The 109878-nt window shown below is 66.5% G+C and carries 120 protein-coding genes and 2 tRNA genes (2 of these 122 running past the window's edge); 41 read left to right on the top strand and 81 right to left on the bottom strand.

Translation table 11 applies throughout. The features are described from left to right. On the bottom strand, nt 1–56 hold the 5' end (the start) of the coding sequence (locus CHB69_RS03740; RefSeq protein WP_089214573.1) for a heavy-metal-associated domain-containing protein. It extends 1216 nt beyond the left edge of the window; only the first 56 of its 1272 coding nucleotides appear in the window; it begins with the start codon at nt 54–56; its stop codon lies beyond the left edge, outside the window. Between the two features lie 302 nt (nt 57–358). Between CHB69_RS03740 and purM the strand changes: the two genes are divergently transcribed. The 3 genes from purM (at nt 359) to cls (ending at nt 4048) form a co-directional block, all read left to right on the top strand. Beyond that, a complete protein-coding gene (gene purM, locus CHB69_RS03735) occupies nt 359–1465 on the top strand; it encodes a phosphoribosylformylglycinamidine cyclo-ligase (protein ID WP_089214572.1) in 1107 nt (368 codons plus the stop codon). Nucleotides 1466–1612: 147 nt separating this feature from the next. After that, the gene (gene purN / locus CHB69_RS03730; RefSeq protein ID WP_089214571.1) at nt 1613–2560 is read left to right on the top strand and encodes a phosphoribosylglycinamide formyltransferase; all 948 of its coding nucleotides are present in this window, start codon (nt 1613–1615) and stop codon (nt 2558–2560) included. 42 nt (nt 2561–2602) lie between these two features. Then, nucleotides 2603–4048, top strand: a complete 1446-nt coding sequence (gene cls, locus CHB69_RS03725; RefSeq protein ID WP_089214570.1) for a cardiolipin synthase — start codon at nt 2603–2605, stop codon at nt 4046–4048. Nucleotides 4049–4100: 52 nt separating this feature from the next. Here the strand turns inward: cls and ndk are convergent, their stop codons facing one another. The 4 genes from ndk to CHB69_RS03705 form a co-directional block, all read right to left on the bottom strand. Then, a complete protein-coding gene (gene ndk, locus CHB69_RS03720) occupies nt 4101–4523 on the bottom strand; it encodes a nucleoside-diphosphate kinase (RefSeq protein WP_089214569.1) in 423 nt (140 codons plus the stop codon). Nucleotides 4524–4711: 188 nt separating this feature from the next. After that, on the bottom strand, nt 4712–5230 hold the full coding sequence (locus CHB69_RS03715; RefSeq protein WP_141133902.1) for a hypothetical protein: 519 nt from the start codon (nt 5228–5230) through the stop codon (nt 4712–4714). Between the two features lie 9 nt (nt 5231–5239). Then, complete coding sequence (locus CHB69_RS03710; RefSeq protein ID WP_245836487.1) at nt 5240–5689, bottom strand: DNA polymerase III subunit chi; 450 nt, start codon at nt 5687–5689, stop codon at nt 5240–5242. 153 nt (nt 5690–5842) lie between these two features. Continuing rightward, nucleotides 5843–7297 (bottom strand): leucyl aminopeptidase, encoded by a 1455-nt coding sequence (locus CHB69_RS03705; RefSeq protein ID WP_089214567.1) that lies wholly within the window; start codon nt 7295–7297, stop codon nt 5843–5845. 130 nt (nt 7298–7427) lie between these two features. Here CHB69_RS03705 and CHB69_RS03700 point away from each other — a divergent pair, with 130 nt between their 5' ends. The 5 genes from CHB69_RS03700 to CHB69_RS03680 all read left to right on the top strand — a co-directional run bounded on the left by CHB69_RS03700 (nt 7428) and on the right by CHB69_RS03680 (nt 13837). Then, the gene (locus CHB69_RS03700) at nt 7428–9797 is read left to right on the top strand and encodes an LPS assembly protein LptD (RefSeq protein WP_245836486.1); all 2370 of its coding nucleotides are present in this window, start codon (nt 7428–7430) and stop codon (nt 9795–9797) included. A 146-nt stretch (nt 9798–9943) separates the two neighbouring features. Then, complete coding sequence (locus CHB69_RS03695; RefSeq protein ID WP_089214566.1) at nt 9944–11284, top strand: peptidylprolyl isomerase; 1341 nt, start codon at nt 9944–9946, stop codon at nt 11282–11284. Next, nucleotides 11284–12303 carry a 4-hydroxythreonine-4-phosphate dehydrogenase PdxA gene (gene pdxA, locus CHB69_RS03690; RefSeq protein ID WP_170935420.1) on the top strand — a complete coding sequence of 340 codons (1020 nt, stop codon included), beginning with the start codon at nt 11284–11286 and terminating at the stop codon, nt 12301–12303. The genes CHB69_RS03695 and pdxA overlap by 1 nt, the downstream gene beginning before the upstream one ends. Nucleotide 12304: 1 nt before the next feature. Then, entirely contained in the window at nt 12305–13141 is an 837-nt protein-coding gene (gene rsmA / locus CHB69_RS03685) for a 16S rRNA (adenine(1518)-N(6)/adenine(1519)-N(6))-dimethyltransferase RsmA (RefSeq protein ID WP_089214565.1), read from the top strand. Between the two features lie 156 nt (nt 13142–13297). Further along, on the top strand, nt 13298–13837 hold the full coding sequence (locus CHB69_RS03680; RefSeq protein WP_089214564.1) for a hypothetical protein: 540 nt from the start codon (nt 13298–13300) through the stop codon (nt 13835–13837). 211 nt (nt 13838–14048) lie between these two features. On the opposite strand, the gene CHB69_RS03675 is transcribed toward CHB69_RS03680, so the two are convergent. The 7 genes from CHB69_RS03675 to CHB69_RS03645 form a co-directional block, all read right to left on the bottom strand. After that, the gene (locus CHB69_RS03675; RefSeq protein WP_089214563.1) at nt 14049–15188 is read right to left on the bottom strand and encodes an acyl-CoA dehydrogenase family protein; all 1140 of its coding nucleotides are present in this window, start codon (nt 15186–15188) and stop codon (nt 14049–14051) included. A gap of 112 nt (nt 15189–15300) precedes the next feature. Next, nucleotides 15301–16494, bottom strand: coding sequence for an acyl-CoA dehydrogenase family protein (locus CHB69_RS03670; RefSeq protein ID WP_089214562.1), 1194 nt, complete (start codon nt 16492–16494; stop codon nt 15301–15303). 412 nt (nt 16495–16906) lie between these two features. Beyond that, entirely contained in the window at nt 16907–17788 is an 882-nt protein-coding gene (locus CHB69_RS03665; RefSeq protein ID WP_089214561.1) for a PAS domain-containing protein, read from the bottom strand. A gap of 118 nt (nt 17789–17906) precedes the next feature. Continuing rightward, nucleotides 17907–19532 carry a TadG family pilus assembly protein gene (locus CHB69_RS03660; RefSeq protein ID WP_089214560.1) on the bottom strand — a complete coding sequence of 542 codons (1626 nt, stop codon included), beginning with the start codon at nt 19530–19532 and terminating at the stop codon, nt 17907–17909. A gap of 4 nt (nt 19533–19536) precedes the next feature. Further along, the gene (locus tag CHB69_RS03655) at nt 19537–19968 is read right to left on the bottom strand and encodes a TadE/TadG family type IV pilus assembly protein (protein ID WP_245836482.1); all 432 of its coding nucleotides are present in this window, start codon (nt 19966–19968) and stop codon (nt 19537–19539) included. A gap of 183 nt (nt 19969–20151) precedes the next feature. After that, on the bottom strand, nt 20152–21036 hold the full coding sequence (gene yghU, locus CHB69_RS03650) for a glutathione-dependent disulfide-bond oxidoreductase (protein WP_089214558.1): 885 nt from the start codon (nt 21034–21036) through the stop codon (nt 20152–20154). Between the two features lie 73 nt (nt 21037–21109). Then, nucleotides 21110–22288, bottom strand: a complete 1179-nt coding sequence (locus CHB69_RS03645; protein ID WP_089214557.1) for a CaiB/BaiF CoA transferase family protein — start codon at nt 22286–22288, stop codon at nt 21110–21112. A gap of 139 nt (nt 22289–22427) precedes the next feature. Here CHB69_RS03645 and CHB69_RS03640 point away from each other — a divergent pair. Next, nucleotides 22428–22517, top strand: a tRNA-Ser gene (locus tag CHB69_RS03640). A 66-nt stretch (nt 22518–22583) separates the two neighbouring features. Here CHB69_RS03640 and CHB69_RS03635 read toward each other — a convergent pair. Then, complete coding sequence (locus CHB69_RS03635; protein ID WP_089214556.1) at nt 22584–23228, bottom strand: Yip1 family protein; 645 nt, start codon at nt 23226–23228, stop codon at nt 22584–22586. A gap of 165 nt (nt 23229–23393) precedes the next feature. Between CHB69_RS03635 and hspQ the strand changes: the two genes are divergently transcribed. Beyond that, nucleotides 23394–23780, top strand: coding sequence for a heat shock protein HspQ (hspQ, locus tag CHB69_RS03630; RefSeq protein ID WP_089214555.1), 387 nt, complete (start codon nt 23394–23396; stop codon nt 23778–23780). Nucleotides 23781–23792: 12 nt separating this feature from the next. Here the strand turns inward: hspQ and CHB69_RS03625 are convergent, their stop codons facing one another. Beyond that, complete coding sequence (locus CHB69_RS03625; RefSeq protein WP_089214554.1) at nt 23793–24665, bottom strand: ABC transporter permease; 873 nt, start codon at nt 24663–24665, stop codon at nt 23793–23795. A 122-nt stretch (nt 24666–24787) separates the two neighbouring features. Here CHB69_RS03625 and CHB69_RS03620 point away from each other — a divergent pair, with 122 nt between their 5' ends. Beyond that, nucleotides 24788–25471, top strand: coding sequence for a GcrA family cell cycle regulator (locus CHB69_RS03620; RefSeq protein ID WP_089214791.1), 684 nt, complete (start codon nt 24788–24790; stop codon nt 25469–25471). Next, complete coding sequence (locus CHB69_RS03615) at nt 25468–25863, top strand: PaaI family thioesterase (RefSeq protein ID WP_089214553.1); 396 nt, start codon at nt 25468–25470, stop codon at nt 25861–25863. Before CHB69_RS03620 ends, CHB69_RS03615 begins: the two co-directional genes overlap by 4 nt. 53 nt (nt 25864–25916) lie before the next feature. Here the strand turns inward: CHB69_RS03615 and CHB69_RS03610 are convergent, their stop codons facing one another. Continuing rightward, nucleotides 25917–26750, bottom strand: coding sequence for an outer membrane protein (locus CHB69_RS03610; protein WP_089214552.1), 834 nt, complete (start codon nt 26748–26750; stop codon nt 25917–25919). Between the two features lie 172 nt (nt 26751–26922). Here CHB69_RS03610 and parE point away from each other — a divergent pair, with 172 nt between their 5' ends. Next, on the top strand, nt 26923–28902 hold the full coding sequence (gene parE, locus CHB69_RS03605; RefSeq protein WP_089214551.1) for a DNA topoisomerase IV subunit B: 1980 nt from the start codon (nt 26923–26925) through the stop codon (nt 28900–28902). Nucleotides 28903–28953: 51 nt separating this feature from the next. Then, entirely contained in the window at nt 28954–30270 is a 1317-nt protein-coding gene (locus CHB69_RS03600; protein WP_089214790.1) for a serine hydrolase, read from the top strand. Here the strand turns inward: CHB69_RS03600 and CHB69_RS03595 are convergent. The 8 genes from CHB69_RS03595 to uvrC form a co-directional block, all read right to left on the bottom strand. Further along, the gene (locus CHB69_RS03595) at nt 30256–30738 is read right to left on the bottom strand and encodes a DUF417 family protein (protein ID WP_089214550.1); all 483 of its coding nucleotides are present in this window, start codon (nt 30736–30738) and stop codon (nt 30256–30258) included. The two genes, CHB69_RS03600 and CHB69_RS03595, sit on opposite strands and share 15 nt — an antisense overlap. A 58-nt stretch (nt 30739–30796) precedes the next feature. After that, nucleotides 30797–31588: a LysR family transcriptional regulator gene (locus CHB69_RS03590; protein WP_089214549.1), complete on the bottom strand. Its 792-nt coding sequence runs from the start codon at nt 31586–31588 to the stop codon at nt 30797–30799. Then, entirely contained in the window at nt 31585–31986 is a 402-nt protein-coding gene (gene apaG / locus CHB69_RS03585; RefSeq protein ID WP_089214789.1) for a Co2+/Mg2+ efflux protein ApaG, read from the bottom strand. The genes CHB69_RS03590 and apaG overlap by 4 nt, the downstream gene beginning before the upstream one ends. A gap of 17 nt (nt 31987–32003) precedes the next feature. Next, nucleotides 32004–33209, bottom strand: a complete 1206-nt coding sequence (locus CHB69_RS03580; protein WP_089214548.1) for a trans-sulfuration enzyme family protein — start codon at nt 33207–33209, stop codon at nt 32004–32006. A gap of 18 nt (nt 33210–33227) precedes the next feature. Continuing rightward, nucleotides 33228–34319 carry a 3-isopropylmalate dehydrogenase gene (gene leuB, locus CHB69_RS03575; RefSeq protein ID WP_425442400.1) on the bottom strand — a complete coding sequence of 364 codons (1092 nt, stop codon included), beginning with the start codon at nt 34317–34319 and terminating at the stop codon, nt 33228–33230. Nucleotides 34320–34465: 146 nt separating this feature from the next. Next, nucleotides 34466–35203 (bottom strand): DNA repair protein RecO, encoded by a 738-nt coding sequence (gene recO / locus CHB69_RS03570; RefSeq protein ID WP_089214546.1) that lies wholly within the window; start codon nt 35201–35203, stop codon nt 34466–34468. Next, nucleotides 35191–35583 (bottom strand): PaaI family thioesterase, encoded by a 393-nt coding sequence (locus CHB69_RS03565; protein WP_089214545.1) that lies wholly within the window; start codon nt 35581–35583, stop codon nt 35191–35193. Before CHB69_RS03565 ends, recO begins: the two co-directional genes overlap by 13 nt. Nucleotides 35584–35640: 57 nt before the next feature. Continuing rightward, on the bottom strand, nt 35641–37575 hold the full coding sequence (gene uvrC / locus CHB69_RS03560) for an excinuclease ABC subunit UvrC (RefSeq protein WP_089214544.1): 1935 nt from the start codon (nt 37573–37575) through the stop codon (nt 35641–35643). Nucleotides 37576–37653: 78 nt separating this feature from the next. On the opposite strand from uvrC, the gene CHB69_RS03555 reads away from it, so the two are divergent. Continuing rightward, complete coding sequence (locus CHB69_RS03555) at nt 37654–38310, top strand: glutathione S-transferase family protein (protein WP_089214788.1); 657 nt, start codon at nt 37654–37656, stop codon at nt 38308–38310. A gap of 297 nt (nt 38311–38607) precedes the next feature. Here the strand turns inward: CHB69_RS03555 and CHB69_RS03550 are convergent, their stop codons facing one another. The 9 genes from CHB69_RS03550 to CHB69_RS20010 form a co-directional block, all read right to left on the bottom strand. Continuing rightward, a complete protein-coding gene (locus CHB69_RS03550; RefSeq protein WP_089214543.1) occupies nt 38608–39144 on the bottom strand; it encodes a F0F1 ATP synthase subunit B in 537 nt (178 codons plus the stop codon). Continuing rightward, nucleotides 39137–39634 (bottom strand): F0F1 ATP synthase subunit B family protein, encoded by a 498-nt coding sequence (locus CHB69_RS03545; RefSeq protein WP_089214542.1) that lies wholly within the window; start codon nt 39632–39634, stop codon nt 39137–39139. The genes CHB69_RS03550 and CHB69_RS03545 overlap by 8 nt, the downstream gene beginning before the upstream one ends. Before the next feature lie 98 nt (nt 39635–39732). Continuing rightward, the gene (locus tag CHB69_RS03540) at nt 39733–39963 is read right to left on the bottom strand and encodes a F0F1 ATP synthase subunit C (protein ID WP_067108963.1); all 231 of its coding nucleotides are present in this window, start codon (nt 39961–39963) and stop codon (nt 39733–39735) included. 41 nt (nt 39964–40004) lie between these two features. After that, on the bottom strand, nt 40005–40787 hold the full coding sequence (locus CHB69_RS03535; protein WP_089214787.1) for a F0F1 ATP synthase subunit A: 783 nt from the start codon (nt 40785–40787) through the stop codon (nt 40005–40007). Between the two features lie 57 nt (nt 40788–40844). After that, nucleotides 40845–41228, bottom strand: a complete 384-nt coding sequence (locus CHB69_RS03530; protein WP_394357118.1) for an AtpZ/AtpI family protein — start codon at nt 41226–41228, stop codon at nt 40845–40847. Between the two features lie 157 nt (nt 41229–41385). Further along, complete coding sequence (locus CHB69_RS03525) at nt 41386–41793, bottom strand: YdbL family probable chaperone protein (protein ID WP_425442399.1); 408 nt, start codon at nt 41791–41793, stop codon at nt 41386–41388. Nucleotides 41794–41814: 21 nt separating this feature from the next. Beyond that, complete coding sequence (locus tag CHB69_RS03520; protein ID WP_089214540.1) at nt 41815–42027, bottom strand: YnbE family lipoprotein; 213 nt, start codon at nt 42025–42027, stop codon at nt 41815–41817. Further along, nucleotides 42024–45179 (bottom strand): intermembrane phospholipid transport YdbH family protein, encoded by a 3156-nt coding sequence (locus CHB69_RS03515; RefSeq protein WP_089214539.1) that lies wholly within the window; start codon nt 45177–45179, stop codon nt 42024–42026. The genes CHB69_RS03520 and CHB69_RS03515 overlap by 4 nt, the downstream gene beginning before the upstream one ends. Continuing rightward, nucleotides 45172–45324: a hypothetical protein gene (locus CHB69_RS20010; RefSeq protein WP_170935418.1), complete on the bottom strand. Its 153-nt coding sequence runs from the start codon at nt 45322–45324 to the stop codon at nt 45172–45174. Before CHB69_RS20010 ends, CHB69_RS03515 begins: the two co-directional genes overlap by 8 nt. A gap of 60 nt (nt 45325–45384) precedes the next feature. On the opposite strand from CHB69_RS20010, the gene radC reads away from it, so the two are divergent. Next, nucleotides 45385–46077, top strand: a complete 693-nt coding sequence (radC, locus tag CHB69_RS03510) for a RadC family protein (protein ID WP_089214538.1) — start codon at nt 45385–45387, stop codon at nt 46075–46077. A gap of 215 nt (nt 46078–46292) precedes the next feature. After that, entirely contained in the window at nt 46293–46691 is a 399-nt protein-coding gene (gene rnk, locus CHB69_RS03505; RefSeq protein ID WP_089214537.1) for a nucleoside diphosphate kinase regulator, read from the top strand. A 98-nt stretch (nt 46692–46789) separates the two neighbouring features. Here the strand turns inward: rnk and CHB69_RS03500 are convergent, their stop codons facing one another. Then, on the bottom strand, nt 46790–47287 hold the full coding sequence (locus CHB69_RS03500; protein ID WP_089214536.1) for an EF-hand domain-containing protein: 498 nt from the start codon (nt 47285–47287) through the stop codon (nt 46790–46792). 199 nt (nt 47288–47486) lie between these two features. On the opposite strand from CHB69_RS03500, the gene purB reads away from it, so the two are divergent. The 8 genes from purB to CHB69_RS03460 all read left to right on the top strand — a co-directional run bounded on the left by purB (nt 47487) and on the right by CHB69_RS03460 (nt 55210). Further along, a complete protein-coding gene (gene purB / locus CHB69_RS03495; protein ID WP_089214535.1) occupies nt 47487–48803 on the top strand; it encodes an adenylosuccinate lyase in 1317 nt (438 codons plus the stop codon). A gap of 59 nt (nt 48804–48862) precedes the next feature. After that, on the top strand, nt 48863–49204 hold the full coding sequence (locus CHB69_RS03490) for a lipopolysaccharide assembly protein LapA domain-containing protein (RefSeq protein ID WP_089214534.1): 342 nt from the start codon (nt 48863–48865) through the stop codon (nt 49202–49204). Beyond that, the gene (pyrF, locus tag CHB69_RS03485) at nt 49201–49875 is read left to right on the top strand and encodes an orotidine-5'-phosphate decarboxylase (protein ID WP_089214533.1); all 675 of its coding nucleotides are present in this window, start codon (nt 49201–49203) and stop codon (nt 49873–49875) included. The genes CHB69_RS03490 and pyrF overlap by 4 nt, the downstream gene beginning before the upstream one ends. Nucleotides 49876–50012: 137 nt before the next feature. Then, nucleotides 50013–50645: a phosphoribosylanthranilate isomerase gene (locus CHB69_RS03480; RefSeq protein WP_089214532.1), complete on the top strand. Its 633-nt coding sequence runs from the start codon at nt 50013–50015 to the stop codon at nt 50643–50645. A 115-nt stretch (nt 50646–50760) separates the two neighbouring features. After that, complete coding sequence (gene trpB / locus CHB69_RS03475; protein WP_089214531.1) at nt 50761–51972, top strand: tryptophan synthase subunit beta; 1212 nt, start codon at nt 50761–50763, stop codon at nt 51970–51972. A gap of 145 nt (nt 51973–52117) precedes the next feature. Beyond that, nucleotides 52118–52906 (top strand): tryptophan synthase subunit alpha, encoded by a 789-nt coding sequence (gene trpA / locus CHB69_RS03470; RefSeq protein ID WP_089214530.1) that lies wholly within the window; start codon nt 52118–52120, stop codon nt 52904–52906. Next, nucleotides 52903–53754, top strand: a complete 852-nt coding sequence (gene accD, locus CHB69_RS03465) for an acetyl-CoA carboxylase, carboxyltransferase subunit beta (protein WP_089214529.1) — start codon at nt 52903–52905, stop codon at nt 53752–53754. The genes trpA and accD overlap by 4 nt, the downstream gene beginning before the upstream one ends. A gap of 139 nt (nt 53755–53893) precedes the next feature. Then, nucleotides 53894–55210 (top strand): bifunctional folylpolyglutamate synthase/dihydrofolate synthase, encoded by a 1317-nt coding sequence (locus CHB69_RS03460; RefSeq protein WP_089214528.1) that lies wholly within the window; start codon nt 53894–53896, stop codon nt 55208–55210. Here CHB69_RS03460 and CHB69_RS03455 read toward each other — a convergent pair. From CHB69_RS03455 to CHB69_RS03445, 3 genes are all read right to left on the bottom strand, one after another. Next, entirely contained in the window at nt 55207–56595 is a 1389-nt protein-coding gene (locus CHB69_RS03455) for an MFS transporter (RefSeq protein WP_245836480.1), read from the bottom strand. The two genes, CHB69_RS03460 and CHB69_RS03455, sit on opposite strands and share 4 nt — an antisense overlap. 88 nt (nt 56596–56683) lie before the next feature. Beyond that, entirely contained in the window at nt 56684–57424 is a 741-nt protein-coding gene (locus CHB69_RS03450) for a DUF1223 domain-containing protein (protein WP_170935417.1), read from the bottom strand. Between the two features lie 64 nt (nt 57425–57488). After that, nucleotides 57489–57926, bottom strand: coding sequence for a response regulator (locus CHB69_RS03445; protein ID WP_089214526.1), 438 nt, complete (start codon nt 57924–57926; stop codon nt 57489–57491). Between the two features lie 154 nt (nt 57927–58080). Here CHB69_RS03445 and CHB69_RS03440 point away from each other — a divergent pair, with 154 nt between their 5' ends. Then, nucleotides 58081–58929, top strand: a complete 849-nt coding sequence (locus tag CHB69_RS03440; RefSeq protein ID WP_089214525.1) for a pseudouridine synthase — start codon at nt 58081–58083, stop codon at nt 58927–58929. Beyond that, complete coding sequence (rsmD, locus tag CHB69_RS03435; protein ID WP_089214524.1) at nt 58926–59471, top strand: 16S rRNA (guanine(966)-N(2))-methyltransferase RsmD; 546 nt, start codon at nt 58926–58928, stop codon at nt 59469–59471. Before CHB69_RS03440 ends, rsmD begins: the two co-directional genes overlap by 4 nt. Here rsmD and CHB69_RS03430 read toward each other — a convergent pair. Together CHB69_RS03430 and CHB69_RS03425 are read right to left on the bottom strand one after the other, a co-directional pair. Beyond that, nucleotides 59446–60711, bottom strand: coding sequence for an MFS transporter (locus CHB69_RS03430; RefSeq protein WP_089214523.1), 1266 nt, complete (start codon nt 60709–60711; stop codon nt 59446–59448). The two genes, rsmD and CHB69_RS03430, sit on opposite strands and share 26 nt — an antisense overlap. A 98-nt stretch (nt 60712–60809) precedes the next feature. Further along, nucleotides 60810–61601: an SDR family oxidoreductase gene (locus CHB69_RS03425; RefSeq protein ID WP_089214784.1), complete on the bottom strand. Its 792-nt coding sequence runs from the start codon at nt 61599–61601 to the stop codon at nt 60810–60812. Between the two features lie 92 nt (nt 61602–61693). On the opposite strand from CHB69_RS03425, the gene CHB69_RS03420 reads away from it, so the two are divergent. Both CHB69_RS03420 and CHB69_RS03415 read left to right on the top strand, forming a co-directional pair. Continuing rightward, entirely contained in the window at nt 61694–62560 is an 867-nt protein-coding gene (locus tag CHB69_RS03420; protein WP_089214522.1) for an alpha/beta fold hydrolase, read from the top strand. Between the two features lie 48 nt (nt 62561–62608). After that, complete coding sequence (locus CHB69_RS03415; protein WP_089214521.1) at nt 62609–63331, top strand: energy transducer TonB; 723 nt, start codon at nt 62609–62611, stop codon at nt 63329–63331. 40 nt (nt 63332–63371) lie between these two features. On the opposite strand, the gene CHB69_RS03410 is transcribed toward CHB69_RS03415, so the two are convergent. Then, nucleotides 63372–63464, bottom strand: a tRNA-Ser gene (locus tag CHB69_RS03410). Nucleotides 63465–63713: 249 nt separating this feature from the next. On the opposite strand from CHB69_RS03410, the gene CHB69_RS03405 reads away from it, so the two are divergent. Continuing rightward, a complete protein-coding gene (locus CHB69_RS03405; protein WP_089214520.1) occupies nt 63714–64505 on the top strand; it encodes a DUF1134 domain-containing protein in 792 nt (263 codons plus the stop codon). 259 nt (nt 64506–64764) lie between these two features. Here the strand turns inward: CHB69_RS03405 and CHB69_RS03400 are convergent, their stop codons facing one another. From CHB69_RS03400 to petA, 4 genes are read right to left on the bottom strand one after another with little or no spacing between them, the layout of a single operon-like run. Then, nucleotides 64765–65319: an adenine phosphoribosyltransferase gene (locus CHB69_RS03400; protein ID WP_089214519.1), complete on the bottom strand. Its 555-nt coding sequence runs from the start codon at nt 65317–65319 to the stop codon at nt 64765–64767. 24 nt (nt 65320–65343) lie between these two features. Next, a complete protein-coding gene (locus CHB69_RS03395; RefSeq protein ID WP_089214518.1) occupies nt 65344–66153 on the bottom strand; it encodes a cytochrome c1 in 810 nt (269 codons plus the stop codon). 31 nt (nt 66154–66184) lie between these two features. Further along, nucleotides 66185–67468, bottom strand: a complete 1284-nt coding sequence (locus CHB69_RS03390) for a cytochrome b (protein WP_089214517.1) — start codon at nt 67466–67468, stop codon at nt 66185–66187. A gap of 14 nt (nt 67469–67482) precedes the next feature. Further along, nucleotides 67483–68040: a ubiquinol-cytochrome c reductase iron-sulfur subunit gene (gene petA / locus CHB69_RS03385; protein ID WP_089214516.1), complete on the bottom strand. Its 558-nt coding sequence runs from the start codon at nt 68038–68040 to the stop codon at nt 67483–67485. A gap of 220 nt (nt 68041–68260) precedes the next feature. On the opposite strand from petA, the gene CHB69_RS03380 reads away from it, so the two are divergent. Then, nucleotides 68261–68719, top strand: a complete 459-nt coding sequence (locus tag CHB69_RS03380; RefSeq protein ID WP_089214515.1) for a tRNA (cytidine(34)-2'-O)-methyltransferase — start codon at nt 68261–68263, stop codon at nt 68717–68719. After that, complete coding sequence (gene hemF / locus CHB69_RS03375) at nt 68716–69576, top strand: oxygen-dependent coproporphyrinogen oxidase (protein WP_089214514.1); 861 nt, start codon at nt 68716–68718, stop codon at nt 69574–69576. Before CHB69_RS03380 ends, hemF begins: the two co-directional genes overlap by 4 nt. A gap of 37 nt (nt 69577–69613) precedes the next feature. Here the strand turns inward: hemF and CHB69_RS03370 are convergent, their stop codons facing one another. Continuing rightward, entirely contained in the window at nt 69614–70474 is an 861-nt protein-coding gene (locus CHB69_RS03370; RefSeq protein ID WP_141133901.1) for a hypothetical protein, read from the bottom strand. A 39-nt stretch (nt 70475–70513) separates the two neighbouring features. Continuing rightward, nucleotides 70514–71263, bottom strand: coding sequence for a hypothetical protein (locus CHB69_RS03365; RefSeq protein ID WP_245836478.1), 750 nt, complete (start codon nt 71261–71263; stop codon nt 70514–70516). A gap of 127 nt (nt 71264–71390) precedes the next feature. Between CHB69_RS03365 and lipB the strand changes: the two genes are divergently transcribed. Both lipB and CHB69_RS03355 read left to right on the top strand, forming a co-directional pair. After that, nucleotides 71391–72044, top strand: coding sequence for a lipoyl(octanoyl) transferase LipB (gene lipB, locus CHB69_RS03360; protein ID WP_089214512.1), 654 nt, complete (start codon nt 71391–71393; stop codon nt 72042–72044). 9 nt (nt 72045–72053) lie between these two features. Then, nucleotides 72054–72398: a hypothetical protein gene (locus CHB69_RS03355; RefSeq protein WP_089214511.1), complete on the top strand. Its 345-nt coding sequence runs from the start codon at nt 72054–72056 to the stop codon at nt 72396–72398. Between the two features lie 3 nt (nt 72399–72401). On the opposite strand, the gene queE is transcribed toward CHB69_RS03355, so the two are convergent. The 8 genes from queE to CHB69_RS03315 form a co-directional block, all read right to left on the bottom strand. After that, nucleotides 72402–73034, bottom strand: a complete 633-nt coding sequence (gene queE, locus CHB69_RS03350; RefSeq protein ID WP_089214510.1) for a 7-carboxy-7-deazaguanine synthase — start codon at nt 73032–73034, stop codon at nt 72402–72404. A 4-nt stretch (nt 73035–73038) separates the two neighbouring features. Beyond that, nucleotides 73039–73734 carry a 7-cyano-7-deazaguanine synthase QueC gene (gene queC, locus CHB69_RS03345; protein WP_089214509.1) on the bottom strand — a complete coding sequence of 232 codons (696 nt, stop codon included), beginning with the start codon at nt 73732–73734 and terminating at the stop codon, nt 73039–73041. Nucleotides 73735–73925: 191 nt separating this feature from the next. Further along, the gene (locus tag CHB69_RS03340) at nt 73926–74339 is read right to left on the bottom strand and encodes a DUF3617 domain-containing protein (RefSeq protein WP_089214508.1); all 414 of its coding nucleotides are present in this window, start codon (nt 74337–74339) and stop codon (nt 73926–73928) included. A 136-nt stretch (nt 74340–74475) separates the two neighbouring features. After that, nucleotides 74476–75390 carry an Hsp33 family molecular chaperone HslO gene (gene hslO / locus CHB69_RS03335; protein ID WP_089214507.1) on the bottom strand — a complete coding sequence of 305 codons (915 nt, stop codon included), beginning with the start codon at nt 75388–75390 and terminating at the stop codon, nt 74476–74478. After that, nucleotides 75387–76313 carry an ornithine carbamoyltransferase gene (gene argF / locus CHB69_RS03330; RefSeq protein WP_089214782.1) on the bottom strand — a complete coding sequence of 309 codons (927 nt, stop codon included), beginning with the start codon at nt 76311–76313 and terminating at the stop codon, nt 75387–75389. Before argF ends, hslO begins: the two co-directional genes overlap by 4 nt. After that, a complete protein-coding gene (locus CHB69_RS03325; RefSeq protein ID WP_089214506.1) occupies nt 76310–77497 on the bottom strand; it encodes an aspartate aminotransferase family protein in 1188 nt (395 codons plus the stop codon). The genes argF and CHB69_RS03325 overlap by 4 nt, the downstream gene beginning before the upstream one ends. A 153-nt stretch (nt 77498–77650) precedes the next feature. Beyond that, the gene (locus CHB69_RS03320) at nt 77651–78637 is read right to left on the bottom strand and encodes an LLM class flavin-dependent oxidoreductase (RefSeq protein WP_089214505.1); all 987 of its coding nucleotides are present in this window, start codon (nt 78635–78637) and stop codon (nt 77651–77653) included. 240 nt (nt 78638–78877) lie between these two features. Next, nucleotides 78878–79330 (bottom strand): Lrp/AsnC family transcriptional regulator, encoded by a 453-nt coding sequence (locus CHB69_RS03315; RefSeq protein WP_170935416.1) that lies wholly within the window; start codon nt 79328–79330, stop codon nt 78878–78880. 74 nt (nt 79331–79404) lie between these two features. On the opposite strand from CHB69_RS03315, the gene CHB69_RS03310 reads away from it, so the two are divergent. Both CHB69_RS03310 and CHB69_RS03305 read left to right on the top strand, forming a co-directional pair. Further along, a complete protein-coding gene (locus tag CHB69_RS03310; RefSeq protein WP_089214504.1) occupies nt 79405–79995 on the top strand; it encodes a LysE family translocator in 591 nt (196 codons plus the stop codon). 69 nt (nt 79996–80064) lie between these two features. Next, complete coding sequence (locus tag CHB69_RS03305) at nt 80065–81081, top strand: aldo/keto reductase (protein ID WP_089214503.1); 1017 nt, start codon at nt 80065–80067, stop codon at nt 81079–81081. Nucleotides 81082–81097: 16 nt separating this feature from the next. On the opposite strand, the gene CHB69_RS03300 is transcribed toward CHB69_RS03305, so the two are convergent. From CHB69_RS03300 to glmU, 8 genes are all read right to left on the bottom strand, one after another. Then, nucleotides 81098–81967 (bottom strand): dienelactone hydrolase family protein, encoded by an 870-nt coding sequence (locus CHB69_RS03300; protein ID WP_089214502.1) that lies wholly within the window; start codon nt 81965–81967, stop codon nt 81098–81100. A gap of 186 nt (nt 81968–82153) precedes the next feature. Further along, nucleotides 82154–82813, bottom strand: coding sequence for an HAD family hydrolase (locus CHB69_RS03295; protein ID WP_170935415.1), 660 nt, complete (start codon nt 82811–82813; stop codon nt 82154–82156). 4 nt (nt 82814–82817) lie between these two features. Next, nucleotides 82818–83231, bottom strand: a complete 414-nt coding sequence (locus CHB69_RS03290) for a GFA family protein (RefSeq protein WP_212541882.1) — start codon at nt 83229–83231, stop codon at nt 82818–82820. Beyond that, nucleotides 83228–85051 carry a glutamine--fructose-6-phosphate transaminase (isomerizing) gene (gene glmS / locus CHB69_RS03285; RefSeq protein ID WP_089214500.1) on the bottom strand — a complete coding sequence of 608 codons (1824 nt, stop codon included), beginning with the start codon at nt 85049–85051 and terminating at the stop codon, nt 83228–83230. Before glmS ends, CHB69_RS03290 begins: the two co-directional genes overlap by 4 nt. 18 nt (nt 85052–85069) lie before the next feature. Beyond that, nucleotides 85070–85435, bottom strand: a complete 366-nt coding sequence (locus CHB69_RS03280) for a type II toxin-antitoxin system VapC family toxin (protein ID WP_089214499.1) — start codon at nt 85433–85435, stop codon at nt 85070–85072. Nucleotides 85436–85441: 6 nt separating this feature from the next. Then, nucleotides 85442–85684, bottom strand: coding sequence for a CopG family ribbon-helix-helix protein (locus CHB69_RS03275; RefSeq protein WP_089214498.1), 243 nt, complete (start codon nt 85682–85684; stop codon nt 85442–85444). Between the two features lie 49 nt (nt 85685–85733). Next, nucleotides 85734–86051, bottom strand: a complete 318-nt coding sequence (locus tag CHB69_RS03270; RefSeq protein ID WP_089214497.1) for a hypothetical protein — start codon at nt 86049–86051, stop codon at nt 85734–85736. Between the two features lie 266 nt (nt 86052–86317). Continuing rightward, nucleotides 86318–87676, bottom strand: a complete 1359-nt coding sequence (glmU, locus tag CHB69_RS03260; protein ID WP_089214496.1) for a bifunctional UDP-N-acetylglucosamine diphosphorylase/glucosamine-1-phosphate N-acetyltransferase GlmU — start codon at nt 87674–87676, stop codon at nt 86318–86320. A 48-nt stretch (nt 87677–87724) separates the two neighbouring features. On the opposite strand from glmU, the gene CHB69_RS03255 reads away from it, so the two are divergent. Beyond that, nucleotides 87725–88390, top strand: coding sequence for an HAD-IA family hydrolase (locus CHB69_RS03255; RefSeq protein WP_089214780.1), 666 nt, complete (start codon nt 87725–87727; stop codon nt 88388–88390). Nucleotides 88391–88532: 142 nt separating this feature from the next. On the opposite strand, the gene CHB69_RS03250 is transcribed toward CHB69_RS03255, so the two are convergent. The 7 genes from CHB69_RS03250 to CHB69_RS03220 all read right to left on the bottom strand — a co-directional run bounded on the left by CHB69_RS03250 (nt 88533) and on the right by CHB69_RS03220 (nt 94255). Beyond that, nucleotides 88533–89540, bottom strand: a complete 1008-nt coding sequence (locus CHB69_RS03250) for a nucleotidyltransferase domain-containing protein (protein ID WP_089214779.1) — start codon at nt 89538–89540, stop codon at nt 88533–88535. A gap of 5 nt (nt 89541–89545) precedes the next feature. Continuing rightward, nucleotides 89546–90412 carry an HprK-related kinase A gene (locus CHB69_RS03245; RefSeq protein WP_089214495.1) on the bottom strand — a complete coding sequence of 289 codons (867 nt, stop codon included), beginning with the start codon at nt 90410–90412 and terminating at the stop codon, nt 89546–89548. Next, nucleotides 90409–90690 (bottom strand): HPr-rel-A system PqqD family peptide chaperone, encoded by a 282-nt coding sequence (locus tag CHB69_RS03240; protein WP_089214494.1) that lies wholly within the window; start codon nt 90688–90690, stop codon nt 90409–90411. Before CHB69_RS03240 ends, CHB69_RS03245 begins: the two co-directional genes overlap by 4 nt. Further along, a complete protein-coding gene (locus tag CHB69_RS03235; RefSeq protein WP_089214778.1) occupies nt 90683–91129 on the bottom strand; it encodes a MarR family winged helix-turn-helix transcriptional regulator in 447 nt (148 codons plus the stop codon). Before CHB69_RS03235 ends, CHB69_RS03240 begins: the two co-directional genes overlap by 8 nt. A 104-nt stretch (nt 91130–91233) precedes the next feature. After that, on the bottom strand, nt 91234–91866 hold the full coding sequence (gene maiA, locus CHB69_RS03230) for a maleylacetoacetate isomerase (protein WP_089214493.1): 633 nt from the start codon (nt 91864–91866) through the stop codon (nt 91234–91236). Between the two features lie 164 nt (nt 91867–92030). Next, nucleotides 92031–93056, bottom strand: a complete 1026-nt coding sequence (locus CHB69_RS03225; RefSeq protein WP_089214492.1) for an SO2930 family diheme c-type cytochrome — start codon at nt 93054–93056, stop codon at nt 92031–92033. Continuing rightward, nucleotides 93053–94255 (bottom strand): parallel beta-helix domain-containing protein, encoded by a 1203-nt coding sequence (locus CHB69_RS03220; protein WP_089214491.1) that lies wholly within the window; start codon nt 94253–94255, stop codon nt 93053–93055. The genes CHB69_RS03225 and CHB69_RS03220 overlap by 4 nt, the downstream gene beginning before the upstream one ends. A gap of 98 nt (nt 94256–94353) precedes the next feature. Here CHB69_RS03220 and CHB69_RS03215 point away from each other — a divergent pair, with 98 nt between their 5' ends. After that, complete coding sequence (locus tag CHB69_RS03215) at nt 94354–94767, top strand: DUF2147 domain-containing protein (protein WP_170935414.1); 414 nt, start codon at nt 94354–94356, stop codon at nt 94765–94767. 150 nt (nt 94768–94917) lie between these two features. Here CHB69_RS03215 and CHB69_RS03210 read toward each other — a convergent pair whose 3' ends face one another. The 6 genes from CHB69_RS03210 to CHB69_RS20645 all read right to left on the bottom strand — a co-directional run bounded on the left by CHB69_RS03210 (nt 94918) and on the right by CHB69_RS20645 (nt 99653). After that, on the bottom strand, nt 94918–95616 hold the full coding sequence (locus CHB69_RS03210) for an aspartate/glutamate racemase family protein (RefSeq protein ID WP_089214489.1): 699 nt from the start codon (nt 95614–95616) through the stop codon (nt 94918–94920). A gap of 110 nt (nt 95617–95726) precedes the next feature. Beyond that, complete coding sequence (locus CHB69_RS03205) at nt 95727–97148, bottom strand: NAD(P)(+) transhydrogenase (Re/Si-specific) subunit beta (RefSeq protein ID WP_089214488.1); 1422 nt, start codon at nt 97146–97148, stop codon at nt 95727–95729. A 113-nt stretch (nt 97149–97261) separates the two neighbouring features. Beyond that, nucleotides 97262–97543, bottom strand: coding sequence for an NAD(P) transhydrogenase subunit alpha part 2 (locus CHB69_RS03200; protein ID WP_053554080.1), 282 nt, complete (start codon nt 97541–97543; stop codon nt 97262–97264). A 153-nt stretch (nt 97544–97696) separates the two neighbouring features. Continuing rightward, a complete protein-coding gene (locus CHB69_RS03195; protein ID WP_089214487.1) occupies nt 97697–98284 on the bottom strand; it encodes a fasciclin domain-containing protein in 588 nt (195 codons plus the stop codon). A gap of 114 nt (nt 98285–98398) precedes the next feature. Continuing rightward, on the bottom strand, nt 98399–99520 hold the full coding sequence (locus CHB69_RS03190) for an NAD(P) transhydrogenase subunit alpha (protein WP_089214486.1): 1122 nt from the start codon (nt 99518–99520) through the stop codon (nt 98399–98401). A gap of 10 nt (nt 99521–99530) precedes the next feature. Continuing rightward, nucleotides 99531–99653 carry an aa3-type cytochrome c oxidase subunit IV gene (locus CHB69_RS20645; protein ID WP_089214485.1) on the bottom strand — a complete coding sequence of 41 codons (123 nt, stop codon included), beginning with the start codon at nt 99651–99653 and terminating at the stop codon, nt 99531–99533. A 230-nt stretch (nt 99654–99883) separates the two neighbouring features. Between CHB69_RS20645 and CHB69_RS03180 the strand changes: the two genes are divergently transcribed. Continuing rightward, nucleotides 99884–101317 carry a sigma-54-dependent transcriptional regulator gene (locus CHB69_RS03180; protein ID WP_089214484.1) on the top strand — a complete coding sequence of 478 codons (1434 nt, stop codon included), beginning with the start codon at nt 99884–99886 and terminating at the stop codon, nt 101315–101317. 6 nt (nt 101318–101323) lie between these two features. On the opposite strand, the gene folP is transcribed toward CHB69_RS03180, so the two are convergent. The 7 genes from folP to glmM all read right to left on the bottom strand — a co-directional run bounded on the left by folP (nt 101324) and on the right by glmM (nt 108503). Continuing rightward, on the bottom strand, nt 101324–102454 hold the full coding sequence (gene folP, locus CHB69_RS03175) for a dihydropteroate synthase (protein ID WP_089214483.1): 1131 nt from the start codon (nt 102452–102454) through the stop codon (nt 101324–101326). 178 nt (nt 102455–102632) lie between these two features. After that, nucleotides 102633–103772, bottom strand: coding sequence for a site-specific DNA-methyltransferase (locus CHB69_RS03170; protein WP_089214482.1), 1140 nt, complete (start codon nt 103770–103772; stop codon nt 102633–102635). A gap of 228 nt (nt 103773–104000) precedes the next feature. Continuing rightward, nucleotides 104001–104897: an oxidoreductase gene (locus CHB69_RS03165; protein WP_089214481.1), complete on the bottom strand. Its 897-nt coding sequence runs from the start codon at nt 104895–104897 to the stop codon at nt 104001–104003. A gap of 18 nt (nt 104898–104915) precedes the next feature. After that, nucleotides 104916–105473, bottom strand: a complete 558-nt coding sequence (locus CHB69_RS03160) for a ribonuclease HII (RefSeq protein WP_089214480.1) — start codon at nt 105471–105473, stop codon at nt 104916–104918. A 127-nt stretch (nt 105474–105600) separates the two neighbouring features. After that, nucleotides 105601–106866 (bottom strand): bifunctional hydroxymethylpyrimidine kinase/phosphomethylpyrimidine kinase, encoded by a 1266-nt coding sequence (locus CHB69_RS03155; RefSeq protein WP_089214479.1) that lies wholly within the window; start codon nt 106864–106866, stop codon nt 105601–105603. 16 nt (nt 106867–106882) lie between these two features. Then, nucleotides 106883–107116 carry a DUF1272 domain-containing protein gene (locus CHB69_RS03150; protein WP_089214478.1) on the bottom strand — a complete coding sequence of 78 codons (234 nt, stop codon included), beginning with the start codon at nt 107114–107116 and terminating at the stop codon, nt 106883–106885. Nucleotides 107117–107165: 49 nt separating this feature from the next. Next, the gene (glmM, locus tag CHB69_RS03145) at nt 107166–108503 is read right to left on the bottom strand and encodes a phosphoglucosamine mutase (RefSeq protein WP_089214477.1); all 1338 of its coding nucleotides are present in this window, start codon (nt 108501–108503) and stop codon (nt 107166–107168) included. Between the two features lie 100 nt (nt 108504–108603). Between glmM and CHB69_RS03140 the strand changes: the two genes are divergently transcribed. Then, on the top strand, nt 108604–109857 hold the full coding sequence (locus CHB69_RS03140) for a dicarboxylate/amino acid:cation symporter (protein WP_245836476.1): 1254 nt from the start codon (nt 108604–108606) through the stop codon (nt 109855–109857). Next, nucleotides 109854–109878: the start of an aldo/keto reductase gene (locus CHB69_RS03135; RefSeq protein ID WP_089214475.1), read on the top strand. Its footprint extends 971 nt past the window's final position; only the first 25 of its 996 coding nucleotides appear in the window; the start codon lies at nt 109854–109856; its stop codon lies off the right edge, out of view. The genes CHB69_RS03140 and CHB69_RS03135 overlap by 4 nt, the downstream gene beginning before the upstream one ends.

Raw genomic sequence — 109878 nt, 5'->3', positions numbered from 1 at the left:
CGGAGAGCCGATCGTGGAAAACCGGAGCGAAAGCGAGGAAGTGCGGCCGAAATCATGATGTCCTAATGCCTTATCCCGACCAAATAGCTGACGACGCCGGATTCACGTCCTTCGTCATTGCGAGCGGAGCGAAGCAATCCAGGGCGGCTTGCGCAAGCTCTGGATTGCCGCGTCGCTTCGCTCCTCGCAATGACGATTCCTGTCAATGTCCTCAGTGCCAAGCTGCGATAACCACCTTTTGCCATTTTGCGTGAAGCATATGACGGGAACGACGATTCAGGCTGCTCTAGGCCAAAGCGGCGAACGCCGACAAGGAAATCATGGCATTTGTCGGCTGAACTCGTTAGTCGCGCCTTCTATGGAATCCAAGCACAACGAGCCCGTCCCCTATACATATGCCGGGGCTGGCGTGTCGATCGACGCCGGCAATGCGCTGGTCCGTGCCATCGCCCCGCTGGCCCGCGCGACGCGGCGCCCCGGCGCGGACGCCGACCTTGGCGGTTTCGGCGGTTTTTTCGACTTGAAGGCGGCGGGATTCACCGATCCGCTGCTCGTCGCCGCCAACGACGGAGTCGGCACCAAGCTGAAGCTCGCGATCGAATCGGGGCGCCACGACGGGGTCGGCATCGACCTGGTCGCGATGTGCGTCAATGACCTGATCGTCCAGGGCGCCGAGCCGCTCTTCTTCCTCGATTATTATGCGACCGGAAGGCTCGACAAGACGCAAGCGACCGCGGTGGTCGCCAGCATCGCCGAAGGGTGCAAGCAGGCGGGATGCGCGCTGATCGGCGGCGAGACCGCCGAAATGCCGGGGATGTATGCGGACGGCGACTATGACCTCGCCGGTTTCTGCGTCGGTGCGGTCGAGCGCGGCGACGTGCTGACCGCCGACAAGGTGGCAGCGGGCGACGCGATCCTGGGCCTCGCCTCGTCGGGGGTGCATTCGAACGGCTTTTCGCTCGTGCGCCGGCTCGCCGCCGACAAGGGCTGGAAGCTCGACCGCCCTGCCCTTTTCGATCAGAATGTCCTGCTGATCGACGCGCTGATGGCGCCGACGCGCATCTATGTGAAAAGCCTGCTGCCGCTGGTGAAGAGCGGCAAGGTCCATGCGCTCGCGCATATCACCGGCGGCGGCCTGCTCGAAAATATCCCGCGCATCCTGCCGAAAACGCTACACGCGCATGTCGATGCCGATGCGTGGGGGCAGCCGCGGCTGATGGCGTTCCTGCAGGCGCAGGGGACTATCGAGCCCGAGGAGATGGCGCGCACCTTCAACTGCGGGATCGGCATGGCGGTGGTCGTCGCCGAGGGCGATGTGGCGGACGTGACCGCGGCGCTCGAAGCCGCGGGTGAGACGGTGTTCCGGATCGGCCATATCGCCGAGGGTGCGAAGGGCTGCACGGTGAGCGGCGGCGCCGGGACGTGGAGCGCGATGGCGGCGTGGTCGGCGACGCATGATGCGTAAGATCCTCCCCGAAACGGGGAGGGGGACCATCCGCAGGATGGTGGAGGGGCACGTGCGGTTCTGCGTGACCTTTCGACGTCAGCCGGCCCAGCCTGTGCCCCTCCACCAGCTTCGCTGGTCCCCCTCCCCGTTCCGGGGAGGATCGCTGTGAAAGCCCGCGTCGCCGTCCTGATCTCGGGCACCGGCACGAATATGGCCGCCTTGCTCTACGCCGCAAAGGCGGAAAGCTGCCCCTATCAGATCGTGCTCGTCGCGAGCAACAATCCCGATGCGCCGGGGCTTGCACTCGCGGCGGCCGAGGGGGTCGCGACGTGGAGCCTGTCGCACAAGGGCATGAGCCGCGCGGCCTTCGACGTGCTGGTCGATGAGCAATTGCGCGAAGCCGGCGCCGAGTTCGTCGCGCTTGCGGGCTATATGCGGATATTGAGCGACGATTTCGTCGCGCGCTGGGCGGGGCGGATGCTCAACATCCATCCGAGCCTGCTGCCGAAATATAAGGGGCTCGACACCCATGCGCAGGCGATCGCGAACGGCGACCGCCACGGCGGGTGCAGCGTCCATGTCGTGACGCCGGCGCTCGACGACGGGCCGGTGCTCGCCCAGACGCCGGTGGCAATTCTGCCCGGCGACACCGCCGAGACGCTGAGCGCGCGGGTGCGGATCGCCGAGCATCAGCTTTATCCGCCGACGCTCGCCGCTTTTGTGATGCGCGAGCGGACCCCCGATTACTGGCTGGGGCGCGTGCGCGAGGCGGCAATGGCGATGCCCGAGGCCGAAGAGACGCTGTCGCACGGCATGCCCTGCTTCGGGATCGTCAAGGGCAAGAAATTCGCGTGGTTTTCGGCCGACCATCATGGCGACGGGCGCACCGCGCTGCTCGTCAAGATCAGCGGCGCCGAAGAACAGGCGATGCTGATCGAACAGGACGAAGCGCGCTATTTCCGTCCCGCCTATTTCGGCGACGGGTGGATCGCGATCCGCCTCGACCTTGGCGACAATGATTGGGAGCATCTCGCGGGCTGGATCGCGAAGAGCTGGCGCGCGGTGGCGCCGAAGAAGCTCGCGGGATTGATGGCGGCCGCGGACGACTTCTGACGCGCGCTTGGCTTTTGCCGTGAAGATGGGTGAAAAGGCGGCGTGAACACGGACGTCGCCCTCGCCCTGTCGATCCTTTCCTTCGCGATCTATGCCGTCGTGATCGGGCGGATATTGCTGCGGCCGCAGCGCGAGCCGGCGTCGCGCATCGCCTGGCTGATCGCGACGATCGCGGTGCCGGTGCTCGGCGTCGTCGCCTATCTGCTGCTCGGCGAGGCGCGGATCAGCGCGAAGCGGCGCGCGCGCTATCGCACGATCGAAGAGCATCTGCCGCATCCGGGCGAGAATGAACCGGTGCGCGCGGGGCTGCGCGCGACGCCCTATGCGGCGCCCTTTGCGCTCGCCGAGACGGTGAACCGCCTGCCCCCGACCGCGGGAAATCGCGCGCTGCTGGCGCCCGACAGCAATGCCGCGATCCGCATGATGGTCGAGGATATCGACGCGGCGCGGGAGAGCGTCCATCTGTGCTTCTATATCTGGCTCGCCGACAACAATGGGTTCCGGATCAAGGATGCGCTGGTCCGCGCGGCGAAGCGCGGGGTGGCGGTGCGGGTGCTCGCCGATGCGCTGGGGTCGCGCGGCTTCATCCGCTCGGCACACTGGATCGAAATGCGTAATGCCGGAATCGACGCGCGCATCGCGCTGCCGATCGGCGGGCTCGTCTGGACGCTGATTCGCGGGCGCTTCGACCTGAGGAATCACCGCAAGCAGCTGATCGTCGACAATCGCATCGCCTGGTGCGGCAGCCAGAATCTCGCCGATCCCGAATTTCGCATCAAGTCGCGCTATGCGCCGTGGGTCGACATCATGATGCGCTGGGAGGGGCCGGTGGTGCAGGCGTGCCAGTTCGTCTTTGCCGCCGACTGGGAAAGCGAGCGCGGCGACGATGTGGGCGCGCTGCTACAGCCCGAGGCGGCGCCGCCGCCCGCCGCCGCGCCGGGAATCGCGGCGCAAGTGATCGCGACGGGGCCGAACCTGCCCTACCCCGCGATGCCCGCCTGCTTCAGCGCGCTGATCCATGCGGCGCGGCGCGAACTGATCGTCACGACGCCCTATTTCGTGCCCGACGAGCAATTGCTCTTTGCTCTGCTCGATGCCGCGCGGCGCGGGGTCGCGACGACGATGATCGTGCCGCGGCGCAACGACAGCCGCATCGTCGCGGCGGCGAGCCGCAGCTATTACGACGACCTGATCGCGGCGGGGGTGCGGCTCTATGAATATCGTCCCGGGCTGCTTCATGCGAAGACGATCACTGTCGATGGCGAAGTTGCGCTCGTCGGGTCGGCGAACCTCGACCGGCGGAGCTTCGAGCTGAATTTCGAGAATAATATCCTCTTCGCCGACCCCGCCTTTACCGAGGAGGTGCGCGCGCGGCAGGAGGCGTATCGCGCCGATTCGGACGCGGTGACCGCCGCTACGCTGGCGCGGGTCGGGGCTACGCGGCGGATCTGGCGCAACCTGCTCGCGACGCTGAGCCCGCTGCTTTGAGCAGCAAAAAGGCCGCCGGATCGCTCCGGCGGCCTTCTTTCGGTTTTTTTGTTCAGCCGACGATTTCTTCGGGCTTGAAGAAATAGGCGATTTCGATCGCCGCATTTTCGTCCGAGTCCGAGCCGTGGACGGTGTTCGCTTCGATGCTTTCGGCAAAGGTCTTGCGAATCGTGCCTTCGGCGGCGTCGGCGGGGTTGGTCGCGCCCATGACGTCGCGGTTGCGCTGCATCGCATTCTCGCCCTCGAGAACCTGGACGACCACGGGGCCCGAGGTCATGAATTCGACGAGCTCGCCGAAAAAGGGGCGCTCCTTGTGGACCGCGTAGAAGCCTTCGGCCTGCTCGCGGGTCATGTGGATGCGCTTCGACGCGACGACGCGCAGGCCGGCGTCTTCGAGCATCTTGGTGACGGCGCCGGTCAGGTTGCGACGCGTCGCGTCGGGCTTGATGATCGAAAAGGTGCGGGTGACCGCCATGGGGAAGCTCCTGTATGTGCTTGGATTGGGTTGCGCGCGCCTCTAGCCGCGCTTTCGCCGCACCGCAAGAACAGAAGGCGAAGCGGAGATGCGCGTCAGAGCGGCACCATCACCCCCATCCAACTGCGCCTAGCCGCTGAAGCGGCAAGGCTGCGTATCCTTCCCCCATCGAGGGGGAAGAGAATAGGTCAGCCGCCCATGCCGTAGGTGACGCTGCCCTTCACCATATCGCCTTGCTGCGTCGCGGTGACCTGCACGCCCGATTTGCTGTCGTCGGGCCTTTCGGCGCCGAGCAGCAGCGTGTTGCCCGAACTGACTTCGGCATTCACCTTCAGGCCCGCGGCCTCGGCCTGGCGGCGGAAATGCGCGATGACATCCTCGGCCTTGCCCGGCGCTTCGAAGCTCGCCATGCCGCCCTGCCCGTCCTTGCCGGTCGCGGTGAAACCGCCGGTCATCTTTGAGCCCGGATAGGGGGCGAAGCCGTCGGGGAGCTTCGCGTTGGCGGCGCCGCTGCCGAACTGCATCTCGCCATCCTCGGTCTTGATGCTGAGATTGCCTTCGTCGCCGTCGGTCGTGACGCTATAGTCGGTTTTCTCGCCCGTATCGGGATCGGTAATCGTCCCGCTCGCCAATTCGGTATCCGATTTCGACCCGCACCCGGCGAGAGCCAGACTCGCCGCCATCACCGCCATCGCAATCCGCATCATCGCTTCTCCTCAAGGGCCTTCCGACCAGCGACCACGGTCGTCCTGCTGCCAAAAATGCCGTTCGACGCCCTCGGCCGCGCCGAGTGTTCTCCACGTCGCGCGGGCGTCGTCGATGCGGCTGTTATCGAAGAAGAGGAACGTCCGGTCAAATGCCAGCGCCTCCTCGCGCCATTCGCCGTCGGCGATCGCAAGCATTGCCGCGCCGTTGGCGGCGGGCGTGTCGAGCGTTCCCGCGATCAGGACCGGTTCGTCGGCAGCGTCGGGGGTGCCGGCCATGCCGTGCGGCAGGAAGCTCGCGGGCTGGTGCGCCCAGAGCGCGGCGTCGATCGCCTGCCGCTGCATCGCAGGGGCCGCGACGACGAGGAGCCGGTCACCGGCGTCGAGGATGCGCGTCGCGATCGCGGGGAGCACGCGCTCGACGGGATCGCGGGTCAGGCGGTAGAAATCGACGCGGATCATGCGTTCTCCTCATCCGTTCGCCCTGAGGAGCCATTGAGCTTGTCGAAATGGCGTCTCGAAGGGCATTGCCGCCACGCAGACGTCCTTCGAGACGGGTCTTCGACTTCGCTCAGCCCCTCCTCAGGACAAACGGGGTTTGGATCGAAGCCAATCTCACCCCTCGAAATGGTCGGCGATCAGGCGGTCGAGCAGGCGCACGCCATAGCCGGTCGCGCCCTTGGCATAGGTCGGCCCGTCCTTGTCGTGCCACGCCATGCCCGCGATATCGAGGTGCGCCCAGGCGACGCCTTCGTTCACGAAGCGCTTGAGGAACTGCGCCGCGGTGATCGATCCCGCCTCGCGCGGGCCGATATTCTTGATGTCGGCAATGGGGCTGTCGATCAGCTTGTCATAGGCCGGCGACAGCGGGAAGCGCCACAGCTTGTCGCCGCTCGCCTCGCCCGCGCCGAGCAGCTTGGCCGCGAGATCGTCGTCGTTCGCGAACATGCCGCCATATTCGTGACCGAGCGAGATGACCATCGCGCCGGTGAGCGTCGCAAGATCGACGATGACCCTGGGATCATAGCTTTTCTGCGCCCATGCGATCGCATCGCAGAGCACGAGCCGGCCTTCGGCGTCGGTGTTGAGCACCTCGACCGTCTGGCCCGACATGGTGGTCACGATATCGCCGGGGCGCTGCGCATTGCCGTCGGGCATATTTTCGACGAGCCCGACGACACCGACGACATTCGCCTTTGCCTTGCGTCCGGCGATCGCCTTGATCGCACCCGCGACCGCGCCCGCGCCGCCCATGTCCCATTTCATCATGTCCATGCCCGGCCCGGGCTTGAGGCTGATACCGCCGGTGTCGAAAGTGACGCCCTTGCCGACGAACACGACCGGCGCCTCGCCCGCCTTGCCGCCGTTCCAGCGCATCGCGAGCAGCCGCGGCGGGCGCGTCGAGCCCTGCGCGACGCCGAGCAGCGCGCCCATGCCGAGCGCCTTCATCTGGCGTTCGTCGAGTATTTCGAGCTCGACGCCGAGGTCGGCGAGATGCTGGCAGCGCTCGACGAAGCTTTCGGGATAGAGGATGTTCGGCGGCTCGGCGACGAGCGTCTGCGTCAGCGCGACGCCGTCGGCGACCGCCGAATAGCCCGCCCAGCGCTCCGAAAGGTCGCCGGCGGCCGACGCGATGGTGATCGTCTCGAGGCTCGGCTTCGCGGTGTCGGCGAGCTTGGTGCGATAGGTGTCGAGGCGCCAGTTGCGAAGTTTCGCGCCCATCGCGAAAGCGAGGACGTCCTCTTCGTCGGCCTTGGTCGCGGTGAAATCGACCGACACCGCGCTCGCGCCACTCGTCTGGAGCCGCGCGGTGAGCGCCGCACCGCCGCGTTCGAGATCATGGACACTGCCCTCGCCGATGCCGACGAGCAGCAGCCGCTTCGCTGCATCGCCGTCGAGCGCCACCGTTTCAGCGACCGCGCCCGCCGCGCCCTCGAAGCGCGCCTGCGCCGCTGCGGCGGCGAGCAAGGCGGCATGGGGTCCAGCGAGCGAACCCACCTCGCCCTTGCGCACCGGGAAGGCGATCACATCGGCGGATGCGCCGATTTGCGCGACAAACTGAATGTCCATGCTTAACTTTCTTATGCGATGATTGATTGCAACGTGCCGGACCGATAGGGGTTTCGCCTGCGAGTTGCAAAACAAAGCAGCCGGTCCGGTCCGGGTGGACGCTATATAGGCATGGGACAAAGTTGATCAAATGAGCCGGGCTTTGTCCCCTTGTCCGAGCGGCGCACGCAGCTTCTGGTTGGCGACGGCGAGCGCGATCGCCTTTACGTCGGTTCCGGCGCTGGCGCAGGCGGCGCCCGATCGCCCTGCCGCCGAGCAAAAGCAGGGCGACCCTGCCGTCCCGCCGGTGGTTCCGACGCTGTCCGCCGACGCGCCTCTGCCAGACGGGCCGAATCTGCAGACCCCCGACGTGTCGCCGGTCCCGGTCGACGCGCCGCAGGTCGAAGGCGAGGACCAGATCGGTTTCGCCGCGGACAATCTGCATTACGACAGCGAAAGCGACGTCGTCGTCGCAGAGGGCAATGTCGAGATGAACCGCGATGCGATCGCGCTGCGCGCCGACAAGGTGACGTGGAATCGCAAGAGCGGGCAGGTCGTCGCCGAGGGCGATGTCGCGATCCGCAATCCCGAAGGCGACACCGCCTATGGCGAGCGCGTCGAGCTGAGCGACAGCCTGCGCGACGGGGTGATCGACAATCTGCTCGTCGTGCTGGAGAATGGCGCCCGCATGGCGGCCGCGCGCGGCGAGCGCTTCGACAATGGCGATGTCGTGCTGGAAAACGGCGCCTATACGCCCTGCCCCGTCGTCGATCCCAAAGGATGCCCCAAAAAGCCGACCTGGCAGATCCGCGCCGTGCGCGTGATGTACGACCAGTCGAAGAACAAGATCAAATACAAGGGTGCGCGGGTCGAGATTTTCGGCCTGCCGCTGATCCCGCTGCCGGGGCTCAGCCACCCCGCGTCGAGCGAGGCGGGGAGCGGCCTGCTCGTCCCCAATGTCCGCCTCGATCGCAACAATGGGTTCGAGATCGCGCTTCCCTATTACCTCCGCCTCGCGCCGAACCGCGACCTGACGGTCACGCCGCACGTCTATACCGAGGCGGTGCCGATGGTCGAGGGCGAGTTCCGCGCGCTCACCGATTTCGGCAGCTTTCGCATCAACGGCTATGCCACCTACAGCTCGGTCGTGCCGATCAACGACACGTCGGCGGCGCCGACGACGGGCACCGACGAATTTCGCGGCTATCTGGAAAGTGCGGGCAAGTTCCAGATCGATCCGCGCTGGAGCATCAGCTATTCGGGACGCATCACCACCGACCGCACCTTCATGCGCCGCTATGACATCAGCCGTGACGACCGGTTGCGCTCGACCTTCGAGGCCGAACGGATCGGCAACCGGAGCTATCTGTCGATCGCGGGCTGGGCGACGCAGACGCTGCGCGCCAACGACGTGCAGGGGCAGCAGCCGATCGCGCTGCCGATCATCGACTATCGCCAGCGGTTCGACGACCCATGGCTGGGCGGGCAGTTCGAATTGCAGCTCAACACGCTCGCCATCGGGCGCACCGCGGGGCAGGACACGCAGCGCGCCTTTGCCGGCGCGCGCTGGGACCTGCGGCGTCTGACCGCGCTGGGGCAGGAAGTCACGCTGACCGCGCTGGTGCGCGGCGACGTCTATCACAGCGACGAGAATCTGCTGACCGCCATCCCCGGCTATCGCGGTCGGTCGGGGTGGCAGGCGCGCGGCATCGCGGCGGTCGCGGCCGACATGCGCTGGCCCTTCGTCGGCGAATTGATGGGCGGCACCCAGACGCTGACCCCGCGGGTGCAGATCGTCGCGACGCCGCCGATCGAGAATCTGGACATTCCGAACGAGGATTCGCGCGCTTTCGACCTCGAGGACAGCAATTTATTCGCGATCAACCGCTTCAACGGCTATGACCGCTTCGAGGACGGCGCGCGCATCACCTATGGGTTCGAATGGAATTACAGCCGCCCCGGGTTCAGCATCGATACGGTGGTCGGGCAAAGCTATCGCCTGTCGGACAAGCCGACATTGTTCCCCGACGGCACCGGCCTGACCAGCCGCACGTCGGACATCGTCGGGCGCACCACGGTCGCCTATCGCGACTTCCTGCGCCTGACGCACCGCTTCCGGCTCGACAAGGACAATCTGGCGGTGCGGCGCAACGAGTTCGACGCGACGATCGGCAGCCAGTCGACCTATGCGCTCGTCGGCTATTCGCGGCTGAACCGCGACATCACCAGCCTGGCCGAAGATCTGCAGGACCGCGAGGAGGTGCGGGTCGGCGGGCGGGTCGCAGTGGCGCGCAGCTGGTCGATCTTCGGTTCGGCGACGGTCGACCTGACCGGCCAGAGTGACGACCCGGCCTCGACGAGCGATGGCTGGCAGCCGATTCGCCACCGCCTGGGCCTGGCCTATGACGACGATTGCCTGTCGCTCGCAGTGACATGGCGCCGCGACTATATCGATTCGGGCGACGCGAAGAGCGGCAACAGCTTTCTGTTCCGCGTCGCCTTCCGCAACCTCGGCTTCTAGAGGGGTGCGGATGCGGCGACCGCTCAGCCTGCGTTCAGCGTCGCGGCGCTAAGCGGCGCGCAAAGGGGTCCGGGGGCGGATTGCGCTGGACCATCGGGCGCATCCGCTGATACGGAGCGTCCCACTGTTTCTCGAATAGGGTGAAGATGACCAGATTTTCGACCATGATCGGCCTGATCGCCGCGGCCGCCATCGGCGGCACCGCCGTGGCCCAGACCGTCTCCGACGACGGCGCGACGCCGACGACCAGCCTCGACATTCCCGGCAATGTTCACCTCTATGGCGACGCGAAGGCCAATGTCTATCGCCCCTCGGCGACGGTGAACGGCGAGATCATCACCTCGACCGACATCGAGCAGCGCATGGCGCTGATCCGCATCGCGAACAGCGACGTCAAGCTGTCGGCCGAGGAAGAGCAGCGGCTGCGTCAGCAGGTGTTCAGCAATCTGATCGACGAAAAGCTGCAGATCCAGGCCGCGAAACAGGCCGAGATCGAGATCGACGAGAATCTGATCGACCAGCAGTTCGCTCAGCTCGCGACGCGCTTCAAGCAGACGCCCGAGCAATTCAGCAAATATCTGGCATCGAAGGGATCGTCGGCGGCAGCGGTCAAGCAGCAGATCCGCGGCGAATTCGCATGGGATCGCCTGCTGTCGCGCAACATCCAGTCGACGACCAACGTTTCGACCGACGAGGTGGACGCGGTGCTCAAGCGGCTCAACGACGCCAAGGGCCAGGACGAATATCACCTCGGCGAAATCTATATGACCGCGACGCAGGACAATATCGACACGGTCGTCGAAAATGCCCGCAAGATCATGCAATCGCTGCAGGCGGGGGGATCGTTCGCGGCCTATGCGCGGCAATTCTCCGAAGCATCGACCGCGGTGGTCGGCGGCGACCTCGGCTGGGTTCGGGCGGGTCAGCTTCCGGCCTCGATGGCCGAAGCGGCGGCGCAGATGGGCCCGGGCCAGCTCGTCGGACCGATCGAGGTGCCGGGCGGGGTTTCGATCCTGCTGATGGTCGACCGGCGCCAGGTGCTCACCGCCGACCCGCGCGACGCGGTACTCAGCCTCAAGCAGATTTCGCTCGACTTCCCGGCAGGCACGACCGAAGCGCAGGCGACCGACCTCGCGAGCAAATTCACCACCGCGACGAGCAATATTTCGGGCTGCGGCGCGGCCGACGAGGTGGCGCGCTCGCTCGGCGCGCAGATCGTGTCGCGCGACAATATCGCGATGCGCCAGCTGCCCGCGCCGCTGCAGCAGACGCTGCTCGACATGCAGATCGGCCGCAGCACGCAGCCCTTCGGATCGGAGGATCAGGGCATCAGCGTGCTCGTCCTGTGCGGCCGCGACATGCCGCAGGCGGCGGGACAGCCGAGCGCCGAGCAGATCGAGCAGCGGCTGCTCGACGAAAAGGTCAACAAGCGGGCGCAGCGCTATCTGCGCGACCTGCGCCGGGACGCCGTGATCGAATATAGCTGATGAATGACGGACTGACACGGCGCCCGATCGCGGTCACCATGGGTGACCCGGCCGGCGTCGGCCCCGAAGTCGCGGCGCGCGCCTGGGAAGCGCGGCGCGACCATGCGCTGCCGCCCTTTGTCGCGATCGGCGATGCGGCCACCGTAGGCGCGGTGTGGAACGGCCCGCTCGTGCGCGTCGGCAGCATGGACGAGGTGGCGGCGACCTTTGCCGACGCCCTGCCCGTCTGGCACCTGGAGGACAGCGGGCCGCTGACCCCGGGCGCGCCGACCGCGGCGGGCGCGGCCTGTGCGCTGCACGCGCTCGAGACCGGCATCGGGCTGACCCGCAACCAGGCAAGCGCCGCGCTGGTCACCGGGCCGGTGTCGAAACATGCGTTGCAGGGTATCGGCTATACGCATCCCGGCCAGACCGAATTCATCGCCGAACGCTGCGGCGTCACCGCGACCAATGCGGTGATGATGCTCGCGGGGCCGTCGCTGCGCGTCGTGCCGCTGACCGTGCATATTCCGCTTGCCGAGGTGCCCGAGCGGCTGACCGGCGAATTGATCGTCGCCAAGGCGCGCATCGTCGCGCGCGGGCTGAAGCGCGATTTCGGGATCGAGGCCCCGCGCCTCGCGATCGCGGGAATGAACCCGCACGCGGGCGAGAGCGGGCGACTGGGCGACGAGGAGATCCGCATCATCGCCCCCGCGGTCGGGCAGCTTGTTGCCGAAGGCGTGTCGATCGACGGGCCGCTCGCTGCCGATGCGTTGTTCGCGCCGGGCATCCGCGATCAATATGACGCGCTGCTCTGCCCCTATCACGATCAGGCGCTCGCGCCGTTCAAGGCGCTGCACTTCCACGACGGGGTCAATCTGACGCTCGGACTGCCGATCGTGCGCACCTCGCCCGATCACGGAACGGCGTTCAACATCGCCGGAAGCGGCCGCGCCGACCCCGGCCCGACGATCGCCGCGATCGCCATGGCGGCAAAGCTCGCCGCGAGCCGCGCGCGGCGCTGCGTTCCCGCCGCGTGACATGAGCAGGACTCCCGCGCGCAGCCTGCCGCCGCTGCGCGAAACGGTGCGTGCGCACGGCCTGTCGGCGAGCAAGGCGTTGGGGCAGAATTTCCTGTTCGACGAGCAATTGCTCGATCGCATCGCAGCGCTGCCCGGCGACCTCGACGGCGCGACGGTGTTCGAGGTCGGCCCCGGCCCCGGCGGGCTGACGCGCGCGCTGCTGCGCGCCGGCGCGCGCGTGATCGCGGTCGAGCGCGACCATCGCTGCCTGCCCCTGCTCGCCGACCTCAGCGAGGCGTTCGACGGGCGGCTGACGGTGGTCGAGGGCGATGCGATGGCGGTCGATGCCGACGCGCTCGCCGGCGGGCCGTATCATATCGTTGCCAACCTGCCCTATAATGTCGGCACCGCGCTGTTCACGCGCTGGCTCGAGCCCGCCGAATGGCCGCCGCGCTGGCAATCGCTGACGCTGATGTTCCAGCAGGAAGTTGCCGAACGCATCGTCGCTCCGGTCGGGACGAACGCCTATGGCCGCCTTGCCGTCCTTGCCCAATGGCGGGCGGAGGCGAAGATCGCGATGAAGGTCCACCGGTCGGCCTTCACGCCGCCGCCGAAGGTGATGTCGGCGATCGTCCGTATCCTCCCCGGCGAAGAGCCCGAGGGCGTCGACCCGGCGCTCCTGTCGCGGCTCACCGAAAAAGGCTTCGGCCAGCGCCGCAAGATGCTCCGCCAGAGCCTGAAGAGCATTCCGGGCGCGGTCGAGGCGCTCGAGGCGATCGGGATCGACCCGACGCGGCGCGCCGAAACGGTGGGCGTCGACGAATGGGTGGCGCTGGCGCGATTGCTGAAGTGCTGAGTGTTCCGGCCTGTTGTGCAGGCAATATAAATCAGTAACTTTCCCGGATTTTTCGAGATCGAGCCAAGTATTTTCTCCGGAACATTCTAGTATAATTCCCTGCTCGCTCCAGCGATGGAGCCGATTTTTGGACCTGTCGTCCTATCCCATTCTTTCATGCTGCACATGCTTGGGGCGGAAGGAGGTTCGACCTTGTGCCCGAGAATCGCCATCGTGGCCCTCGTTCTCGCAGTCACGGCCGTGCCGGGGCAGGCATTCGGCAAGTCCGCCAAAACCATTCCCGCCGGCGAACTGGTCCTTGCGGGCACGCCCGTGCGGTGCGGTGCGGCCCGGACCGTCGTCACCGGCCTCGGCGAAGTCGCCATGACCTATCCGGGCTATATCCTGCTCGACCCGACCCTGTTTTCGATGCCGCCCGCCATTCAGCATTTCTGGTACGCGCACGAATGCGCGCACCAGCTGTTCGGCTATGGCGAGCTGGCCGCCGATTGCTGGGCGATCCAGACGGGGAAGCGGCTCGGTTGGTTCGGTATCGGCGATCTTGAGTGGCTCGAGGCCAATGCGATCCGGATGCGTAGCGATGCCGAGCATCCGCAGGCCGCCGTGCGGCTGGCCAATCTGGAAAACTGCTATGCGGCGGCTCCCGACGCACGACCGGCCAAACGGGTTGTCGTGGCGTTCGCCAGCGGGTTTTAGCCGGGCAGGAGTTAGAATATTGCGGCTTCGGGGGTGGGGACGGACGTTCCAAATCCTCCCTGTCGCGCAGCGATGGGGAGGTGGCAGCGCGAAGCGCTGACGGAGGGGACGCGAGCGAAGCGAGCGCTGCGCGCTCGCCCCTCCACCGCCTTCGGCGGTCCCCCTCCCCACGGCTGCGCCGCGGGGAGGATTTCTAGGCCGAAGGCCGCCGCTATTCCGCCAGCGTCAGGCGTTCGAAGCGTTCGATATGATAGTCGGCGCTGCCGAACTGGCCTTCGATCAGCGTCGCGCGCTTGAAATAATGGCCGATGGCGAGTTCCTGCGTGATGCCGATGCCGCCGTGGGTCTGGATCGCGTTCTGGCCGACGAATTTGGCGCCGCGCGACACCTTGTTCTTCGCCGACGACACCGCCGCCATGCGTTCGGCCGCCGGAAGGTCGAGCTTGAGCGCGCCCATGATCGTCATCGAGCGCGCCTGTTCGACCTCCATGAACATGTCGACCATGCGGTGCTGGAGCACCTGAAACTTCGCGATCGGGATGCCGAACTGCTTGCGCTGCTGCGTATATTCGAGCGTGCCTTCGTGCAGCTTCTGCATCACGCCGGTCGCCTCGGCACAGACCGCGACGGTCGCTTCGTCGACGATCTGTTCGACGAGGCCCAGCCCCGCGCCTTCGCCGCCGAGCAGCGCGTCGCCGGGGACCGCGACATTTTCGAAATAGATTTCGGACGCGCGATTGCCGTCGACGGTCGGATAGTCGCGGCGCACGATGCCCGGGAGCTTGGCGTCGATCAGGAACAGCGACACCCCGTCGCGGTCGCGCTGGCCGCCGCCGGTGCGTGCGGTGACGAGCAGATGCGTCGCCCAGGGCGCGGCATAGACGACACTCTTGTGGCCGTTCAGCACCCAGCCCGCGCCGTCCTTCTTCGCGGTGGTGGTCAGATTGGCGAGATCATAGCGGCCCTGCGGTTCGGCATAGGCGAAGGCGATGATCGCATTGCCGGCGATGATCTCGGGGATCATCGCGTCGGCCTGCGCACCGCCGACGGCCTTGAGCGCGCCGCCGCCGATCACGACGGTCGGCAGATAGGGCTCGATCCCGAGCACCTTGCCGAACTCCTCCATGATGATGGCATTTTCGAGCGCGCCGCCGCCGAGGCCGCCATGCTCTTCGGCGAAGGAGGCGCCGAGCATCCCCAGCTCCTGCGCCAGCGCGGTCCAGATCGCGGGATCGCGGCCTTCGTCGCTATTGATGAACTTCTGGCGGGTTTCGAAGTCATAGGTGTCGGCCAGAAAGCGCGAGAGCGTGTCGCGGATCATGTCCTGCGTTTCGGTGTAGGTGAAATCCATTGTCATCGTTCCTGAACTTGATCGTCATCCCGGCGAAGGCCGGGGTCTCGCCCGTGCATAAAGCCGAAAGGTCGAGATCCCGGCCTTCGCCGGGATGACGCCTGTTTTCCGATTAGAGGCCGAGCACCATCTTCGCGATGATGTTGCGCTGGATCTCGTTCGATCCGCCATAGATGGTCGTCTTGCGCATGTTGAAATAGGTCGGCGCGGCGCGATGCGCATAGTCGGGGCCGATCGGATGCTCGTTGTCCCCCTCCCCGAAGCCGCGGAAATAGGGCGCGCCATAATGGCCGACGGCTTCGAGCGTCAGCTCGGTGAGCCGCTGCTGGATTTCGCTCCCCTTGATCTTGAGCAGGCTCGATTCGGGCCCCGGCCCCTTGCCCGCATTCGGGCCGGCGAGGCCGCGAAGCTCGGTAAATTCGAGCGCGGTCAGGTCGATTTCGAGTTCGGCGACCTTGCGCTTGAAGAAGGGGTTCTGGAGCAGCGGCTTTTCGCCGTCGAGTTCGGTGCGCGCGATCGCCTTCACCTTCTCGATCCCGCGCTTCGACGCCGCGACGCCGGCGATCCCGGTGCGTTCGTGCGCGAGCAGGAACTTGGCGCAGGTCCAGCCCTTATTCTCTTCGTAAACGCGCTGATCGACGGGGACGCGGACGTCTTCGAGCCAGACTTCGTTGACTTCGTGCTCGCCGCCCAGCGTGATGATCGGGCGCACGGTGATGCCCGGCGATTTCATGTCGATCAAAAGGAAGCTGATGCCTTCCTGCTGCTTGGCGTCCTTGTCGGTGCGCACGAGGAAAAAGCCCCAGTCGGCATGCTGCGCGAGCGTGGTCCAGGTCTTTTGCCCGTTGACGACATAATGATCGCCGTCACGCACCGCCGTGGTGCGCAGGCTCGCAAGGTCCGACCCCGCGCCGGGTTCCGAATAGCCCTGGCACCACCAATCCTCGCCCGAGAGAATGCGCGGCAGGAAGCGCGCCTTTTGCTCGGGGGTGCCGAAGGTGTAGATCACCGGGCCGACCATCGACAGGCCGAAGGGCAGCAGGCGGATGCAGTCTGCGCGTGCGGTTTCTTCGGAAAAGATGAAACGCTGCGTCGGGGTCCAGCCGGTGCCGCCATATTCGACCGGCCACGCGGGGGCGACCCAGCCCTTTTTGTAGAGGATCTTGTGCCAGGCGAGGAAATCCTCCTTGCTCAGCTCCTCGCCCTCGTCCTGCTTGCCGCGCAATTCGGCGGGATAATTTTCGGCGATGAAGTCGCGCACTTCCTTCTGGAAGGCAAGATCTTCGGGGCTGAACTCCATGTCCATCGTGATTCTCCCATTGGATCAGGGCGCCCTTATAGAAAGCGCTCACCTTTACGTAAACGGAAAGTTGTAGGCCGCAACCTTCACTGCTGTGAACAAGCAGGGTGCGCCGTTCGCGCCGGCTTGTCCAGCGTTCCGGGCGGGCGTGCGGGGATAAATATCGGCTTGATCGGGGGGCCGTCGTGCGGCGCCGTCTCTCGGCGCCGCGATATTTTTGTTTCGCACGAAGCCACAAAGCCACGAAGATGGAGCGCCGACCGCGAAGCGGCGTTCCTCTGCGACCATGCGACCGGCCGCACCGTCGATAAGGAACTGGCCTATCGGCCCCCGCCTTCTTCTTGGTGGCTTTGTGGCTTCGTGCGAAAAACAACTGCACCGTCCCGGCCGGGATAGCTTCAGGCGATCGGCGGAAACGCTAGCGGGGGGTTACCAGAATGACCGCGCCGTCGCTCGCATAGGCCGAGCGGCGCTCGACGAGCGCGAGGCGCACCGGTAGCGTGTCGCCGTCGCGCGTCACCAGCGCGCTGTCGAGCCGCGTCGGGGCGCCGGTGCGGAACAAAGTTTCGAGCGCTTCGCCGAAGGCCTGGCGCGCGCCGAGCGGCAATAGTGCGGTAAAGCGCACCCGGCGCAGCGCGGCTTCGTCGGTGCCGACCAGCGCCGCAAGCGCCGGATTGGCCGCCTCGACCTGCTCGCGCACCGAAATGCGCGCGACGCCGAGCGCCCCGTCGATCTCGACCGCGTCGGCGAGCGCGCGCCGCGCGTCCTGCTCGGCGAGGGTCGCCCAGGTATCGCCGGTATCGCGCAGCATCATCGCACCGCCGATCGCAAGCGGCACGAGGTCGACCTGCATCCAGCGGCGCGGCTCGATCAGCCCGGGCACCTCGCCCGAAAAGCGCTCGCGGTGGTGAAGCATCCGCAGCAGATGCGCGTGGAGCATCGTGCCCGCAAAACCCGGTAGCGCCGCTGCGAGCTCGCATCCGACAAGCGCGCTGGCAGGCGCCTCGAGCCGGTCGGATGCGGCGGGATTGACCGCCGCAATGCGTGCGCCGCGATCGACGAAGATCACCGCATCGCGCAGCGATTCGACGATCGCGGCCTGCGAGGCCGCGAGCCGATCGCCGGGCGCCTCGCCTCCCCCATCGAGCCGGCGGTAATCGGCGAGCGAGATCAGCACATGCGCGTCCTTACCGTGGTGCGTGACGACGAGCGGCTTGCGCGACGCCTGCATCCGCCAGCTTCCGAAGCCGCGGATGAACTCCGCCGCCGATACGCGCTGGGGCTCCTGACCTGGTTCCACCTTTGCCTCCCCGAAATACCGAAGCATTCGGTCATCATAGGCTGCGCGGGGCGTTCCGGTGCGCCACTATGGATGAATCGGCGGTTGAACGCGTCCGGTCTCGCGCCGTTACGGAGGATCAGACCAGCCGCGCGCGGCCGCAGCGTAGCTCGTTGACCCGCGCGTCTGCCTCGCCGAGGTGCAGCCCGAGCGCGCCGGTCACCCCTTCGAGCACGCCATCGAGCACCGGCGCGGCGAGCCCGACCGCCTGCCCCACGGTCGCGGTCAGCGGACCCAGGTTGAGGCCGAGGCCGAGCAGGTTGACCTTGAGCTCGAGGTCGTCGGCGAGCGAGGTTGCGGCGGCGGCGACGAGGCCGTCGCTTTCGACCGTCTTCACCGTGCCGTCGGCGATCTCGTCGCGCGAGAAGTCGACGGGCTTTTCGGAAAGATCGGCGAGGGTGAGTTCGGCGCGTGCATCGACGCTGGCGAGCGGCAGTTGCAGCACGCGCGCCGCTTTCGGGGCGAGCGGGCGCTGCATATTCTGGAAATCGCCCGCATCGACCGCGCCGATGGCGAGCGTCGCGGGCGCGGTCGTCACCGCCAGCGAGACCGCGTCGCGCGCATTCTGCCCGCAATCTATCGACGAAATGCGCGCCGCGGCCGAACCGAGTTCGGCGACGACGGGCAAATCGACCTTCGCGAGCGGCGTTTCGACCCGGGCGCCGAGCTTGAGGCGGACCTGCGCGGTGCGGACGATGACGTCCTGATCGTCGGTGACCGCGATCAGCGGCGAATTTGCGGGCGGCTCGCCGATGAGCAGCGCGACGTCGATTCCCGATCCGCCCGGAAGGTCGCTGGCGAGCGACAGATCGAGCTGGCGGTTGGCGCTGCCGAGCGCGAGCATCGTCTGCAACAGGCTCATCGCGTTGACGCGCACTGGATTGGCGGCGTCGACACGGATGCTCGACGCGCGTGGCCCGAGGTCGATCGCGCGCGACGGGATGAGCGTGCGCGGCAGCGCGCCGTCGGCGATCCGTTCGAGGACGGTCGCAACCTCGCCGTCGCTTGCGCTCGCCAGCGCGGACAGCGCCTGCGGCAGCGTCACCTGCGTGTCGAGCGTCTGACCAAAGGTCAGCACGTCGGCGTCGAGTTCGGTGCGCAGCGCTTCGGAAAAGGCGAGCAGGTCGATGTCGGCGCTCGCCAGCGCATTATAATCCATCACCGACAGGTCGACCTTGCTGCCCGTGAGCGCCGAGAGCACGGCGTTGGCAACGCCGTCGTGGACCGACGCGACGCGCGACCCGAGCGAGAAGGCGGCATAGCCCTGCCGCGCGCCGGTCGCGGCGGCGCTGATGATGCTATCGTCGCGCCCCGTCAGGAAGCGGCCGAAATAGAGCGGGCGGTCGCGGGTAAGGACGACGCGCACTGCATTGGGTGCGGTGCCGCCGACGGTGAAGCGCTTTTCCGCAGGGATCGCGACATCGCGGTTATAGGTGCCCGCCTCGAAGCGCGCGATGACGATGCCGCAATCGCAGTTCGCGGCAATGATCCGCTCGGCCGCGGCGCGTTCCTCGCCCGGGCGCCCCGCCGCCGCGAGCGCCGCAGCGTCGGCGATTCCCTGCAGCTTGAGGCGCTCGAGATAGAGCGAGCCGACATCGACCGCGAGCGCCGCCGATCCGATCAGCATGGTCAGCCCGAATGCCGCCATGATGCTGATCCCGCCGCGCGTGTCGCGGCCGAACATGTGGAGGGGCGCGCGTGCCATCGCCTCAGTCCGCCGGCAGCTCGAAGGTCGCGCTCGCCCGGATGACGTTGCCGGGCGACGGCACGAGCGAGGTGCGCAGGAAATTGCCCTCGGGCACGGTGAAACTGACCGCGACGGTCACCGCATCGCTCGTCTCCGAAACCGCGATAGCGCGGTTTTCGGCCGAGGCTCCGGCCACGCCGGCGAGGCTGCGGCCCACCGCGCGCTCCGCAATGTCGCGCCGGTCGGCGGCGTCGAGCCCTATGATCGCGGCGCGCGCGCCGTCGTTCGCGGCCTGCTGCACGCTGTGCGCGAGCAGGAAATATTGCCCATAGACGAGGATGCCCATCGCGAGCGCAACGAACAGCGGCAGCACCAGCGCCATCTCGACGACGGCAGCCGCCCGCTCGCTGCGCAGCAGCCGATTGGCGGCTGCGGACAGCGAACGGGCGGACAACCGACGGAGACGATTCGGGCAGGACATGCGGCAAGCATGGCGGGCGCGAATGAAAGCGGCGTCGCCCGCCGATGCGGATCATTTTATGGAATTTGCAGATATTCGGAGCACCGCCGTGCGCGCGAAACCGTCGGCTTTGCTGGCCGGTTAACGCGCGCGCCGGGCGGCGGCGCGGAAAATCCGCTATTCGGCCGCGGGTTCGGGCGCGAGCTTGTCCTGCGTGCGCAGTTCGAAATCCGAGGCGTCGTGGCGTTCGTGGAGCTGGCTCGCCGGATCGCCCATCACGCGGTTGACCATGCGTCCGCGCTTCACTGCGGGGCGCGCCGCGACCTGGTCGGTCCAGCGCTGGACATTCTTATACTCCTGCACCTGCAGGAATTCGCCCGCGTCATAGACGAGCCCCTTGGCCAGCGCGCCGTACCAGGGCCAGATTGCCATGTCGGCGATGCTATAGTCGGCGCCGGCGATATAGTCGCTTTCCGCGAGGCGCCGGTCGAGCACGTCGAGCTGGCGCTTCACCTCCATCGCATAGCGGTTGATCGGATATTCCTGCTTGAAGGGCGCATAGGCATAGAAATGCCCGAAGCCGCCGCCGAGGAAGGGGGCGCTTCCCATCTGCCACATCAGCCACGACAGCGTTTCGGCGCGCGCGGCGGGGTCGCTCGGCAGGAAGGCGCCGAATTTTTCGGCGAGGTAGATCAGGATCGCGCCCGATTCGAAGACGCGCACCGGCTTGTCGCCGCTGCGGTCGAGCAACGCCGGAATCTTGCTGTTCGGGTTGATGTCGACGAAACCGCTCGAAAACTGGTCGCCTTCGTTGATGCGGATCAGCCAGGCGTCATATTCGGCGCCCTTATGGCCGGCCTCCAGCAATTCCTCGAGCATCACCGTCACCTTGACGCCGTTGGGCGTGCCGAGCGAATAGAGCTGAAGCGGATGCTTGCCGACGGGCAGGTCCTTGTCGTGCGTCGGCCCGGCGACCGGGCGGTTGATATTGGCGAATCGTCCGCCGCTTTCCTTGTCCCACGTCCAGATTTTCGGCGGCACATATTCGCTCTGCTCGGTCATCGCTGGCTCCTGCGCTAAATTTTATACTGACCGGTATCTAATGCGGCGACGCCGCTTCGTCCAGCGGGCGGGCTCAAATTATCCTTTGCGCGCGCAAAGCTGCGATCGCCGCATCGTCATAGCCGATCTCGCGCAGGATCGCGTCGCTATGCTCGCCGACCTGCGGCGCGCGCTTGGGCGCGGTCTTGGCGCTGGCGGACAGCGAAATCGGAGCCCGGATGACCGGCGCCGCGCGCGGCGTGCCGGGATAGGCCGTGGCGTCGATCAGGCCCATTGCGGCGACCTGCGGGTGCGCCAGCGCTTCGGAGGGGCGCACGACCGGGGCCGCGGGAACGCGCGCCGCCGCCAGTTCGTCGATCGCCTGTTCGCTGGTGCGCGGGTTGCACCACGCCTGCATGATCGCGCTCAGTTCGGCGCCATTGTCGCCGCGCAAAATGTCGCTCGCATAGCGCGGATCGTCGATCAGCTCGGGACGCTCGACGAGTTCGGCCCAGCGGCGGAAGATCGGCGCGCCGACGATCTGGGTGACGATCCAGCCGTCGCGGGTGCGGAACAGGTCGGTCGGCGCCGAGCTGTAGCTGCGATTGCCGATCGGCTGACGCTCGATCCCGTTCAGCGCATGGTCGATCGTCAGCGCGTTCGACATGGCGAGCGCGGTGCCGAACAGCGACCCCGATACGCACTGCCCCTTCCCCGTCGTCTCGCGCTCGCGCAGCGCGAGCATCACGCCGAAGGCGCAGTGGAGCGCGGTGCCGAAGTCGACATAATTGACCTGCGCGCGATAGGGCTGATCGGGGGTTCCGGTCAGATGGACGGTGCCCGACATCGCCTGCCCCACCGCGTCGAAGCCGACCCGTTCGGCAAGCGGCCCTTCGCGCCCGAAAGCCGAGGCGGTCGCCAGGATGACGCGCGGGTTGATCGCGGCAAGACTGTCGTAGTCGAGTCCCAGCCTGACCAGCGCGTCGTGCGGCAGGTTGGCGACGACGACATCGGCGGCCGCGACCAGCCGCCGGACGATCTCGCGGCCTTCGGGGCTGCCGGGCTTCAAGGTCAGGCAGCGCTTGTTGCGGTTCATCTGGAGGAACATCGCGCCCGATCCGTCGCCGGCGACGGGAACCGTATAGCGATCGTCATTGCCGTCCGGCGCCTCGATCCGGATGACGTCGGCGCCATAGTCGGCAAGCAGCGCCGCGCAATAGGGACCGGCGATATAGCGCCCGAAATCGAGCACCTTGATGCCGCGCAATGGCACGATATGTCTCTCCCGCCGCTTCGTTCGTCCCCGGGGCTAGCAGCGGCTCGCTGCTGCCGCCAGTGGGGCGCGTCGCGAAATTGTGACGAGAGGGTTGCAAGATCGCGCGGGCATCGCTAGTTGGCCCCTGCCTCAGCGAGGAGAGTTGGCTGAGTGGTCGAAAGCGTCGCACTCGAAATGCGAAGTGCCCGCAAGGGTACCGAGGGTTCGAATCCCTCACTCTCCTCCATTTTCCTTCCCTGACCGCGCGATCCGGTCAGGCGGTTTTTCGCCCGACCGGTATCGTTTGACGACCCTAGAGGCTGCCGCCGAAAGCCGGGTTGCCCTGGACCGCGAGCAGGCCGACGATTGCGCTGATTGCGAAGATGCACACGATCGTGACGACGACGACAACCGCGGTATAGACGATCGCCTTGTCCTGGGGCGTTTTCATCAGTCGCGGCAGGCCGAGATAGAGAAGATAGAGGCTGTAGAGGCCCGCGAGCATGGCGAGCAGGAAGAGCCCGGGGATGAGGTTGAATATGCCGGCGACCCAGCCCGCGGTCGCCGAATAGACCGCGATCTTGAGCGCCTGAATCCGGCTTTGCTGCCCGTCGAAGGTCGGCGCGAGCGCGTCGATCACCAGCGCGACGATATAGACCGCCGCGAGCGTCATCGCATAGGACAGAACTGCCGAAACGAGCGCTCCGGCCAGTGGCGGATGATAGGTGACATTGAGGAAGCGATAGCCGAAAAGCTGTCCGCCGATCAGTCCGGCGAGCGGGCCGATCGCCGCGAGGACGAGGACATAGGGAACATAGAGCGACTGGACCGTCGCCGCCTCGCCGTCGATAATGGCCCAGGTCTCCTTGGGCTTCAACAATATGTCCTTGGCGCGCTGCACGATCGCCTGCCCCGATTCTTCCGGCGGCGTCGGATTGCGAAAGGATTCGTCGGTCATATGCCTGTCCCCTGTTGCTGATGCTATGAAATCAAATCAAACTCCCAAGTCGATATGCCCAGTGTGCGGGAATATTTCGGTGATTCAAGTCACATCCGCTCCTGATACTCCGCGGGGCCGGTGGATAGCGCTTGAAAGATCGGCTCACCGCCATAAATTGACCATATGATAGCAAAAAATCCGTCCGAGTATCAGGGTGAAGTCGAAGGCGGCGTGCCCGCTCCGCTGATAGAACGCGCGCGCTTTGCGCCGGGCGACATCGTGCGGCACCGCATGTTCGATTTTCGCGGCGTCGTCTTCGACGTCGATCCGGTCTTTTCGAACAGCGAGGAATGGTATCAGGCGATCCCCGAAGCGATCCGTCCGGCGAAGGAACAGCCCTATTATCATTTGCTCGCGGAGAATGAGGAATCCTCCTACATCGCCTATGTCAGCCAGCAGAATCTGGTGGCTGATGCCGAGCATGGCCCAGTCGATCATCCGCAGATCGACGCGATGTTCGACGGGATCGAAAAGGGGCGCTACCGGATCCGGTCGATCCACCGGCACTAAGCGGGGGCCGGATCAGGCCTTGAGCTTCCACCCCGTCGCGAGCAGGCGATAGGTGATGACGCCGAGCAGCGCGTTGACGCCAAGCAGCGCGAGCACGGCGATCAGCAGCGGATTGGCGATCGTCGAATCGACGGTGCCGATGAAGCCGTAGCGAAAGCCCATGATCGCATAGTAGACGGGATTGAGGTGCGCGACCGACTGGAACCACGGCGCGAGGCGGTCGACCGAATAGAAGGTGCCCGACAGCAAAGCGAGCGGCGTCACCACGAAATTGGTCACCGCGGCGGCATGGTCGAACTTTTCCGCCCAGACCGAAGTGATGAGGCCGAGGAAGCCGATCATCGTCGCGCCGAGCAGGCCGAAGGCAGCGACCGCCCAGAAATGCTGCGGGATGACATGGACGCCGGGCCACAGCAGCATCGCGAGCCACAGCGCGAGGCCGACGAAAACCGCGCGCGTCACCGCGGCGCCGATCAGCGCGATGATCAGCTCGCCGACCGCGAGCGGCGGCATCAGATAGTCGATGATCGTGCCCTGGATTTTGCCGACGAGCAGCGAGAAGCTCGCATTGGCGAAGCTGTTCTGGAGCATCGCCATCATGATCAGCCCCGGCGCGATGAAATCGGCAAAGGGCACGCCGATGACCTTGCGCCCCGCGCCGCCCAGCGCGACGGTGAAAATGACGAGAAACAGCAGGGTCGTGACCGCAGGCGCCCAGATAGTTTGGAGCTGGACCTTGAAAAAGCGCCGCACCTCCTTGACATAGAGGGCCTGCAGGCCGGGAAGGTTGAGCGCGCGGATCTGCGGCACGCCGGGTTCGGCAAAAGCCGGAGCCGCGGGGCGATTGTCCGAGTCGAAGCGCGAAATTTGGGGCTGGTCGTTCATGGCGATCTCGCCTATCGCCTCCCCGACTTTACCGCAAGCCGGGCTGCGTCCCGGCGGGACGAACGATCCCGCCGGCGGATCGTCGCAATATCCGCGGCGTGGAAGGAAATGAGGAACAGACGATGTCATGGACGGACGAGCGCATCGAACAGTTGCGCGGCATGTGGGAAAAGGGGCTGACTGCCAGCCAGATCGCCGACGAACTCGGTGGGGTGAGCCGCAACGCGGTGATCGGCAAGGCGCACCGCCTGGGGCTGAAATCGCGTCCCTCGCCCGTCAAGGCGACCGACAAGCCCGCGAAGCCCGCCAAGGCGCCCGCCGCGCCCAAGCCTGCGGCGCCCGCCCCTGCTCCGCGCGCAGCCGCACCCGCCGCCCCGCGTCCGGCCCCGGCACCGAAGGCCGAACCCAAGGCCGCCGCGCCGGCTCCAACCGCCGAGTCCGAGAGCGAAGCGGCGCCGAAACCCGACGCGCCGCGCATCGTCTCGATCGGTCCCGGCGGCTTCATCCGCCAGGGGCCCGGTGACCAGCAGGCGCCGATTCCGCCCGCGCCGCCGCGCCGGCTGGTGCCCGCGAAACCGAGCCCGGAGATCGCCGACAAGACGAGCCTGCTCGACCTCAACGACCGCATCTGCCGCTGGCCGATGGGGCATCCGGGCGAGCCCGATTTCCATTTCTGCGGCGAGCCGGTGAACCCCGGATTCCCTTATTGCGTCGAGCATTGCGGCCGCGCCTATCAGGCGCAGCTGCCGCGCGGCACGCGCCGTCCGCCCCCGCCGCCACCCTTCGGCGGGCCGCGCGTCCGGTGAGGCCGTTCGGGCAGGAGTTCGAATTCGCGCGCTTCCTCGGCTTCGAGATGGTCGAGCGCGGCGGCGGCAAGTGCCGCATGGCGATCGACATCGACCGCGCGCGCCATTTCAACCCGCAAGGGGTCGCGCACGGCGGCGTCGCCTATTCGCTCGCCGACACCGCGATGGGCGGCGCGCTGACCAGCGAGCTCGACGATCATTTCTGGTGCGCGACGCTGGAGATCAAGTTCAACTATCATGTCGGCGTGCGCGAGGGCCGGCTGATCTGCGATGCCGAAGTGCTCCACCGCGGCAAGCGCGTCGCCAATATGGATGCGCGGCTCTATCAGGACGATCGGCTCGTCGCGAGCGCCAACGGCAATTTCGCGATCTTTCCGGCGCCGAGCGCGTAACGGAAAAGGCGCCGGATCCTGGCCCGGCGCCTTTCCCGTCCATTTCCGATAATTCAGAAATGATAGCTCAGCGTGCCGCGCACGCTGTGCGTCTTGAACGACGGCGAACTGCGGATGATGTTCGTCCCGCCCGCGTCGAGCAGGAAGGGGTTGGTGTCGGGCGCCGATCCCTGGCCGACTTCAACGCGATAGTCATTGTCCTTGAGGTCGGTATAAAGATATTCGAGCCCGAGCGAGAGGCCGTTCGTCACCATCACTTCGGCGCCGCCGCCAACGCTATAGCCCCAGGCGTTGCTCTTGCCGGTGTCGGCGAAACTGTTTTCGGCGTTGGTCGTCGAAAAGCTGTTCTTCATCCGCGCATAGGCGCCGCCGCCGGTGACATAGAAGAGCGCGCCGCCGCCGGGCGTATAGCCGGCGCGCAGGCGGGCGCCCGCCTGATATTGCCCGCGCCGGGTCAGCATATAGCTGTCGGGGCCGGTCGAAAAGCCGGACACGCTGTCCTTGGCTTCGCTGCGGCCGCCTTCGACCAGCGCGCCGACGACGAAATTGCCCATGCGGTGGTCGGTGCCGACGCGCAGATAATATTCGGCGCCGTCGACGTCGTTGCGGCATCCGCTCGTCGGGGACGAACTCGTCGCGCGTCCGCCGCAGAAGCCGGGCGAGAAGGCATTGGCGCCGGTCGCCGTATTGACGGTGTCGCCATAATTGCCGTCGAGGTCGGTATCGAACAGCAGGGTTTCGTTGCGGTCGCTGGGCTGCAGCGACGCGCCGCCGACGACGCCGATATAGGGCCCGTTGAAATCCTCCGCGGGGTCGCGGTCCTGGGCCATGGCGGGCACGGCGATCGCACCGGCGGCCACGGCGGCGAGGAGAGCTCTGAACTTCATATTTTTTACTCCAATGTTTTGAATGGCTTTGCAGCCTTCCGCCAAACCCGCGGCCGGTTGGCGAGGTTCCGCTTTATGACGGAAATGAGACGAAACGGGCCGCGACGCTGATGGACGGAGGCATCGAAAACCCTCCTTGCCAGCGGGCTTTCCCGCCCCCTATAGCCAAGGCATGAGTCACGATTTGTTCGACGCCGCGGGTTCCGAGCCGCAAAGCTACAACGCCTCGCAGATCGAAGTGCTCGAGGGGCTCGAACCGGTGCGCCGGCGCCCCGGCATGTATATCGGCGGCACCGACGAACGCGCGCTCCATCACCTCGCCGCCGAGGTGATCGACAACAGCATGGACGAAGCGGTTGCCGGCCATGCGAGCCGCATCGAAATCACGCTCGACGCAGGCAACCGGCTGACCGTCACCGACAACGGCCGCGGCATTCCCGTCGATCCGCACCCCAAATTTCCCGGCAAGTCGGCGCTCGAGGTCGTGCTCACCACCCTCCATTCGGGCGGCAAGTTCGAAGGCAAGGCCTATGCGACCTCGGGCGGCCTTCACGGCGTCGGGGTCAGCGTCGTCAACGCGCTGTCGAGCGAGACCGAGGTCGAGGTCGCGCAGGGCAGGCAGCTTTATCGCCAGCGTTTCGCGCGCGGGGTGCCACTGGGGCCGCTCGAAAAGCTGGGCCCGACCCCCAACCGCCGCGGCACGAGCGTGTCCTTCACCCCCGATCCCGAGATTTTCGGCGAGCATGGCCGCTTCAAGCCGCAGCGCCTCTATCGCATGGCGCGATCGAAGGCCTATCTGTTCGCCGGGGTCGAAATCCGCTGGAAATGCGCGCCCGAGCTGGTCGGCGACGACACGCCCGCCGAAGCGGTGTTCCAGTTCCCCGGCGGCCTTGCCGACCATCTGAAGGAACAGATCGGCTCCCGCGAGTGCGCGACCGCCGAACCCTTTGTCGGACGGCAGGATTTCGCGGGCGAGCAGGGCCGCGCCGAATGGGCGATCGCCTGGCCGCTCTGGTCCGACGGATCGTACAGCTGGTATTGCAACACCATCCCGACCCCCGCGGGCGGCACGCACGAGGCGGGGCTGCGCGCCGCGCTCACCAAGGGATTGCGCGCGTTCGGCGAGCTGATCGGACAGAAGAAGGCGGCACAGATCACCGCCGACGACGTGTTCAACGGCGGCGAGATGATGCTGTCGGTGTTCATCCGCGACCCGCAGTTTCAGAGCCAGACCAAGGACCGGCTGTCGAGCCCCGAGGCCGCGCGCCTGACCGAGAGCGCGATTCGCGACCATTTCGACCACTTCCTCTCTGACAATATGGACCGCGGCCGCGCGTTGCTTGGCCTGATCCTCGAACGGATGGAGGAACGGCTGAAGCGCAAGGCCGAGCGCGAGGTGAAGCGCAAGACCGCGACGAGCGCGCGCAAGCTGCGCCTGCCGGGCAAGCTCACCGATTGTGCGAACGACGGCCCCGAAGGCACGGAATTATTTATCGTGGAGGGCGACAGCGCCGGCGGCAGCGCCAAGCAGGCGCGCGACCGCAAGACGCAGGCGATCCTGCCGATCCGCGGCAAGATATTGAACGTCGCGAGCGCCAGCGCCGACAAGATCCGCGCCAATCAGGAAATCGCCGACCTCGCGCTCGCGCTCGGCTGCGGGATGCGCAAGGATTGCGACGCCGACCGGCTGCGTTACGAGAAGATCGTCATCATGACCGACGCCGACGTCGACGGCGCGCATATCGCGACCCTGCTGATGACCTTTTTCTTTCAGGAAATGCCCGACATCGTGCGGAACGGGCACGTCTATCTCGCGCAGCCGCCGCTCTATCGCCTGACCGCGGGCGCAACCTCGGCCTATGCGCGCGACGATGCGCATCGCGCCGAGCTGGAGGCGACCGTCTTCAAGGGCAAGAAGGTCGATGTGGGCCGCTTCAAGGGTTTGGGAGAAATGAACCCCAACCAGTTGAAAGAAACGACGATGGACCCGGCGACGCGCAGCCTGCTGCGCGTCACCTTGCCGCAGGAATATGAGGAGCGGCATCTAGTCAAGGATCTCGTCGACCGTCTGATGGGCAAGCATCCCGAGCACCGCTTTCACTTCATCCAGGCGAATGCGGCGAGCCTCGACGAAGCGGCGATCGACGCGTGAAGCCGGCCCCCTCCCCCCTCAGGGGAGAGGATGGAAGGGAAGAATGACGCCATGACCGGCTTCCGCACCGCCCTTATCGCGCTTCTCCTGCTCACCGCCGCTCTCCCCGCTCCTGCGCTATTCGCCCAATCGCCTGCGCCCACAGTCCCCGCCACCACCGGCTTCGAACGCCGCGCAGCGGAGCTTCCCGATCTCCTCGAGGGCCGCATCGCCTTTGCCGATTATTTCGCGCCGGTCTTTCAGCAGGCGGTGCCCGAGGCGCAGTTCAAGGCGATCGCGGCCAATCTGGTCGCGCAATATGGCCGGCCGGTCGCGGTCGTATCGACCGACGCGGCCGATGCGCGGCGCGGCACGGTGACGCTCCGCTTCGAAAAGGCGGTCGGCACGGTCGCGCTCAGCGTCGAGGCCGGGCCCGACCGGCGGGTCGATGGCCTGCGCTTCCAGCATTTCGAGGTCGCGAACGACAGCTTCGACCGCGTCGCCGCCGAGCTTGCGGCCCTGCCCGGCAAGACCGGCTTTCTGGTCGCCGAAATCGACGGAAACCGCATCGCTCCCCTCGCCTCCGCGCACGCCGACACGCCGTTCGCCGTCGGATCGACCTTCAAGCTCTATGTCCTCGACGAGCTTGCCGCGCAGATCGCCGCCGGCAAGCATCGCTGGGACGAGGTCGCGCCGCTCTCGCACCTCAGCTTTTCCTCGGCCGCGACCGCGGGCTGGCCGAAGAACACGCCGGTGACCTTGCAGACGCTCGCCAACTGGATGATTTCAGTGAGCGACAATGGCGCTGCCGACACGCTGATTCACCTGCTCGGCCGCGAGGCAGTCGAGGCGCGGATGCGCGCCGCCGGGAACAGCGACCCGTCGCGCAATATTCCTTTCCTGACCACGGTCGAAGCCTTCGCGCTGAAGGGCAATAATTTCGCCGCCGAGCGCGCCGCCTTTCTTGCCGGCGACGACGAAGCGCAGCGCGCGCTGATCGACGCGAACAAGGGCCGGCTGATCCTCGAAAATGTCGACGGCGGCAGTTTTGGCGGCAAGCCGCGCTTCATCGACAGCCTCGAATGGTTCGCGAGTCCCCAGGACGTCGCGCGCGGGCTGATCGACCTGAAGGCGCGCGGGTCGGAGGAGGCGATGGCGGCGATGGCGATCAACAGCGGCGTCGGCCCCATCGCGGCCGCCGACTGGCGCTATCTGGGTTACAAGGGCGGCTCCGAACTCGGGGTGCTGTCGATGAGCCTGCTCGGGCAGCGCAAATCGGACGGCAAATGGTTCGTCGTCACGGCAAGCTGGAACAATCCCGACGGCGATGCCGCGGCCGAGACGATCAACGGGCTGGTGACGCGGCTGCTGGCGTTAGCGGCTAAATAGAGCCGCGCCATTCGTACGCAGTGCGTGGCCGGCGTGCAGGGCAAGCGCCAGACAGGCGGCGAGCAGCACTGCGTCCTTGAACAGGAACTGTGCGGTCGATCCCATGAAGGGAAAGCCGAACCCGTCTTGCCACAGCGGCACGCCGAAGCTGAAGCTGAGCGTGACGAGAAAGGTCGCCATTCCCATCAGACCGCCGAGCAGCCCCGCCCGATGCGACCAGGCCCCCAGCGCGATCAGCGCCCCCGTCGCCAACTCGACCGTCCCGATGACATTGCTCGTCCCCTGGACCCCGATCAGCGGATACATCCAGGCGAAGAGCGGATAATGCATGGCGATGCCAGCGACGCCTTCGGCTTCGTACGATGCGAATTTCGCGATCCCGAACATGGCGAAGATAAATACCAGCGACCAGCGCAGGGCGCCGATCGAGAAAGTTTGAGGCGGAAGCCCGCCCGGAATTTCGCGCATACAAATACCCCCAAAGGACGTTTCGGAGATATTCGTGCCGGGCGCCGGCGGGGTTACATCAATCGGTGAGCGCCGCGACCAGCGCCTTGACCTTCGCCTGGCGCCATTGCGGGGTCGGCGCGACGAGCCAATAGCCGCGTTTTACCGCGAACGCTTCGCGGACCAGCCGGACGCGGCCTGCCGCCAGATCGGCCTCGGCGAGCATCGCGGGAACATTTGCCTGTCCCAGCCCGTTCGCCGCCGCGTCGATCGCGAGCCCCGCGTCGCCGAGCCGCAGCGCGGGCTCGCCGTCTTCGGCGGGGCAGCCGGGCCAGGCGATGCGCGTTTCGCTGTCGCTCGCGGGGCCGGCGACGGTCACCATCGCCGGATCGGACAGCGCGACGCCCTCATGCTCGCCGGGGCCGTCGGTCCAGAAGATCGCGAGATCGAGATTGGCTTCGGTAAAGTCGATGCCGCCGTCGGACGAGACGAGGGTGAAGCGCACGTCGGGCGCCTGCTGGCTGTAGCGCGCGAGGCGGGGCGCGAGCCATTTGGCGGTGAGGTCGCGCGGCGCGGCGATCGTCAGCGACTGCGACGATTGCCCCGCCTGCATCGCGCGCACCGACTCCTCGAATTGCAGAAAGCCCTGGCGCAGCGCGTCGAGCCCCGCGGTCGCTTCGCCCGTGAGTTCGAGCCCCTTCGGCGTGCGGCGGAAGAGGACGACGCCGAGCATGTCTTCGAGCGCTCGAATCTGTTGCCCGACCGCGGCGGGCGTCACCGCGAGCTCGTCGGCGGCGCGCGTGAAGCTCAGATGCCGGGCAGCGGCATCGAAGACGCGGAGCGCGTTGAGAGGCAGGTGCGTCCGCTTCATGGCGCAGTCGCGGGCGCCGCGAGCGGAAATTGCGGGATCGCGACGAGCATCTGCGATCCGTCGCCGAGTTCCATCATATAGCTTCCGACCATAGATCCGCCGGGCGTCGTGAGCGGACAGCCCGATACATAGTGAAACGCGCCACCCGGCTGGATCAGCGGCTGTTCGCCGATGACGCCCTCGCCCTCGACCTCGCTGACCTGCCCGTCGCCGTCGCGGATCTGCCAGTGGCGATTGAGGAGCTGCGCCGAGAGCGCGCCGTGATTTTCGACCCGGATATGATAGGCCCAGAACCAGCGCCCGAGCGCCGGATGCGACTGTTCGGGCAAATAGCTGACCGACACGCGCACCGTGATCGGCCCCGTCGCGGCCGAGAAAGGGAAAAGCGAGTCGAGCATCGCCAGCACAGCGTCGCCTATAGCCCCACCCTGGTCAATGCCTGGTCGAGATCGGCGATCAGGTCGCGCGGGTCTTCGAGCCCGATATTGATCCGCAGCATCCCCTCTTCGACGCCCATGTCGGCGCGCGCTTCGGCGCTGACGCCATAATGGGTCGTCGAGGCAGGATGGCAGCAGAGGCTGCGCGAATCGCCGATATTGTTGCTGATATCGACGAGTTCGAGCGCGTCGAGGAACGCCATCGCCTGCGCGCGATCCTCCAGGATGAAGGCGAAAATCGGCCCGGATGCGTCCATCTGGCGCATCGCCAGATTATGCTGCGGGTGGCTCGCGAGTCCGGGGTGGAGGATGCGCGGAACGCGGCTTTCGACGAATTTGCCGACTTCGAGCGCATTTTCGGACTGGCGCCGCGCGCGCATGTCGAGCGTTTCGAGTCCCTTGAGCACAACCCACGCGTTGAAGGGCGACAGGTTCGGACCCGTATTGCGCTGGAACGGCAGCAGCACATCGTTGATGAACTTTTCGGTCCCACAGACGGCACCGGCGAGCACGCGCCCCTGCCCATCCATCAGCTTGGTCGCCGAGTAAGCGACGACGTCGGCGCCGAAGTCCATCGGCCGCTGGAGCGCGCTCGTCGCGAAGGCATTGTCGACGACGCTGGTGATGCCGTGCGCCCTCGCGAGGGCGCAGACATGCTCGAGATCGACGATGTCGAGCGTCGGGTTAGCGGGGGTTTCGAAGAAGAAAACCCTGGTGTTGGGCCGAATCGCCTTTTCCCACGCATCATTGTCGCGGCCGTCGACGACGCTCGTTTCGATCCCGAAGCGCGGGAAGAGGGTGTCGACGAGCCAGCGGCACGAACCGAAGGCCGCCTTCGCCGCGACGATATGGTCGCCCTGCGACAGCTGGCAGAGCAAGGCCGTGGTCATCGCCGCCATGCCGCTCGCCTGCGTCCGGCACGCTTCGGCGCCCTCCATCAGCGCGATGCGTTCTTCGAGCATCGCGACGGTCGGGTTCTGGAGCCGCGAATAGGTCATGCCCACGGCTTCGCCCGCGAAGCGCGCCGCCACCTCCTCGGCGCTGTCATAGGTATAGCCCGAGGTCAGGAAGAGCGCCTCGGACGTCTCGCCATGCTCGCTGCGCCACGTCCCGCCGCGCACCGCCTGCGTCGCGGGGCGCCAGTTCCGCGTCTTGTCGCGATCGAATCCGGTGGTCTTCTTCATGTTTCTCTGTCCGTAACTCTAGTTTCTCAGGGCCGCCACGACCGCGTCGCCGAGCGCCGCCGTGCCCATCGTTCCGCCCAGATCGGCGCCGCGGCAGCCGTCGGCGAGCACCCTCGCCACCGCCGCCTCGATCCGCGCGGCGCTCGCCTCGTCGCCACCCGAATGGCGGAGCAGCATCGCGAGCGACAGGATCATCGCCAGCGGGTTGGCGACGCCCTGCCCCGCGATGTCGGGCGCGCTGCCGTGTATCGGCTCGTAAAGCCCTTTCGTCCCTTCGCCGAGCGAGGCCGAGGCGAGCAGCCCGATCGAGCCGACGCACATCGACGCCTGATCGGACAATATGTCGCCGAACAGATTGCCGGTGACGACGACGTCGAACTGGCCGGGGTTGCGCACGAGCTGCATCGCGGCATTGTCGACATACATGTGGCTGAGTTCGACGCCGGGATAATCCTTCGCCACTTCGATCACCACGTCGCGCCACAGCTGCGAGGTTTCGAGCACATTCGCCTTGTCGACCGAGCAGAGCCGGCCCTGCCGCCCCTGTGCGGCGCGGAAGGCGACGTGGGCGATGCGGCGCACTTCGCTTTCGCTGTACGACATGACGTCATAGCCCTCGCGCTCGCCGTTCGCGGTCGTGCGCAGGCCCTTTTCGCCGAAATAGACGTCGCCGTTAAGCTCGCGGACGATGAGCAGGTCGATCGCCGCCGCGACCTCGGGGCGCAGCGCCGAGCTGTCCTCGAGCCCCGGAAAGAGCTTGGCGGGGCGAAGATTGGCGAAGAGGCCGAGTTCGGAGCGCAGGCCGAGGATCGCCTGTTCGGGGCGCAAATGCCGCTCGACCGCATCGAAGCGCGGGTCGCCGACGGCGCCGAACAGGATCGCGTCGGCGGCTTTCGCCTTGGCGAGCGTTTCGGGCGGCAGCGGATGGCCGGTCGCTTCATAGGCCGCGCCGCCGACGAGCGCGCGGTCGAGCGTCACCGGAAGGTCGAGTGCGGCGAGCACCCGCTCGGCCTCTGCCATGATCTCGGGACCGATGCCGTCGCCGGCGAGCAGCAGGATTTTCAATATCCGGGTTCCTTCGCGCACATCATTACGAACCGGTGTCCGCATCGCCAGTCAGACCGCGTGTCCCCGCGAAGGCGGGGACCCATCACCTGCCGGTTCAACATAGAGCCCACCGGAGATGGGCTCCCGCCTTCGCGGGAGCACAGAGTTTGTCGCTCAGGGACGCCGACGCTCTAGGCAGCGACAGCGCGTCACGCAACCGCCCTGTTGAGCCGAACGGTCAATCTTTCCCTCACCGCCAGCAAGTCGCGGTTGCGCCCGTCGAGCAGATCGCGGCTCAAGAAATGACCTGTGATCGCCAAGCCGTCCAACACGTCGGCGAGCGACGGGTCGGGATCGGGTGCGCGCAGGAAGGGAGGCAAGCGAAACAGCCGCGTTTCATAGCCCTGCGCCGCGGCGGCGCTTACCGCCCCGCCGGTTTTGGGGCTGACGAAAGCGAGACCATCGCTCGCACCCGTCGCCACGCACTCGTCAAGGTTGAGCCCGAAGCCGAGTTCGGTGAGCAGCAGCAGTTCGTAGCGCGCGAGCGCCGCCGCCCATTGCCGCGCCGCCGCCGCAACCGCGATCGCGTCGAGCAGGCCGCCAAGCGCGTCGTAGAGCGCCGGATAGGGCTGGCCCTCGGGCAGCGTCGCCGCGGTCAGGCTCGTCGCCCAGTCGATCGCCGCGGCGGGCAGCGGTTCGGCGAGCAGCGGCGCGCGGCTGGTCAGCAGCTCCACCGTCGCGCCGCCGAGCTGTTCCTCGGTTCGCGCGCGCAGCTCGAACGCGACCGCGTTTCCGGGCATCAGGATCGGCCGCAACCGCCGTGACCGTCCGCCGCGCACATAGCCCGCGACAAGCCCCGCTTCGCGCGTCAGCGCGCGCAGGATCGCGCCATGTTCGCCATGCGCGCGCACCGCGCAGACGATCGCCTCGGTGCTCAGGCTGGCCAAAGCACCATCTGCGTTTGCGTGACCAACGCGACCTCGGCGCCCGCTTCGGTGCGGATGCGCGTCTGCCAGACCGACAACCGCTTGCCGATCTTCACCGGGGTCGCCTCGCCGACGAGCAGCGCGCCGACCGGTCCGGCGCCGAGGAAATTGGTCTTGCTCTCGATCGTCGTCGTGCCGCTCGCGCCCTCGGGCAAGGTCAGGAAGGCGCCGACCGCGCCCAGGCAATCGGCGAAGGCCATGATCGCGCCGCCGTGGACGATCTGGCCCGCGGTGCAGATTTCGGGCCGCACGGGCAGTTTGCCCGCGACGCGGTCCTTGCTGCCCTCGTCGATGGTGACGCCGAGTGTGGCTGCAAGCGGCATGGTAGCGGCGAAATTCATAGATTGTCCCTTCTTAACCCAAGCCCCTCCCCTTCAGGGGAGGGCGTGGTTTCGATATCATCCCCCCGGGTTATAGAAATCATACACCGCCTGCGCGACGGCAGCGCTGACGCCGGGCGCTTTCTTCAGATCCTCGAGGCTTGCGCCCTTGATCGCGCGCGCGGTGCCGAAGTGCATCAGCAGCGCTTTCTTGCGCGCGGGGCCGATGCCCGGCACCTCGTCGAGCGGCGAACTGCCCATCGCCTTGGCGCGCTTCTGCCGGTGCGCGCCGATCGCGAAGCGGTGCGCCTCGTCGCGCAGCCGCTGGATGTAGAAGAGCACCGCATTGTTCGGCGGCAGCGTGAATTCGCGCCCGTCGGGCAGGTAAAAGGTCTCGCGCCCGGCGTTGCGGTCGGGGCCTTTCGCGACGCCGACATAGGGCAGGTCGTCGATCCCCAGCTCTGCGAGTACCGCCCCCGCCGCCGACACCTGCCCCTTGCCGCCGTCGATCAGCACGAGGTCGGGCCATTCGCCCTTCGCCCGCTCGGGGTCTTCCTCGATCGCGCGCGCGAAGCGGCGCTGGAACACCTCGCGCATCATCGCGAAATCGTCGCCGGGCTGCGTTTCGGGGCGCTTGATGTTGAATTTGCGATAGGCGCCCTTGATCCAGCCCTCCGGCCCCGCGACGACCATCGCGCCGAGCGCGTTGGTGCCCTGAATATGGCTGTTGTCGTATATTTCGATGCGCTGCGGCGGCTCGTCGAGGTCGAACAGCTCGGCAAGCTCGCGCCCGAGCTTCGCCTGGCTGCTGCTTTCGGCGAGCCGCCGGTCGAGTTCCTCGCCGGCGTTGCGCACCGCCTGTTCGAGCAGGCGGCGGCGGTTGCCGCGCTGCGGCACGCTGATCTCGACCTTGCGTCCCGCCGTCTCGCCGAGCGCCTCGGCGAGTATGGGGCAATCGTCGGGCTCGCGGTCGACGAGGATGAGCTTCGGCGGCGGCACGCCTTCGTAGAATTGCATCAGGAAGCTCGCCATCACCTCCTCTTCGGGCACCCCCGCGACATGCGCCGGGAAGAAGCTGCGATGCCCCCAATTCTGCCCGCCGCGGATGAAGAAGCCCGCGATGCAGAGCTGCCCCCCCTTCGCCGCGAGCGCGAAGACGTCGGCGTCGCCCAGCCCCTCGGCGTGGACCGACTGGCTGCCCTGGATGAAGGTCAGCGCTTTCAACCGGTCGCGCAGCACCGCCGCGAGTTCATAGTCCATCGCCTCGGCCGCCTTGGTCATCGCGTCGCCGAGCCGCTTTTGCACCGCGGTCGAGCGGCCTTCGAGAAAGTCCTGCGCGTCGCTCACCAGCTCGGCATAATCACCCTTGTCGATGCGCCCGACGCACGGCGCCGAACAGCGGCGGATCTGATAGAGCAGGCACGGCCGCGAGCGGTTGGCGAAGAAGCTGTCGGTGCAACTGCGGAGGAGAAAGGTCTTTTGCAGCGCGTTGAGCGTGCGGTTCACCGAGCCTGCGCTCGCGAACGGCCCATAATAGCGCCCTTTCGCTCGCCGCGCGCCGCGGTGCTTCTGAACGCGCGGGAAATCATGGTCGGCGCGCAGCAGGATGAAGGGGAAACTTTTGTCGTCGCGCAGCAGGACGTTGTAGGGCGGGCGATAGCGCTTGATCAGCTGCGCCTCGAGCAGCAGCGCCTCGGCCTCGCTGTTCGTGGTCACGATCTCCATCGCGCGCGTCTGCGCGACCATGCGTTGCAGCCGCTGCGGCAGGCGCGCGACCTGCGTGTAGTTGGTGACGCGATTTTTCAGCGCGCGTGCCTTGCCCACGTAGAGCACGTCGCCGCGCGCATCGAGCATCCGATAGACGCCGGGCCGCACCGGCAGCTTCTTCACCACGCCGCGGATGACGTCGGCACCGCGCGTCAGGTCGGGCTTGTCGCCCGCTTCGCCGCTGCCGCGGACGACATAGGTGGCCTTTTCTTCGTTGAACCGGTCGGGAGCGTTGGGGCGAACCATGATTTTGCATGTAGGCGAAGCCGGCGCGAGCCGCCATAGTGTGCGGGGTAAATCGGCCATTTCAGAGGAGTGGACGCGATGATTACCGTCTATGGCGAAGGACGCGGTTTCCGGGTCGTGTGGCTGCTCGAGGAAATGGGGCTGGCCTATCGCGTGCGCGCGGTCGATCTGCTCGCGGGGGTCGAGCAGGATCGCGAATTTCTGGCGGTCAATCCGGCGGGTTTCATCCCCGCGATCGTCGATGGCGACATAATCATGGTCGAATCGATCGCGATCCTCGAATATCTGCTGGCGACGCGCGGGCCGAGCGATCTGGCGCCGACGCCGGACGATCCGGCCTTTGCGACCTATCAGCAATTTCTGCATATGGGCGAAGCGGGGCTCGCCGGGCCGATCAACGCGATCGTCGCGACCGAGATCCTTGCGCCCGAGGGCGAAAAGCGGAACTGGACGACGGGCTGGGCGCTCGGAACGTTCGAAAGCCGGCTCGGTCTCGTGCGCCGGCAGCTGGACCAGACGCCCTATATGGCGGGCGAGCGCTTTACCGCGGCCGACATTTCGGTGACCTATGCGCTGGAATTGGCCGCGCGCACCGGCTGTTTCACGCTCGGTCCGGTCGAGTGCGCCTATGTCGCGCGCACGGCTGCGCGCGAAGCCTATGCGCGCGCGATGGACAATTGCCCCGCGACCAAGGCGTGGGCCGCCGAGGTCGCGGGCGGGCGGTCGGAGGGATAGGTCCGCCCGAAGGGCTGCTCAGCTTTTTGAATGATGCACATAGGGAAGTTTGTGTGTCCCCGCGGAGCCGAAGGCGGCGCGCAGCGCCAACGCGGGGACCCATCTTCGGTCGGTTCAAGATGGCGCCGGCCGGAGATGGGCTCCCGCCTTCAGCCTTTGGCTGAAGTTTACCCTGAGCGCCTGCAAGGCAGCCGAAGGGCGGGAGCACACGGATTTTGTCCGATCGCAGGCAATCATATCCAAAACAAAACGCCCGCGGAAATCCGCGGGCGTTTTGGTTCGGCGATGTGGAAAGGCTCAGCCCTTGGCGACCGAGGCGATCGCCTGATCGACCAGCGCCTTGTCGGCGGCCGCGTCATGCTTGGCGGCGATCAGCGTCGCCGCGGCTTCGGTTGCCGCCTTCGCGGCCGCCGTACGCACTTCGGCGAGCGCATTGGCTTCGGCCGCGGCGATGCGGTCTTCGGCCATCTGCTTGCGGCGCGCGATCAGCGCGGTCGCGTCGGCCTTCGCCTTGGCGACGAGCGCTTCGGCTTCGGCTTCGGCGCGGGTGCGCATTTCCTCGGCCTCGCGCGTCGCGTCGGCGAGCTTTGCCTGATACTCGGCCTTGAGCGCTTCGGCGTCGAGGCGCAGCTGCTCGGCTTCGTTCAGCTGCTTCGAAATGTCGGCGATGCGCTTGTCGAGCATCGCGCCGATCGAGCCCGGCGCCTTCTTCCACAGCAGAATGCCGAAAAAGATGAGCATCGCGAGCGCGACCCACCAGCTCTGCGACGACAGGAACGACCCGCCGCCATGCTCCGCCGCACCGGCGGCTTCTGAAAGAATCAGGTCAACCATGGAGCACCGCCTTTACAGCCTGCTTCGCGTCGGCTGCGGCGACTTTCACGCCCGACAGCTTCGCGACCAGGTCGCCCGCGGCTTCGGCCGCCACGGACTCGATTTCGGCCATCGCCGAGCTGCGCGCTGCCGCGACGTCGGCTTCGGCCGCCGCCATCTTGCCGGCAAGTTCGGCATCGACCTTGGCGAGACGCTTTTCGGCGTCGCGCGCCGCCTTGTCCTTCGCCGACTGGACCGCCGCCTGCGCTGCGGCGCGCGCGGCGTCGCTCTGCTGGCGATACTGGTCTTCGATCGTGTCGGCCGCCGCGTGCGCCGCCTTGGCCGCGGCAAGGTCGTCGGCGACCTTGCGATCGCGCGCGTCCACCGTCGCTTCGATCTTGGGATACATGCCGAGACCGATCACCACGAACACCGCGCCGAAAATCAGCGCGAGCCAGAAAAGTTGCGAGGCGAAATACCAGTTTTCCGCGAGCTGGTTGATCTGTGGCATGGTTCTTCTTCCGATTGACGACTGCGCGATGCGCTCACGCGCATCGAAGGCCGCCGCGCCGCCGGACCGGGTCAGGCCCCGACGGCGCGGCGCCGGCCTCAGGCCGCCTTCAGATAGAGCAGGATCGCGATCAGGAACGACAGCAGACCCAGAAGCTCCGCCGCGGCGAAGCCGATGAACAGGCGGCCCTGCTGACCGTCGGCGGCCGCCGGGTTGCGCAGCGCGCTTTCCAGGAAGCTGCCGAAAACATTGCCCACGCCGATCGCGGCCATACCGGCGCCGATAGCGGCCAGACCGGCACCGATGAGCGTCGCTGCTTGTGCGTCCATGAACTTAACTCCTTGAGGTAATCGTTTGGTTTTAAACGGGATTAGTGGAGGTTGACCGCGTCGTTGATATAGAGCGAGGTCAACAGAGCGAAAACATAGGCCTGGATGCCGGCGACGAGCAGTTCGAGCGCGCTGATCCCGATCATCAGCGCCAGGCTGGCGATGCTGACCGGCAGGCCGATCGCGGCGCCGGCGCCCGAACTCTGGATGATGAAGTTGGCGAACACTTCGAGCAGCACATGGCCGGCGGTCATCGCGACGAACAGTCGCAGGCCGAGGCTGAACGGGCGCACCATGAACGACACGAACTCGATCGGCGCGATGAACGGGATCATCGGCCACGGCGTGCCGTGCGGAACGAAGAGCGAGAAAAAATGGAGCCCGTGGCGCCAGAAGCCGACGATCAGCACGATCGCAAAGGACAGGATCGCGAGCACGCCGGTGATGGTGAAGTGGCTCGTCACCGTCAGGGGGTGCATGCCGCCGATGGCAAAGGGCATCAATCCCAACAGGTTACAGAACAATATGAACATGAAGAGCGAAAAGACGTAAGGGGTGTAGCGGCGCCCTTCGGGACCGATATTCGTCGACATCATCGACGAGATGAAACCCGTGAAGCCCTCGACCGCGGCCTGCCAGCGACCGGGGACGAGCTGGCGCTTCATGCCGCCGAGCATGAACAGCCAGAGGAGGATCGCCGCGGCGGCCATCCACAGCGCGCTCGTCGTCAGCCACACTTCGCGCCCGCCCACCGCGAACAGCTTCGCGACCGGCTCGACGGTGAACTGGTGCATGGGGTCGAATTTACCGGCCTCTGCGGACACGCGCGTCACTCCACACTTAAATCCCGGTCGACTGACGCCGCCGGGCTGAATTCAAACCTATTTCGACCCGCCGCGACGCGAAGCGTCGTTGGCGATGCGAAATATATTCCTGAAGGCGACGACGACCCCGAGGGCCAGCATCCCCAACAGACCCCATGGCGAGGTGCCCGCGAACCGGTCGATCAGCCAGCCGATCAACGCTCCGCCCAGCATCCCGCCCAGCAATTCGGCCAAAACCCGATTGCCGAGCCGATAATTGGCGTCGGATTCGGGCGCGCCGCTTCCGGCCCTTTTCGCTTCTGCGGCTTCGGCCCGGTCCAATCGCTCTTGGAGCGAGACCAGGCGCGAATCCTGTGAAGCTGGTTCCGGATCGCTGCCATTCCCCGTCATTTCCCGCCATCCTCCTGAAACGGAACCGGAAAGCCCCGATTCCGCCTGCAAAAAACGGCCCGAAAAATCGGGGAACCCCTGAGGCGCGGTCCGTTTAGAAATGCCGCCCGATTAAGTCAATGCTTGGCGGGCCACATAAAAATGCCGCCGCGTTTAGGGGCGCGGCGGCATGTGGTGCCCGCGGGCACCCTTGAAAAATCGGAAAATGTCAGGGGCAACGCGTGTCGCGCACCGGCGGACCGCTGTCGCGGGTCAGCCAGCGACCGTCGGGCGCCTTGTATTTCTCGCCCGGCCTGGTCTTGGCGATCAGATTGCATCCGGTGGCAAAGGCGAACTGCTCGACCGTGCTGCCCTGCGGTGCATTGCTCGTATAAGCCGCCTTGCGCTTGATATTGATGTCGGTGACGAGGTCGCGGACTTCCTTGGTCGCCGACCCCACGATACCCAGATAGCCGTCGGGCTGCTCGCCGATCTGGCCCGCCGCGCGCGCCTTTTCATAGGCGGGATCGCGCTGCGCCATCGCCGACGGCACCGCCACGGCGACCGCGGCGGTCACGGCAATCGCCGCCATCGCCAGTCCGCTCGCCTTCCACTGTTTCCATAGCTTCGTCATCATTCACCCCATAATCGGTTTCGATCAGAAAATGTCGCCATTCTGCTCGATCAATTTCTTCGCATCGCCATCGAGCTTGTACACGATTTCCTGCTTGATGTTGATGTTGAGGTTGATTTCGATCGGCTTGTCGGGCGTATCGACCTGAACGCAGGCGGCAAGACTTGCCGCCGCTCCCAATATCGCCAGTTTCCGGCCTCCGACCGTCCATCTCCTCTCAATTTCGGTTCTCGTCATGGCATGGGCTCGCTTTCTGGGGGCTGAACGGGGGCATCGTCACCCGCTTTCGCCGCGTCGATCTGTTCCTGCACGCGCAGCAAGGTCGGCAGATTCTGTTCGATCAGGACCGTCGGATCGTAGAATCCCTTGGCCGAAGTGATCAGCTGGCGGAAGGGGGCGTGGATCTTCACGTTGAAGACCAGGGGCAGCTTCGCAACCTGCCGCGTCAGGAAATTCTGCGTCGCGCCCTCGCCCTGCCCCACGCCGCCGAAGCGGATGTCGGTCACCATCTCGCCGTCGAGATCGCCGCTCAGCAGAATCGACAGATCGTCATATTTGAGCGAGCGCAGCGCCCCGAATGCGAAATTCGCCATCGTGCCGAGATTATGGTTCGACAGCTCGCCGACATAGGCGAGCGTCCCGCCCCCCTGCCGCGCGTCGATGCGCCCGCCGACGATCCGCGCGCCGAGCCCGCCGAACTCGACCGGCAGCGTGCCGTCGAACTTGCCGCTCGCATTGATATTCTCGAAGCCGAACTGCTGCAGAAACACCGCGGCATCGACTCCCACAATGTCGAAGGACAGCCGCCGCGTCTGCGCCGCGTTGAAATCGAGCAGCGCGGGATGGAGCACCAGCTCGCCGCCGGCGAACGGCCAGCGCCCGCCCTCGATCCGCACGCGATTGTCGCCGAGCAGCCGATATTCGATCGTGCCGCCAACGACCGGAATGCCCGGATTCACCTCCTCCAGCGTCGCGGTCTGCCCCGGCGCCGAACGCAGGCCCAGCAGGTCGTCGAAGTTGAGCGTGCCCGACAGGCCGGTGACGGGGCCGAAAGCGGCGGCGAGATTCGTGTCGGTGGTGGTGAAACGTCCCCGGCTCGTCACGCCCTCGGGCGTCCAGTCGATGCGCCCCGTGCCGTCGACCGATCCCTGCACATTGGCGACGACGCCGAGCGCGAGCGGGGTGAGCTGGTCGGGCTGGAAGCCGTCGTCGAAGCGCAGTTCGTCGACGATCAGGTCGGCGTGGCCGACGCCCGCGCCGAGATCGTGCCGGATCACGGTGTCGAGAATTTTCCGGCCTTTTCTGCGTTCGTCGAACCCCGCGGTCGCCTCGATCGCGCCATCGGCGAAACGCAGCGCCGCATTGTCGCTGACGAGCGGCGCGAAGCGCGGGTCGGGCGATGCGTCGGTGAGCATCAGCCCGCCGTCGAGCGTCAATGCGCCATCCACCCAGCGCCAGTCGCCCGCGATCTCCGACATTTGCAGCGGCACCGCGCCGAGTTTGCCGCGGGCCCCCGCGAGTTCGCCCGCCAGCCCCTGCGCCGTCGATTGCCCCGAGAGCGTCGCGGCGGCGAAATGCGTCGCGCCCTCCCCTTCGCCGAGCCGGACGTCGGCATCGGCAAGCGCCCAGCGCATCGTCGCAAGGTCGATTTCGCCGCGCCCCGTTTCGAAGGCGAAGGGCGACGTGCCGTTCGTGCCGTGCAGCGCAATACGGGGGATCGCAATCCGCCCGCGCAGCCCGTCCCTGCCGGCGCTCAAAAGCGCGTCGCCGGGATGGCTGCACAGGTCGAGGGCCGTCCGGGCGAAGCGGAAGCCCGCAACGCCGAGCCTTTCGAACCCGACCCGAGTGCAGCCACCATCGAGCGCGACGCCGCCGCTCGGCGCGATCGCGCCCGAAAGCGGCAGCGACAGCCCCTCGATGCGCCCGTCGCCCAGCGGCCCCGAAAGTGCGGCGCGGGTCGTAAAGCGGATCGTGCCGCGCTTGCCGCTCGAAAAGCGCACCGGATCGAGCCCCAGCCGCGCGTCGGCCGCGGCATAGCTGTCGAAGCGGGCGATGCCGTCGAGATTGCCGTCGGCGCTCCGGTCGAGCGTCAACTCGCCCGAAGGCAGGCCGCCGCCGCCGAACCGCCACAGCCCGTCGATCAGCCACGCCGGACGATCGGCGCCGAACAGATAGGCGACGCGGCTTTCGCTGCCGCCCGACAGCCGCGCGCCGCTCGCGCTTGCAAGGTTCGCCGCGCTCACCTCGATGCGCTGCGCCTGCCCTTCGCCGGTCAGCAGGAAGCTTGCGCCGCCGCCGGTATCGGCGAGCATCGCCGCCAGTGCCGCGCCGGCCTTGGCCGCCAGCGGGCCGACCGGGGTTCCGGCGAGCCCCTTCCCCGCATCGGCCAGCGAGCGGCGCAGGCCGGGGCTCGCTTTTGCCTGTGCGAAACGGATCGTGCCGCCCGCGATCGGCGCCGCGCGCCCGACCGTGGCCTTCGCATCGAGTGCGACGGTTTCGGCCGAAAAATCATTGCCGCGCAGCTGCGCGATCTTCGCCTCCGTGGCGAGCGAGGTGCGCTCGGCGGTGCCGTCGAAGCGCGCGAGCAGCGCGACGCGATCCGCGCGCACCGCGCCCGCCGTCAGCCGGCTGATCGCCGCGTCGGCCTCACCCTTCCAGCTGCGCAGCGTTTCGTCGAGCGACAGGTCGAGCGCGATCTGCGGCGAAACGGCCGCGACACCCCCGTCGGTGCAGTTCAGCGTGCGTCCGCGCAGCGGGCCTTCGAGCTGCGGCCGCACGTCGCGCACGCGCAGGTCGCCATAGAAGCTGACGTTGCGCGCGACGCAGCCGCCCGCCGCAATCGCCGGGGCGACCAGCGCGAGCTTGCCGGTGAAATCCTTGCGCAGATTGCCCATCCCGTTCAGCGAGGCGCCGACCGCGCCCCACGGCGTGTCGATCCGCGCGCGGGCATCGCGCAGCACCACCGCCAGGTCGGGCAAGGCGAAGGGCGTGGTGTCGGCCGGGTCGCGAAAGCGATCGAGTGCGCCGAGCGACAATTGGCCGTCGGCGAAGCGGCCATAGAGCCGCACCCCGTCGGCGCGGATCGTCGAGACATAGGGGCCGGAGAGACCATAGGCCATCTGCACCTCGACCAGCCTGGCCGTGAGGTCGGGCTTCGCCGGATCGCCGATCACGACATCGGTCAGTCTTTCGGTGCTGAAGCCGATTTCGTCGATCGTGTAGCGCGCAGGAATGCCGCGACCGTCGAACTGATCGCGAATGAAGCTGTCGACGATCGGTTCGCGCGCAACCCAGAGCGCCGCCGCGAGCGCGGCAACGGCGCCCGCGGTCATCCAACGCTTCTTGAACAGGCGTTTCGGACGCGGCGCGGCGGCCGCATCTTCACGCATCGCCGATCGTCCGCGGCGCGGTCGGGGACGAGGTTTCGCGGGTCTGCGATGCTGTCATGAGGCGCAAATACCGTCCTTCGACCGCGAATCCCTCCGGCGCCACAATACCGGAAATCTCCTTTCGATGCAGGAAATTGGTCCGCATCGCTGTCTGCCGATGTCTATGACCGTTGAGCAAGGCCGACAAGGCGGTTATTCGCGAGGCATGGCCGACACGCCCGCCACCGTCCCCGATCATGCGGGCCACCGTTCGCGGCTGCGCGCGCGGCTGATCGGCGGCGATGCCGAGGGCATGGCCGATTATGAGCTGGTCGAATATCTGCTCGCGCTCGCCATCCCGCGCCGCGACACCAAGCCGCTCGCCAAGACGCTGCTCGGCGAGTTCGGGTCGCTGGCGCAGCTCGTCAGCGCCGACCCCGAATCGCTCCGCCGCGTGCCCGGAATGGGCGACACCGCGGTGGCCGCGCTGAAGATCGTTCAGCTGACGAGCCTGCGACTGCTGAAGGGCGAATTTCGCGACAAGCCGCTGCTTTCCAGCTGGGATTCGCTGCTCGACTGGCTGCGCGCCGACATGGGGCCGCTCGACGTCGAGCGGGTGCGCGTCCTTTATCTCAACTCACGCAACATGCTGATCCGCGACGAACTGGCGAGCGAAGGGTCGATCGACCAGTCGGCGATCTATGTCCGCGAGATCGTCAAGCGCGCGCTCGAACTCGGCGCCGCGGCGATGATAATCGTCCACAATCATCCGAGCGGCAGCCCCGAACCGAGCCGTCAGGACATCGCGATCACCCGCGACATCGCCGACGCCGCGGGGCGGCTGGGAATCCAGCTGCACGATCATATCATTATCGGCGGCTCTGATTTCCGCAGTTTTCGGTCGCTGGGGTTGCTTTAGGGCGTTTGACTTGTCCGCCCGGGCGAGACATCATCGCGCCGATGCAGAGTCGTCTTCACTCTTCGCGCCTTCACTCGCACGCGGGCCAGCTGCTCGCCGGCAGCTGACCCCGGGTCCGGAGCATTGCGCCCCGAGCCCGGGGCGAACTCCTTTTTCTGACCATCACCATGCAGCGACAGGCTTGGCGCCTGCGCTCGACTTGAAAGCATTCAGCGATGACCAAGCGCGCCCCGGCCAAGCGGCCGGCCATCCACATGATCGACACCGAAGCCGACACGCTGACCGACCTCGCACTCGCGCGGCGCGAGCGCTCGCCCGCCGCCGAGCTGCTGCTGCAGGAAATCGACCGTGCCAAAATCCATCCGGCGGCAAAAATGCCCGCCGATGTCGTGACAATGCACAGCAGGGTCGAATTCGTCGACGAAGGCAATGGCCAGTCGCGCACCGTTGAGCTCGTCTATCCCGCCGACGCCGACATTTCGGCGGGGCGCGTGTCGATCCTGACCCCGGTCGGCGCCGGGCTGATCGGGATGCGCGAGGGGCAGTCGATCCTGTGGCCCGACCGCGAGGGCCAGCAGCGCCGCCTCGCGATCGTCAAAGTCATGCGCGCATAGGCCAAGAGCCGCCGGAATGCTCCGGCGGTTCTCATGGCTTCGGCGGATGCAGCCGCCGGCGATCCCGACGGCTGCACCACCCCGTCAAGGGCGCTCGATCAAGCGCCGCGCGACAGAAAGCCGGTCAGCTCTTCCTTGGTGACGCCGCCCGATTTGTCGGCGTCGGCCGCCGCGAAAGCCTGACCGATCCAGCTCTTCACCTGCTCCGATTCGGGATCGACCGTCGGGTCGGTCGCGGTGCGCAGCTTCTTCATCCAGGTCGCGAACTCGGTTTCGTTGAGTTCCTGCGTCGAGTCGGCGTCATAGGTCGGGAATTCCTGGTTCACGATCTGCGCGACCTGATCGGGCGTAGCGGCGCCGGGCTCGCTCGTCGCTTCACCCGCCGGCGGCGTCGTCGGATCGCTCGGCGGCGTGGTCGGGTCGGTCGGCGGCGTCGACGGATCGACCGGTGGCGTCGCGGTATCCATGCCGTCGGGGGCCGGCTCGGTCGGCGTCTGCGCCGTCGGCGCCATATCGTCGCCCGCCGGGGGCGTTTCCTGCGCGAGCGCGGGGAAGCTGATCGCGGCGGCGCCGATCAAAAGCATCTGTTTCAACATCCTGTATCTCCTGTGACGGCGGCGGAGCCTGTCCGTGCGGTCCGCCGCCCATATTGAAGGGGCGTGCGACCAATCCGGAAGCGGGGCGTAAAGTTGCCGATTCCGCCCGATTGGAAAAACGCCCGGCCCCTGCTAGGGCGCGCCCTGCCGCAGTTTCGGTCCGATCGTCCGACAAGGCGCCGCTAAGGAAGGAAATTATATGGTTCCGCGCTATGCTCGCCCGGCCATGACCGCGATCTGGTCGGCCGAGAATCGCTTCTCCATCTGGTTCGAGATCGAGGCGCATGCGACCGACGCGCTCGCCGAACTGGGCGTCGTCCCCAAATCGGCGGCGAAGGCGCTGTGGGACTGGTGGGCGACCAAGCCCGCGATCGACGTCGCCGCGATCGACGCGATCGAGGCGGTGACCAAGCACGACGTCATCGCTTTCCTGACCTGGGTTGCCGAGCAGGTCGGCGACGAGGCACGCTTCATGCATCAGGGCATGACGTCGAGTGACGTGCTCGACACCTGCCTTGCGGTGCAGCTGACGCAGGCGGCGGACCTGTTGCTCGCCGACCTCGATGCGCTGCTCGCGGCGATCAAGCGGCGGGCCTATGAGCATAAGCTCACCCCGACGATCGGGCGCAGCCATGGCATCCACGCCGAACCCGTCACCTTCGGGCTCAAACTCGCCGAGGCCTATGCCGAATTTTCGCGCTGCAAGACGCGCCTGATCGCCGCGCGGGCGGAGGTCGCGACCTGCGCGATTTCGGGGGCGGTCGGGACCTTCGCCAATATCGACCCGCGCGTCGAGGCGCATGTCGCGGCGAAGCTCGGCCTTGCGGTCGAACCGGTATCGACGCAGGTGATCCCGCGCGACCGCCACGCGATGTTTTTTGCGACATTGGGCGTCATCGCCTCGTCGATCGAGCGGCTCGCGATCGAGGTGCGGCATTTGCAGCGCACCGAAGTGCTCGAGGCCGAGGAATATTTCTCGCCGGGGCAAAAGGGCTCATCGGCGATGCCCCACAAGCGCAACCCGGTGCTCACCGAAAATCTGACCGGCCTCGCGCGCATGGTGCGCAGCGCGGCGATCCCCGCGATGGAGAATGTCGCGCTGTGGCACGAGCGCGACATCAGCCATTCGTCGGTCGAGCGTTTCATCGGCCCCGACGCGACGGTCACGCTCGACTTCGCGCTCGCGCGGCTGACCGGTGTGATCGACAAGCTGCTTGTCTATCCTGAGCGAATGCAGAAGAATCTCGACCGCATGGGCGGGCTCGTCCATTCGCAGCGCGTGCTGCTCGCGCTGACGCAGGCGGGGGCGAGCCGCGAGGACAGCTATGCGCTCGTCCAGCGCAACGCGATGAAGGTGTGGGAATCGGACGGCGCACTGTCGCTGCTCGAACTGCTCAAGGCCGACCCCGAGGTCACCGCGCGCCTGTCGGCCGAGCAGCTCACCGACCTGTTCGACCTCGGCTATCATATGAAGAATGTCGATACGATCTTCGCGCGCGTCTTCGGCGCCGGATAGGCTGGAAACGCGCACGAAACTCGCTTAGAAACGGGCGGGGCCGGACGAGGAGCAACGAAGTGGGAATCCTGCGAACGATCATCTGGGTCTTGCTGACCGCGGTGCTGGTCATCTTTTCGATGGCAAACTGGATTCCGGTGACCGTGACGATCTGGCCGGGGCAGGTACTCGACACCAAGCTGCCGGTGCTGATCCTCGTCTCTTTCCTGATCGGCAGCGTGCCGCTGTGGATCGCGCTGCGCGCCTCGCGCTGGACGCTCAATCGCCGGCTCGACCATAGCGAACGCCAGCTCTCCGACCTGCGCGCCATGGCCAGCCGGCCTTCGGACCCGGCCCCCGCCCCGACGCCGGCGCCGCGCCCGGTGGACGACATCCCCCCATCGCCATTGGAAACACAATGACATCGCCGCTCTATCTCGCCATCGACACGCCGCACCTCGACGCCGCCCAGACGCTGGCGCAGAAGGTCCGGCATCATGTCGGCGGGCTGAAGCTGGGTCTCGAATTCTTTTGCGCCAACGGCCATCACGGCGTGCATGAGATGGCGAAGGTCGGCCTGCCGATCTTCCTCGACCTCAAACTCCACGACATTCCCAATACCGTCGCCAAGGCGATCCAGGCGCTGCGCCCGCTCGAACCCGCGGTGCTGACGGTTCACGCCGCGGGCGGCCGCGCGATGCTCGAAGAGGCGAAGGCGGTGGCGGGCGTGGGCACGAAGGTAGTGGCGGTGACGGTGCTCACCAGCCTCGATTCGCCCGATCTCGACGACATCGGCGTCGGCGGAACGCCGCACGACCAGGTCGTCCGTCTGGCCGCGCTGGCGCGCGAGGCGGGGCTCGACGGCATCGTCTGTTCGGGCCACGAAGTGAGGTCGGCGCGCAAGGCGTGGCCCGGCGGCTTCTTCGTCGTTCCGGGTGTCCGCCCCGCGAACGGCAAGGCGGGCGACCAGAAACGCATCGTCACTCCGGCGCAGGCGCTTTCCGACGGAGCTTCGATCCTGGTCGTCGGCCGCCCGATCAGCCAGTCGTCCGATCCCGACCTTGCGGCGCGCGAGATCGAGGCGACGCTTTAGCAGTTCCGGTTTATTGACAGGGCCGCGTGTCCCCGCGAAGGCGGGGACCCATCTCCGACCGGTTCAATATGGCGCCGACCGAAGATGGGCTCCCGCCTTAACGGGAGCACAGAACTCTCGAATCAGGCTCGATAATCATGCCCCCACTTGTCAAATTCTGCGGCCTCACCTCTCCCGACGCGGTCGATGCCGCGATCCGGCTCGGTGCGACGCATATCGGGCTCGTTCATTATGAGCCGAGCCAGCGCCACCTTGACCTGTCCACCGCCGCAGCGCTGCGCCAGCGCGCCGGTTCGGCGGTCAGGGTCGCGTTGCTGCTCGTCAACGCGCCGCCCGAACTCACGGGCAAGGCGGTCGCAACGGTGAAGCCCGACATCGTCCAGTTCCACGGCAGCGAAACCCCCGAATGGATCGCCGCGGTCAAGCAGCATGTCGCGATCGAGGCGTGGAAGGCGATCGGCCTCAAGGATGCCGGGACGCTCGAGCGGATGCAGAAATATCGCGGTATCGCCGACCGCATCCTGTTCGACGCGCCCGCGCAGGCGCTGCCCGGCGGCACCGGCACGCGCTTCGACTGGTCGCTGCTCAAAAATCATCGTCATACGATGGACTGGGGCATTGCGGGCGGGCTCGATCCCGACAATGTCGCGGCGGCGATCGCAGCGACGGGGGCGCCGCTCGTCGATGTGTCGACCGGGATCGAAAGCGCCCCCGGCGTCAAGGATGTGGACAAGATGGCGGCTTTCCTTAAAGCGGCACGCAATATTTGAGAGTCCGTTCGTGCTGAGGAGGGGCTGAGCCTGGCGAAGACCCGTCTCGAAGCACCCTTCGAGACGCCATTTCGACAAGCTCAATGGCTCCTCAGGGCGAACGGTTGGGGATGACATGAACAACCGATCCAACAGCCTTCGCACCGGCCCCGACGAACGCGGCCATTTCGGGCAATTCGGCGGCCGCTATGTCGCCGAAACACTGATGCCGCTGATCCTCGACCTCGAGCGCGAATATCGGGCGGCGCAGGCCGACAACGAATTCCGCGCCGAGTTCGAACATCTGCTGAAGCACTATGTCGGCCGCCCGAGCCCGCTGTGGCTCGCCGAGCGGCTGACCGAAGAGCTGGGCGGGGCAAAAATCTACCTCAAGCGCGAGGACCTCAACCACACCGGCGCGCACAAGATCAACAATTGCATCGGCCAGATCCTGCTCGCCAAGCGCATGGGCAAGACGAAGATCATCGCCGAGACGGGCGCCGGCCAGCATGGCGTCGCGACCGCGACCGTCGCGGCGCTGTTCGGCCTGCCCTGCACCATCTTCATGGGCGCGGTCGACGTCGCGCGGCAGCAGCCGAATGTGTTCCGGATGAAGCTGCTCGGCGCCGAGGTGGTTGCGGTCGAAAGCGGCGCCAGGACGCTGAAGGACGCGATGAACGAGGCGCTGCGCCACTGGGTCGCGAATGTCCACGACACCTTCTACATCATCGGCACCGTCGCCGGGCCGCACCCCTACCCCGAACTGGTGCGCGACTTCCAGTCGGTGATCGGCGAGGAGGCGCGCGCGCAGATCCTCGAAGCCGAAGGGCGCCTGCCCGACATGCTGATCGCCCCCGTCGGCGGCGGCTCGAACGCGATCGGGCTGTTCCACCCCTTCCTCGACGACGAAGGTGTCGAAATCGTCGGGGTCGAAGCCGCGGGCGAAGGGCTCGACGGCAAACACGCCGCCAGCCTTGCGGGCGGCAAGCCCGGCATCCTCCACGGTAACAAGACCTATCTGCTCCAGGACGAGGACGGCCAGATCACCGAAGCGCACAGCATCTCGGCGGGGCTCGACTATCCAGGGATCGGCCCCGAGCATAGCTGGCTGCACGACATCGGCCGCGTGCGTTATGAGCCCGTCACCGACGCCGAAGCGCTGGCGAGCTTCCAGAAGCTGACGAAACTCGAAGGGATCATCCCGGCGCTCGAAAGCGCGCACGCCATCGCCGCCGCCGAACGCATCGCGCCGACGCTGGGCAAGGACAAGATCATCATCGTCAACTGCTCGGGCCGGGGGGATAAGGACATCTTCACTGTCGCCGAGGCGCTGGGGGTGAAGCTTTAGTGGAATCCTGGCGCAACATACCAGTCATCGTCATCCCGGACTTGATCCGGGATCGATTCATGCAGCGTCGGGCCAATGGATCCCGGATCAAGTCCGGGATGACGAAACGACGAAATCGGCCGGAAATTATAAGGGAGAGGGCTATATGACCCGCTTCGAATCCGCCTTTACGAAAGGCCCGGCGCTCGTCGCCTTCATCACCGCAGGCGATGGCGACACCGCCGCCAACCTCGACGCGCTCGTCGCAGGGGGCGCCGATGTGATCGAGCTTGGGATGCCCTTTACCGATCCGATGGCCGACGGCCCTGCGATCCAGAAGGCGAACCTGCGCAGCCTCGCCAAAGGCACCACCACCGCCGACATCTTCGCGCAGGCCGCCGCGTTCCGACAGCGCCACCCCGACACCCCGCTCGTCCTGATGGGCTACGCCAATCCGATGACGGTCCGCGGGTCCGAATGGTTCGCCGCCGAATGCGCCAAGGCGGGCGTCGATGGCGTGATCTGCGTCGACATCCCGTCGGAAGAGGATGCCGAGCTCGGCCCCGCGCTCCGCGCCGCAGGGGTCGACCTCATCCGCCTTGCGACGCCGACCACCGACGCGGCGCGCCTGCCCGACGTGCTGAACGGCGCGGGCGGTTTCCTCTATTATGTGTCGGTTGCCGGCATCACCGGGCTCCAGCAGGCTGCGCAGACGAGCATCGAGGATGCGGTGACGCGCCTCAAGGCCGCGACCGACCTGCCCGTCGCGGTCGGCTTCGGCGTTCGCACGCCCGAACAGGCCGCTGCGATCGCGAAGGTCGCCGATGGCGTCGTCGTCGGGTCGGCCTTCGTCGACATCATCGCCGAGCATGGCGAACAGGCCGCGCCGCACCTCGAAGCCTTCACCCGCACCCTCGCCGATGCTATCCACGGCGCAAAGGAGATCGCCGCATGAGCTGGCTCGACCGCGTCCGCAACGCCCTGCCCTTCACCGCGAAGCGCGATACCGCCGACAACCTCTGGCACAAATGCCGCCAGTGCCAGCAGATGGTGTTCGTCAAGGAGTGGGAGGACAATCTGAACGTCTGCCCGCGCTGCGACCATCACGACCGCATCGGCGCCAAGGAGCGGTTCGCGCAGCTGTTCGACGGGGGCCTCCACGAGCTGCTGCCCGCGCCCGCCGCGCCCGAGGATCCGCTCAAGTTCCGCGATACCAAGAAATATGTCGATCGCATCAAGGCGGCGCGTGCGCAGACCGGCGAGCGCGACGCCTATCAGAATGGTTTCGGCCGCATCGACAGCCGCCCGGTCGTGATCGGCGTGCAGGATTTCGCCTTCATGGGCGGATCGATGGGCGTCGCCGTGGGCGAGGCCTTCGTCGCGGGCGTCGAGGAGGCGATCAAGCGCGGTTGTCCCTATGTCGCGATCACCGCCGCGGGCGGCGCGCGGATGCAGGAGGGCACGCTGTCGCTGATGCAGATGCCGCGCGCGACCGTCGCGCTGCAGCGGCTGCGCCGCGCGGGCCTGCCCTATATCGTCCTGTTGACCGATCCGACGACCGGCGGGGTCACCGCGAGCTATGCGATGCTCGGCGACGTCCAGATCAGCGAGCCCAATGCGCTGATCGGCTTTGCAGGTCAGCGCGTGATCGAGAATACGATCCGCGAAAAGCTGCCCGAAGGGTTCCAGCGCGCCGAATATCTGCTCGAGCACGGGATGATCGACATGGTGGTGCACCGCAAGGATCTGCCGCAGACGCTGGGGCGGCTGATCGGCTATCTGGCGCCGGAGAAGGCGGCGTAAGGGCGCGGGTCAGGCCTTTTTGTTCGTCACCCCGGACTTGATCCGGGGTCCATGCGACGACCGCGCAGATGGATGCCGGATCAAGTCCGGCATGACGGGGGGGGCAGGACCAAGCGCTCTTCATTCTCAAGGCTCGACCATGCCCGACCACGCACACAGCTCCGATCCCGCCGTCCAGGCGCAACTCGACCGCCTCGCGGCGCTCTCGCCGGGACGCGACATATTGGGGCTCGAGCGCATCGCCGAACTGTGCGCCCGGCTCGGCAATCCGCAGGCGCGGCTGCCGCGAACCTTCCATGTCGCCGGAACCAATGGCAAGGGGTCGACCTGCGCCTATCTGCGCGCGATCCTCGAGGCGCAGGGGCGCCGCGTCCACGCCTATACGAGCCCGCATCTGGTGCGCTTCAACGAGCGTATCCGCCTTGCGGGGCAGCTGATCGACGATGCGCTGCTCGCATCGCTGCTCGAAGAGGTGCTCGATGCCGCCAACGGCTTGCAGGCGAGCTTCTTCGAGGTGACGACCGCCGCCGCCTTCCTTGCCTTCGCGCGTACGCCTGCCGACGACTGCATCATCGAGGTCGGGCTCGGCGGCCGCCTCGACGCGACGAACGTCATTCCCGCGCCCGCGGTTTGCGGGATCGCATCGCTCGGCATCGACCATGAGGCCTTTCTGCTGGCCCCCGAGGACGGCACGCCGTCACCGCCCGCCGAACGGATCGCATGGGAAAAGGCGGGAATCGTCAAGGCCGGCGCGGCGCTCGCGACGCTCGCCTATCCCGGACCGCTCGCGCGCGTCATCGAGGCGCGCGCCGAGGCAGTCGGCGTAGTGCCCTTCGTCGAGGGCGAAGCCTGGTCGATCGAACCGGCCGGCGACGCGTTCCGCTGGTCGTCGATGGACGGGACGTTGCCCGCGCTGCTCCGCCCGCGGATGCCCGGGCTGCACCAGATGCGCAATGCGGGCCTCGCGATCGCGATGCTTCATCTGGCGCCGGGTGCAAAGCCCGGCCCCGATGCGATCGCAAAGGGGGTCTCGGCCGCCTTCTGGCCCGCACGGCTGCAGCGGCTCGAGCCCGGAACGCTCACCGCGCTCGTCCCGCCGGCAACCGAAATCTGGCTCGACGGCGCGCACAATGCCGATGCGGGCGCGCATCTCGCACGCTTTTTCGCGAACGAGCCGCGTCGCATCCACCTCGTCACCGGGATGCTCGCGAACAAGCACCCCGATGCGATCCTGGCGCCGCTGGCGCAGCATCTGGCGTCGGTGACAGTGGTCCCGGTGCCGGGGCACGAGCACCATGATGCGAAAGCGTTCGGCCGCAATGCGAAGGCGGCCGCGTCGGTCGAGGCCGCGCTGTCCAGCCTCGATGTCGATCCGGCCAATGAAATCGTCCTGATCTCAGGCTCGCTCTATCTTGCGGGCGAGGTGCTCAGGACGAATGGGGAGTTGCCGGACTAACCTCCCGGATCGACCTTGCCCGCCGTGCCGACCGACAAATCGACCAACCCGCTGCGCATCATCCACCAGAAGAGCAGGATGCCGGGCAGCGCTGCCACGACCGTCAACAAATAGAAGGCGACGTTCCCGAAGGCCTCCATCATCGCGCCCGCGGTCGTGCCGGTCAGGAAACGACCGACGATGCTCGCCGCCGAACTGATCAGCGCATAATGCGCCGCAGTGAAGCGCAGATCGCAAAGCGCGGAGAAATAGGCAATCACGACGACGCCGCCAATGCCGCTGGCGATATTTTCAAAACATATGGCGCCCGCGAGGCCCCAATTGCTGTGTCCCGCTGCCGCGAGCAGCGCGAAACTGAAATTGCTTATCGCCATCAGGATCAAGCTGAGCATCACCGATCTCTTCATCCCCATCCGCGCATAGAGAATACCGCCGATGAAAATGCCGATCAGATAGGCCCAGAAACCGAAACCGACGTCGAAGATCGCAATCTCGTCATTGCTGAAACCAAGGTCGTCGAGCAGTAATCGCAGCGTAAGCTGGCTCAGCGTGTCGCCGATTTTGTGAAGCAGGATGAAGGCGAGCACGAGCCATGCGCCATGGCGGCTGAAAAATTCGCGAAAAGGCCCGATAATCCCGCTCGCGATGCTCGGGCGCCCCTTGCGTGTCACGGCTTCGCGGTGACGCTCGGGTTCGCCGACCCAAAAACCGGCGATCACAGCAGGCAGGGCGAGCAGCGCGCAGGCAAGATAGGCGGCCTCCCAGCCGTGCCGAGCCGCAAGGAATAGAGCGAGGCCGCCGGCTCCCGCCGACCCGATGCGCCAGCCATATTGCGACATGCCCGACCCGACACCGAGCTGCTCCGGTTTCAATATCTCGATCCGGTAAGCGTCGATCACGATGTCGAATGTCGCACCCGCGAAGCCGACGAGGATGGCGCTGACCGCCATCTCGAAGAGCGCCGCCAACGTTCCTTCGCGGACAAGGCCGAACCATTGCATGAATTGGCCGACCGGCGACCGCCCGACATGCGCCGGATCCACGAGCGCAAGATTGCCGACCGCGAGCATCACGAGCGCCGCTGCCAAAATGAGCCAGGTCACGCGCTGGCCGAACAGCCGCGATCCGGGCAGACGCACCGCGTCCACGACCCATGCCCAAAGCGGTTTGAAATTATAGACGAGGAAGGCGAGCGAAAAGGCGGTGATCGACGATTTTTCGAATCCGTCCTGCGAAAGCCGCGTGGTGAGCGTCGCACCGATCATCGCATAGGGAAAACCGGAAGAAATCCCGAGAAGGAGAGCGGCAAGCGGCGCGCGTTCGAGATAGGGCTTGATGCTGTCCCACCAGCTTTTCGGTGCCGGCGTCACGGTTGCGGGCTGCACGTTGTTTCGTCTCCCCCCTGCCCGTCGTGGCGACCGGCCTGCGAATAGCAACAGGCCTAAAGCCTTGGCGGCAAATTGGAAGCGGGGATTAGGCCGCCGGGCGTATCCAGCGCACGGCGCGCACCGTTCCGCCGTCGCGATCCTGCAATATCGCGGCCCAGCGGTCGGCGCCCTTGCGGCCCGCTATGCCCGCCGGAATCGGCGCGCGACACGCGAGCGACGGGTCGCAGGGGGCGAGCTGTTCGGCGAGGACGACGTTGGTGTAGCCGATCCTGCGGCCGCGGTTCTCGCCCTTGGCGATGTCGACCATCGAGTGGCTTGCAATCGCGAGGAAGCGGAGTTCGACATTGGCGCGCGCCCGCGAGGCGACGACTTCCGCACCCTGCTGCGCGAGCGCGATCGCCTTGTCCTTGCGGCTCCCGGCGATCAGGTCACGGAGCGCGCTTTCGTCCGACCCGACCGCCGCCGCCGCGCCCTGCACCACCGCTTCGGGCGTATAGACGCCGCTGCCGGGGATGCCCCGCGCGGCATAGTCGCGCTGGAGCCGGTCGTTGCCGCTGCGCGCGAGCGTGTCCTTCCAGCCGAGGCGGTCCCAATAGGTGACGGGGCGGCTCACCGCGACCACCCCGTCCTCGCCGTCGAGCCTGGCGAGCAGGCGATCGGCGGGCGGGCAGGACGAGCAGCCCTGGCTGGTGAAAAGCTCGACGAGCACCGGCTGCGCCAGCGCATTCTCCACATGGCTCGCCGCCGGCGCACGGTTCGGAAAGCCGAAAACCAGCATCGCGGCAACCAGCCCAACGACGCCGCCAAGGCCGAGCAGGATTTTCATGCGCCTATCTCCCATCCGCCCCGCTGCGGGGTCCCGATAGCATTCGGGAAGAGAGGGAAACAAGTTACGCGGCTTCGGGCCGCCAATAGGTTTGGAGACCGCTGACCTTGCGCGGCGCCTTGTTCTGGCAGATCATCGTCTCGATTGCGCGCAACGCGCCGATGAGCGCTGCCGCGCTGTGCGGCTTGTTGAGACAGGCGAGCGCGATATCTTCCGCGTCGTCGGGGCATTTTCCGGTGACGAGCAGCACGGCAATGCCGCGATCGCGCGCGACGCGTGCGACTTCGCGGCCCGTCATATGGCCCGCCAGCGCGAGGTCGAGCACCAGCGCATCGACCGGTTCGGTTGCGAGCAGCGCCACCGCCGCCTCGCCCGAATCGACCGATGCAACGACGTCATATCCCGCGTGCTTCAGCGTCCGCTCATTGTCGAACGCGACCAGCGGGTCATCCTCGACGACCAGCAGCCGCTTGATGCACGACGGACGTGACGCGAACAGCATGGACACTCCTTCTTCGGCGGCATGACTCCGGCTCGGCCCGCCTGCAAGCGGCCTTTTGCTTGCCATCGACGAAGCGATGCTTTTCCGGCTATGAGCGTGGCCGCACAGCAACACTGCTGTTGCAAATAACGACATGAAAGCCCCATCCGTTCCCATGACGACGCGCAGACCTCCCCGATCCCCTGCCCGCTCCGGCGGCGAGCGCGAAGCTCCGCGCGGACGCCGTAGCGCGCGGACCGAACGCCCCGCCCGCAAGCCTGCCGAAGAGCCGCGCGACGAGGATGGGCCGCAGCGTATTTCCAAATTGCTCGCGCGCGCCGGCGTGGGTTCGCGCCGCGATGTCGAGCGGATGATCGAGGATGGCCGCGTCGCGCTGAACGGCGAGACGATCGCGCAGCCCGCGCCGCTGCTGACGTCGCTCGAAGGGCTGACCGTGGACGGCAATCCGGTCGCAAAGCCCGTGTCGACGCGCCTCTATCGCTTTCACAAGCCCGCAGGCTGTTTGACCGCGGCCCGCGACCCGAAGGGGCGCAAGACGATCTATGACGTCCTGCCCAAGGGCCTGCCGCGGCTGATGCCGGTCGGACGCCTCGACTATAATACCGAGGGGCTGCTGCTGCTCACCAATGACGGCGAATTCAAGCGCCAGCTCGAATTGCCCGCGAGCGGGGTCGAGCGCAGTTATCGCGCGCGTGCCTTCGGCGACATCAGCCAGGCGCAGCTCGAGGAGTTGGCGCTCGGCGTCACCATCGACGGCATCCGCTATGGCAGGATCGACGCCAATCTGGAACGCCGCACCGGGCGCAACCAGTGGATCGAGCTGACCCTGACCGAAGGCAAGAACCGCGAGGTGCGCCGTGTCCTCGAACATCTGGGGCTGCAGGTCAGCCGGCTGATCCGCACGCGCTATGGCGAATTCGGCGTCGAAGGGCTCGACGTCGGCGCGGTCGAGGTCGTCCCGCGCGATGCGCTGTTCCAGTTCCGGCGGCGGATGGCGAAATGAGGGTGATCGCCGGCGAATGGCGCGGGCGCAAGCTGCTCGCGCCAAAGAATGACGCGACGCGCCCGACCGCCGACCGCATGCGCGAAACCCTCTTCTCGATGCTCGCGAGCCGCCTCGGCAGCTTCGAAGGGCTCTATGTCGCCGACCTGTTCGCCGGGTCGGGCGCGCTTGGGATCGAGGCGCTGTCGCGCGGCGCCGAACGCTGCCTGTTCGGCGAACAGGACCGCGATGCGCTCGATGCGCTGAAGAAGAACCTTACCGCGCTCGGCGCCGGCCCCCGCGCCGACGTGCGCGCTGGCTCGGTGCTGAGCCTCGGCCCGGCGCCGCGCAGCCATGACCTGCTGCTCTTCGACGCGCCCTATGGCACCGGCGCGGGCAGCGTCGCGCTCGACAAGCTGAACCGGCTCGGCTGGATCGGGCCCGACAGCTGGATCTCGATCGAGACCGCCGACAAGGAGGATGTATCGGTCGCGGGGTTCGAAATCGACGCCGAACGCCGCGTCGGCAAGGCGCGGCTTACGCTGCTACGACGCGCTTCCTGACGAGCAGCAGGCCAAGCAGGCTCAAGAAACCGGCGACGCCCAGATACAGTCCGACGAAGCTGGTCCCGCCCTGGTCGCTCAGCCATTGCGCGGCGATCGGCGCCCCGGCGCCGCCGATGATCCCGCCGACGTTGAAGGCGACCGACGCGCCGGTGTAGCGCACGCGCACCGGGAACAGTCCGGGCAGCCACACGCCGAGCGGGCCATAGACGAGCCCCATCACGAACAGCGACGCCGACAGGCCGAGCGCGACGATGCCCCACGCGCCCGACGCGAGCGACGGGCCGAAGACGAAGCCGATCAGCACCGTCGCGGCACAGCCCCAGCCGAGCACGCGCTGCGCGCTTGCGCCGTCGCTCCAATAGCCGGCGACGACGATCCCGAGCGCGAGGAAGAGGATCGCCCCGAGCTGGATCAGCAGAAACTCTTCCTTCGGATAGCCGAGCGCGGTCGTGCCGTGCGCGAGCGCAAAGCTCGTCGCGAGATAGAAGATCGCAAAACAGGCGACGACCGCGAAGGTGCCTGCAAGCGTCGTCAGCGCGTGGCTGCGCAGCAGTTCGCCCATCGGCACGCCGACCGGCGGCTCCTTTTCCATCGCTTCGGCAAAGGCCGGGGTTTCGCGGATTTTGAGCCGCACCCAGAGTCCCAGCCCCACGAGCACCGCCGAGACGAGGAAGGGAATGCGCCAGCCCCAGTCGGCGAAATCGTCATCGCCGAGCCATAGGCCGAGCAGCAGGAACAGTCCGTTCGCCGCGATGAACCCGACCGGCGCGCCGAGCTGCGGAAACATGCCGAAGCGTCCGCGCCAGCCCGGCGGCGCATATTCGACCGCGAGCAGCGCGGCGCCGCCCCACTCGCCGCCGAGTCCGAATCCCTGCCCGAAGCGCAGGATGCAAAGGAGCAGCGGCGCGATCCACCCCGCCATTGCATAGGTCGGCAGGAAGGCGATCAGCAGCGTCGAGCCGCCCATCAGCATCAGCGAGGCGACGAGCGTCGACTTGCGCCCGATGCGGTCGCCGAAATGGCCGAACACCACCGCGCCGACGGGCCGCGCGAAAAAGGCGAGGCCGAAGCTCATGAAGCTGAGCATCAGCTGCGCCGATTCGGACTCCGACGGAAAAAAGAGCGGACCGAAGACGAGCGCCGCTGCGGTGCCATAGATATAGAAATCATAGAATTCGACCGCCGTGCCGACGAGGCTCGCGGTCAATATGCGCCGATGCGCGCGATAGGGTGCCATATCCACGGGCGCCGCTCTCCCCTTTCCGGTTCGGCGTCGCTTTGGACGCAGGACGCCCCGGCGCGCAAGCCCTTGTTCTGCCGGAAAGGATCGCCGCCCTAGGCCATGCCGCGTGCAAGGTCGATACGCGAAGCGTCGCCCACCTGGCTGCCGCCGTCGCAATCGAGGATCGTACCGGTGATGTAGCTCGCGGCGGGCGAGCAGAGGAACACCGCCGATTCGGCGACCTCCTCGATCCTGCCCCAGCGCTTCATCGCGATGCGTGCATAATGCGCCTCGCGCGAAGCCGCATCGGGGGCAAGGCGCTTCATGCCCTCGGTGTCGGCGATCGGACCCGGCGAAATGCCGTTGATCCGCACATCGGGTCCCCATTCGAGCGCGAGGACGCGGATCAGCTGGTTGATCCCGGCTTTCGCGGCGCAGGCGTGCGCCTGCAACGCCGAGGCGTTGACCGCCTGTCCCGCGGTGATGGCGATCAGCGACGCGCCGGGCGTGTTGAGCAGGTCGTGGCAGCCGCGAAACACGTTGAAGGTGCCGTTGAGGTCGATATCGACGACGGTGCGAAAGGCGTTGGCCGACATGCCGAGCACCGGCGCGAGGAAATTGCCCGCCGCGCCCGAGATCACGATGTCCATCGGTCCCAGCCTGTCGGCAACGGCCTCCATCACGCCGCGGATCGCGTCATAATCGCGCACATCGCCCGAGAGACCGATCGCGCCCGCACCGATCTCGGCGGCAGCGCGCTGCGCCTTTTCGGGGTCGCGGCCGGCGACCGCCACCTTGGCGCCGAGCTCGGCAAAGCGTTTCGCGATGCCGAGGTTGATCCCGCTGGTGCCCCCCGCGACGAAGGCGGTCTTGCCCTCGAGCAGATTGTCCCGGAACGTCGACATCGCCTTCTCTCCCTTTCCCATGCGCGATCCGGGGTTGACGGATCGCACTTCGGTCGCCTTTTGAAACCCAAACAGACAGCAAGGACGACAGGATGACAAGAGGCCCCACTTCGCACAGCTTCATTTCGCAGCGGCTGAAGCTGCATTATGTCGACTGGGGCAATGAAGAGGCGCCGCCGCTATTGCTCGTCCACGGCGGGCGCGACCATTGCCGGAGCTGGGACTGGGTCGCCGAAAGGCTGGCGGACCGCTATCATGTCATCGCGCCCGACCTGCGCGGTCACGGCGACAGCGCCTGGTCGCCCGACGCCAATTACGACATGGACACGCTCGTCTATGACCTCGCGCAGCTGATCCACCAGCTCGACCTCGCGCCGGTGACGATCGTTGCGCACTCGCTCGGTGGCAATATCGCATTGCGCTATACGGGCCTTTATCCCGAAAATGTCGCAAAGCTCGTCGCGATCGAAGGGCTCGGCCCCTCGCCGAAAGTGATTGCGGAGCGCGCGGCGATCCCGGTCGGCGACCGTTTCCGCAAATGGATCGAGGACAAGCGCCAGGCGGCGGGCCGAATGCCGAAGCGCTATCCAACGCTCGACGATGCGCTCGCGCGGATGATGGCGGAGAATGCCTATCTGACCCCCGAACAGGCGCGCCACCTGACCGTGCAGGGGATCAACCGCAACGAGGACGGCAGCTGGAGCTGGAAGTTCGACAATTATCTGAACGTCTGGCCGGTGTTCGACCTGCCGCAGAACGACATCGAAGCGCTGTGGTCGGCGATCATCTGTCCGACGTTGCTCCTTTACGGCGCCGACAGCTGGGCCTCCAATCCCGAAAAGGACGGCCGGATCGAGCATTTCAGCACCGCGAAGGTGATCGAGTTCGACAATGCCGGCCATTGGCTCCACCACGACCAGTTCGACCGGTTCATGTCCACGCTAGACGAATTCCTTTAGGATGACCGCCTGAGGGCGCGCGGAAGCGGCGCGTCCGGAGAGGGTCGCATGGTCTATACCGGACAGCTTTCGCGCCAGCAGCGGGCCGCCTCCGCCGGCGCTGCGCTGGCCGCGGTCGCCCTGATCGGCGCGGGACTGGCGAGCGGTCTCGATCTCAGCGCGGTGCGCACGGCGAGCGAGGCCATCACCGCGATTGCCCTCCCCGCGCCGCCGCCCGAAGCGCCGCCGCTCGCGGAGCCCAAAGCGGACAAGGCCGCGGGCCAAGCCGCTCCGCCGGCAAAGGTCGCAAAGGCGGCGCCAGTCGCGGCGCCCGAACCGAAGATTCGGCCTCCCGATCCGCCGCCGGTCGCTGCGGCGCCGAGCCCGGGAAAAGGCACCGAGCCCGCGGCGGGCGCGGCGCCGGCGCCCGGCCCCGGCTCGGCCGCCGGGGGGCGGGGCGACGGCACCGGATCGGGTGGTTCGGGCGATGGCACGGGCGGCGGTGGAACGCGCCCCGTCCTGCTCGGGGGCCGCATCGAGGACAGCGATTATCCGAAAGCCGCGAGCCGCGCGAAATCCGGTGGCGAGGTCGAAGTGCGCTTCACCGTCCAGCCGACGGGCCGCGCGACGGGCTGCCGCATCACGCGATCGAGCGGCGACGCATCGCTCGACGCGACCACCTGCCGCCTGATCGAAGAGCGCTTCCGCTTTCGCCCCGCGACCAACGCTGCGGGAACCTCCATCGCCACGCAATATGGCTGGCGCCAGCGCTGGTGGCTCGAACGGCGTTAGGGGGCGAGCCGTGGTATCGAAAAAGAACGAAAAAGGGAGGTGGCGGAGACGGAGGGATTCGAACCCTCGGTACCGGATTTACCAGTACGACGGTTTAGCAAACCGTTGGTTTCAGCCACTCACCCACGTCTCCGCATGGCCCGCCGCGTCGGCGACAGTGTTGGCCTGAGCGGGCGCTATAGCCAGCAGTGCGGCGGCCCGCAACGCCCAATATTGTCCTTTTTTTCTGCCGTGCCGTGCCGTTCGCGGTAAAAGGGATTCGTTCCGGCGTAAAATCGACTCGGGTCATCGCCCGTTCATTGCCCGCGAGTCACAGCAGGAGTCATGATTAACGCGCGTCGCGACGATTTTTGGCGGCGCCACCGGAATAGTGGGGGAATGCATGCGTCCAGTCTTAACCAAATTCGCCGCGATGGCGCTCGCGACGCTCGGCCTTGCCCTGTCGCCGCTCCCCGCCGCCGCGCAGATGACCGAGGTCGATCCGAATACGGTGATCGATTCGGACCTTGACAATCCCGACCAGACACCCCCGCCGCCGGCCTATCCTTCGACCGATAGCAGCACTCCCTCCTATGACGGCGACCTCGCGACGGGCGACGAACAGATCACCGGCGCGCCGGTCGACCCACCCGCAACGACCGCCACGGTCGGGACCGATCCGCAGACCGCCGCCACGACCGCCGACCCGGGCACGACCTATAAGGAGGACGACCTGATCGGCGCCGCCGAAGGAGTGTTCGGCAAGGGCGCGCAGGGGCTTGCAAGCCTGATCGAAGACGTCCTCAAGAAGCAGGGCGAGCCCAACGCCTATATCGTCGGCCGCGAAGCGAGCGGCGCGCTCGGCATCGGCGTGCGCTATGGCTCGGGCACGCTCTATCACAAGGTCGAGGGCGAGATGCCCGCCTATTGGACCGGACCGTCGATCGGCTTCGACGCGGGCGCCAATGCGGGGAACACCTTCATCCTGGTCTATAATCTCTTCGACAGCGAGGATCTCTACAAGCGCTTCCCCGCGGGTGAGGGCGCGGCCTATCTGATCGGCGGATTCAACGCGAGCTACCTGCGCAGCGGCGACATCGTCCTGATCCCGATCCGCGTCGGCGTCGGCGCGCGGCTGGGTGCCAACGTCGGTTATATGAAGTTCCGCAAGAAGCAGAGCTGGCTGCCCTTCTGATCCCCGCGTGCTTGCCAAGGGGGCGAGAGCCCGCGCTTCGGCGCGGGCTTTTTTCTTGTCTAAGCAAGCGGCCGCCGCTTCGCGGCGAATTTGTCGGCTTGCGATAGATCGGCGACATTTTGTATCATAGCCTTGTCATTCCCGCGAAAGCGGGAATCCCGTGTGGGGTCAGCCGACGCACGCCCTGGATTCCCGCTTTCGCGGGAATGACGAAGATGGGGGACGACAGCTCCCCACCCCGAAGCAGCCGTCTCGACCGCTAATCCCCATCGAACGCGATCAGCGTCTCGCAGGCGAGCCCCGCATCGCGCAGCCGCGCTGAGCCACCGAGGTCGGGCAGGTCGATCACGAACATCGCCGCCGCGACCTCCGCCCCGACGTTGCGCATCAGCTGCGCCGCGGCGAGAATCGTGCCGCCGGTCGCGAGCAGGTCGTCGATCAGGATGACGCGGTGCCCCGCGACCACCGCGCCTTCGTGCAGTTCGAGCCTGTCCACGCCATATTCGAGTTCATAGTCGACGCCGATCGTCAGGCCGGGCAGCTTGCCCGCCTTGCGCACCGGGACGAGGCCGAGCCCCATCGCGGTCGCCATCGCGGCACCGAACAGAAAGCCGCGCGCTTCGACCGCGACGATCAGATCGGGGCGATAGACCGCGGCACGATCGGTGAGGCGCCTGATGCTCTCGGAAAAGCCCTCAGCGTCGCCGATCAACGTCGTGATGTCGCGGAACCGGATTCCCGGTTTCGGAAAGTCGGGGATGGTGCGGACGAGCGCCGCCAGATCGAGGTCGGGACGGGGCGGCAGCGCGATCATCGGCCCAGCCGCCCCTTTACCCCATCAATGCTTCTTGTCGGCCCAGATATTGCGGTACGACAGATAGGCGAGGACGCAGAAGATCACGAGGAACAGCGCCGCTGCCCAGCCCACCTGCACCCGCTTCACCAGCTTCGGCTCGGCGGTCCATACGAGGAAGGCGGTGACGTCGCTCGCCATCTGATCGACCGTCGCCTTGGTGCCGTCGGCATAGGTGACCTGGCCGTCGCTGAGCGGCGGCGCCATCGCGAGGTTGAGATTCGCGAAATAGGGGTTGTAGTGTAGGCCCGTCGCCGGTTGCAGTTCCTTCGGCAGATTCGCCGGCGGGTTCTGGAAGCCGGTGAGCAGCGAATAGACATAGTCCTTGCCGCCTTCGCGTGCCTTGGTGATCAGCGACAGGTCGGGCGGCAGCGCATTGTTGTTCGCCGCGCGCGCCGCGACTTCATTGGCATAGGGCGCCGGGAAATAATCCGACGGCAGGCCATCGCGCGTCGCCGGCTCGCCCGTATCGGGATTGACCGACGGCACCTGGAAGCCCTTGGCGAAGCTCTTAACCTGGCCTTCGGTATAGCCGAGTTCGCCGATGTCGCGGAAGGCGACATGATTCAGGCTGTGGCAGGCCGAGCAGACCTCCTTGTACACCTGCATCCCGCGCTGCAGCTTCTGCAAATCCCAGCGGGGGAACAGCCCGTCGCTCGACAGGGCGAGGTGGCGCGGGTGCTTGTGAAACTCATGCGCGGCGTTGGGCTCGTTGGAAAGCGGCGTGGTGAAAATCGCGCACAACAGCGCCGCGATGAAACCAAGGCCGACGAGAAATCCGAGCGGACGAACCATGGCTGTTTCAGCTCCTATTAAAGTCCGGCGCTCAGGCCGTTGCCGCCGCCGACATGTCGTCGGCATGCTTTGCGAGAACCGCTTCGGTGATCGAGTTCGGCATCGGCGCCGGACGTTCGATCCGCGACACGATCGGCAGAATGATCAGGAAGTGGGCGAAATAATAGGCGGCGCCGATCTGGCTGAGGACAACCCACGGTTGTTCCGCCGGCATTTTCCCGCAGACACCGAGCAGCAGCACGTCGAACACAAGCACCCAGAAGAACTTCTTGTACAGCGGGCGATAGGTCGACGACTTGACCGGCGAGCTGTCGAGCCACGGCAGGAAGAACAGCAGCGCGATCGAGGCGAACATCGCGATGACGCCCCACAGCTTTGCGTCGATCCACAGGAAGTTGAAGGTGAAGGCGCGCAGGATCGCGTAGAAGGGCCAGAAATACCATTCGGGGACGATATGCGCCGGCGTCGAGAGCGGGTTCGCCGGAATATAATTGTCGGCATGACCGAGCAGGTTCGGGCTGAAGAAGGTCAGCAGCACGAACATGAGCAGGAAGATGCCGAGCCCGAAGCCGTCCTTCGCGGTGTAATAGGGGTGGAACGGGACCGTGTCCTGCTCGTCCTTCACCTCGATGCCCGTCGGGTTGTTCGACCCCGGAATGTGCAGCGCCCAGATGTGCAGGATCACGACGCCCGCGATCACGAAGGGCAACAGATAGTGCAGCGAGAAGAAGCGGTTGAGCGCGGCATTGTCCGGCGCGAAGCCGCCGAGCAGCCAGACGCGGATCGGCTCGCCGACGACCGGAATCGCCGAGAAGAAGCCGGTGATCACCTGCGCACCCCAGAAGCTCATCTGACCCCAGGGAAGCACATAGCCCATGAAGGCGGTCGCCATCATCAGGAGGAAGATCACGACGCCGAGCAGCCACACCATCTCGCGCGGCGCCTTGTACGAACCGTAGTAAAGGCCGCGGAAGATGTGGAGATAGACGACGATGAAGAACATGCTCGCGCCGTTCATGTGCGCGTAGCGGATGAACCAGCCGGCGTTGACGTCGCGCATGATATGCTCGACCGAGTTGAAAGCGACGCCGGCATTCGCGGCATAGTGCATCGCGAGCACGATACCGGTGATGATCTGAATCGCCAGCGCGGCCCCGGCAAGAACGCCGAAGTTCCAGAAATAGTTGAGGTTGCGCGGCACCGGATAGCCCGCGCCGACGGCATTATAGACGAGGCGCGGCAGCGGCAGCTTCTCGTCGAGCCACTTCATCAGCGGCTGCTGGGGTTCATATTGCTTGGCCCAGGGAAAGCTCATCTCAATCTCGCTCCTCAGCCGATCGTTACAGCGGTGTCGCTGGTGAATTCATAGGGCGGCACGACGAGGTTCTTCGGCGCCGGGCCTTTGCGGATGCGCGCCGCGGTATCGTAGTGCGACCCGTGGCACGGGCAGAAATAGCCGCCGAAATCGCCGCGCGGCTCGCCTTCGGCGGCACCGAGCGGGACGCAGCCAAGGTGCGTGCAGACGCCGAGGGTGATCAGCCAGTTTTCCTTGCCCACCTTGGTGCGCTCGGCGAGCGTCTGCGGGTCGCGCAATTCGCTGAGCGGCACCTTGTTCGCCGCCGCAATCTCGGTTGCGGTCAGGTTGCGGACGAAAACCGGCTGCTTGCGCCAGCTCGTCTTGATCGCCTGCCCCGTTTCGATGGCCGAAATGTCGATCTCGGTCGACGACAGCGCGAGCACATCGGCCGACGGGTTCATCTGGTTGACCAGCGGCAGGACCACCGCGACGGCGCCGACCCCGGCGAAGCTGACGGCGGCGATATTGATGAAATCCCGGCGCCGGACGCCTTCTTCGATGCCGGCGTTGAGATTGGTTTCACTGGCCATTCGACTGCCCTTGCATGGGTGAACTGACAAAATTCCGCCGGAATGGACCGCCCCGTTGCAGGCACGAACATGCGCCTCTCCCGGCAGCCCCTCCGGGAATTGCGGGCCTGATAGCCGCACATAATGGGCTTGCCAACAGACAATTTCCGCTTGCCCTGCCGCGCGATGATCGTATCGGCGGCCCCTCGATTTGACCCGCGGCTCGTCCTATGGAGCCGTGATGGACCTTGCGCTTTTCCAGCCCGATATCGCCGGCAATGTCGGCACGACGCTGCGCACCGTCGCCTGCTTCGGGGTTGCGGCGCATATCGTCGAACCGTGCGGCTTCCCCTTTTCCGACGGCGCCCTGAAGCGCGCCGGAATGGATTATGCGGCGCGCGCCAACGTCCGGCGCCACGCCGGCTGGGATGCGTTTCGCGCGTGGAGCGCGGCGGCAGGCAAGCGGATCGTGCTGCTGACGACGGCGGGGGCCACGCCCCTTCCCGCCTTCGCCTTCACCCCCGATGACATGCTATTGTTCGGGTCCGAATCCTCGGGCGTGCCGGCGCATGTCCATGCGGCGGCCGACGCGCGGGTCGCGATTCCGATGCAGCCCGGCTTTCGCTCCTTGAACGTCGCGGTCGCGGCTGGCATCGCGCTCGCCGAGGCGCTTCGCCAGACGAAAGGTTTCGCATCATGATTTCGCTCGATCCCCAGCAGCAGGCGGCCCGCGACTGGTTCGAATCGCTCCGCGACCGCATTTGCGCCGAGTTCGAGGCGATCGAGGCCGAAGCGGGAAGCGACGCGGCCTTCGAATATACGCCATGGGACCGCGAGGCCGAGGGAATTGCCCCTGGCGAAGGCGGCGGCGGCGTGCGCGGGGTGATGACGGGCAAGGTCTTCGAAAAGGTCGGGGTCAATGTCTCGACGGTCGGCGGCCGCTTCGCCCCCGACTTCGCGCAGTCGATCCACGGCGCGGACGAGGACCCGAGCTTCTTTGCCACGGGGATCAGCCTCGTCGCGCATATGGCCAATCCGCATGTGCCGGCGGTGCATATGAACACCCGCTTCCTGGTGACGCAAAAGCGCTGGTTCGGCGGCGGCGCCGACCTCAACCCGCCGATCCCCTATCGGGAAGACACCGACGCCTTTCACGCACGGCTGCGCGCTGCCTGCGCGCCCTTTGGCCCCGACGTCTATGAACGCTATGCCAAATGGGCCGACGACTATTTCTATATCCCGCACCGCGGGGTGCATCGCGGCGTCGGCGGGATCTTCTACGACCATCTCGAATGCGGCGACGATGCCGAATATGACCGCAATTTCGAATTCACCCGCGCGGTCGGCGAGGCTTTCCTCGACGTCTTTCCCCAGATCGTGCGGCGCCGGATGAACCAGCCCTTCACCGAGGCCGAGCGTGAGGAACAACTCGTCTGGCGCGGCCGCTATGCCGAATTCAATCTGGTCTATGATCGCGGCACGCTGTTCGGGCTCAAGACCGGCGGCAATATCGACGCGATCCTGATGAGCCTGCCGCCGCTCGCAAAATGGGCGTGACGAGGAGGCGCCGCAGCGCCCCCTCGTCCATGGTCGTTCAGGCGAATACTTCGCTCGTGCTCGTCCCGCCGAGCGCACGATAGATGCCCGCGGGCACGCCGACCTGCAGATAGGCGAGCGGGATGCTGATGATGATCGCCCCGACGATCAGGCTGAACATCGACCCCGTGCTCTGGAGCCCGCCGGCAAAGGCCGAAACGCCGACGATCATCCCGAGGATCATGAAGACGACGAACATCGCGATCCCGAGCAGGATGAAATAGGCAAGAATCTTCCACTGCGACGCCGCGGTCATCCGCCACGAGGTGCCGAGGGCGCTCAGCACATTATAGCTGCGTTGGTCGGCCATCGCCGGCCCGGTGCAGCAGAAACGCGCGGCGACCCACGCAAGAAACAGAAGGAACAGCGGCACGAGCAGGAAGAGCGCAAGGCCCAGCCCGGCGAGCGCCGAATCGCTCGGCCGCTGTCCCGACGCCATCGACATGATCGCGCTTCCGAAGACGAGGAAACCGATGATGCCGAGGACGAGCACGATGACCACCGTGAGCAGGAACACCGGCAGCGCGGCGATCAGGCCGTAACCGATTGCCGTGCCGACCGGCTCGCCGCCACCCGTCAAACCGATCCGCCATGATGCGAAATAGCTGCCCGTCTGGAGCAGATAGTTGACGAGGCTGAGCAGGAAGCCACCCGCGCCCATCGCGGCGATCGCCGCTGCACCGCCGCCTTCGGCCATGCTCGCGGGGTCGAACATGGTCGCCCCGCCGCCGAGCAGCAATTGCAGAATCAGCGGCACGAGGATGCCGACCCCGATCAGGACGATGGCGTGGTTGACGCCCTGCCCGTTAAAGAAGCTGGTCGTGTAGGACCAGGCCTGACTGATGCTTATCCGGTTCATGGTTTTCTCCCCTGCAAATTCCATGATGGCCTTGGCGGCCTATTCGAAAACGCCTGCGGTGCCCTCCGCCGCAAGTTGCCGATAGATGGCGGCCGAAACGGCGAGCGAGACGAAGCTGCCCGCGGCGATGAACGCGGCCCCGACCAATCCGGAAACGATCTTCCCGGCGCCCGTTTCGGCGCCGAACAGCGACATCGTCACCACCCCCGCGATGACGCTGATGATCCCGATCACCAGCGTGACCAGCAAGAGAAAGAAGAATATGCTCCAGCCATTGTCGTCGGTCAGCCGCCAGCTGGTGCGGATGGCGTCGATCGGATTTCGGATGCCGCGATCAATCGCCGCCGGAACAGTCACCGCGAGGCGGCCGACGAGATAGAGGCCCGGAACGATGAGCAGCAACAGGCCGAGCGCGAACGCGAGGCTGGTGAGCAATTCGATCGCGATCAGCGTCGGAAACAGCGCCAGCGCAAAAGCGAGCGATTCGCCAACGCTCACCCCGCCGCGCGCGAGCCACAGTCGCAGTATCGCCGCGGTGCCGATCAGCGCGGCGAGCGCGACACCGATGCGCGGGACCAGACTCTGCACCATATTCTGTTCATAGATCCGCACTATCTGGTCGATCCCCATGCCTTCGGTCGGCGCAACGGGCGCAGGGCCGAGCCACGCGAAGGCAAGCGCGGGCAGGAACAGGAAAACCGCGGCAATCGCGACGGTGAGCGCCGTATAGGATCGCATCAGTTGCCGCGCATCGTCCCATGCCGCAGCCATGTCGAATTTCCGCATCATCTCTCCGTGATTTAATGGTCGCACGCAGAGTGGCGCTCTTCGCCGCGGCTGTCCAGCCCTTGTCCCGACCGGCGCCCTGAGCTGCACGTCTCTTGCTTCGGCGCGCGCGCGGGTGCAGAGGCGCGCGATGACCCGCCCCGCCCTGCCCGAATGGATCGTGTCGCCCGGCCTCACCGGCTATGAGGGGGCGCTTGCGGACATGGAGGCCCGCGCCGCCGCGATCCATGCCGGCGAAGCGCGCGAACGCATCTGGCTGCTCGAGCACCCGCCGCTCTACACCGCGGGAACGAGCGCCGACCCCGCCGAACTGCTCGATCCGCGCTTTCCGGTCTATGATGCGGGGCGCGGCGGGCGCTACACTTATCACGGCCCCGGCCAGCGCGTCGGCTATGTCCAGCTCGACCTTGCGCAGCGCGGGCGCGACGTGCGCGGCTTCGTTTCGGCGCTCGAAGGCTGGGTGATCGACACGCTGGGCAGCTTCGGGGTCGCCGCGCGCCGCGCCGAGGGGCGGATCGGGATCTGGACCGACGATCCGCAAGGGCGCGAGGCGAAGATCGGGGCGATCGGCGTGCGCGTGCGGCGCTGGGTGACGCTGCACGGCTTCTCGCTCAACGTCGCTCCCGACCTCTCGCATTTCGGCGGCATCGTGCCGTGCGGGATCGCCGAATTTCCGGTGACGAGCCTCGCCGCGCTCGGCATCGACGCCGATTTCGCGGCGGTGGACGCGGCGCTGCACGCAAGCCTGCCCGCCTTTCTCGACAAGCTTTCGCCGAGCGATTAGGACAGGCCCATGACCCGCCTCACCCTGCCCGCCGCGCTCCTATTGACGCTCGCCGCCTGCGGCGGGAGCGATTCGACGAACAAGACGACGACCAAGCTCGACGCGGTCGAGGTTGAGCCCGGCACGATCAGCGATTCGATGATCGTGCTCGACGATACGAATATCGACGGCACCGCGGTCGACGACAGCGTGCCCGCGGGCGACACGGCGAAGCCCGCCGGGAAGAAGGCCGACGACGAGGCGGCGGCGGCCACCGAAGAGAGCGAGGAAAAGGCCGATCCCGACACCGTCCCGCCCCCCAAGGTCAAGCAGTCGGTCACGCCCGACGCGGCAAGCAAAACCGGCGCCGACTGACCCTCAGCGCAGCCCGAGCGCCTTGTGCGCCTGGAGCGACAGGCGCCAGCGCGGATCGGCCATCACAAGGTCGATGCACGCGCGGACGTTCGCCGCGGCGTTCGGGTCGTCGAGCGGCTGGATCAGCCGGTGGCGGAAGTCGAGCGCCGCGAGCCGGTCGACGTCGCTGCCCGGCTGCGGCCAGACGAGCTTCAGCTCGTCGCCGCTCGTCTGAACGAGGTCGCTTCCAGCCTTGGGACTGATGCAGATCCAGTCGATGCTGCGCGGCACCGCCTGCGTGCCGTTGCTTTCGATCGCGATCGTAAAGCCCGCCGCGTGGAGCGCGTCGATCAGCGCATCATCGACCTGCAGCATCGGTTCGCCGCCGGTCAGCACGACGAAGCGGTCGTCCCCGCCCGCGCCCCAACATTCGGCGATGATGCGCACCAGCGCCGCCGCATCGGCATATTTGCCGCCGAGCGTTCCGTCGGTGCCGACGAAATCGGTGTCGCAGAATTGGCAGATCGCCTTGGCGCGATCCTGCTCGCGTCCGGTCCACAGATTGCAGCCGGCGAAGCGGCAGAAGACCGCGCGGCGCCCCGCCTGCACACCCTCGCCCTGCAGGGTGAGGAAGATTTCCTTGACCGCATAGGTCATCGGATCAGACCGCGACGGCGTAGCGCGTCGGATCGGCGAGCCCGGCGTCGACGAAGCCCTTGTGGCGCAGGCGGCAGCTGTCGCACTGGCCGCAGTGCAGTCCCTCCGGCGTCGGGTCGTAGCACGACCAGCTCATCCCGGCGTCCATGCCGAGCCGCGCCGCCTCTGCCGCGATGTCGGCCTTGGTCATGTGCTGAAGCGGGGCGTGGATCTTGAAATCGACGCCCTTGTCGCCGTCGCGCGTCGCGAGCCGCGCCAGCGCCTCGAACCCGGCGATGAATTCGGGGCGGCAGTCGGGATAGCCCGAATAGTCGAGCGCATTGACCCCGATCGCGATGTCCTGCGCAAGCCGTGCTTCGGCAAGGCCCAGCGTCAGCGACAGAAAAATCAGGTTGCGCGCGGGAACGTAGGTGACCGGAATATCGTCTTGCGACACCCCTTCCTTGGGCACCGCGATATCGTCGGTCAGCGCCGAACCGCCGAAGCGCCGCAAATCGAGCGGCAGGACGATATGCTCGGCGGCGCCGACCGCGGCGGCGATCCGCGCCGCGGATTCGAGCTCGACGCGGTGGCGCTGGTTGTAATCGACCGTCAGCGCGACGATCCGCGCGCCCGCTTCGCGCGCCAGACCGGCGCATACCATCGAGTCGAGCCCGCCCGAAAGCAGGACGATCATCGTCTTTCCGTGCATCATCTGCATAGGCGCCCGATACGCCCCGGCGGCGGCGCGTGCAAGGGCGTGTGCTGCGGCGCAACAAAGAAATGGGTCGCAGGGCAAAGTGCCATACGACCCAGTTTGGCATAATGCCGTTAGGGAGAAGAACACACATCGGTGCGTCGTGCCGCCCTTATGCAGCATGAATGGTTAATTCGGCGTTACCGTTTGAGCCGTCAGCCGCAGGGGCCGACGCGGCGCGCCTCGATCGCCTGCGAGAAGGGCTTGCCGCCTGCGATCCCTTGCGTGTCGATCTGCACGAGGCGGTTGGTTTCGGCACGGATGGTCGTGCGGCCGTGCCCAGCGCCGGGGCAGGTATAGTGAACGGTCACCGAGTCCGGACGGTCCTCGATCACATAGCGCGAGCATTCGCCGCGCGGATGATGGATCTGGATCATCTTGCGCGCATCACCCAGGCACATCGTCTGGAGCGGCTTTTGCTGACCGCGCTCGGTCAATTCCCACCGGCCCTTTTCGAGCCGGTCGAGCATCGCAAGCGACGGCGCCTGCGCCGGTGCCGCGACCGAGCCGGCGCCGATCAGCGCTCCGAGGGCGAAAATGTAACGCGATTTGGGAGAGACGATCGCCATATCCACCTGTCCAACGACGCCATTCGGCAAGAATGCGACCCCTGCACGGCGGCCGAGATAACAACGCCCTCGTGACATTTCAACCGCTTGGCGACGATATGCCTCGCTTCGTCGATGCGCGGCCGGGGCCGGCGGGTCAGGAGGCGGCCGAAATCTCGTCGAGCGGAACCGGGAAGATGCGCGAACAGAAGGCACAGTCGATCCGGATCACCCCCGCCTCGTCGGCCATGTCGCGCCGCTCGGCTTCGGGAAATTTGGCGAGCACGCCGGCGAAATAGCCGGTGCTGCACCGGCAACCGCGCGATATGGCGGCACCGGGCTCGATGCGCACCTCTTCCTCGTGAAACAGGCGCCAGGCGAGCGTTTCGAGCGAGGTCGCGGGGTCGGTGAGTTCGTCGCCCTTCAGCGTTTCGGCGATCGTCCGCGCATGTTCCCACTCGGGATGGTCGTGCCGGACATGGAGACGGTCTCGGCCGACCTCGCCCTCGGGCAGATGCTGGAGCAGCAGTCCGCCGGCGACGCATCCCGCCTCGGCATCGTGGCGCGACGACAGCTTGATCAGGCTGGGGATTTGTTCGGACTGTTCGAAATAATGTTCGGCGGCATCGCCGATCGACGTTCCTTCGAGCGGCACGATCCCCTGATAACGCTCGCCGGTCGCGGCCTGGTCGAAGGTGATCGCCAGAAAGCCTTCGCCGAAGAGCGCGAACAGCGTCGGATCGCTGCCGACCTCGGCCAGCCGTTCGGCGTCGAACTTCAGATAGCCGCGCAGTTCGCCGTCCTTATAGTCGCAGACGAGCAATTCGACCGGACCGCCGCCGGTCTGCGCCTGCAAGGTCAGCTGGCTTCCCGCATCCTTGAGCGTCGAGCCGAGCAGGACGGTCAGCACCAGCGCTTCGGCGAGCAGCTTTTCGGCGGCGGGCGGGTAGCTGTGCGCCGTCATGATCGTGTTGAGCACCGGGCAAAGCCGCACCAACCGCCCGCGAACATGGCGGTCGCTTATCGTGAAGGCAAGCGGTTGGTCGAACCAGGTTTCGGTCGTTTCGCTCACAGCTTTTCAAGCGCCCACAAAAGCACCGATTTTTGCGCATGGACGCGGTTCTCGGCCTCATCCCAGACGCGCGACTGCTTGCCGTCGATCACCGCATCGACGACTTCCTCGCCGCGGTGCGCGGGCAGGCAGTGGAGGAAGAGCGCATCGTCTTTCGCTTCGCCCATCAGCCGTTCGTCGACCTGAAAGGGCGCCATCGCGGCGAGCTTGTTGTGCGCATGATCCTGCCCCATCGACACCCAGGTGTCGGTGACGACGACGTCCGCGCCCGCAACGGCCTCGCGCGCGTCGCGCACGAGGTCGACGCGCGCACCCCTGGCCCGCGCCGCCTCGACGAAGGACGCGTCGGGTTCATAGCCCTGCGGCACGCCGGCGCGGATGTTGAAGCCGAACAGGCCCGCCGCCTCGATCAGCGAGGCTAGGACATTGTTGCCGTCGCCGAGCCACGCCAGCTCGAGCCCCGGGAGCGCCTTGCCATGCTCGACCAAAGTCAGCAGGTCGGCGGCGATCTGGCACGGATGCGACAGGTCGGTCAGCCCGTTGATGACCGGCACGCTCGAATAGGCGGCGAGTTCCTCGATCTTCGCATGATCGTCGGTGCGGATCATGATCGCATCGACATAGCGCGACAGGACGCGCGCGGTGTCGGCGATCGTTTCACCGCGGCCGAGTTGCATCGAGCCCGCCTCCATGACGATCGCGCTGCCGCCGAGCTGGCGCATCGCCATGTCGAACGACACGCGGGTGCGCGTCGAACTTTTCTCGAAGATCATCGCCAGCACATGATCGGCGAGCGGGGCGTCGGCATCGGCCCGCCCCTTTGGCCAACCGGCGCGCGCCGCCTTGCGGTCGATCGCATCGGACAGCATCGCCGCCACCGCATCGGCGCCGGCGTCCGACAGGTTCAGGAAGTGCCGCATCAGCTTTCCGGCGGCGTATAGCTCGCCGCGCCCGCCGACAATTTCTCGATGCACTCGTCGATATGGCTTTGCTCGATGTTGAGCGGCGGCAGGATGCGCACGACATTGTCGCCCGCCGCGACGGTCAGCAGCCCGTGATTGTCGCGCAGATGCGCGACGAAGGGGCGGCTTTCCGACGTCATCTTGATCCCGAGCATCAATCCCATGCCGCGCACGCTGTCGAACAGCCCGTCATGGTTGGGGATCAGCTGCTCGAGCGCCCCGCGCAGCCGCTCGCCGGTCGCCTTGACCTGGTCGAGAAACCCGTCCTCGAGGATCACGTCGAACACCGCCTGCCCCGCCGCCATCGCGAGCGGGTTGCCGCCATAGGTCGAGCCATGGGTGCCGATCACCATGCCGCGCGCCGCCTTTTCGGTCGCGAGGCACGCGCCGAGCGGGAAGCCGCCGCCGATGCCCTTCGCACTCGCCATGATGTCGGGCGCGATGCCATATTGTTCATAGGCATAGAGGGTGCCGGTGCGCGCGACGCCGCACTGGACCTCGTCGAAGATCAGCATCAGGTCGCGTTCGTTGCAGATGTCGCGCAGCGCCTGAAGGAAGGGCTGCGAGGCCGGGCGGATGCCGCCCTCGCCCTGGATCGGCTCGACGAGGAAACCGGCGGTATTGTCGTCGACGAGGTCGAGCGCCGCGTTGAGGTCGTCGAACGGCGCATAGGCAAAGCCCGGCAGCAGCGGCTCGAACCCCTTGCGCAGCTTTTCCTGATTGGTCGCAGAGATCGTGCCGAGCGTGCGCCCATGGAACGCATTGTTGAAGGTGATCAGAACATGCTTTTCGGCATTGCCCGCGCTCGAATGATAGGCGCGCGCGGTCTTGATCGCGCACTCGACCGCCTCGGCGCCCGAATTGGTGAAGAAGACGGTATCGGCGAACGTATGCTCGACGAGCCGTGCGGCAAAGGCCTCGCCCTGCGGACTGCCGTAGAGGTTCGACACATGCATCAGCGTCGCCGCCTGCTCCTGAATCGCCTGCGTCAGATGCGGATGGCCGTGGCCGAGCAGATTGACCGCGATGCCGCTTGCAAAGTCCAGATAACGCTCGCCGCGCTCGCCGATCAGATAGGCCCCCTCGCCGCGGACCGGACGCACCGCGCACCGGGGATAAACGGGCATCAGCGGCGTGATCGACATGGCTTGCACCTTTCGTGAGCAGACAAAGCAAAAAGGCGACCCCATGCGGGCCGCCCTCGGTCGGGCCGCTCCTATACTGCCGCAGCCGGAGCCGCGTCAACACGGGGCTCGGAACCACCGAATATGATGAAACCGGGGGCATCGCATCGGTCGTCACAGCGCTTTCGCCGCCTCCATCGCCAGCGCCAGCGAATGTTTGCGCGCGGCGTGATCGTACATGGAAGAGGCCACAATCACCTCGTCGACGCCGGTCCGCTCGACGAAGGCCTTCAGCCCCGCCGCGACATCGTCGACGGTTCCGGTCGCCGAACATTGCAGCACATGGTCGAGAATGGCCCGCGCGTTCGGCGGCAGGCTGTCCTTATAGCCCGCGAGCGGCGGCTTCATCCGCCCCGGATTGCCGGTGCGCAGCGCAACGAAGGCCTGCTGCTGCGAACTGGCGAGCAGTTCGGCCTCCTCGCGCGTGTCGGCGGCGAAGACGTTGAACGCCGCGGCGGCATAGGGTTCGGAAAGCTGCTCCGACGGTTTGAACTGGCGGCGATAGACGTCGAGCGCCTCGTCGAGCGCGTCGGGCGCGAAATGGCTGGCAAAGGCATAGGGCAGCCCGAGCGCCGCGGCGAGCTGCGCACCGAACAGACTCGACCCCAGGATCCACAGCGGCACCCTGCTCCCCTCGCCCGGCACCGCGCGGATGCCGAGGCGTTCGTCGCCGGCGAGAAACGCCTGCAATTCTACCACATCCTGCGGGAATTGCCGCTCGTCGCTCGCGAGCGTGCGACGCAGCGCGTGCGCGACGCGCTGGTCCGATCCGGGCGCACGGCCGAGCCCCAGATCGACACGCCCCGGAAACAACGCCTCGAGCGTTCCAAATTGCTCGGCGATCACCATCGGCGCGTGGTTGGGCAGCATGATCCCGCCCGCGCCGATGCGCATCGTCGCGGTGGCGTGGCCAATATGCGCGAGCACCACCGCGGTCGCCGCACTTGCAATACCCGCCATGCCGTGATGCTCGGCGACCCAATAGCGATGGTAGCCGAGCGCCTCGGCATGGCGAGCGAGATCCGCGGCGTTGGCGAGCGACCGGGCGATCGTGCCGGTGTCGGTGACGGGCACGAGGTCGAGGAAGGAAAGTTTCGGCATGCAACCGATATGCGGTCGGCGGGGCGGCGGTTCAAGCCGTAAAGCCCCTCCTCTTCAGAGGAGGGGGGGTGTCGGGTCGGTCGGTCCCCCGGACCGACCTGAACAGTCCGGGGGACTGTTCACCCGACGCCGGTGGTGGCACGCGACAGCGCGCAAGAGATCAGGCACCACCCCGCTGCGACTAACGCGCAAAGCGCGTAAGTCTCGCTGCCCCTCCTCTGAAGAGGAGGGGTTTGCTATCTAAGCCCGCTCGTCCTTCGGCGAGTCCATCAGCACATAGGTGGTGATCGAATGGACCTGCGGCAGCACGCCGAGCACTTCGGTGTGAAAATGCTTGTAAGTCGCCAGATTCTCCGTTTCGACGCGCAGCAGATATTCGATCGTGCCGGTGATGTTGTGGCACTCGCGCACCTCGGGCGCCTCGGCCATCGCCGCTTCGAACCCTGCCTGCGAGGCCTTGGTGTGCGACGACAGGCCGACGGTGACATAGGCGATGAAGGTCAGCCCCAGCTTCGCGGGATCGAGCACCGCGCGATACCCTTTGATCGCCCCGCAGCGTTCGAGTTCCTGCACCCGGCGCAGGCAGGCCGAGGGCGACAGGCCGACGCGGTCGGCGAGCTCGATATTGGATATGCGACCGTCGCGGGTCAGTTCGCGCAATATCTTGCGGTCTATGGCGTCCATCTTGCTCATGGATTGCAAATTCTAGCCGATTAGAAGACATCTTTGCAATCCACGGCGCGCCTTTCCTGATTATATTGCGCCGCATGAATCAAACCGCTCTTCTCGCCCTTTCGGCTTTCGCCTTCGTCTCGTCGATCACGCCGGGGCCGAACAATATGATGCTGATGGCATCGGGCGCCAATTTCGGGCTGCGCCGCACTGTTCCGCACGCGCTGGGCGTCGGGCTCGGCTTCATGCTGATGATCGTGCTGGTCGGCGTGGGGCTGATGGGGCTGTTCGACCTCTTCCCGGCGCTGGGGACGATATTGAAAGTGGTGAGCGTCGTCTATCTCCTGTGGCTCGCGTGGAAGATCGCGAACGCCGCGGCGCCCGACACCGGCAGCGGCGCGCGCGGCAAGCCGATGAGCTTCGTGCAGGCGATGCTGTTCCAATGGGTCAATCCCAAGGCCTGGACGATGGCGCTGAGCGCGATCGCGCTCTATGCGCCCGATCGCAACCTTGCCGCCGTGACGCTCGTCGCGCTCGTTTTCGGGGTGATCAACCTTCCCTCGTGCAGCACCTGGGCGGTGATGGGAACGGCGCTGCGCGGCTGGCTGTCGAGCCCGGCGCGGCTGCGCGCGTTCAACTGGACGATGGCAGCGCTGCTCGTCGGATCGCTCGCGCTGCTCCTCTGATTGCAAGGTTGCGCCTTGCAACCTATGGACGGGCGCTCCCCTCCCCCTCGCGACCGGAGAAGACTGCCCATGAAAAGCCGCCGCCTCGGCCAGAGCGCCATCCATGTGTCCGACATCTGCATGGGAACGATGACCTTCGGCAGCCAGGCCGACGAAGCGACCGCCTTTCGCGTCCTCGACCGCTGCCTCGACGCCGGGATCAATTTCTTCGACACCGCCGAAGGCTATCCGGTGCCGCCCGACGTCAAATGGGTCGGGCGCACCGAAGAGATCGTCGGCCGCTGGCTGAAGACCCGGAACCGCGACGCGATCATCCTCGCGACCAAAGTGTCGGGGCCGAGCCACGTCTGGTTCAAGTCGCCGTGCCGTGGCGGGATGACCGCGCTCGACCGCCATCACATCCGCAAGGCGATCGAGGACAGCCTGACGCGGCTCCAGACCGATTATGTCGATCTCTACCAGACGCACTGGCCCGACCATGACGCGCCATATGACGAGATGATGGACGCGCTCGACGAGCTGGTGCGCGAAGGAAAGGTGCGCATCCTCGGCTGCTCGAACGAGTCGAGCTGGGGGCTGATGAAGGCGCTCGCGGCGTCGGAGAAGCTGGGCATTTCGCGCTATCATACGATCCAGAATAATTTCAGCCTCAACAACCGCCGTTTCGAAGACGAGCTGGCGCAGGTGTGCCGGCAGGAAGGCGTCAGCCTGATCCCCTATTCGCCGCTCGCCGGCGGCGTGCTGTCGGGCAAATATCAGGGCGGCGCCAAGCCCGAAGGCGCACGCTTCTCGCGCTATCTCCAGATGGAGGGCCGGCAGGCCGCGATGGGCCGCCGCTTCGTCAACGACAAGACGCTGGCGGCGACCGAACGCTATCTGAAAATCGCCGAGGAAGCCGGGCTGCACCCCGTCACCATGGCGACCGCCTGGTCGAAACAGCATGATTTCGTCGCCTCGACGATCGTCGGGGTCAGCGCCTACGAGCAGCTCGATCCGATCCTCGACGCGATGGAACTGGTGCTTAGCGAAGAGGTGATGAAGGCGCTCGATCGGGTCGGCAAGGACATCCTCTACCCGATGGGGTGATGTTGCTGCGCCCGGTCTAAAGCGTCGTCTTGAACAGCGCGAGCATCCGGCTCCAGCCTTTTTCCGCGGCTTCCTCATTATAGGCGCGGCCGTCGGGCGGGCACCAGCCGTGGAGCGCGCCCTTGTAGACCTCGACCTCGTGCCATTCGGGGCGCGGATCGAGCACGGCCTTCAGCCTTTCCTTGGATTCGGGGTCCTGCTGGTCGTCATTGTCGGCGATCGCGAACAGATAGCCCGCCTTGGTGCCGGGGATCAGCAGGTGCGGGCTGTCGGCGGCGTCGGTCGCAACGCGCGCGCCGTGGAAGCTCGCCGCCGCGGCGATGCGGTCGGGCGCCAAGGCCGCGGTCCAGATGACCATCGGCCCGCCCATGCAATAGCCGACGGTGCCGGTCTTGCGGGCGGTATCGACCTCCTTTTGCGCGTCGAGGAAAGCGAGATGCGCCTTGGCGTCGGTCTGGACAGCGCTTTTGTCGAGCTTTTGCAGATAGCCGAACAGCGTGTCGCGGACGCCCGGATCGTCGAAATCATGCCCCGAATAGACCACCGGCGCCTTCGCCCAGCGATAGAAGGGATTCACGCACAGCACCGCATAGCCGTCGCCTGCGAGCCGGTCGGCCATCTGACGGAAAGCGGGGCGCAGGCCGCGAATATCGGGCCACATCAGCACGCCGGGATGTGTGCCCTCGCTCGGAGCGACGAAATAGGCGTCGACGGTGCCGTCGTCGGTCGTAATGCCGACGTCGCGCCCTTTCACCGCGCCCGCCGCGCACGCCGCCGCGGGGAGCATCGAGGCGACCGCTCCCGCCCCGACGAGCGCGCCGAACGCGCGGCGCCGCACCGGCAATCCGGCGCGGTCGAGATCGGCTTCGGTGATTTCGTCGCACATTGTTTTTCTCCTTCGGGCTGCATTACGAAAGGCGCGGAAAACAGCGCAACTTTACTCGCAATTCGCATCAGCGGCCAAGGCTGCACGCCGCTCCAGCCAGCCTTGGTCTCCAGAGGCAGGCTAACCGACCAATGGCTTGCAGGACAGCGGTTTTTCGGGTCTGCGTGGCCCTGCCGCCGCCGAACGTCAGGCGGTCACCGCGATCTCGTCGAAAGCGTGCGCGACATGATGCACGCCGACCTCGCGCAGCATCGCGCCATGCGCGGCACGGTCGAGGATATGCCCCGCGCCGCAAAAGCCGACCACCGTCATGCCCGCCGCAAGCGCGGCCCGCGCACCGGTCGGCGAATCCTCGATCGCGAGGCACGCGGCAGGATCGACCCCCAGCCCCTTGGCAGCGGTCAGATAGATGTCGGGGTGCGGCTTGCCGCGCGCCCAACCGTCGGCGCTATAGACATGCGCGCCGAAATGATGCGCGAGCCCGAAGCGCCCCAGCGCCCAGCCGATATATTCGGCGCGGCTGGACGAGGCGATGGCGCGCGGCATAGCATCCAGTTCATCGAGAAATGCGGCGGCGCCTGGAACCGCGTCGAACCCCTCCATGAATCGCGCCCGCGCCCGCTCGCGATGCGTTTCGCGGAAATCGGCGGGCAGCGGCCGCCCGAAGCGCGCCTCGATCCGCCGCGCCGTCTCCTGCCAATTATGCCCGTAATAGTCGCGCAGACAGTCCTCATAGGTCGCGGGCATCCCGATCGCGGTCAGGCTTTCGGAGAGCGACCGGTTCGCGCGCACCTCGCTGTCGGCGATCACGCCGTCGAAATCGAAGATGATGGCGGCAAAGGACATGGCGTCAGGGCATGACCTCGGCATCGCGCGCATAATCCCACGGCCCCTCGCCCGACCAGCCGCGTCCGTCGGGAAAGACCAGCCTGATCCCGCTGAGCTGCGCGGGGCCGAACAGGCGCATATTGACGCCCATCAGGTCGACCTCGCCGCCCATCCGCTCTATCAACCCCTCGGTCGCCGACCAGTGCGTCGAGCAGCCGCAGGTCGCGCAGAAATGCAGGTCCGAATTGGGGCTGGCGCGATCGGCGCGGTTATAGGTCCGCGTCGCCCCCTCGATCACGACATCGCGCGGCGAATAATAGGCCCACAGGATGCCGTGCGAAAAGCAGAGCGAGCAATTGCACTCGGCGACCTCTTCGGGCGCCTTGGCAAGGCGGATCGAGACGGCGCCGCAGTGGCAGGAGGCTTCCCAGCTCATTCGACCGTCACCGACTTCGCCAGATTGCGCGGCTGGTCGACATCGGTGCCCTTTGCCACCGCGACATGATAGGCGAGCAGCTGCACCGGCACGGCATAGACAAGCGGCGCGATCAGCGGGTGAACCCTGGGCATTTCGATCGTCGCCATGCAGCCCTCGCCGGCTTCGGCGATGCCGTCGGCGTCGCTGATCAGCACGACCTTGCCGCCGCGCGCCATCACTTCCTGCATATTGCTGACGGTCTTTTCGAAGAGCGGGCCCGACGGCGCGAGAACGATCACCGGCACTGCCTCGTCGATCAAGGCGATCGGGCCGTGCTTCATTTCGCCCGACGCATAGCCTTCGGCGTGGATATAGCTGATTTCCTTGAGTTTGAGTGCGCCCTCTAGCGCGAGCGGATAATCGGGTCCGCGCCCGAGGTAGAGCACGTCACGCGCGGGGGCGACGAGGTGCGCCATAGCGGCGATATCCTCGTCATGGCCGAGCGCGGCGTTGAGCGCAGCGGGCGCCTCGATCAGGTGCTTGACGATCTCGCGCTCTTCATCGGCCGACAGCTTGCCCTTCTTGAGCGCCAGATGCGCGGCGAGCGCGGCGAGCACCGCGAGCTGGCAGGTGAAGGCCTTGGTCGAGGCGACGCCGATCTCCGGCCCCGCGTGCGTCGGGAGCAGCAGATCGGCCTCGCGCGCCATGCTGCTCGTCGGCACGTTGACGACGACCGCGATCGTCTGCCCCGCCGCCTTGCAGTGCCGCAGCGCCGCGAGCGTGTCGGCGGTCTCGCCCGACTGCGAGATGAAGAGCGCGAGTCCGCCGGGTTGCAGTACGGGGTCGCGATAGCGGAACTCCGACGCGACGTCGATGTCGACCGGCACGCGCGCGAATTGCTCGAACCAATATTTGGCGACCATCCCGGCATAGAAGCTGGTGCCGCAGGCGACGATGGTGATGCGGTCGATCTTGCTGAGGTCAAAATCCATCTGCGGCAGCGCGACCGTTTGTTCGAGCGGGCGGATGTAGGAGGAGAGCGTCTGCGCGACCACCGTCGGCTGCTCGAAAATCTCCTTTTGCATGAAGTGGCGGTAATTGCCCTTCTCGACCGCCGCCGCAGTGACGCCCGACGTCGTAACTTCGCGTGTCACCGGATTGTTTTCGCTATCGAAAATCTGCGCGCCTTCGCGGCCGATGATGACCCAGTCGCCCTCTTCGAGATAGGAGATCCGCTGGGTGAGCGGCGCGAGCGCGAGCGCGTCGGAGCCGAGATAGGTTTCCCCTTCGCCATAGCCGACGACGAGCGGCGAGCCGAGCCGCGCACCGATCAAGAGGTCGGGGTGGCTGCGAAAGGCGATCGCGAGCGCGAAGGCGCCGCGCAGTTGCGGCAGCACCGCCTTCACGGCATCGGCGGGGGAATGGCCCGCTTCGACCTGTTCGGAAACGAGATGCGCGACGACCTCGGTATCGGTCTCGCTCTCGAATTTGCGGCCGCGACCGGCCAGCGCCTCGCGCAGCGGCTTGAAATTCTCGATGATGCCATTGTGGACAAGCGCGACCTCGCCGGTCGCGTGGGGGTGCGCGTTGCTCGTCGTCGGCGCGCCGTGCGTTGCCCAGCGCGTGTGCGCGATACCGACATTGCCGGGGGCCGGGTTGACGCCAAGTTCCCTGACCAGATTGGCGAGCTTGCCCTCGGCGCGGCGGCGGATCAGCTCGCCGCCCTCCACCGTGCAGACACCTGCGGAATCATAGCCGCGATATTCCATGCGCCTGAGCCCGTCGACGAGCCGGTCCGCCACCGCTTCCTTGCCGATGATTCCGATGATTCCGCACATGGTTGGAGGGCTTTCTTGTCAGATTGTGTAAGGAATGCGGATGCCCGGCATGTTCGCCGGAAAATCCTTGCTATTGCGGGTAATCAATATCGCGCCGTTCACCTGCGCGGTCGCCAGAACATAGGCGTCGAGCAGCTTCATTCGCGTGCGATGGCGGATGTCGGCAGCGGCCGAAGCGATCCGCGCGTCGATCTCGACGATTTCAAAGGGCGCGAGCAGTTGCTGCACCGCATCGCGGCCCTCGAGCGACTCGCCCGCCAATATTTCGGTCCACACGATGCGGCTGATGCGATGTCGCTTGTAGCGCGACAGTTCGGCGCTCGCCTGCGGCCGGTCTTTCAACCAGTCGATCAGAATATTAGTATCGAAAAAGGGATCGGACACGGGCGCTCAATCGAATGAATCGCGGTCTTCGCGAAGCGCGCGCTGATAATCGACCGCGTCGCCGATGTCGGCCCGGTCCTTCCAATAGCCCGCGCCGCGCGCGATCCAGTCGGTGCTGCCGCTATTCTGAACGAGGTAGAGCCGCACGGCCTCGCGAATGGCGGCCGCGCGTGACCGGTTGGTCCGCGCCGCGAGCGCGTCCAGCTTTTGCACGTCTTCGTCGGGGATTTCGGTCAAGATGCGAGTCATGATATATAGATATCATATCATGATATCATTGCAAGCATCGCGGTGACATTCATTCTGCGCGCTGGAAATTCCTGTCGACGAACATCTGCGCAAAGGCCACCGGATTGGGCGCCTCGCCGCGTGCCTCCTCGAACCGCGCCTTGCCGTCGAGCCAGATGCGCTCGACCTGCGCGCCGAGCCCGTCGGGAAATTTCATCTGTTCGGCGACGATGTCCTGCCACGCGCCCTCGCCGCCGAAGGTCTGGCGCAGTTGCGGCTCCATCGCCTCGACCGTCGCCTGCCAGTCGGCGTCGAGGTGGCCGATCGCATCGAGCACCCAGGCGTCGATCAGAATCAGGAAAGGTTTGCCGTCGTAGCGGTCGCTCATAATCGTGTCTCCCGATGCAAGGGGCACTCCAAAGCGAAGACTCAAGCCGGCCGTTCACCCTGCAACATCCCGAAAATCGGCGAATCGCGCACCCCGACATGGGTCGGCCATTCGCCGCGAAGCCGCCCTTCGCGCCGGAAACCCAGCCGCTCGAGCAGTGCGATCGACCCCGCATTGCCGGGACCGGTATTGGCGAAGATACGCCTTGTGCGGGCAGGTTCAAACCCGAAGTCGAGACTTTTCCCGGCAGCCGCTCGCCCGCGCGGCTATTTCTCCGCCTTTTTCTTGCGCATCGCGTCGTGGAAGCGATCGGCCCAGCCCGGCTTGACGAGCTGTTCGCCGCGCACGAGGCGCAGCTCGCCATCGGCGACGTCGCGCGTCACCGCGCTGCCCGCGCCGACGATCGCGTCGCGCCCGATCTTCACCGGCGCGACGAGCGCGCTGTTCGATCCGATGAAGGCATTTTCGCCGATCTCGGTGCGATATTTGAAATAGCCGTCATAATTGCAGGTGATCGTGCCCGCGCCGATATTGGCGTTCGCGCCGACCGTGACGTCGCCGAGATAGGTCAGATGGTTCGCCTTGGCGCCCTTGCCGAGCTCGGCCTTCTTGGTTTCGACGAAATTGCCGATCTTCGCCTTTTCGCCGAGCACCGTGCCGGGACGCAGCCGCGCGAAGGGGCCGACCTCGCACCCCGCCGCGATCGTCGCGCCCTCGATGTGGCTGTACGCCTTGACGATGACATTGTCGGCGATCGTCACGCCGGGGCCGAACACGACATTGGGCTCGATCGTAACGTCGCGGCCCAGCTCGGTATCCCAGGAAAACCACACGGTTTCGGGCGCGCGCAGCGATGCGCCCTCCGCCATCGCCTCCTCGCGCTTGAACCTCTGCCACTGCGCCTCGGCGGCGGCGAGTTCGGCGCGGCTGTTGATGCCGGCGACATCGGCCGGGTCGGCCCTCGCTACCGCACAATGCCGCCCGTCGGCGTTGGCGATATTGACGATGTCGACGAGATAATATTCCTTCGCGGCATTGTCGTCGGTGACGCGCGCGAGCAGCGCGAACAGATCGCGCGCCTTCGCCGCCATCAGCCCCGAATTGCACAGCCGCACCGCGCGCTCGGCCTCGGTCGCGTCCTTGTGTTCGACCATCTTCACGACGCGGTCACCGTCGGTGATGACACGCCCATATTGCAGCGGATCGGCGGGCTCGAAAGCGAGGACGACGACCGCGGGCGCGTCGGGCGCGTTGAGGCGGTCGACCATCGCGCGCATCGTCGCAGGCGGCACGAAAGGAACGTCGCCATAGAGGATCAGCACGTCGCCATCGAAACCCGCCAGCGCCGCCTCGGCCTGTTGCACCGCATGGCCGGTGCCGAGTTGCGGCTCCTGCACCGCGAGCGCGGCGCTCCCGTTCAGCGCGGCTTCGATCTGGTCCGCCTTGTCGCCGACGACGACCACCTTTTTCGCGGGGTTCAGTTCGTCGACGCTCGCCATCAGGTGCAGCAGCATCGGGCGGCCCGCGATCGGGTGCAGCACCTTGTGCAGATCGGACTTCATGCGGGTGCCCTTGCCCGCGGCGAGGATGACGGCGGCGATCGCGTTGCTCATGCGCGCTGCCATGCCAGCAAATCCTTGCGGATTCCAGAGCATCGCGGCATGTCGCCCGCGATGCACGATTTTCCCTTCGCCATCGTCGGCTTCGACCTCGACGGCACGCTCGTCGACAGCGTGGGCGACATCGCCGCCGCGCTCAACCATGCGCTCGCCGTCGCCGGGCGCGACCCGCTCGATGTCGAGGCGGTGCGGCCGATGATCGGGCTCGGCACCGCGCATCTGCTCGAACAGGGGCTGACGGCGACGGGCGGCATACCCGACGATTCAGGACATCTTTATCGCGAGCTGATCGCCTATTACGAAACGCATGTTGCCGAGCGGACGCGGCTGTTCCCGGGCGCGGTCGAGGCACTCGACCGGCTGGCGGCGCTCGGGGTGAAGACCGCGGTGGTGACCAACAAGCTCGAGCGGCTCGCGCGCGACTTGCTGGATGCGCTGGGGATCGCGGGCCGCATGGCGGCGATCGTCGGCGGCGACACGCTCGGCCCCGGCAAGGCGAAGCCGTCGCCCGCGCCGGTTCGCGCAATGATCGCCGCGTGCGGGGGCGGACGCACCGCCTTCGTCGGCGACAGCATCCATGACGTCATGGCGGCACGAGGTGCCGGTGCAACGAGCGTTGCGGTCGATTTCGGCCAGCTTCACCATCCGGTCGGCGATCTGGGCGCCGACCATGTAATCGGCGATTATGCCGAGTTGGTGCCTTTGCTCGCCAGGCTTTGAAGTAAGGTATGTGCTCCCGCGAAGGCGGGAGCCCATCTCCTGCCGGTGCCATCTTGAACCGACCGGAGATGGGTTCCTGCGTTGGCGCTACGCGCTGCCTCCGGCGCCGCGGGGACACACGGAGGATCATCCAGGTCAGCGATCATCTCCGCTTGTGCCATTTGGTCCACAAATGACGCGCGAGCATCGCCGGCGGCATCCGCAGCCAGTGCGAGCGGATGTAGAAGGCCTGCTGGAGCAGGAAATCGCTCGATCGCCCCCAATCGTCTCGGGCGAGCAGGCGGCGGTGAAACCAGCGGTCGGTCGGGTCGTGCGCATCCCATCCCGACGGAAGCAGCGTGCCCAACAGGTCGCGCGCGAGCCGCGCCGCGCGGCGCACTTCGCTTCGAAGCCCGTGCTGATCGGCGCGCCCGTCGAGCTTGCCCCAGAACCCCGGATCGGCGACGGCAAAGTCGCTGGCAAGGCAGTGGAAGTCCCACAAATTGCGCAATCCCCCCTGCAAATCGCCGTCAGCGAGCAGGTGCGCTGCGCAGTGGCACGCCATGTCGGTCGGACACAGCACCGCGAACCCGTCCGGAGCCGGCACCGCATCGGCGAGCATCGCGAGCGGATCGGGCGTCTTCCTGTGCGTGCGCGGCAGGATTGTGTGATGGACGTCGATCATCCGGTCGCGGCCCCCGTGAATCAGCGGTGGCAGCTCGTGCATATGCGCGCGGTAATAGGCGTCGTCATAGGGATCGGACTTCACCCACTCCCACCCCGCCTTGAGCAGCGCATTTTCGGTGCGCGCCAGATCGTGTTTGCCGACGAGGATGTCGAGGTCGCCGATCTGCCGGCCCGCCGCGCAGGACAGGCCCGCGGCGGCATAGGCAGTGCCTTTCAGCAGCACGAATTCGATCCGCTCGGGCGCGAGCGCGCGCCGCGCCATCTCGGCCTCCCATAGCGCCTGCCCGGTCGCGACTTCGGCGGCGCGGCGCTGGTCGGCGAGCAGCAGTGCAACGGGTTCAGGCACGTCGACCTCGGCGAGCCGGTGCGCCAGCGTCGCGAGCATCGCCTCGGCCCGCGCGACGCCGATCACCCCGTCCCACTCGCGCGGGGCCAGCGCCGCCGCGTCGCGGCGCCCGGCGAACAGGTCGACGAGGATTGCCATCGCACTCACCGTGCCGCCTCCGCCCACAGATCTTCGACCAGCGCGATGCCGCTCGCGCTGTCGGGATAGGCGATGGCGAAGGCCGGCACGGTGCGCACCAGCCGGGTCAGTGCGCCGAAACCTGCTTCGCCCAGCGCGATATAGTTGGTCGACGCCTCGGTGAGCCGCACGAAGGCTTCGCCCTCGCCCATCGGCACGACCGCCGCCTCGCCGCCGAAGCGCGGAAAGAGGAGCAAGGCGGGCCGCACGGGTTCATGCATTGTCTCGATCGCATCGGCGCGCGGGATCAGGTGGCGGATATCGCCCTTGGGCGTGCCCGCGAGCAGCGGGCCGAGGCGCGCCGGATCGACGCGCCCCGCGAGCTCGGCGATCGCCTGATTCTTCAGGCTCACCGCGCGCGGAAAGGCGAAAGCCTCGCCGCTGGCGGGCGCGATCAGCGTGAATTCGTCGCCCATCAGGCGCCAGCCTCCCTCGCCGAGCAGCGCAGCGAGCGTCGATTTGCCCGATCCCGACGCGCCCGACATTATGACCGCGCGGCCATTCTTCGCGACCGCGCTCGCGTGGAGCAGCAGGTGCCGGCGCCAGCCCAGCGCGACCTGCAAATTCATCCCCATTTCGGCGGCGAGCAGCCCCATCGAGAGCGGCAGCGGCAGCGCGTCGGGGACGACATAATCGCCGCCGATATGCACCGACGGGCGCAGCCAGCGCCGCCACGGCCGCGCCGCGAACAACCGCACCGTCGCATCGGCGGGCCGGTCCTCGTGCTGCGGATAGTCCGCGTAGAGCCGGTCGAGTGCCGCGATCGGTTTCGCCCAATCGCTGCCGACGCGGAATTGCACCGGACCGACCGCGATGCGCGTGCCGTGCCTCACGCCGGCGCCACCAGCCCGAGGTCGGCGAGTTCGCGCAGCCGTTCGGCGACGATCGCACGCACGTCGCCTTCGGCCTCGACCTCGAAATCGGCGGCGAGCCGTGCGGCGAGGGTCGCGGCGTCGCACGGTTTCTCGCCCATTGCGGCGAGAATCTCGGGGATGGGCGACACGACCAGATGCGTCTGGACCGACCGCCGGTCGAAGATCGCGGTCAGCTCGCCCAGCGGCTCGACGCGCAGCGCTTCTTTCGGCGCCGCACGATAGCGGCGATCAATCATAGTCTTCGGCGGCTTTGATCAGCTTTGCGAGGATGGCCATCAGCGTCTTGCGCTCGGCAGCGCTGAGGTGCGATTCGAGCCGTTCTTCGGTCGCGAGGGCGGCGGGACCGATGGCGTCGTAGAGCGAACGGCCGGTTTCGGTGAGCGCCAGATGATGCGAGCGCCCATCGGCTTCATGCGCCTGCCGCGCGATGAGCTGGCGGTCGGCAAGCGCCTTGGCGGCGCGGTTGACCGTCACCTTGTCCATCCGCGTTGCGGCGACGAGTTCGCGCTGCGTCTTCGGCTGGCCTTCGCCGAGCACCGCCATCAGCCGCCATTCGGGGATCTTGAGCCCGAAGCGGCTTTGATATTCCTCGGCGATCCGTTCCGACAGCGCGTTCGACGCGATCGACAGGCGATAGGGAAGGAACTGGTCGAGGTTCAGCGTCTTGGCGGCCATAGCGCGCATCCTATCGCAGCCGCGGCGCCCCGCAAGCCCCGAATGCGCGGCTTCCCCATGGCCGGTCATTCCGGCGAAGGCCGGAATGACGATCATCGGTTGAGCTAACCCGCCTTCACCGCATCGGGATGCGCGCGCTGGAAGGCTTCGAGCTCCATGCACGCCGCGTCGATCGCGACAAGGCGCGGATAAGCGTCAAGCGGCAGGTCGAAGCGCCGCGCATTATACATTTGCGGGACGAGGCAGCAGTCGGCGATCCCCGGCACGTCGCCGCCCAGATAGCGCCCCTCGCCCGCCATCGCCTCGAGCGCGTCGAAGCCTTCCGCGACCCAGTGGCGATACCAATGATCCTTGGTCTGCTCGTTGAGCCCGAGGTCCCTGGTCAGATATTTGAGCACGCGCAGATTGTTGAGCGGATGGATGTCGCATGCGACGACATGCGCCTGCGCGAGGGCGACCGCGCGCGGCATCGCCTCGTCGGGGATCAGCCGCGGCTCGGGAAAGGCGCGGTCGAGCCAGTCGATGATCGCGAGGCTCTGGATGATCGGCTCGCCATCGGCGACGAGCATCGGCACGAAACCCTGCGCATTTTGAGCGAGATAGGCGTCGCTCTTCTGCTCGCCTGCAATCAGGCTGACCTCGACGCGATCATAGTCGAGCCCTTTGAGATTGAGCGCGATGCGGACGCGGAAGCTCGCCGAGGAGCGGAAATAATCGTGGAGGACGAGGGTGGCCATAGGCAGACCTAGAAACTATTTGGTCGTTTTGGCAAGCGTCTGACAAAGCCTCGTCATTGCGACCCCGGCGAAAGCCGGGGGAAGCAATCCAGAGCGGTTTACGCCACGCTGGATTGCCGCGTCGCTTCGCTCCTCGCAATGACGAGGGCGGGAAAGCTAACCGGCTAATGCCCGTCCTTCGGCATCTGCGCAATCCATTGCCTGAGCAGCGCGACACCCTCCCTATGCACGGTCGAGCGCCCGAGTTCGGGCATCGCGATGCCGGGGTCGAGGCTCTCGAGCCGATAGATCAGGAAGCTGTGGTCGGGATCGCCGGGCTTGATCGCGAATTCCATTCCGCCGCTGCCGCGTCCCGCGGCGGTCGGACGCTTGCCGATGCCCAGACTGACGCCCTTGGGGTCGGTCCAGCGCAGGAAGAGGCCGCTGTTCGAGGCGCTCCCCTGCGGGTTGTGGCAATGACCGCAATTGACGTCGAGATAGGCGCGCGCGCGCCGCTCGAGCGTGCCGCTCGCCGGGTCGTCCCACTGCGGCATCGGGTCGGCCGAAATGGGAGGCTCCGCAAAAAACCTTGCGAAATCATGACGGTCTAGCGCATTTTCGAAATTGATATTCGCGGCCTTGGGACCGATCGGGACGATTTCGCCCGCCTTGCTGTGGCATTCCTTGCACTGATTTTTGTTCGGCACCGCATATGGGATGCTGTGCATAGCGCCGTCGGGCGCCTTGAAGGTCACGGGCACGCGCCGCCCGGCGATCGCCAGCGTCGCATCCTTGCCGTCGGCATCCCAGATATAGGGCAGCGCGGTCCAGCCGTCCGCGCGGTGGAGGAGCAGGCGCGTCTCGACCGGGCGGCCGCCATTCTGCCCGGGCCAGCCGAAGCTTTTGACGATCATGCTGCCGACCGGGAAGTCGATATGGCCATCGTCGGAAAGCGTCGCCTGCTTGCCCGGCGGCACCCAGATCAGCCGCTGTTTCTGCGCATAGTCGCTGAACAGCGGCGTGTGCAGCGTATAGCCGAGCAGCGCGTCGACCGGCTCGCTGGTGCCGGCGCGAAATATCCCGAATTCGGAGAGCTTGCGCGGCATCGCATCGCCGTCGATCGCCGCCTGGTTGGGACCGGCCTCGGGCACCGCGACCGCGCCGCTCGCACACAGCAGCGCCGCGGCGAGGGCGGCGGCGATACGTCTCACTGAACCTTGGCCTCCATGCTGGCGGGCAGGGTGACGCCGGGCAGCGTGGCGGGGGCATCGCCCTTCAGGTCGGCGGGCGAGGGTTGCGCTTCGCTCTGCGGGGTCGAAACGTCGGGCAGGCCAAGCGACAGGACGCCGACGTCGTCGTTGACGACCGCGCTCCCCGCACCGTCCCACAGCACCGGCGGGATCGCGCCGCCCATCGCTGCCGCCATCTCGGCGCCGCCGGGGAAGGCCGGCGCAAAGCCCGCCTTGCCATGGACATTGTCGCGCACGAGGATGTCCTGCGGCAGCGGCTGATATTTCGCGTCGTCATAGGGATAGCGATAGCCGACGATCATCACATTCGCGGTGCCGTTATTCTCCAGCGCATTGCCGAATATTTCAACGCGGCGGTTCGCCATCACCAGCACCCCGGTGCCGGTCGGCACGCTCGCAACGATATTGCCCTTGGGCGCGAAGTTCGGCGTGCTGTTGTCCTGCACGATATTGTCGAAGACGCGGACATTGTGCCCGCCCTGCTGCGGCAGGCTCGGCAGGTCGAAGACCAGGATGCCGCCGCTATTCTGCACCGCGATATTGTCGTGGACGTCGGCGTCATAGCAATTCTCGATCTCTATCCCCGCGACATTTTCCTTGGCGATCGAATCGCGCACGACGACATTCTTCGACTGGCCGACATAGATGCCCGCGTCGGACGCGCCCCGGACATAGACGCTGTCGATCAGCACGTCGCGGCTCTCGACCGGATAGATGCCATAGGCGCCGTTGGTCTCCTTCGGCCCCGCGGTCCATTCGACGCGCAGCCGGTGATAGACGATGCGGTTCGCATCCTTCGACTTGATCCCGTCGCCCCTGGTATTGAGCACCGCGAAATCGGTGAGCAGCACGTCGTCGGAGGTGACGAGCAGCCCCTCGCCCGCGCCCTGCTGGCCGGAGAAGTCGAGGATCGAACCCTCGCCGTCCTTCACCCCGGCACCGCGCAGCGTGACGTTATCGACATCGAGCGACAGGCCGTCGGTGAGTTTCCACACCCCCGCACCGAGCTCGACCACATCGCCGGGCTCGGCGAGGATCAGCGCCTCTTGCAGCTTTTCATTGGCGTCGGGTGTTGCTGCGCTGACGCTGATCGTCTTGGCGGCGGCAGGCGTGGCAGCGACCGCGACGGCGGCCGCGATCGGCAGGAACAGGACTCGCATCGCTCTCTCTCCCCATGTTTGGCAGCGATCATGCGACAAGTGTTGACGGATGCCAAGCAATGTTGCTGACATGCGTGTCAAAAGAGGGAGAGGTCGCAATGCTATACAGGACAGGTCTGGCGCTCGGCGCCCTGATCGCCGCCCCGTCGCTCGCAGCGGCGCCGGCGGGCCTTGCCGGACGCTGGAAAACCGACGACGGCAAAGGCATCGTCGCGATGGCGCCGTGCGGCGGCAGGATGTGCGGCCGGATCGAGCGGCTGTTGATCGAGGAGCCCCCGGGCGGTCAGCGCGACGTGCGCAATCCCGACGCGGCCAAGCGCAGCCGCAAAGTCGAGGGGCTGCAAATCTATTGGGATCTGGTGCGAACGGGCGACGGCTGGAAGGGACAAGGCTATAGCCCCGAGGACGGGCGCTATTACACCGCACATCTGCGCGTGAAGGGCGACCGGCTGACGATGAAGGGATGCGTATCGATCTTTTGCCGGACGGTGACCTGGACGCGGATCGCATAGAGAGATTGAACCGCAGCAGGAAATGATTCCGCCTGAACAGGGCAGATTCTAGAGTGCGTTCGGTTTTGATAGAATCAAAACCGGCACTCTAGATTCTTGTTTTGCCGTGATTTCCGAGCCGTGAAATGTTCCATTTCACTCGAAATCACTCTAGGGCGCGTCGCCCAATATCCAGTCGACCCCCGCGGCGACGTGGATGCGCGTCGTGTCGTAGATCGGCAGGACGTTCGCGTCGGGATCGACGAGCATCACGAGTTCGGTGCAGGCGAGGACGAGCGCCTGAATATCCTGTTTCGCGATGTCGGTGATGAAGGTGCGCATCGTGCGGCGCGAACCTTCGCTCACCTTGCCCTGCATCAGCTCGTCATAGATGATCCGGTCGATCTCTTCGACGCGCTCGCCGTCATAGGGCGCGAGCGTCAGGCCATGACGCACCAGCCGCTGGCGGAACCACGGTTCGGTCATCACGTTGCGTGTGCCGATCACCGCGGCCGCCTTCACCCCGTCGGCGTGCAGCCTCTCGCCCGTCTCGTCGACGATATGGAGGATCGGAATCGAGATCGCGGCCGCCACATCCTCGGCGACACGGTGCATCGAATTGGCGGCAATCATCAATGCGGTCGCGCCGCCGTCTTCGAGCCGCTTTGCCGATTCGATGAGGACGTCCCTGGCATGTGCCCATTGCTCTTCGGTGGTCAGCCGCGACAGCTCGCAATAGTTGAGGCTTTCGAGCAGGATCGGCGCCGAACAACCTGTCCCGACGCGCTTTTGCACGCCCTTGTTGAGATGGCGGTAATAGAGCTCGGTCGATGCCCAGCTCATTCCCCCGATCAAACCGATCTTGCGCATATGATGAAACTATCCCTCAAAATTATCGTCGCCCCCGCGAAGGCGGGGGCCGCAAGCAATCCTGCGCAAGGGCGATGGCGGCCCCCGCCTTCGCGGGGGCGACGGAAAAACTAGTGCCCCTCGCCGAGCGCCTTGACGATATCGTCGGCCATTTTCTTGGCGTCGCCGAGCAGCATCATCGTCTGATCCATGTAGAAGACGTCGTTGTCGACCCCGGCATAGCCGACGCCGCCCATCGAGCGCTTCACGAACAGCACCGTCTTCGCCTTTTCGACGTCGAGGACGGGCATGCCATAGATGGGCGACGTCTTGTCGGTCTTGGCCGCCGGGTTGGTCACGTCGTTGGCGCCGATGACGAAGGCGACGTCGCATTGCGCGAACTCGTTGTTGATGTCTTCCAGTTCGAACACCTCGTCATAGGGGACGTTCGCTTCGGCGAGCAGCACGTTCATATGGCCGGGCATACGGCCCGCGACCGGGTGGATCGCATATTTGACGTTCACGCCCTCCTTCTTGAGCATGTCGGCCATTTCGCGCAGCGCGTGCTGCGCCTGCGCGACCGCCATGCCATAGCCGGGAACGATGATGACATTGTCGGCCTGGCTCATCAGGAAGGCCGCATCCTCGGCGCTGCCGGGTTTCCACGGCCTTTGTTCCTTCGCCGCGCCGCCCGCTGCCGCCGCATCGGCGCCGAAGCCGCCGGCGATGACGCTGATGAAGCTGCGGTTCATCGCGCGGCACATGATGTAGGACAGGATCGCACCCGACGAGCCGACGAGCGCGCCGGTGATGATCATCGCGCTGTTATGCAAGGTGAAGCCCATCGCGGCCGCGGCCCACCCCGAATAGCTGTTGAGCATCGACACGACGACCGGCATGTCGGCGCCGCCGATCGGGATAATCAGCAGGAAACCGATCAGGAAGCTCAGCGCGGTGATCGTCCAGAACACCGCGGGCGACTGGTCGGTCAGGAAATAGCCGATGAGCCCGAGGATCGCCGCAAGCGTACCGAGATTGATGACGTGGCGCAGCGGCAGGATGATCGGCGCGCCCGACATATTGCCGTTGAGCTTCAGGAAGGCGATGACCGACCCCGAAAAGGTGATCGCGCCGATTGCGACGCCGAGCCCCATTTCGATGCGGCTGACGGTGAAAATCTGCCCGGTGGCATCGGCGATGCCGAAGGCACCGGGATTGAGATAGGCCGCCGCCGCCACCGCGACCGCGGCGAGGCCGACGAGACTATGGAAGGCGGCGACGAGCTGCGGCATCGCGGTCATCGCGATCCGCCGCGCCATCACGAGGCCAATCACCGCACCGATCGCGATCGCGCCGATCACCTCGACCGGGTTGGCGAGTTCGTGCGTCAACAGGGTGGTGACGACCGCAATCGTCATGCCCGCCATGCCGAAGCGGTTGCCGCGCCGCGACGAGGCGGGCGACGACAGGCCGCGCAGCGCGAGGATGAAACAGACCCCGGCAACCAGATAGGCCAGTGCCACCCAGGGATTGATCGGTGCGACTTCGTGCATGATAAGGCTTGTCCCCCTGCCGTCATCCCGGCGAAAGCCGGTATCTCATCATTGCGTCAGGCTTTGACGTGGAGACCCCGGCCTTCGCCGGGGTGACGATTGATTTCCGACTGTTAGCGCTCTTTCTTCTTGTACATTGCGAGCATGCGTTCGGTGACCGCGAAGCCGCCGAAGATGTTGACGCTCGCCATGACGACGGCCGCGAGGCCCAGCCATTTCGACAGCGGCGAACCCGCCGCAGCGCTCGCGATCAGCGCGCCGACGATGATCACCGACGAAATCGCGTTCGTCACGCTCATCAGCGGCGTGTGCAGCGCCGGGGTCACCGACCAGACGACGAAATAGCCGACGAAACAGGCGAGGACGAAGATCGAAAAGATGGCGATGAAATCCACGGCATACTCCCCTGTTGATTCCGTGCGCGCCCCTATTGCAGCCCGGGAGCGGGGCTGTCGACTCCTAAGCGGTCGAAAAGCCGCGCCCGCGAAGCATTATCGCCAAAAATACCGGCGTTTAGCGACATAAAATTTCACGGCAGCACGGAGGCTCTACATCTTGGGCAACAGCACCGCATCGACGATATGCACGACGCCATTCGACTGGTCGAGGTCGCTGGCGGTCACGGTCGCCTTGTTACCGCTTGCCGCGGTGAGCAATATCTTGTCGCCGTTCATCGAGGCGGTCAGTTCCTGCCCGTCGACGGTGGTCAGCACCGCCTTGCCGCCGCCCTGCTCGATCTTCGCTGCAAGGTCGGCCGCCGCCAGCTTGCCGGGGACGACATGATATTTGAGCACGCCGGCGAGCACATCCTTTTGCGCGGGGCGCATCCAGCCGTTGCGTGTGACCACCGGAACCTGCTGAAACGCCGCGTCGCTCGGCGCGAAGACGGTGTATGGCCCGTCGCCCGACAGCATTTCGGCGAGCCCCGCCGCGGTTACTGCCGAAACCAGCGTTTTTTCATTGGGCATCGCCATCAGATTTTCGATGATATTGTGCGACGCATCGGTGGTTCCGGCCACCGCGCCGCCGTCGATCTTCATCGTCTCGGTCGCCGGCGGCTCGGGGGTCTTGTCGCATCCCGTCAGGGTGATCGCCGCCACGGCGGCCGCGCATAGAAGCTGCCTGTTCACGCTCATGCTCTCCTCGTTCGAAATCCCGCCGGAGGACGGGCGAGCATATCAGAAGCTCGCCTCCGTCCCTCCCGCGAACGCGCAGTGGGACGCGAAAGTTTCAGCAGAAAGTCGGCCGCGTCAGCCGAGCAACCGCTCGTTGACGACCTTGCCGCCCTGCGTCAGCCGCACAGCATTGCCGATCTCCTCGTCCAGCACGGGCTTGCCCGCCTCCTTGTCCCAGAAAGCCGAGAGGAAATTGAACAGGTTGCGGCTGAACAATGCGCTCGTGTCGGCGGGCATCAGCGCCGCGATATTCTGCGCACCGATCACCGTGACGCCGTGGATCTTCTTCGTTTCGCCCGGCGCCGAACCTTCGACATTGCCGCCGCTTTCGGCCGCCATGTCGACGATCACGCTGCCCGCGCGCATCGTCGCGAGCTGCGCATCGGAGATCAGCCGCGGCGCGGGGCGGCCCGGGATCAGCGCGGTGGTGATGACGATGTCCTGTTTCGCGATATGCGACGACACAAGTTCGGCCTGCGCCGCCTTATATTCGTCGGACATTTCGGTGGCATAGCCGCCCGCGCCCTCGCCCTCGATCCCCGCGACGCTTTCGACGAAGATCGGCTTGGCGCCGAGGCTGAGGATCTGCTCCTTGGTCGCCGAGCGCACGTCGGTCGCGCTGACCTGCGCGCCGAGGCGCTTCGCGGTCGCGATCGCCTGCAGCCCGGCGACGCCGACGCCCATCACGAACGCCTTGGCGGCGCTTACCGTGCCCGCGGCGGTCATCATCATCGGAAAGGCACGGCCATAGGCGTTCGCCGCCATCAGGACCGCCTTGTAGCCCGCTAGATTCGCCTGGCTCGAGAGGATATCCATCGACTGCGCACGCGTGATGCGCGGCATGAATTCCATCGCCAGCGCCTCAATCCCCAACTGGGCATAGGCATCGACGCGCGCGCGCTCCCCGAACGGGTTGAGCCCCGCCGCCAGCCATGCCCCGTCGGCGAAGCCCGACAGGCTCTCGGGATCGGAGCCCTGCACGCCGAGAATGATGTTCGCGCCCTTCAGCGTGTCGGCGCGGCTGCCGACCTTTGCGCCCGCGGCGCTATAATCGGCGTCGGCGATCGAGGCATGGTTGCCTGCTCCCGATTCAACGGCAACTTCGGCGCCCAGCCCGATGAATTTCTTCACGGTTTCGGGGGTCGCGGCGACACGAGTCTCGCCCGGGGCGAGCTCTTTCAATACGGCGATGCGCATGCCGGTCGCGTCAGGACGCGATCAGGAGGACGACGAAAGCCGCGACGATCACGGTCAGGATCGTGCCCGTCTTGAGCAGGCTCAGAAAACCCGCATAGGTTTCGTTCGCCGTCTTCATTTCCTGTTCCGCCATCGCTCTTCCCCTACATAGCTTTGCCCGGCCGCGCGCGCGGGCCGAAAATCCGGATTCGCGCCGGTCTTAGCCACGCCTCCCGCGATGCTCAAGGGGCCGCGTGTCGCGGCGCTTCGGGGCCGCAAATGTCGTGCGGCCTTAATCGCCCCTTTACCCCCTGTGGCGTAGGTCACTGTCCCAACGCGGAACAATGGCATATTGGACTGGAACAAAGGGAAGAATCGGGAACGATGGCGACCAACCGCGACACACGAATGCTGATGATCGTCGACAGCGAACCGGCGCAACAGCGCTTTCTTTCGGCGCTCGCCTCGCGTGGCGGCTGGCGCAGCGTGATCGCGGCCGATACCGACACCGCGCTCGCCAGACTGGGAACGCAGGACGGCATGGCGCTCGACGCAGTGATCGTCGATCAGGGCGCGCCCGGCATCCCGATCCCCGAATTCGTCGCCGAACTGCGACGCTGGCGCCCCGCGCTGCCGCTGGTCGTCATCACGATGCGCAACGGAGTCGAAATGGCGGTCGCCGCGATGCGCGCGGGGGCGAGCGATTTCGTTCAGAAGCCGATCGCACCCGACCGGCTGCTCGAAGCGCTCGACCGCGTTACCGGCTCCGGCGGTCCGCAGGGCGAGCTCCGGCCGCTGACCGAAAAGCTCCGCGCGCCGCTCGGTTTCGAGGAAATCATCGGCTCCTCACCCAATTTCCGTACCGCGCTCGCGATCGCGGCGAAGGCGGCGCGCGCGCGCATCCCGGTGATGATCAACGGCAAGCCCGGCGCCGGCAAAGAGGTTTTCGCGCGCGCGATCCACAGCGCCAGCCCGCGGTCGCGCGGCGCGCTGGTGATGGTCGATTGTTCGGCGGTGTCGCCGGGGCTGATCGGATCGGGACTGTTCGGGCACGAGCGCGGCGCCTTTCCCGGCGCCTTCGATCGCCAGATCGGCCGGCTGGTGCAGGCCGACGGCGGCAGCATCATCATCGACCATATCGAGTGCATCCCGCTCGAAACGCAGGCCAGGCTCGTCGAATTTCTGAGCACCGGCGAAGTCCAGATGATCGGCGGCAGCATCCGGCAGAATGTCGACGTCCGGATCATCTCGACCAGCGCGAGCCCGCTCGACAAGCTGATCGAGGCCGGGCATTTCCGCGAGGATCTCTATTATGCGCTGACGACGGCGCAGCTGACGCTGCCCTCGCTCAGCGAACGCCGCGGCGACATCGGGCCGCTCACGCGCCACCTGCTCACCCGCATCAGCGGATTGCCGGGCATGGGACAGATCGGCATCACCGACGATGCACTGCGCCTGCTCGTCTCCTATGCATGGCCGGGCAATGTCCGGCAGCTACAGGACGTGTTGTTCCGCGCCGCGGTCGAGAGCAAGACCGACGTCCTCACCGCAGCCGATTTTTCGGCGATCGAGGCGGCGCTGGGCGGCGGAACGGCGAACAATGACGGCGAGATCGCGATCAACGGCGAAGCGATCGGCGTCACCCTCTATCTTCCCGACGGTAATCTGCGCCCGCTCGAGGAGATCGAAGCCGACGTCATCCGCCTCGCCATCGGCCACTATCGCGGCCGGATGAGCGAGGTGGCGCGCCGTCTGGGCATCGGGCGCTCGACGCTCTATCGCAAGCTCGGCGAACTCGGCATCGACACCGCAGCCTGAGCGCGCTCAGGCCGTCAGCGCCGCGTCGCGCAGCCCGCGCCAGATCCGCAGCGCCTGCCGCGTCTCGGCAACATCGTGGACGCGCAAGAGCTGTGCCCCCTGCCCCGCTGCCTGGTAGTGGAGCGCGATCGAGCCGCCGAGCCGCGCATCGGCCGCGGCCTCATTGTCGAGCGCGCCGATCATCCGCTTGCGGCTCGCGCCGACCAGAACCGGGCAGCCGAGCGTATGGAAGAGCGCAAGGCCGTTCACCAGCGCGAGATTGTCGGCGACCCCTTTGCCGAAGCCGATGCCCGGATCGACGATGATCCGCTCGCGCGCAATCCCCGCCGCCGAGCACGCCGCAATCCGCTCGGCTAGCATGTCGTAGACGTCGAAGAGGATGTGCGCATAGCTGCCTCCCTCGTGCGGGTCGCTCTTCGCCGAGGGGGCGTGCATCAGGACCACCGGGCAGCCCGCATTTGCGACGACCTCGATCGCGCGCTCGTCGTAGCGCAGCGCCGAAATATCGTTGACGATTGCCGCGCCGGCGGCGAGCGCCGCCTCCATCACCGCGGCCTTGCGCGTGTCGATCGACACCGCAACCCCGCCCTTCGCAAGCGCCGCGACGACGCCTTCGACGCGCTGGATTTCATCGCCCTCCCAGATCAGCGGCGCGCCGGGGCGTGTCGATTCGCCGCCGACATCGACGATCGCCGCGCCCGCCATGCCCATCGCAAAGCCCGCGTCGATCGCCGCCGCTTGGTCGACATGCTTGCCGCCGTCGGAGAAGCTGTCGGGGGTGACGTTCAAAATGCCCATCAGCTGCGGTTCGCCGAGCCGGATCGTCCGCTCGCCGAGCTGCAGCGTCCCGCGCGGCCGCTGCGTCGCGGCGCGCTGCGCGGCCGCGGCTTCGGCCAGCGCATCGGGCATCGCCGCGATCCAGTCGTCGAGTTCGGGAACCAGAACGATCGCCGATTTCACCGCGTCTTTGTCACGCACGCTGACGTGCCACGCGGCGAACCACAACATCGTATCGGCGATGCGCAAGCAGGCGTCGTCGAACTCGTGCGGCCGGTCGATGAGGCAGGCGGGGCGCAGATAGATGCGGGCGTCGGAAGACGCTCCGCCGAGGTCGGGCTTGATGAGTGGCTGGAACATCGGTTTTCGCTACGCCCTTCCGCCGAATAAAAGCCATGTGCTCCCGCGGAGCCGAAGGCGGCGCGTAGCGCCAACGCGGGAGCCCATCTCCCGCCGGCGCCATCTGGAACCGACCGGAGATGGGTCCCCGCCTTCGCGGGGACACGCGGCTCTGTTGTCCAACGCTTGTCGAATATCCCTACGCCTCGTTCGCGAGCAGCCAGTCCTGCCGCACCGCGTCGATCACGCGCAATTGCCTGCCGTCGTCGATGTGCCAGAAGGTCCAGCCGTTGCAGCTCGGCGCGCCCTGCACGCCCGCGCCGACCTTGTGGATCGAGCCTGCCGGTTGGCCTTCGCATTCGAGGCTGCCGTCGACGCGCACCACCGCCCGCCAGCGGCGCTTCGCGTCGGTGAGCCGCGACCCCGGCGCGATCATCCCGCATTCGACGAGCGTGCCGAAAGCAACGCGCGTCGCCGCCTTGGGCGCCATCATCGTCTTCACCGTGCTTTCATCGAGCGGCAGCGCCATCTCGATGCGTTCTTTCGCCGCCGCGATGTAATCGTCCTCGCGCTCGATCCCGATATAATGGCGCCCCAGCCGCTTCGCGACCGCGCCGGTCGTGCCGGTGCCGAAAAAGGGATCGAGGATCACGTCGCCGGGGTTCGAACAGGCGAGCAGCACGCGATAGAGCAAAGCCTCGGGCTTCTGTGTCGGATGCACCTTGTGCCCGCCCTTCTTCAGCCGCTCCGGCCCGCCGCAGATCGGGATCAGCCAGTCGCTGCGCATCTGCAGCTCGTCGTTCAGCGTCTTCATCGCGCGATAGTTGAACGTATAGCGCGCTTTTTCGCCCATCGACGCCCAGATCAGCGTTTCGTGCGCGTTGGTAAAGCGCGTGCCCTTGAAATTGGGCATCGGGTTCGCCTTGCGCCACACGACATCGTTGAGGATCCAATAGCCCTGATCCTGCAATGCCGCGCCGACGCGGAAGATATTGTGATAGCTGCCGATCACCCAGATGCTGCCATTCGGCTTCAGAATGCGCTTCGCCTCTTTGAGCCACGCATGGGTGAAGCGATCATAGGCGGCAAGGCTGTCGAACTTGTCCCAATCATCGTCGACCGCGTCGACCTGGCTGCCGTCGGGGCGGAGGAGATCGCCGCCGAGCTGGAGATTATAGGGCGGATCGGCGAAGATCATGTCGACCGACGCCGCGGGCAGCGAGCGCATCATCTCGATGCAATCGCCCTGCAATATGCGGTCGAGCGGCAGGTCCGCCGGGATCGCTTTCGCCGTCCGCGCCTTCGCCGCCGGCGTCTTGACCCGCTCCATCACACCCATGCGCTTGCCCCTCGTTCTTAACCAAAGAAGGCCCTGATGAGTCCGGCGACACCCGCCGTCAAGCACGAGTCGCTAGGCCCAAGGCCTGACAAAATGGTTAACGGCAGGAGAACGAAAGGAGTCTGCCACGACATATGGAGTCGGTCGCGACTCGGAGACTCAACCACTGGTGGTGTGGCGATGAGGACTCAGCGCGGAAATTTTTTCGGCGCGGGCCGGCGCGCGCGGTCAAATCCCCGGATCGACCCCGCTGAGGTCGATCGAGCGCTCCCAAAGCTCACGCGCCAGCGCCGGATCGCGCGCGACGCCCGCCGTGCGCGCCGGCCCCGACCGCCCGGTCACCTCGCCCAAGCCCTGCGGCCCGACATAATCGCCGCCCTGGACATGCGCGCCGGTAGCGGCGTGCAGGGTCGGCCACGCGCCGCGCGCCGCGCTGTTGAAGAAGGGCGCGGCGAGCGGCGCCAGATAGCGCAGCGGCATCGGCAGGTGCCGCTGCAGCTCGGTCAGCGCGACGCCGGGATGACAGCCGATCGCCTGCGTCGCGCGACCGGCGGCGCCGAGCCGCCGGTCGAGCTCGAACATATGGAGCATGTTGGCGAGCTTGCTCATCTGATAGCGCGACCAGTTATGATAGCCGCGCTCCGCGCCGAGATCGCTGTAGTCCATCTCACCGCCGCGATGCGCGAGGCTGCCGGTGACCACGATCCGGTCGTCGACGTGCCGATGGACCAGTCCGGTGAAGGCGAAGTGGCCGAGGTGGTTGACCCCGAACTGCAGCTCATAACCCTGCCGGGTCAAGCTGCGCGGCGGGATCATCACCCCGGCGTTGTTGATCAGCACGTCGATCCGCGGTCCCGCCAGCACCGCCGCCGCCGCTTCGCGCACTTGATCGAGATCGGCGAGGTCGAGGCGCCGGAAGGAGAGCTCGGCCTTCGGCACATCGGCGCGAATGCGCTCGATCGCCGCCGTGGCACGGCTTTCGTCGCGGCATGCGAGGATCACCCGCCCGCCGCGCGCGGCGAGAACCCGCGCCGCCTCGAACCCGATGCCCGCATTGGCGCCCGTGATCAGGAAGGTGCGGCCGGTCTGCGCCGAAACATCGTCGGCGGTGAATCCATCCCTCATCGCGCCCCCTCTTCTCGATCAGATCAATTGCCTTTGCGCAACCGGTGCAAAGCTGGTCCGATGGAGCGGCGTCGGGCCGTGGAGGCGCAGCGCCGTCAGATGCTCGGGCGTAGCATAGCCCATGTTCCTTTCCCAGCCAAAGCCCGGAAAGTCGCGCGCAGCCGCGACCATGAAGCGATCGCGATGCTGTTTGGCGACGATGCTCGCCGCCGAGATGCACGGGTGCAGCGCATCGCCGCCGACGATGGCGCGCGCGCGATAGCGCCAGCGCGGCAGGCGGTTGCCGTCGACCAGTATCTCGTGCGGATCGCACCCCAGTGCCTCGACCGCGCGCGTCATCGCGAGGAAGGTCGCCTGCAATATGTTGATCGCATCGATCTCGGCGACGCTCGCCTCACCCACGCCCCAGCGGCAATGCGCCTTGATCTCGATGTCGAGCTCGGCGCGTCGCTTTGCGGAGAGCTTCTTGGAATCGTCGAGCCCGTCGATCCCGCGCTCGCACAGGATCACCGCCGCGGCCACAACCGGCCCCGCGAGCGGCCCGCGCCCGGCCTCGTCGACGCCAACGATCAACATGGCCTCCCCTCCCGCTTGCGGGAGGGGCAGCGAGACTTGCGAGCTTGCTCGCTAGTCGCAGCGGGGTGGGCCGGGACCAGGGCGAGATGCGCCCACCCCTGGCGCCTCCCGCAAGCGGGAGAGGAGATCAGATCCGCCACGGCGGAAACCTCCGATACTCACCCGCTTGATAAAGACACAGGCGATTGCCGGCGGGATCGGTCAACCGCGCCTCGCGCCAGCCCCAATCCTCGTCCTTCGGCATCTGGTCGAAGCGCACCCCGCGCCGCGCCAGATAGGCGACCCACGCATCGAGCGCACCGCTTTCGAGATAGGTGGTGGCTCCCGTTTCTCCCTTCCCGCTTGCGGGAGGGGAAAGATGGATCGAGAGGGTGACGCCGTTCGCCGCCTCGAACCGCGCATAGCCATTGTCCGGACTATCGACGATCTGCGTCAACCCGAGCTGCTTGTAGAAGGCGACCGACGCGGCATAATCGGCCGCGGGCAGTGTGATCTGGTTGAGTGCGGGACCGGTGAACAGCCCGTCGTTGCGAACGGCCTGCTGCCCCATCGGGCCATGCCCCTTCCCCAGTGCCGGCGCATCGAGCAGCGCTAGCCGCACGAAGTCGCGCGCGCGCGCCACCGCGGGTTCGAGCGGCATCCCCTGCGCGAGCCCCGTCGCGATCGCGCTCGCCAGCGTGCAGCCGGTGCCGTGGGTGTGCGGCGTGTCGATCCGCGGCGCTTCCCATTCGGCAATGCAATCCTTGCTCAATCCCTTTGGGACGAGGAGGCGATCGGTGAGTATGTCGCCATCGCCGTGCCCGCCCTTGACCAACAACGCGCAGCCACGACGCAAGACCGCGTCCTCGCCTCCCAATCTTGTCAATTCGTCCAGGTTCGGGGTTACAACCGTCGCAATATCCATCAGCGATTCAAACGCCGCGATCGTTTCGGCATCCGCCAGTTCGGCCCCGCTTGTCGCCACCATCACGGGATCGAAGACGATTGGCAAACTCAATCGGCGTTGCGGCATGGCATAGTCACCGGACCGTCGAACCCCTCGCTCACGCAGCAATTCGGGGTTGGCTACGGATCGCACCGCAACCGAAGCATCGTGCAATTCCACAAGAATGCGGAGCCGTTCCGCCACCGCCGCCGCGGTTTCGGCGCTGCCGATCATGCCAATCTTCACCGCGTCGACGCCGATGTCGGCGACGACGCTGTCGATCTGCATCAGCACCATCTCGGTCGGCACCGCATGGACGCCCTGCACGCCGAGCGTGTTCTGCGCGGTGATCGCGGCGATCGCGGTCATCGCGTGGCTGCCGAGCATCGTCACCGTCTTGATGTCGGCCTGAATCCCGGCGCCGCCGCCGCTGTCGGACCCCGCAATGATGAGAACGCGCGCGGTCATGCCGCCCTCCGCACGATCAGCCCCGCGCTCCCGGATGGCGCCGTTCGGTCGAAGCGGGGAATTTCGCGAGCGCCGGGCCTTCGCGCATCGGCCGGTCGAGCAGGTCGCCGCCGCAATTGGGACAGCGCTCCTCCAGCTTGTCGGCGCAATCGGCGCAGAAGGTGCATTCGAACGAACAGATGAAGGCGCCGTGCTTGTCGGCGGGCAGGTCGCGGCCGCACCGTTCGCAATCGGGACGCATTTCCAGCATGGTCAAAACCTTTCTTCGCTCCGCACTCGGGCGGAGCCCTTTCGATATATCAGCCTGCCGCGACGCGCACCGCGTCGCAGATCATGTCGACGACGCGCTCGACCTCGCCGGCATCGTCGCCTTCGGCCATCACGCGGATGACCGGTTCGGTGCCCGACGCGCGGATCACGAGCCGCCCGCGTCCGGCAAGCGTCGCCTCGCCCTCGGCGATCGCCGCCTGCACCGCGCTATCGTCGAGCGGCTTCCCGCCCGCAAAGCGGACATTCTTCAAAAGCTGCGGGACGGCGTCGAACTGGTGAAGCAATTCGCTCGCGGGCTTGCCCCCCGTAACGAGTTCGGCGAGCAGCTGCAACGCCGCGAGCGTCCCGTCGCCCGTCGTCGCATGATCCGACAGGATCATGTGCCCCGATTGCTCGCCGCCGACGTTGAAACCGCCCTCGCGCATCCGCTCGAGAACATAGCGGTCGCCGACCTTGGTGCGCTCGAGCGTCAGGCCTTCGCCCTCAAGGAAGCGTTCGAGCCCCAGGTTCGACATCACCGTCGCGACGACCCCGCCGCCCTTCAGCCGCCCCTGCCGCGCCCAGCTCGCGCCGATCAGCGCCATGATCTGATCGCCGTCGACGATCGCACCCGCCTCGTCGACGACGATCAGCCGGTCGGCGTCGCCGTCGAGCGCGATGCCGATGTCGGCGCCGGTCGCGACGACGGTTTCCTGGAGCAGCGCCGGTGCGGTCGAGCCGCACTTGTCGTTGATGTTGAGCCCGTCCGGCGACACGCCGATCGCCACGACGTCGGCGCCTAGCTCCCAGAAGACCGTGGGCGCGCTGTTGTACGCGGCGCCGTTCGCGCAATCGACGACGATCTTGAGCCCGTCGAGGCGGATATGCTGGGGCAAGCTCTGCTTGACCGCGTGGATATAACGCCCGCGCGCGTCCTCGATCCGCTTGGCGCGACCGATTTGCGCGGGCTCGGCGAGCCGGGGTTCGCCGGCAAGCAGCGCCTCGATCTGCACCTCGTCGGCGTCGGAGAGCTTGTAGCCGTCGGGGCCGAACAATTTGATGCCGTTGTCGGCAAAGGGATTGTGGCTCGCCGAGATCATCACGCCCAGATCGGCGCGCATCGAGCGCACGAGCATTGCCACCGCCGGGGTCGGCATCGGGCCGACCTGCACGACGTCCATGCCAACGCTGGTGAAGCCCGCGACGAGCGCATTTTCGATCATATAGCCCGAAAGGCGCGTGTCCTTGCCGATCACGACGCGATGCTTGTGCGCGCCGCGCAGAAAATGCGCGCCCGCCGCCATGCCGACCCGCATCGCGACCTCGGCGGTCATCGGCGCCTTGTTGGTCAGCCCGCGAATCCCGTCGGTTCCGAAAAACTTGCGCATGGTCGCTCCGCTACTTAATCCTTCGGCGGAAGCATGGTGTCCCGTCGGTCTCCACCGGCCCTAGGTTACCGCTTTTTTCTTTGCAAGTTGGCGGGGGACTTTGAGCTTGAAATCGGCATGGATCATTCTCTCGGCGCTGATCGCCGGGATGCTGCTGGGGCTCGGCGCCGAAGCGCTCGCGCCCGACGTCGCGGCGCGCGCGCTGCCGATCATCGAGCCGATCGGGCAGCTCTGGCTCAACGCGCTCAAGATGACGATCGTGCCGCTGATCGTCGCGCTGCTCATCACCGGCATCACCGCGACCGCCGACGCGGCGCGCGCGGGCAGGCTCGCGGCGCGCGCCGTCGCGACCTTCATCGCCGCGATCATGATCTCGGGCGCGATGTCCTTCGTGATGACCCCGCTTTTGCTGCGGCTATTTCCGCTGTCGGCCGATGCCGCCGCGGCGCTGCGGCACGGACTCGGCGGTGAAGCCGCGACCGGGCCGTCGCCCGGCTTCGCCGATTTCATCCTCGGCCTCGTCCCGACCAACCCGATTGCCGCGGCGGCGGAGACCGCGGTGCTGCCGCTGATCGTCTTCACGACGATCTTCGCCTTTGCGATCACGCGCATAGCGCCCGAACAGCGCGCGACGCTCGCCGGGCTGTTCAAGGCGCTGGGCGACGCCATGCTCGTCGTCATCGGCTGGGTGCTCGCCGTCGCGCCCGTCGGGGTCTTCGCGCTCGGCTATGCGCTCGCGATCAAGGCAGGGCTCGCGGCGTTCGGCGGGCTCGTCCATTATGTGCTGATCGTGTCGGGCATCGGCGTCTGCTGCGTGATCCTCGCCTTCGCGCTCGCCTTTCTTTTCGCCGGCCTGCCGCCGCTGCGCTTCGCCCGGGCGATGATCCCGACCTTCGCGGTTGCGGTGAGCACGCAAAGCTCGCTCGCCAGCCTGCCCGCGATGCTCGAGGCATCGGAAGAACTCGGCGTCGATCCGAAGAAGGCCGACGTCGTGCTGCCGCTAGCGGTCGCGCTGTTTCGCTTCACCAGCACCGCGATGAACCTCGCCGTCGTGCTCTACATCGCGTGGCTGTTCCACGTCGATATCGGCATCTGGGCTGTCGTGATGGGGCTGCTCGTCGCGGTCGCCTCGGCGCTCAGTTCGGTCAGCCTGCCGGGCTCGATCAGCTATGTCGTGTCGATCGCCCCGATCGCGGGGGCCATGGGCGTTCCCGTCGGCCCGCTCGGCCTGCTCGTTGCGGTCGAGACTTTTCCCGACATCTGGCGTACAGTCGGCAATGTCATCGCCGACGTCGCGGCAACCAAATTCGCGGCGCGCGGCTCCCCCGACGACAATCATGGAGAGCGAGCATGAAATATCGCACCCTCGGCCACG

Source organism: Sphingopyxis indica (assembly GCF_900188185.1).
In the GTDB taxonomy this organism is placed as follows: Bacteria; Pseudomonadota; Alphaproteobacteria; order Sphingomonadales; family Sphingomonadaceae; genus Sphingopyxis; species Sphingopyxis indica.
The sequence above is the reverse complement of the archived record's forward strand: the minus strand, read 5'-3'. Positions and strand labels throughout refer to the sequence as shown.

What these genes read in the sequence shown, in the direction of transcription:
- CHB69_RS03695 (WP_089214566.1), top strand. Translation starts at nt 9,944, where the DNA reads ATGACCAGATTTTCGACCATGATCGGCCTGATCGCCGCGGCCGCCATC.
- CHB69_RS03515 (WP_089214539.1), bottom strand. Translation starts at nt 45,179, where the DNA reads ATGCGTGAAGATGCGGCCGCCGCGCCGCGTCCGAAACGCCTGTTCAAG.
- CHB69_RS03625 (WP_089214554.1), bottom strand. Translation starts at nt 24,665, where the DNA reads ATGAACGACCAGCCCCAAATTTCGCGCTTCGACTCGGACAATCGCCCC.
- CHB69_RS03610 (WP_089214552.1), bottom strand. Translation starts at nt 26,750, where the DNA reads ATGAAGTTCAGAGCTCTCCTCGCCGCCGTGGCCGCCGGTGCGATCGCC.
- CHB69_RS03565 (WP_089214545.1), bottom strand. Translation starts at nt 35,583, where the DNA reads ATGAATTTCGCCGCTACCATGCCGCTTGCAGCCACACTCGGCGTCACC.
- parE (WP_089214551.1), top strand. Translation starts at nt 26,923, where the DNA reads ATGAGTCACGATTTGTTCGACGCCGCGGGTTCCGAGCCGCAAAGCTAC.
- CHB69_RS03620 (WP_089214791.1), top strand. Translation starts at nt 24,788, where the DNA reads ATGTCATGGACGGACGAGCGCATCGAACAGTTGCGCGGCATGTGGGAA.
- CHB69_RS03235 (WP_089214778.1), bottom strand. Translation starts at nt 91,129, where the DNA reads ATGGCCGCCAAGACGCTGAACCTCGACCAGTTCCTTCCCTATCGCCTG.
- CHB69_RS03525 (WP_425442399.1), bottom strand. Translation starts at nt 41,793, where the DNA reads ATGATGACGAAGCTATGGAAACAGTGGAAGGCGAGCGGACTGGCGATG.
- maiA (WP_089214493.1), bottom strand. Translation starts at nt 91,866, where the DNA reads ATGGCCACCCTCGTCCTCCACGATTATTTCCGCTCCTCGGCGAGCTTC.
- CHB69_RS03550 (WP_089214543.1), bottom strand. Translation starts at nt 39,144, where the DNA reads ATGGTTGACCTGATTCTTTCAGAAGCCGCCGGTGCGGCGGAGCATGGC.
- CHB69_RS03220 (WP_089214491.1), bottom strand. Translation starts at nt 94,255, where the DNA reads ATGCGAGTCCTGTTCCTGCCGATCGCGGCCGCCGTCGCGGTCGCTGCC.
- trpB (WP_089214531.1), top strand. Translation starts at nt 50,761, where the DNA reads ATGAACAACCGATCCAACAGCCTTCGCACCGGCCCCGACGAACGCGGC.
- CHB69_RS03195 (WP_089214487.1), bottom strand. Translation starts at nt 98,284, where the DNA reads ATGAGCGTGAACAGGCAGCTTCTATGCGCGGCCGCCGTGGCGGCGATC.
- purB (WP_089214535.1), top strand. Translation starts at nt 47,487, where the DNA reads ATGGTTCCGCGCTATGCTCGCCCGGCCATGACCGCGATCTGGTCGGCC.
- CHB69_RS03215 (WP_170935414.1), top strand. Translation starts at nt 94,354, where the DNA reads ATGCTATACAGGACAGGTCTGGCGCTCGGCGCCCTGATCGCCGCCCCG.
- CHB69_RS03600 (WP_089214790.1), top strand. Translation starts at nt 28,954, where the DNA reads ATGACCGGCTTCCGCACCGCCCTTATCGCGCTTCTCCTGCTCACCGCC.
- CHB69_RS03305 (WP_089214503.1), top strand. Translation starts at nt 80,065, where the DNA reads ATGAAAAGCCGCCGCCTCGGCCAGAGCGCCATCCATGTGTCCGACATC.
- CHB69_RS03320 (WP_089214505.1), bottom strand. Translation starts at nt 78,637, where the DNA reads ATGCCGAAACTTTCCTTCCTCGACCTCGTGCCCGTCACCGACACCGGC.
- CHB69_RS03540 (WP_067108963.1), bottom strand. Translation starts at nt 39,963, where the DNA reads ATGGACGCACAAGCAGCGACGCTCATCGGTGCCGGTCTGGCCGCTATC.
- CHB69_RS03670 (WP_089214562.1), bottom strand. Translation starts at nt 16,494, where the DNA reads ATGGACATGGAGTTCAGCCCCGAAGATCTTGCCTTCCAGAAGGAAGTG.
- CHB69_RS03390 (WP_089214517.1), bottom strand. Translation starts at nt 67,468, where the DNA reads ATGAGCTTTCCCTGGGCCAAGCAATATGAACCCCAGCAGCCGCTGATG.
- CHB69_RS03160 (WP_089214480.1), bottom strand. Translation starts at nt 105,473, where the DNA reads ATGTTGATCGTTGGCGTCGACGAGGCCGGGCGCGGGCCGCTCGCGGGG.
- CHB69_RS03325 (WP_089214506.1), bottom strand. Translation starts at nt 77,497, where the DNA reads ATGTCGATCACGCCGCTGATGCCCGTTTATCCCCGGTGCGCGGTGCGT.
- uvrC (WP_089214544.1), bottom strand. Translation starts at nt 37,575, where the DNA reads ATGGTTCGCCCCAACGCTCCCGACCGGTTCAACGAAGAAAAGGCCACC.
- CHB69_RS03635 (WP_089214556.1), bottom strand. Translation starts at nt 23,228, where the DNA reads ATGACCGACGAATCCTTTCGCAATCCGACGCCGCCGGAAGAATCGGGG.
- accD (WP_089214529.1), top strand. Translation starts at nt 52,903, where the DNA reads ATGAGCTGGCTCGACCGCGTCCGCAACGCCCTGCCCTTCACCGCGAAG.
- CHB69_RS03430 (WP_089214523.1), bottom strand. Translation starts at nt 60,711, where the DNA reads ATGGCACCCTATCGCGCGCATCGGCGCATATTGACCGCGAGCCTCGTC.
- CHB69_RS03300 (WP_089214502.1), bottom strand. Translation starts at nt 81,967, where the DNA reads ATGTGCGACGAAATCACCGAAGCCGATCTCGACCGCGCCGGATTGCCG.
- rnk (WP_089214537.1), top strand. Translation starts at nt 46,293, where the DNA reads ATGACCAAGCGCGCCCCGGCCAAGCGGCCGGCCATCCACATGATCGAC.
- CHB69_RS03180 (WP_089214484.1), top strand. Translation starts at nt 99,884, where the DNA reads ATGGCGACCAACCGCGACACACGAATGCTGATGATCGTCGACAGCGAA.
- CHB69_RS03205 (WP_089214488.1), bottom strand. Translation starts at nt 97,148, where the DNA reads ATGCACGAAGTCGCACCGATCAATCCCTGGGTGGCACTGGCCTATCTG.
- CHB69_RS03595 (WP_089214550.1), bottom strand. Translation starts at nt 30,738, where the DNA reads ATGCGCGAAATTCCGGGCGGGCTTCCGCCTCAAACTTTCTCGATCGGC.
- CHB69_RS20645 (WP_089214485.1), bottom strand. Translation starts at nt 99,653, where the DNA reads ATGGCGGAACAGGAAATGAAGACGGCGAACGAAACCTATGCGGGTTTT.
- CHB69_RS03660 (WP_089214560.1), bottom strand. Translation starts at nt 19,532, where the DNA reads ATGGCACGCGCGCCCCTCCACATGTTCGGCCGCGACACGCGCGGCGGG.
- CHB69_RS03355 (WP_089214511.1), top strand. Translation starts at nt 72,054, where the DNA reads ATGACCCGCCTCACCCTGCCCGCCGCGCTCCTATTGACGCTCGCCGCC.
- folP (WP_089214483.1), bottom strand. Translation starts at nt 102,454, where the DNA reads ATGTTCCAGCCACTCATCAAGCCCGACCTCGGCGGAGCGTCTTCCGAC.
- CHB69_RS03590 (WP_089214549.1), bottom strand. Translation starts at nt 31,588, where the DNA reads ATGAAGCGGACGCACCTGCCTCTCAACGCGCTCCGCGTCTTCGATGCC.
- CHB69_RS03400 (WP_089214519.1), bottom strand. Translation starts at nt 65,319, where the DNA reads ATGATCGCGCTGCCGCCCCGTCCCGACCTCGATCTGGCGGCGCTCGTC.
- CHB69_RS03715 (WP_141133902.1), bottom strand. Translation starts at nt 5,230, where the DNA reads ATGATGCGGATTGCGATGGCGGTGATGGCGGCGAGTCTGGCTCTCGCC.
- lipB (WP_089214512.1), top strand. Translation starts at nt 71,391, where the DNA reads ATGACCCGCCCCGCCCTGCCCGAATGGATCGTGTCGCCCGGCCTCACC.
- radC (WP_089214538.1), top strand. Translation starts at nt 45,385, where the DNA reads ATGGCCGACACGCCCGCCACCGTCCCCGATCATGCGGGCCACCGTTCG.
- CHB69_RS03420 (WP_089214522.1), top strand. Translation starts at nt 61,694, where the DNA reads ATGACAAGAGGCCCCACTTCGCACAGCTTCATTTCGCAGCGGCTGAAG.
- CHB69_RS03425 (WP_089214784.1), bottom strand. Translation starts at nt 61,601, where the DNA reads ATGTCGACGTTCCGGGACAATCTGCTCGAGGGCAAGACCGCCTTCGTC.
- CHB69_RS03255 (WP_089214780.1), top strand. Translation starts at nt 87,725, where the DNA reads ATGCACGATTTTCCCTTCGCCATCGTCGGCTTCGACCTCGACGGCACG.
- petA (WP_089214516.1), bottom strand. Translation starts at nt 68,040, where the DNA reads ATGGCCAGTGAAACCAATCTCAACGCCGGCATCGAAGAAGGCGTCCGG.
- CHB69_RS03520 (WP_089214540.1), bottom strand. Translation starts at nt 42,027, where the DNA reads ATGACGAGAACCGAAATTGAGAGGAGATGGACGGTCGGAGGCCGGAAA.
- CHB69_RS03580 (WP_089214548.1), bottom strand. Translation starts at nt 33,209, where the DNA reads ATGAAGAAGACCACCGGATTCGATCGCGACAAGACGCGGAACTGGCGC.
- ndk (WP_089214569.1), bottom strand. Translation starts at nt 4,523, where the DNA reads ATGGCGGTCACCCGCACCTTTTCGATCATCAAGCCCGACGCGACGCGT.
- CHB69_RS03190 (WP_089214486.1), bottom strand. Translation starts at nt 99,520, where the DNA reads ATGCGCATCGCCGTATTGAAAGAGCTCGCCCCGGGCGAGACTCGTGTC.
- CHB69_RS03310 (WP_089214504.1), top strand. Translation starts at nt 79,405, where the DNA reads ATGAATCAAACCGCTCTTCTCGCCCTTTCGGCTTTCGCCTTCGTCTCG.
- CHB69_RS03210 (WP_089214489.1), bottom strand. Translation starts at nt 95,616, where the DNA reads ATGCGCAAGATCGGTTTGATCGGGGGAATGAGCTGGGCATCGACCGAG.
- CHB69_RS03680 (WP_089214564.1), top strand. Translation starts at nt 13,298, where the DNA reads ATGCTGCACATGCTTGGGGCGGAAGGAGGTTCGACCTTGTGCCCGAGA.
- CHB69_RS03445 (WP_089214526.1), bottom strand. Translation starts at nt 57,926, where the DNA reads ATGCTGTTCGCGTCACGTCCGTCGTGCATCAAGCGGCTGCTGGTCGTC.
- CHB69_RS03460 (WP_089214528.1), top strand. Translation starts at nt 53,894, where the DNA reads ATGCCCGACCACGCACACAGCTCCGATCCCGCCGTCCAGGCGCAACTC.
- CHB69_RS03395 (WP_089214518.1), bottom strand. Translation starts at nt 66,153, where the DNA reads ATGGTTCGTCCGCTCGGATTTCTCGTCGGCCTTGGTTTCATCGCGGCG.
- CHB69_RS03415 (WP_089214521.1), top strand. Translation starts at nt 62,609, where the DNA reads ATGGTCTATACCGGACAGCTTTCGCGCCAGCAGCGGGCCGCCTCCGCC.
- CHB69_RS03555 (WP_089214788.1), top strand. Translation starts at nt 37,654, where the DNA reads ATGATTACCGTCTATGGCGAAGGACGCGGTTTCCGGGTCGTGTGGCTG.
- CHB69_RS03365 (WP_245836478.1), bottom strand. Translation starts at nt 71,263, where the DNA reads ATGATGCGGAAATTCGACATGGCTGCGGCATGGGACGATGCGCGGCAA.
- pdxA (WP_170935420.1), top strand. Translation starts at nt 11,284, where the DNA reads ATGAATGACGGACTGACACGGCGCCCGATCGCGGTCACCATGGGTGAC.
- leuB (WP_425442400.1), bottom strand. Translation starts at nt 34,319, where the DNA reads ATGCGGACACCGGTTCGTAATGATGTGCGCGAAGGAACCCGGATATTG.
- CHB69_RS03675 (WP_089214563.1), bottom strand. Translation starts at nt 15,188, where the DNA reads ATGGATTTCACCTACACCGAAACGCAGGACATGATCCGCGACACGCTC.
- CHB69_RS03275 (WP_089214498.1), bottom strand. Translation starts at nt 85,684, where the DNA reads ATGACTCGCATCTTGACCGAAATCCCCGACGAAGACGTGCAAAAGCTG.
- CHB69_RS03150 (WP_089214478.1), bottom strand. Translation starts at nt 107,116, where the DNA reads ATGCTGGAAATGCGTCCCGATTGCGAACGGTGCGGCCGCGACCTGCCC.
- purM (WP_089214572.1), top strand. Translation starts at nt 359, where the DNA reads ATGGAATCCAAGCACAACGAGCCCGTCCCCTATACATATGCCGGGGCT.
- CHB69_RS03240 (WP_089214494.1), bottom strand. Translation starts at nt 90,690, where the DNA reads ATGATTGATCGCCGCTATCGTGCGGCGCCGAAAGAAGCGCTGCGCGTC.
- CHB69_RS03500 (WP_089214536.1), bottom strand. Translation starts at nt 47,287, where the DNA reads ATGTTGAAACAGATGCTTTTGATCGGCGCCGCCGCGATCAGCTTCCCC.
- CHB69_RS03710 (WP_245836487.1), bottom strand. Translation starts at nt 5,689, where the DNA reads ATGATCCGCGTCGATTTCTACCGCCTGACCCGCGATCCCGTCGAGCGC.
- glmS (WP_089214500.1), bottom strand. Translation starts at nt 85,051, where the DNA reads ATGTGCGGAATCATCGGAATCATCGGCAAGGAAGCGGTGGCGGACCGG.
- glmU (WP_089214496.1), bottom strand. Translation starts at nt 87,676, where the DNA reads ATGGCAGCGCGCATGAGCAACGCGATCGCCGCCGTCATCCTCGCCGCG.
- CHB69_RS03165 (WP_089214481.1), bottom strand. Translation starts at nt 104,897, where the DNA reads ATGAGGGATGGATTCACCGCCGACGATGTTTCGGCGCAGACCGGCCGC.
- CHB69_RS03290 (WP_212541882.1), bottom strand. Translation starts at nt 83,231, where the DNA reads ATGAGCTGGGAAGCCTCCTGCCACTGCGGCGCCGTCTCGATCCGCCTT.
- CHB69_RS03405 (WP_089214520.1), top strand. Translation starts at nt 63,714, where the DNA reads ATGCGTCCAGTCTTAACCAAATTCGCCGCGATGGCGCTCGCGACGCTC.
- pyrF (WP_089214533.1), top strand. Translation starts at nt 49,201, where the DNA reads ATGACATCGCCGCTCTATCTCGCCATCGACACGCCGCACCTCGACGCC.
- CHB69_RS03170 (WP_089214482.1), bottom strand. Translation starts at nt 103,772, where the DNA reads ATGGGTGTGATGGAGCGGGTCAAGACGCCGGCGGCGAAGGCGCGGACG.
- CHB69_RS03250 (WP_089214779.1), bottom strand. Translation starts at nt 89,540, where the DNA reads ATGGCAATCCTCGTCGACCTGTTCGCCGGGCGCCGCGACGCGGCGGCG.
- CHB69_RS03700 (WP_245836486.1), top strand. Translation starts at nt 7,428, where the DNA reads ATGAGCCGGGCTTTGTCCCCTTGTCCGAGCGGCGCACGCAGCTTCTGG.
- rsmA (WP_089214565.1), top strand. Translation starts at nt 12,305, where the DNA reads ATGAGCAGGACTCCCGCGCGCAGCCTGCCGCCGCTGCGCGAAACGGTG.
- rsmD (WP_089214524.1), top strand. Translation starts at nt 58,926, where the DNA reads ATGAGGGTGATCGCCGGCGAATGGCGCGGGCGCAAGCTGCTCGCGCCA.
- CHB69_RS20010 (WP_170935418.1), bottom strand. Translation starts at nt 45,324, where the DNA reads ATGCGGACCAATTTCCTGCATCGAAAGGAGATTTCCGGTATTGTGGCG.
- CHB69_RS03380 (WP_089214515.1), top strand. Translation starts at nt 68,261, where the DNA reads ATGGACCTTGCGCTTTTCCAGCCCGATATCGCCGGCAATGTCGGCACG.
- CHB69_RS03705 (WP_089214567.1), bottom strand. Translation starts at nt 7,297, where the DNA reads ATGGACATTCAGTTTGTCGCGCAAATCGGCGCATCCGCCGATGTGATC.
- glmM (WP_089214477.1), bottom strand. Translation starts at nt 108,503, where the DNA reads ATGCGCAAGTTTTTCGGAACCGACGGGATTCGCGGGCTGACCAACAAG.
- CHB69_RS03295 (WP_170935415.1), bottom strand. Translation starts at nt 82,813, where the DNA reads ATGTCCTTTGCCGCCATCATCTTCGATTTCGACGGCGTGATCGCCGAC.
- CHB69_RS03155 (WP_089214479.1), bottom strand. Translation starts at nt 106,866, where the DNA reads ATGACCGCGCGCGTTCTCATCATTGCGGGGTCCGACAGCGGCGGCGGC.
- yghU (WP_089214558.1), bottom strand. Translation starts at nt 21,036, where the DNA reads ATGACCGAGCAGAGCGAATATGTGCCGCCGAAAATCTGGACGTGGGAC.
- CHB69_RS03315 (WP_170935416.1), bottom strand. Translation starts at nt 79,330, where the DNA reads ATGAGCAAGATGGACGCCATAGACCGCAAGATATTGCGCGAACTGACC.
- trpA (WP_089214530.1), top strand. Translation starts at nt 52,118, where the DNA reads ATGACCCGCTTCGAATCCGCCTTTACGAAAGGCCCGGCGCTCGTCGCC.
- CHB69_RS03370 (WP_141133901.1), bottom strand. Translation starts at nt 70,474, where the DNA reads ATGAACCGGATAAGCATCAGTCAGGCCTGGTCCTACACGACCAGCTTC.
- CHB69_RS03480 (WP_089214532.1), top strand. Translation starts at nt 50,013, where the DNA reads ATGCCCCCACTTGTCAAATTCTGCGGCCTCACCTCTCCCGACGCGGTC.
- apaG (WP_089214789.1), bottom strand. Translation starts at nt 31,986, where the DNA reads ATGCTCGACTCGCTTTTCCCTTTCTCGGCCGCGACGGGGCCGATCACG.
- CHB69_RS03545 (WP_089214542.1), bottom strand. Translation starts at nt 39,634, where the DNA reads ATGCCACAGATCAACCAGCTCGCGGAAAACTGGTATTTCGCCTCGCAA.
- hemF (WP_089214514.1), top strand. Translation starts at nt 68,716, where the DNA reads ATGATTTCGCTCGATCCCCAGCAGCAGGCGGCCCGCGACTGGTTCGAA.
- CHB69_RS03450 (WP_170935417.1), bottom strand. Translation starts at nt 57,424, where the DNA reads ATGAAAATCCTGCTCGGCCTTGGCGGCGTCGTTGGGCTGGTTGCCGCG.
- CHB69_RS03340 (WP_089214508.1), bottom strand. Translation starts at nt 74,339, where the DNA reads ATGGCGATCGTCTCTCCCAAATCGCGTTACATTTTCGCCCTCGGAGCG.
- hspQ (WP_089214555.1), top strand. Translation starts at nt 23,394, where the DNA reads ATGATAGCAAAAAATCCGTCCGAGTATCAGGGTGAAGTCGAAGGCGGC.
- CHB69_RS03270 (WP_089214497.1), bottom strand. Translation starts at nt 86,051, where the DNA reads ATGAGCGACCGCTACGACGGCAAACCTTTCCTGATTCTGATCGACGCC.
- CHB69_RS03440 (WP_089214525.1), top strand. Translation starts at nt 58,081, where the DNA reads ATGACGACGCGCAGACCTCCCCGATCCCCTGCCCGCTCCGGCGGCGAG.
- queE (WP_089214510.1), bottom strand. Translation starts at nt 73,034, where the DNA reads ATGACCTATGCGGTCAAGGAAATCTTCCTCACCCTGCAGGGCGAGGGT.
- queC (WP_089214509.1), bottom strand. Translation starts at nt 73,734, where the DNA reads ATGCAGATGATGCACGGAAAGACGATGATCGTCCTGCTTTCGGGCGGG.